The organism is Nitrospira sp. BLG_1 (genome assembly GCF_047338595.1).
Classification (GTDB): domain Bacteria; phylum Nitrospirota; class Nitrospiria; order Nitrospirales; family Nitrospiraceae; genus Nitrospira_D.
Map to the genome: position 1 here is coordinate 1 of NZ_JBLFBO010000012.1, position 84,861 is coordinate 84,861.

The window sequence follows — 84,861 nt, forward strand, 5'->3', positions numbered from 1 at the left end:
TCACCAGCACCGAGCAGAGCATCGCGGCCACGACCAGCTTTGTCTACGAGCCGGTCTTCAATCAGGTGACGCGCATCACCGACCCGAAGGGCAACCAGACGAACATCGCCTACGATGCCAATGGCAATCCGCTCACGATCACCGATGCGGACAACAAGATCACGCGCTTCTTCTACAATGCGCAGGGGCTGTTGACCGAAACCAGGGATGCCTTGTATCCGGCGAATCCGGCCACCACCTTTACCTATGACGCGCTGGGTCGCCTGCTTACCACAACCGATCCGTTGAGTCGCACCACGACGTTGACGTATGACAACGCGGGCAACGTGGCGACGAGCAAAGATCATCTCAATCGGATCACCGCGTTTGAGTATGATGCGAAGAATCGGCTCAAGAAGGTGATCGATCCACTGCTCGGGGAGACCGTCTACACCTACGACGGCAATGGCAATCTGCTCACCGTCAAGGATGCGAAGAACCAGGTGACGACCTTTGCCTACGACAGCCGGAATCGGCTGCTCAGCACGACTGATCCGCTGGGAAAGGTGGAGACATACGAGTATGATGGCAACGACAATCTGACCAAACGCCATACGCCCAAGGGCGACGACATCCTGTTCGCCTACAACGCCGTGAATGAACTGTTGAGCAAGACGCTGCCGGGGAATCTTGTGACCAGTTATACGTACAGTGCGGTGGGGAACCTCCTGACGGTGACCGATCCGGACAGTGCGTTGACCATGACGTATGACCAGGCCAATCGCCTGCTCACGACCAGCACGGCGGGATCAAGCCATCAGCCCAGCGTCACGCTCACGTATACGTATGACAAGAACGGCAATCGCCTGACACTCGCCGATGGAACCGCGACGAACACCCACACCTTTGACGTCCTCAATCGTCTCGAGACTCTCGCCAGTCCCGCCGGCACCACCACCTTTGCCTACGACGCCCTCTCGCGGCGGACGGCAATGACGCTCCCCAACGGTACGCAGACGACCTACAGCTATGATCCGGCTAGTCAGGTCACCCAGATTTTGCACCAACTCACGGCGACGAGCGCACAGATCAACCAGGCCGCCTATGTCTACAATCCCGTGGGGAATCGGACGAGTCTGACGGACAGACGCGGGCCGCAAGCCTTCGGCTACGATAATTTAGACAGACTGACCAGCGCCAGCCATCCGCTCCTCGGCACGCCGCAGAGCTTCGCCTATGACGCGGTGGGCAACCGGACGACAGGCGGCTCGGTCGTGAACGCCGGGAATCAACTCACGGCGGATGCCACGCACGCCTATCAATACGACGACAACGGGAATCTGACCAGGAAAACGCTGCTCGCCACCGGCAACTACACGCAGTACACCTACGATGCGGAGAATCGGCTGACCAAGGTGGAAGACTTCGTGGCCGGGAATCCCACGGCGGCGTTCACGAGCACCTATCGGTACGATGGGTTGGGCCGACGGATTGAGAAAGTGGCCAATGGGCAAAGCAAGCGCTACATCTACGATGGCGAAGATATTCTCCTCGAATACGACGGCAGCAACGTCCTCCAGGCCCGCTACACGCATGGCCCTGGCATCGACGAACCCATCGCGGTGACGAAGGGTGCCAGCACCTACTTCTATCATCAGGATGGCCTTGGTAGCGTGACGGACCTGACCGATTCATCCGGTGCCACGGCCAAGAGCTATGCCTACGATGCGTACGGCAATATTCTCGAATCGCCGGGCACCGTCGAGCAGCCGTACACGTACACGGGGAGAGAGCTTGATACTGAGAGCGGGCTGTACTATTACAGAGCAAGAACCTACGACCCAGCCATAGGCAGATTCATTGAAAGGGATGGTCTAAGAAGCGAGGTTAGGACGGGTAAGAATCTATATGTGTACGTGAACAACAACCCGGTGAGGCAAATAGACCCATTTGGATTGGCGGCGGATTATTGCCCAGAATGTAAACAAAGATGCCAAGGGGACTATGACGCTTGCATAACTTCTGTGGCGCTCAGCGCAGGCAGCTGTGTCCAAGGCTGCATTCTGGATTTTGGAAAGAGACGAGTTTGGCAATTCGCGCTCATCTGTTTATCAACCTGCGGAGGGAAGGCTGCATTTGATTATGCGCTTTGTGTCTCGGACCGAGACAATTGCCTGCGAGGTTGCCGCTAATGCCGAAGAGAGCGTTGCTTGCGTTCTCTATATATTTCCTTCTGTTGTTGGTAGTAGGTGGAATTGTCTTTTTTTCCGCAGCATCGAAGGAACTTATTCACTGGGATGAATTTGGGAAAGCGGCCGCCTTTGGAGGCTTGATAGGCGCAGGGCTAAGCTTGTGGTATGTCGGCCTGTTGACGAAACGAATAACTGACAACAAAATTACTAAGTTTGCAAACGATTGGTTGACAGGTGTCTTGATAGTTGGGGCAATCGTTTTCTATCCAGAGCTATCAGGTTTTGTGTGCAAGCTCATTGAAGAGTCCACTGAGAAATGTCTCAGCATGAAATATGGATTCTATGAGGGGGCCCTATTTGCAGCGGCACTTACGGATGTCATATGGGCATTTCTTTGGGAGAAGGCTCACCGGCAGCCGTTGTACTTTGAGTAAAAGAGCGACAAGGTAAATGGGGTCAGGTCTTGCAATCACGCATTCTGATCAAACAGGCACGATCTTCAGGACGGCTTGTTACATTTCTTGCCTACCCATACAGATTCTCGACCTGGTGGACTGATTGATTCCCTCGGCGAAACCTGTAGAATCCGCCATCAAGCGGGTCGGTCGTCTCTTCTGAACGGGGAGATGTGAGATTGCAAGACTTGACCCCATTGTAGTGCCGACAACAGGGAATATCACGAACGCGGGCAATCAGCTCACCGCCGATGCGACGCACAGCTACCAATACGACGACAATGGCAACCTCACCAGGAAGACGCTCCTCGCAACAGGGAATTACAGCCTGTACACGTATGACGCGGAGAACCGGTTGGTGAAGGTCGAAGACTTCGTCGCCGGAAATCCGACTGCGGCGTTCACGAGCACATACAGATATGACGGCCTCGGTCGTCGCATCGAGAAGGTCGCGAATGGGCAGACGAAGCGCTACATCTACGACGGCGAGGACATTCTCCTCGAATATGACGGCAGCAACGTGCTCCAAGCGCGCTACACGCATGGCCCGGGGATCGATGAACCGATCGCGGTGACCAAGGGCGGGAGCACGTTCTTCTATCATCAAGACGGGTTGGGCAGTGTGACGGATCTCACGGACAGCACGGGAGTGACGGCGAAGAGTTATAGCTACGATGCCTACGGCAATATCTTGGAATCGCCGGGCACGCTCGACCAGCCGTACACCTATACCGGACGAGAATTCGATGCAGAGAGTGGGTTCTACTACTACAGAGCGCGGTACTACGATTCGACGATAGGAAGATTCTTGGGAAAAGACCCACTCATGTTGGGCGGAGGCGATACAAACTTTTATCGCTACGTCCGCAGCAATCCCGTGAATCGAAATGACGCCTTAGGGTTGACCACAATGTCTATGCCACGGCCAATTCCTGGTCTGCCGCCTGTAATCGCGGTGCCGCTAGCACTGCTATTGGCGATCATCAATCAAGACAATGTGAACCCTGGTGAAGATTGTCCTGAGATCTGGTCATGTGAATTGATTGGGAACAGAATTGTGCATCTCGACCCCGTTGGTTTTGGCGCGCTTCTGGAAAAAAGAGAATGCAGTTACGCCTGTAGCAGCAGCAAGGGGCGACTTGAGTTTGTCAGGAGATTGCTTGATCCAAGGGAATCGTGCCCTGATCAACCGTACGATTTCCCATAGCGCAGGTATGAAATGCTCGGTGAACGTGCTTCTTGTGGGCAAGGAGTCTAGTGATGAAAAAAGCTGATCTCAGCTTGATGAATGCTGATTTGAAGCGCGTTGTGCTCCTCGCAGGTGATGAAGCAGCAAGACGGCAACACAGCTCTCTTAACCATGAGCATTTCTTGCTCGCCATATTAATGACCAATGACTCAGAAACCACGGAGTGGCTCTTGCAAGCGCGGATTGATCCTCGCATGCTGGAAAGTGCACTCCGGAAGGAGCTTAGCGCATGGCATGACAAGAAACGAGCCCTCGGAACTACCGATGAACACAACGACTTCAATCTCCCTTTCTCAGAAGAAATGGCAAACATATTTCGTGTTGAACTTTCTGGTGTTCATGATCGACTCACCAGCCCTCTAGATATTATGATAAGAATCATCCAAGCTCCTACTAAATCTGTTGAGAAAATCCTGGCAGAATCAAGAAAAGACGCTAAAGGTTGACTTTGGCGGGGACCCTGTCTGACTTGCGAAAACCGATAGGGTCATTGCTTGACCTGACATCTCACGCGACGCGGCGCTTGCCGTTCGCGTGCTGGGCGACGAGGGCGCTGACCACGTCGAGAATCTTCTCCTGCTGCTGCGAACGGCGGACCAACGCTCGTCTCTTCTTCAATCCGCTTGTCGCTTGTGAATGCTGTTCGAGCTGCTAGAATTCTATCTCATGCCTCCTGTCCACTCTGCCAGTTCGCGACAAACCGCTCCTCTGGGACCGCCCTTAATCTACGACGAACTCGCAGAGGGCTTACCCTATGATCCGGCGTCGCAGGTCACCGCGATTAGCCATCAGCTGACAGCTCTCAGCCAACAGATTAATAAAGCGGAGTACCTCTACAACGGCGTCGGGAATCGGACGAGTCTGACGGACCGACGTGGGAGTCAGACCTTCGGCTACGATAATCTGGATCGGTTGACGAGTGCCTCACATCCACTCTTGGGGACTGCCCAATCATTCACGTACGATCCGGTCGGCAACCGCACGACGGCCGGAAATGTGACGAATGCCGGCAATCAATTGACCGCTGATTCAACTCATTCATATCAATATGACGATAACGGAAACTTGACGCGCAAGACGCTGCTGGCCACGGGCAACTACACCCAGTACACGTATGATGCCGAAAATCGGCTGACGAAGGTGGACGACTTCGTGGCGGGGAATCCCACCGCCGCGTTCACTTCCACATACCGCTACGACGGGCTTGGGCGGCGGATTGAGAAAGTCGCGAATGGCCAGACGAAGCGGTACGTCTATGATGGGGAAGATATCCTGCTCGAATATGATGGATCGAATGTGCTGCAAGCGCGGTACACGCATGGGCCTGGCATCGATGAGCCGATCGCGGTGACCAAAGGCAGCTCCACGTTCTTCTATCATCAGGACGGGTTGGGAACGGTAACCGAGCTGACAGATTCAACGGGCACAACGGTGAAAGCCTATGCGTACGATGCCTATGGGAACGTCGTTGACCAGACAGGAACGGTTGAAACCCCTTATGCCTTCACCGGGCGGGAATTAGACTCGGAAACCGGTTTGTACTACTACCGGGCAAGATACTACGATCCAGCCGCAGGGAGATTTTTGCAGAAGGATCCGATCGGGTTTAAGGGCGGCCAAATTAATCTCTATGGATACGTCGATAACAATCCCCCAAACTTCAGGGATCCGGGGGGGCTTGCATTCATAGATGTACCTCTGGATTTTCCGGTAATCCCTGAACTCAAAGGGGTATCAAGGATGCTTGGAGGGCTAGGACTGATTCTTAATATTCTGACAATTAGCGGCGATACCCCGTGTCCAAAACCATGTCCACCGTGCACTCCATACCCCGCAGGTACCATTGGATATTTCGGCCCTCACAATGATCATGACCACTATCCTGTGGGAAGACCTCACTTGAATTTGCGTGTAGTCAACCAGAGGCCTAGTGATTGCAAGTGCTTCTGGAACGACAACAAACCCGATGTTGCGTCCCCTCCTCCAGCGCCTGGATGGGTAAACTTGAACGGTGGAGAACCCCCGTTGTCGCCGTGAGCCTTGATCGAGGTATAGAACAATGAAGATTTGTGCCCTCGGATTTCAATTGCGGGTCGCGCCTGATGGCACCAGGCCGTGGGGCGCCAGACGAAAAGCAACTTATCTTCTTCGAGAAGATGTGGTTGCTCCGTTATCAGCTGATGTATCAGTCTGGCCCGAATCGCAAAACGAAAAACTTCATTTTGAACTGTTTTCTAACTATTCCGCCGCTGACTTCAGTGCCCCCAACGGCCTGAATTTATTCAATTTGCGCTCAGCTTCGCTAGCCTCTCACCGCTCCTTATTTGACGACTCTGTTTTGATGGCGATCAGCGTCTCTAGTGATGTAGGGGCGCAGCTAAAGATCATGCACTTCATCGAAGATCTAATTGTTGATATCTGTGAACTGGAGAAAAAGGGGTGGACTTGCTTAGGCTTCGATGTGACGGATTACCGGCTCAAAAGTGGCTTGATGAATTGCGGTTATACTGGCGATGAGAAAAAGCAACTATCAGAACAATACAAGAGGGACTTGAACAGATTTGGATTGTTTATGACAAATGAAGTAGCAGCCGATTTTTCTAGCCGTTGTGACTCACGAGTTTCTACTCATTCGCCCTTTATAGTGTGTGGGATATGGGTGAATGGAGAGCTAGAGAGAGCCTCTGCTGAGTGACCGTAACCTACGACGACCTTGCACAGGGCTTCTCCTATGATCCGGCGTCGCAGGTCACCGCGATTAGCCATCAGCTGACAGCTCTCAGCCAACAGATTAATAAAGCGGAGTACCTCTACAACGGCGTCGGGAATCGGACGAGTCTCACGGACAGACGAGGAACGCAGACGTTTGGCTATGACACGCTCGATCAGCTGTCCTCCGCGAGTCATCCGCTCCTCGGCACGCCACAGGAGTTGTCCCGTCCAGCTGTCCGGCGGACATCTTCGAGAGATTCATGAACGGTTTGTCGTCCGAATCCCGCCTCACTACCGCATCGTGAACTGATTTCTCAGCCTCGTTACGCGAATTTCTGCTGTCGGCTCTCCCTTTTTCCCCTCTGTCCGCCGCATTCGAATGGACTTGTCCGCTATCCTCACGGACAATGTCTGTAGAGCTCCTCTGACCGCTCGCCACTGCCTCTGGCCACTAGCCCGGCTGCGCCCTGAAGACATCGATTCCCGCCCAGACTTCCGCCGGTGTCCGCCCCTGCAAGTGATCGTGCGGCCGATCATGGTTGTACCAGCATCGAATGTCGTGCAGAGCTGTCATGAATTCCACGTGGTCCGCGATCGGTTCTGTCGCCAACGCTCGCTTCACCGTCCCAATAAACCGCTCGACTCGCCCATTTTGCCAGGGGCATCCCGGCTCACTGCGTTGGTGGCGGATCCCCAACAGCCACAGGCCACATCGAAACCAGCGGGAGACGAACACGGGTTCATTGTCCGTCCGGAGATACTGAGGGCGTCCATATTGTCTGACCGCTTCACCCAGCTCATGCAACAGTATGAGCGACGACTTGTCCGCAAGCGCCTGCAATCGTACAGCCGCCCGGCTCCCATGATCGACGATGGCCAAGGCGAGGTGTGGTGTTCCGTGCTGATCCGTCTTCGTCAACAGATCGCAGCCCCAGATCCGATTGCGTGGGACCGGTCGTGGTACGCGATGTTTCATCTTCCGTCGGGCTTCGTAGATCAGATACTGGTGCCGGCGACAGGTATCCGCCACATAGGTCTTACTCACGGTCATCTGCCGTCGTGCTGCCCAGTTCCGATTAAAATGATGCGCAATTGTCCGACAGCCCGCCTCCGGCATCAGCGCCTTGAGCCGAACAATTTCGTCTCGGACCCATGTCGGTTTTGGCTGGGCGAAGATGCGGCGCGGTGCCGGACGATGGTGGCCTCTTCGTCGGTGTCGGACTCGAATGACAAGCTTCTGTTGCACCCACCGGAGGAGCCGTACCCATCGAACCAGCAGCCCTATCAGCCACGCTGTCATCGAACAGACCTCCTTAACCCGCATCATTCATGACGACTTCTACTGCAACCGTCGATACCCCGCTACGACAAGTCTGGCCTCGTTTTGTTGCGGCCAGGCGGGTAGGCTCGCTCCTCGTGACCTCGACATACTGTTTCAAGTATGCCTTGGTCCCTCGTTGCTCCGCGTGCCCGTCTCACATGGCGTTTCACCGGTTTCGTGACGAACTGTCGTGAATGATGCGGGTTGAATCCGGCATCAGGTTTTTCGCGACCTTGCCGATACAGTATCCATACTGCTTCGTGCGCCAACTCGATGGCATCCATGACGAACTGGTCTGGCACGCAGCAGCACCTGTGCGCCATGTGTGAAGGGGACCGGTCAGTGGTGTATGTCCTGACACCATCCAACCGCATCGTGACACACACTATGCAGCACGCAACAATAGTGGGTCTTGGGACGATCGTCCTGTGTGTGCTTGCCGGCTGTGTGTCGCCTGAACTCAAACAGGCCAATCGGCTTGCCGAGCACGGCCAGTGGGATCAGGCGGTGGCCGCCTATCAGGAGGCCCAGAAGCTGGCCCCATTCGACGAAAAGATTCGCCGGCAACTCGACCAGGCCAAGGGTGCTGCCGCTGCGGGGCACTATGCCCTGGGCAAACAGGCCTATGAGGACCACCGCCTCGCCGACGCGTTGCATGAGTTTAAACAGGCCTTGGGGCTGGACCCCTCGAAGGCTGAGTACCAGGCCATGATCGCCGACGCGCTGCGGATCAAGCAGAGCCAAGAGCAACTTCAGGCCGGAACCAAACTTCAGAATTTGGGCCGAGTGGAAGAAGCGCTGACCGCCTATGAGCGGGCGGTCGAACTCGATCCGAGCCAAACCAGTGCGCTCACGCGGATTACGGAACTCACGAAAGAGCAACGGGCGACGAAGCGGATCGGCGGGTCAGACGAGCCGCTGACGCTCCGCTTTCAGAATGCCAAGCTGAAAGAGGTGTTTGAAATTCTCGCCCGGACCGCCGGGGTGAATGTGCTCTTCGATAAAGAGGTCCGGGACGAGCCGATCACGATCTTCATTAAAGACCTGCCGTTCGATGAGGCGATGCATCTGATCCTGAATACCAACGGCTTGCTGGCCCAGCAGGTGGCGCCGGATACGATCCTCGTCATGCCCAACAACAAGCAGAAGCAGGCGCAGTACCAAGATTTGCTCATGCGGACGTTCTATCTCACGAACGCCAAGGCGAAGGATGCCGTCAATCTCATCCGGACGATGCTGGACAGCAAGAAGGTCTACGTCGATGAGAAGGTCAATGCCATCGTGGTGCGCGAGGAACCGGCGAAGCTGCAACTGACGGAGAAGCTTCTCTTTGCCATCGACCGGCGGGAGCCGGAAGTCGAGCTGGATGTGGAGGTGTTGGAGGTCAATCGCACCAAGAGCATGAAATACGGGATCAACTTCGCCAAACAACTGGGTTTTGGTATCCGGCCCAATGGGAGCACGGGCGGCATTTCCACGGCCCCGACGCTCTTTACGCTGCAACAGCTGACGGCGCTGACCCCGCAGAGCTATCTCTTCACGTTGCCGGCGAGCATGCTTACGGATTTCTTCAAGCAACAGTCCGACGCGAAGACCTTGGCTTCGCCAAAACTCCGTGTCCTCAATAATAAAGCCGCTGCGATCAACGTGGGCGACAAGCAGCCGATTCTCCTCTCCACGACCAACGTGCTGCCGGGACAGGCGGCGACGGGCGCGATCCCGACGACTTCCACGGTCACCTCGATCGAATTCAAGGATGTCGGGGTGAAGCTCACGGTGGAGCCGTCGATCAACGCGCTGGATGAAATCGCGATGAAGCTGAAGATTGAAGTGACGCGGCTGGGGGACCAGGTCATTCTACAGGCCAGCCCGGAGATCAAACAGTTCAAGTTCGGCACACGGTCGGCGGAGACATTTTTGATGATGCGGGACGATGAGACGGTGGTGCTGGGCGGCTTGATTCAGGGGGAGGATCGCAAGAACCGGTCGACGGTACCCCTGCTGGGCGATATCCCGTATCTCGGCGAATTGTTTTCAGCGACGACGGTGGATCGCGTCGAGACGGAAGTGGTGCTCACGATTACGCCTCGCATCGTACGCAGCCTGACCACCCCGCCGATCGCCGATCAAGCCTTTTGGTCCGGGACGGATCAGAATTATGCGACGACCCAACTCTTTCCCCCACAAGCCCGAACCGTCTCACAGAATAACCGTAGCAACGGTGCGAGTGTTACTCCCAACGGAGCCTCAACAGATTCACGCGTAGCGGGTGAGGGAGGCACCGCCGTTCTCTCACCTGTCATGAAACCGACTTCGCCGAATGGGACAGCCATTCCATCTACTGGCCTGACGAGTGCCCCTCGCGATGCGGGCAACGCCTCGTCATCTGATCTCGTAGCACGTGGCCCAGCCCTTGTGAGCTTCACCCCATCGGAGGTCTCGGCCACCGTTGGGCAGGAGGTGCGAGTGGACCTGTCGACGGCCGCCATCGAATCGCTGACAGAGGCGATGCTGACGGTGGTCTACGATCCGAAGCAGATCGAGTTTCGGCGCGTGGGACCAGGAGCTGCGGCGATCTCGGCCCATGCGCTTGATGGACAAGTGATGCTGACGGTGCGGCGACAGGGCAGCGGAACGGGGGAGACCGTGCTGGCCACGCTGTTCTTTCAGGCCAAGGCGAAGGGTGATGCTACGGTGACGATGGAGGCGGCTTCGAGCGATGGGGGGCCACCACCTCGTGCCGAACGGGTGGTGATCCATGTGCAGTAAGGTCGGACGGGCGGGGTTCGGGCATACCCCGCATCGGTCCTTCTGCACGAGCTCGGCGGGATTCACGTTAGTCGAACTCATGACTGTCGTCACGATCATCGGTATTCTGGCAACCTTGGCGGTGCCGAACTATCAACAGAGTGCCGTCAAGGCACGGGAGACGGCGCTCAAACACACCCTGTTTGTCCTGCGTGATGTGATCGACAAATACCGCGCCGATAAGGGTACCTATCCATCAGCGCTGACCGATCTCGTGACCGCTGGCTATCTCCGGTCCGTGCCGACTGATCCGCTTACGGGATCGACGACCACCTGGCAGGAAATCCAGGATTCTGTCGAGAGCGGGATCTTCGACGTGCACAGTGGGAGTCCGTTCGTGTCGATCATCGACGGCAAGCCCTATAACGAATGGTAGGCCATGCAGTCCGACCGCAGCCAGAGGGGAGTGGTCCTCGTAGTCGTCTCGCTGACCGTTGCCATGAGCGGGTGCGCCACCGCTCCCGAGCTGCCGATGGGTCGTGGAATAGACGAGGCGGGACGGGCGCTGCAGCTGATGCAGGAGCGCGAGAAGGAACTGGCCGCGCTTCGAGCTGAGCTGGCCACGACTCGTATCGCGGCGGCGAAACAGGACGCCGAGCTGCACGACCTGCGCACGACCGTGGTCCAGTTGCGACAGGAGAACGGGGAGTCGCATCAGGCTCTCTTGGAAGCGAAGCGAACCCTTGATGCCCGTGACCGTGAACTGACGGCCATGAGGATGGAACGTGAGCCACCGGCTCAGGCCTTCGCGCCATCGGGCGAAACGGCACAGCGTCTGGCGGAGTTGCACCAGACGGTGGCGTCATTGAGTCAGGAACTGGCGACCGTCAAGTCGGCAATGGCGCAGAGTATTCGCACACCACCAGCTGCGGCGGAGCGACCAGACGAGCTGAGGGCCACAACCCAGTCGGGCCAGCCGTCACGCCACCCGCGTCGCATCGCTGCGGCATCGGACGGTGAGATCACGCAGGGCATGATCCCGGCGGTGCACGTTCCTCGGGAGGGCGGCGAGTCGTTGCGACCCTCGTGGATCACGGTGCAACCGGGGGACAGTTGGTGGACGTTGGCTCGGAAGCACAAGACGACCATCACGGTGTTGCGTGCGGTCAATGGTCGAGTGGGCGATGCTCTCATGGTCGGTGAAGCACTCCGGCTTCCGTAAGCGCGCCGGTTGATGACGGACAACAGCGCGTCTCTCACGATCTATGACTACCTTGACGACCATACTACGACGTCGCGATCTGCTCACGGCACAGCAGCTCGACGAACTGTCCATGCGAGCGCAGGGTTCACCGCGCAAGTTGGCCCGTTTGATCGCTGAGGAGAAACTGCTGTCAGAGGCTAGCCTGGCGGAAGTGTTGGCCGAACAGACTGGGGCGCCGTACCGCTCGCTGGAGGACTATCGCGTCAATTTCGATGCCTTTCCCACCATCCCTGTGGACTGGATGCGGCAACATGCGTTTGTCCCGTTGGACGACCGCGATGGCGTGCTCACGATTGCGGTCTCGGACCCGACCGACCTCACCACGTTGGACTTGCTCGATCGCTTGTTGGAACGAGACCTCTTGGTCTGTGTCGCGCCGCCGGGTGCCATCGCCGAGGCGCTCCAGGAAAGTGAACGGAATAGTCAGGTCGTCGCCCGTATCACGGAGGAATTCCGTCCTGCCCTCATCCATGAAAACGAGAAGGGCGAAGAGGTGCTCTCCCGCGAAAAGATCAGCCAGGATGAGAGCCCGATTGTTCGGTTGGTGGACACGATCGTGATGAATGCCTTGCAGAAACGGGCGAGCGACATTCACATCGAGCCGGCCGATGGAGTCACCGAAGTCAAGAACCGTATCGACGGGGTCCTCTATCTGGCCATGGAGCCGCTCGACCTTCGGTTTCATAACCCACTCGTGTCTCGGATCAAAGTCATGTCGGAACTCGACATCGCTGAGCGTCGGGTGCCGCAGGACGGCCGCTTCAAGCTACGGATTGAGCAACGCACGATCGACTTTCGCGTTTCTATCATTCCCAGTGTCTATGGCGAATCGGTCGTTATTCGTATCTTGGCGAAGGAAGAATTTACGGCAGCCAACAAAGGACTGCACCTGGACTCGCTGGGGTTGAAGCCGGAGGATTTGGCGCGATTTCGCCGGGCGATCACGGCCTCCTACGGGATGGTGTTGGTGACCGGTCCGACGGGGAGCGGCAAGACGACTACCCTCTATGCGGCCCTCAATGAAGTGAACACCAAAGAAGACAAGGTGCTCACGATCGAAGATCCCGTGGAGTATCAGTTGAAGGGCGTGGTGCAGATTCCAGTGAACGAGAAAAAGGGCCTGACCTTTGCCAAGGGGCTCCGGTCAATCTTGCGACACGATCCCGATAAGATCATGGTGGGCGAAATTCGCGATGCTGAAACGGCACAGATTGCCATCCAGTCGGCTCTGACCGGCCACCTCGTCTTTACCACGGTTCATGCGAACAATGCGTTCGATGTGATTGGGCGCTTCGTGAACATGGGGATTGAACCCTATAACTTCGTGGCGTCCTTGAACTGCATCATGGCGCAACGCCTTGTCCGGAAACTCTGTGCGTCCTGTAAGGTGCCGATTTCAGTCAGCCCAGAGCACTGTGCGCAGCTCGGATTTGACCCAACCCTCTTCGTGGGCACCGTCCTCTATGGGGATAAGGGTTGCGTGGACTGTCACGGGTTGGGGTTTCGAGGGCGCCATGCGATTACGGAATTTCTCCCGGTCACGGACCGGATCAAAGATCTCATCCTGGAGAAGAAGCCCCCATCTGAGATTCGTCAGGCCGCCCTCGATGCCGGAATGACGAGTCTGCGCGACGCCGGCATTGCCAAGATTCTGGCAGGGGAGACCACGATGAAAGAAGTCAACCGCATGACGTTTTTGGGGTGAGTCATGATTCGCTCTCTCTTTCCCATTCATCGCCCCCGGCTCGGCCTCAGCTTCCGGGCTCACGGGCTTGATCTCGTCGAAGTCCGTCGTCGGTGGAGACAGCCTCCGATCGTGGTGCGCGTCGCGAGTCGAGCCATACCCGCTGGTGTGCTGACTCCCTCGGCGACGACTCCGAACATGCCTGATCCCGCTGCTGTCGCTCAGGAAGTCGAGGCGCTGCTTGAGGGGGTACGCGATCGAACCGTGGCGGTCGATCTTCCGATGGCCTGCGGGACGCCGGTGCTCCTACACTTTGAGACCTTTCCCACGTCGCAGACGGAACAAGAGGCGCTGCTGCGCTGGCGACTTCGTCAAGAGGAACACCTCACGGCACCGGATCTGACCCTGCACTGGCATGCTGTGTCTGAGGGGAAGTCATCCTCGACCGCACGGTCGGTTCTCCTGGTCGCCATTCGGCAGAGTATTCTCGACCAATACCATCGAGTCTGTGAGGAGGCCGATCTTGTCCCGGTCTCGATCGGGTGGTCTACGATTCATCTCTTGAGTCTGGCCCGGTCTGCCTTCTCTCGCATGCAGGAGGAGATAGTTGTGGCCCATCGAAGCGCCGAGGCCTTGATCGTGCTGGCTCTTCGGCAGGGACGGCCGGTGGGCCTCCGGGTCAAACCGGTGCGGCGAGCCTGCATGGATCTGAAGACCGAGCTGATTCAGACGGTGCAGTATTTGGTAATGGAAGAGGCGCCAACCCAGCAGGCGCTTGCTCGCACGACGCCCGTATACCTCGTGGAGGAAGGGGATTCCGCGTCAGCGTCATCGGGACCACATGACCAGACGGAGATCTGGACCCTGTCCCACGACCCGCCTTGGACTGTTCCGGTGCATCGAGCGAGGTGGGCGACCGCACCGATCGTGAGCACCGTGGCCGCTCCTGTTCATCCACCTTTCGCCGCGCTGGCGGGCATCCTAGCCGCATGAGGACAGCATGATACTCCCCGCAGTGGGTCCTCGGGCCTCCGCTCCAGTCGAGATGTCACCTGTTCGGCTCTCGGTTGTGCCGCGCATGGTGCGTGTCGCCCGTGGAATTCAATGGGGATTGTTGAGCCTCACGATCGGGGGCGGCCTCTTCACCGGCTGGATGTGGTGGGATCGTCATGCGCTGAACGAGGAGGCGGACCGGTATACAGCTGCCGCGGAGCGCACCGACTCCATCAATCGCCAATTCACGGCGCAGCTCGAGCAGGAACGGCTCACGTTGTCGGCTCAGCAGATGGCGGACATCCGGGAAGAGGTCGTGTCCATCAACCAGCTCGCTGAGAAGCGAGGGTTTTCCTGGACCCAGCTGCTGCATGATCTAGAAGAGGCGCTCCCGGCGGGCACCTCAATCGGTAAGATTCAGCGGGATGTGAAACAGGCCACCATCAGGATCGATGGCCGTGCCACGGGCATGACGGCCCTGAATACGCTGATGTCCACCTTGCAATCGCATTCGGCCTTCCGCCAGCCCGTCCTCCATCACCACAAGTTTGCCGACTCGCATCGGGCCGATGGAGGAGAGGAGCCTGAACGCGGTGGCATCGAATTTTCGTTGACCGTGCAGTATGGAGGGCTTTCAGACAAGTCACAGGCCGATGACGCTTCCTAAGCTCAGCACAATCCAGCTGCCGAAAGTCATGATGCGGCGACTCGTGCCGCTGGCCGCGCTGACCCTCCTGTCTGTGGTTGGCGCCCTGCTGACGTATGTGTATGCGCTACGTCCGGCTGAGGAGCGGGTACGTCTGGCTGAACAAGCCTATCAACAGGCCAAACAGGTTCAGGCAGATCTCCAGCGAGCGAAGGCGCAGCAAGTGAAGGCTCATGCCGCGCAGCGGCAGCTGGAGGTGGAGCGGAAAGCCCTGCCCACGCAGGAGGAGTTTACTCCGCTCGCCCTCGCGCTCTCTGAGCTGGCCAAGCGAGAACGGGTTCGGATTCCTGGGATGGGCTATGACATCAAGAAGCCGGAGGGGTCCAGACCGGTAAAAGCCACCATCACCTTTCGGGCGAGCGGGGATTATGCCGCCATCTATCGGTTTCTCAATCGTCTGGAAACGGCCGAGTCGTATCTCGTGATCGAACGGTTGGATGTTGCGAGTGAACAGAAAGCACACACTTCGGCGACACGCGTCGTCGTGAATATTGCCGTAGCGACATATCTGCGGCAAACCGCACGACCGGGAAGTATCTGATGACGCCACGGATCAAATGGCCTGCACTGGGCGCACTCGTCATGCTTTGGATGGGCCTGGTCTATATCTACGTGATCGACGTGCCTCCTCCGGTGGAAATCCCCTTGAAGTACCAATCGGGGCAGACCGCCGCGAAATCTACACAGACCAGTACAACGGACACCTGGGAGGTCAAGTCGCTGAAGGCTCAGGCACGGGAACTGCCGGTCACACCGTCGCGAAATATCTTCACCGCTGCGAGCCTTGCCGGTGTGTCGGATCCCCACGGCACTCGAATCGCCCGGCAGAAGAAGCCATCGAATTCCAGCAACGCCGTTCCGTCCACGCCGACCGCTCCGCCACCCACCCCGGAAGAACTTGCGCGACAACAAGAAGCGCTCGCGGCCCAAGCGGCTCAGGAACAAGAGCGACTCCGTCGTCAGCAACTCCAGGAACAACTGGGACAGTATCGCTACCTCGGGTACGTCAATCAGAACGGGGTGCAGAAGGCCTTTCTGGGCAAGGGGCGCGAGCTCTATATCCTCCAGCAGGGAGACACCCTGGAAGGCAAGTTCCAGGTCACGCTCATCGAAGCGACGACTGTGAAGCTGCTTGAGGCCGATTCAAACCTGGAAATGGTTTTGAAGCTCAAAAAGGAGGAGTCGTCTGTGGCGGGGACATAAGGCGGTTGCAACTCAAGTTGAGTTTTCCATACAAGCGAAACTATATGGCGAATCCGACAGGATGGGCCCCTGCCCGAAGATGGGGTTTATGCAGAACGACGTTCTCGGGACAACCGCTTGGACTTGGGATGCTCTAATTCGACGCGGACCGGACGCCCAAGCGCTGCGGCCATGTTCACCAGTGCATCCAATGAAAAGCGAGAGATCCGTCCACGAAGAAGATCATTGATCCGCGGTTGCGTGACTCCACATTTGGTGCCCGCGTCTATTTGAGTCCACCCGTTCGCTTTAATGACATCAGTGATCTGCCGCATAAGACCAGCGCGCGCACGCAAATTCGCCGCCTGTTCGGGTGTATCGGCCAAGGCATCCCACACACTCTTGAAACTGTGAGTCGTCTTAGTCATATTTCACTCTCCTGAGTTCAGCATACCGCATTCTTGCCAACTCGATGTCGCGCTCGCTCGTGGCTCGTGTTCTCTTCTGAAACGCATGCAGCACGTAGACGGCTTCAGCGAATCGGGCTATGTAGAGCACGCGATAGGTACCAGCGTCACCCCACAACCGTAGTTCTTCGACACCCTTCCCAACCGACGGCATCGATTTGAAATTGGTCGGTTGCTTGCCGTGCTGCACTCGCTCCAGTTGGTACCCTGCATCATGCCGAGCGTCCTCCGGAAACTGTCGGAGGCACTCCAACGAGTTTCCGAGGAAGCGCAGCGGGTTCACGGCTCAATTATACCAATCTGGATATACGACGACAAGCCTAGGAGGATGTGGTCACGGGGGCTCAAGGGCATCGAGTTAGGTATCATGCGGCAAGCACTGTCCCCTGGATTGTAAAGGTGAGAGAGGGGCCAATAGAGGCTATCAACGATGGGTTGAGCGCCTCGCCTCCACCAAACAGAGCTCGCTCGGCCCGGAGCCCTTACGATGGTTCCGGGCGACGGGATGAAACACCTCAAGTGGTTTCTCTGATCCAACTTCGTGCGTACCGCGCGCTCTTCATCCCTTTATCCTAATGGACGCGGGCAGATAAACACCTCCAGTAGTTTCACTTCTTTTTCAAACCTCGCTTGCGCGTACCGGTGCCTCTCTTATCTATAGCTTTATGGTGATCAACGGCGCCGGATAAACCCCTGCAGTGATTCCCTACTACTTTCTAGACCAAGCTCCCTCGACCCGGATCCATTCGATGGCTCTGGGCGACAGGGAAAAACGCCTCCAGTGATTCCGTCCTAGCCGCGCACCTCCTTATTCTATTGCAGTACGCTCTGGAGATATGAGGTTCAGAAGTCAGGGGCTTTGATGGCAGGGCTGCCTCGGCGGCAGCCCTGCTGATGCACGGACTGCGCACATCGCCTACGGAACGGTCGAGTCGTAGAGCTGGCCGTCGTCGATCGCGGTCGGTGCGCACCGAGGCGGCACGGGCCTGAATCACCGCATCAGGGCTCGTGTGGCCGTCGCCCGTGCTCGTGACCGGTTCGTCCTGAGTCACGCCGGTCACGGTGATCGTCACCGAATCTCCCTCCGGATCGGTCACCCCCATGATGGCGATGATGGTGATCGGAACCAACGATCGTTGAGTCGTAGAGTTGGCCGTCGTCGATCGCGGTCGTCCCCTTGTGCAGGCTATGGGGCACGCCGACCGTGACGGCGCCACTACAGGAACTGCCCTGGCCGTCATCGGCGGTAAACGCAATGTGATAGACGCGGCCGTTGCCGTGTCCAGCTCGTTCGGCGCGCACCGAGGCGGCCCCAGTTTGAATCACCGCATCAGGGCTGGTGTGGCCGTCGCCCGTGCCGTTGACCGGCTCGTCCTGAGTCACGCCGGTCACGGTGATCGTCACCGACTTCCCATCCGGATCGGTCACGCCGATGATCGCGATCGGGACCAACTGATGGTTGGGCGCCCAGAGCACGGCGGGATTGGCTTGGGCCGCGCCACAGACGGGAGGCTGGTTGGTCCCCGAGGCACTGAGTTTGGTCACGAACGCATCCCCGTCCCCCCCCCGGGAGCGGGCTGACTCGCCTGGAGGGTGGGAAAGTCTCCGGAGAAAGTCGTGCCGGTCACATAGGCCTGGCCGCTCCCATCCACCGCGATACCAAACCCCCGATCTTCATGACTGCCGCCCAGGTAAGTGGAGGAGGCCAGGGCGCCCAAAGCCGTGAATTTGGTCATGAACGCATTCTTGAAGCCTCTGAGCGCGGGCTGGCTCGCCTGGAGGGTGGGAAAGTCAAAAGAGGTAGTAATGCCGGTCACATAGGCCTGGCCGCTTCCGTCCACCGCGATCCCATACCCTTCGTCGCCACCACTGCCGCCCAGGTAGGTGGAGTAGGCCAGGGCGCCCAGGGCCGTGAATTTGGTTACGAAGGCATCGCCGATTTCGAAGTGGCCTACTCCTCCGAAAGCGGGCTGGAACGCCTGGAGCGTGGGAAAGTCCAGGGAGAGAGTGATGCCGGTCACATAGGCCTGGCCGCTCCCGTCCACCGCGATCCCACCCCCCCATCGACATTACTGCCGCCCAGGTAGGTGGAGTAGGCTAGAGCGCCCGCGGCCGTGAATTTGGTCACGAACGCATCGCCGTTCCCCCCCCCGGGATCGGGCTGACTCGCCTGGAGGGTGGGAAAGTCCCCGGAGTCAGTGATGCCGGTCACATAGGCCTGGCCGCTCCCGTCCACCGCGATCCCAACTGTGAAAACAAACGCTTCCTCGTTGGCACTGCCGCCCAGGTAGGTGGAGTAGGCCAGGGCGCCCGCGGCCGTGAATTTGGTCACGAACATATCCCCGCGGCCTCCTCCAAAATCGGGCTGGCTCGCCTGGAGGGTGGGAAAGTCAAAAGAGGTAGTAATGCCGGTCACATAGGCCTGGCCGCTTCCGTCCACCGCGATCCCATACCCTTCGTCGCCATCACTGCCGCCCAGGTAGGTGGAGTAGGCCAGGGCGCCCGTGGCCGTGAATTTGGTCACGAATGCATCGGGGGCCTCTGCCCCTCCAAGAGCGGGCTGACTCGCCTGGAGGGTGGGAAAGTCCCTGGATTGAGTGACACCGGTCACATAGGCCTGGCCGCTCCCATCCACCGCGATACCAAACCCCCGATCTTCATGACTGCCGCCCAGGTAGGTGGAGTAGAGCAGGACGCCCGTGGCCGTGAATTTGGTCACGAATGCATCGGGGGCCTCTGCCCCTCCAAGAGCGGGCTGACTCGCCTGGAGGGTGGGAAAGTCCCTGGATTGAGTGACACCGGTCACATAGGCCTGGCCGCTCCCGTCCACTGCGATCCCAGCCCCCCCATCGTTATCACTGCCGCCCAGGTAGGTGGAGTAGAGCACGACCGGATCGATGACGAGGGGTTTGGTGCGATCATAGGCCGCGAGCTGGATGCCGATGTGGGGAAGGGCCGAGTAACGAGTGCTGAGGACTGAGGGGTTGGACGAGGACCGCAAGTGGGCGGCCTTCTGCTCGACGAGGTAGTGCCCGGCGACGAGCGTCTTGTGCCCATCCGGATCGAGTTGATAGACGAGCGGCTTCTGGACCCGCACCTCGCCCACTGCGGTCGCGAGGAGGAGATCCCCGCTGTCCGCCACCTGGATGTCGGAGGCCCCTTCGAAGGCCAGTTTGATCTGATCCGGATCGGCCCCCGGCGCCACGATGAAGTCGTACTCCACGGTGCCCTGGTTCCCGTAATAGGCGAGATCGATGCCGGGATAGACCTCCTGGTACTGGACCTTCGCATAGGTGGGAATGTTGGTCCGCCACTTGGCCGGGTCATTGCCGATGAAGTAGTTGACGATCCCCGGCAGGGGTTCCGTGCCGTCCAGGGCCGGCGTGGGATTCGCGCCGTCCAATGTCATCCGCACAACCGCCTGCCTGCTCGTCGGCGGCTCCGGCCTGGCGGTGGGCTTCCCGCGCTTCCGCTGAGCCGGTCCCCTGGTCGGTTCCCGCTGTTGCAGCACCAGGACCGATTCGGATGGGGTGAGAAAGAGGCGGTAGCCGGGGCCTCGCGCCAGGAACCGGACCTGTTCCTCCCACTGGCCCTGATTGGCTTCGAATTGAAGCGGCAGCTTTCCATAGCCCGCCTGCACAGTGGCGATGGATGGTGGGGAAGTGGCCGTCCCTTCCATCGTGTCAGCCCACAGCGGGGCGACTGGGATGACGTTCACGACAATGGTGAACATGCAGCGGCTCACCCATGGCATCACGAGTTTCATCGTCTTCATGGCCTGCGTTCTCCTTGATGGACCAACACCATAATTTCTTCTCCCAACCTCGGGTCTATCGCGATTGTCCCCTCATGCTGACGAGGGGACAATTGCAATGGAGAGGCCAGCACTTCCACGCCACCGATCGCTGATAAGATGGCCTACTGGAAGAGGTTCAGGGTTGGAGTGGCCGCGCTGGTGTAGCCCTCTGCAACAACATCGAGGGACCGGGTGTTGCGCTTTTCCCCTCCACATCTGAACGTCTCCGCTATAGTCCCGTAGATACCTATGCCAGCGAGCGCGAGTCCTCGGATGGTCGTGCCCTACGGCATGCCGACAGAATCCGAGAGAGGTTAGGCTGAGAGCTTGGTATCGCGAGTGGCAGAGGCATGAAACCGAAGGGCATGCATTGGCGCACAATGCTGGCCGCGGTTCAGCATACACATCGAAGCGTCGGCCTGTCCGATTGATGTAGATGGAGCACTTCAAGACGGAAGCCGAGGCGGTCAAGCGAGAGCGTCAGTTGAAACGATGGAATGCAGCGAAAAAGCGAAGCCTGATTAGTGGTGATATTCAGACGCTCAAGCGCCTGAGTAAACGCTATCGGGCCTGATGAGAGTAGAGAAATTCACCAATGGTTTTGCCCCTACAGCACATCGCTCCAGGGGGGACTGATTGCGAAGGCGGCGTTGATCAGGCCGACGTGGGAGTAGGCTTGGGGGAAGTTCCCGAGCTGGGTTCGGGTCTCCGGCACAAAGTGCTCGGCAACGAGTCCGACGCTGTTGGCCCCGGCGAGGCACTGATTCATGATGTGCTTGGCTTCCGGCAAGCGACCGAGTTTCGCCAAGGCTTGAACGACCCAGAACGAGCAAATCACAAAACTCGCCTGAGGTTTGCCGAAGTCATCTTGCCGCAGGTACCGATAGAAAAACCCGGTCTCTTTTCCTCCCTGCCGAAGGGCGAGGGCCTGCTTGATCTGAGAGACTGTGGTGTCGCAGACCTCTCGATCAGGAAATCCGACAATCGCCAATTGCGCTAAGGAGGCATCGTAACTGTCGTCTTTGGGGCCGTTCCGTAACGCCTTGTCCTTCATCGCTCGAAGCAGGGCGTTGGCTGCTCTGGTCCGTGCCGCGTCGAGATTAATCGTTAACTCGCGGAGAAATCCGGCCTGCTGGATGCGGTAAGCACGATCGAGGCCGGCCCAGCACATGAGGTTCGTGAAGGAATGTTCCTGCCAGCCGTTCCGAATCTCCCAGAGTCCGGCATCCGGTTCGGAGATGCTCCGTTCGCACAGGCGGATCAAGTTCGCGACCAGCGCTTCGTGATCCCTCGTGCGAAGGTCATAAAAGCGGTTGTCGAAAAAGATCGGCGCCAGCGTCAGAAGCATCTCACCGTAGACGTCGTTTTGCACATGCTCGGCCGCCTGATTATGGCTGCGTACCGGTCCGCTTCCCAGAAAGCCCTGCCAGTTGGAATGCTCGGTTTCCGGGAGGGGGAGATCTTGGCTGAGCGTGTAGACCGGTGCGAGCCGATCATGTGATTGTTCACGGGCATAACAGACGTTCAGCAAAAACTTCAGGAACCCTTCCATTTCCTCAAAATGCCCCAAGTTATAGAAGGCCGAGAGTGAAAAATGCGCGTCGCGCAGCCAACAGTACCGATAGTCCCAGTTCCGCGGGCCGCCTGGTTCTTCAGGGAGGCTGGTGGTCAGGGCCGCAAGGATCGCGCCGGTGTCTTCATAGCAGTGGAGTTTGAGCGCGAGGGCCGAGCGGATGACTTCCTCCTGATAGAGGACTGGAATCGAGCAATGTTTGACCCAAATCCGCCAATATTTAATAGTCTGGTCCAGAAATTCGTGGCTGACTTTAACAAGGTCGTCCTCGATTCCGATTCCCCAAGTCAGCGCGAAGTACATTTTTGACGTCAGTGCGACCGGCGTTTCTTGGCAGAGATAGGTGAGCGGCATGTCGGTCAGGAGCCGCAAGTATTCACCGCGTATGTCGTACCGGAAGTGACTATTGCCGCGAACGAATCGCACGGGTGTCTTGTCCCATCCGGAGACCGGCTTGCAACAGACACGAATGGAGGGGGTGCCGCTGAGCGGCTCAACGATTCGGAAGAGGGCGGTCGGCCGATAGACACGGCCGTATTGTAGAAAACGAGGACAAAAGTCGGTGATTTGGTACGCGTCTCCGTTCGGGAGGGAGATGGTCGTGACCAAGATATTGGTGTTCGGGAGATAGTGTTGCTTGGAGGTCGTTTCCGATAGAGGAACAGACGGGTGGATCGAAAAATGGCCCCCTTCTTGGTCCAGGATCTTCCCAAAAACAGGGGGGCTATCGGGCCTCGGTAGGCAGAGCCAGTCGATCGATCCGTGGGTACTGATCAGCGCGGAAATCTGGCAATTACCGATGAGGCCGAACTGGTACACAACATGACCATATTTGATTTCTAGGTGAAAGTAAACTAACTTGTTTCCATGAGGCTCTTCGCGCTTTCACTGAGGTTTGTTCTCCCTTTGGTGATCGTGTTGGCCGTGATCGCCTATGGGGTGGTCCCGGTCGTGGACTCGCTTGAACTCAAATGGTTTATACGCGACCTCGATATGCGGTCCAAGCTGATGGTCAATACCATGGAGGGACCGCTGGCCGATCTGCTGATCTCCAATTCAAAGGGTAAGATCTCCGCTTATTTTACCCGCATCATTCAGGACGAGCGATTATACGCTCTGGGATTTTGTGACCTCGGAGATCGTCTTCTCTATCAGACCCAGGCATTTCCACAGGACGTTACTTGTCAGGAGACGCTGAGTCTTGCAGCAAATTTTTCCCTTGTACGGTCCTTCAGCAGCGGGCCGATGCATATCACATCGGCCTCCATCGAATCGAACGGACGTCGGCTCGGGCGGCTCCTCTTGCTCCACGATATGCGGTTCATCCAACAGCGGAGCAGTGATACGAAACTCTACGTCTTTTATTTATTTGCGGCCCTCACGGCAATCATCTCACTGGTGACATTGCTCGTCGCCCACTTCAGCTGGAAGGAGTGGGTGGCCGGGGTGCGTGCAATGGTCAAGGGGGAGCGGCTCTTGACTCCACTGACGCAGGAGCAACATGCGCCGGAACTTCAGCCGCTGGCGAAAGACTTACGCTCGTTGGTGGAGGCGCTCGAGACCGATCGTCGGATGCGGGATGAGAGCCAGATTTCATGGACGCCGGCCAGCCTCAAGTCGATTCTTCATGAGCAACTTGCCGGCGATCAGGTACTGATTGTCTCTAATCGACAGCCCTACGCTCATTTCTGGCAAGGGCAAAGCATTGCAGTGCAGGTGCCGGCGAGTGGGTTGGTGTCGGCCCTCGAGCCGGTGATGCGTGCCTGCTCCGGTATCTGGGTCGCACATGGGAACGGATCCGCAGACCGGGACGTCGTGGACGAGCGACACCGTGTCAGTGTGCCGCCTTCGAATCCCTCGTATCAGATTCGTCGTGTCTGGCTCACTGCAGAGGAAGAGGCTGGGTACTACTATGGATTTTCCAATGAGGGATTGTGGCCGCTCTGCCACATCGCTCATGTCCGGCCCACTTTCCGGTCGTCAGATTGGAAACATTACGTGGCCGTCAATGAACGGTTTGCCCAGGCCGTGTATGAGGAAGCGACAACCGATAATCCGGTCGTGCTTGTGCAGGACTACCACTTTGCCCTCCTTCCGAAACTCATCCGAGACCGTTTACCGACTGCCACGATCATTATGTTTTGGCACATCCCCTGGCCGAACGCGGAAAGTTTCGGGATTTGTCCCTGGCGCGAAGAAATCCTGGAGGGGCTCCTGGGGAGCAGCATTCTGGGGTTCCATACCAGGGTGCATTGCAATAATTTCATCGATAGTGTCGATCGTATCCTTGAGGCTCGGATCGATCGGAACAGCTCCACGGTGTCGTATGGAGGGAAACTGACCGCGGTCAACCCCTATCCGATCTCCATTGAGTGGCCTTCGCAATGGATTCGTGATCAACGGCCTGTCCAGGAATGCCGGGCCAGGCTGAGAGAGGCGTACGGGATGCCGGAGGATCGCCTCATCGGCCTTGGGGTCGAACGGTTGGATTACACGAAGGGCATCCTCGAGCGGTTCATGGCGGTGGAACGCCTGATGGAACTCCAGCCGGAATGGATCGGGAAGTTTACCTTTGTCCAGATCGCCGCTCCGAGCAGATCCGTCATCGAACAGTACCATCATTTTACCAGCCAAGTCTCTGCGTTGGCCGAGCAGATCAATAAACGCTTTGGTCATAGCGGCTATGAGCCGATCTGCCTCCGCATTCAGCACCATGAACCGGCTCAAGTCTATGAGTGTTACCGTGGAGCAGATCTGTGTGTCGTGAGTAGTCTCCATGATGGGATGAATCTCGTCGCGAAGGAGTTTGTCGGTGCCCGGGACGATGAGCAAGGGGTGCTGATTCTCAGTCAGTTCACTGGGGCCGCTCGGGAGCTGACGGAAGCGCTGGTGATCAATCCCTATGACATCGATCAGTTTGCCGCGGCGCTCCATCTTGGCCTGACGATGCCGAAGGTGGAGCAACGGGCCAGGATGCAGAGCATGCGTGGACTGATCCAAGAGTTCAATGTCTATCGGTGGGCGGGCCGGATGCTCATCGATGCCGCTCGCATGCGGCAAAAAGAACGAGTCATGAAACAGGTCCGACGACCGAGTTTATTGAGCTGATCGAAAGGTATCACCGGTATCATGGATTATCTCTTGACGGAAACAGGCAAGTTGGAGTTGGAGAATCTTGTGAAGGGGAGGTCGCTCTACGCATTTGATTTTGACGGCACCCTGGCGAAGATCGTTCGAGAGCATCATGCGGCCAGGCTGTCACGTCCCATCCGATTCTGGCTTGAAAAGCTTGCCCAGAGAGCCCCTGCTGCAATTATCTCCGGACGGTCCGTCGAAGATCTGCAATCGCGGGTGGGAACGGTCGTGCCTCACTTGATCGGCAACCATGGCTCAGAAGGTCCTCATACGCGGGAAGAGGATCGGCAACAAGTACGCGAGACCTGTCGGGCCTGGTTGCAGTCGGTTACCGACCGGTTTCACGACGAACTGGCGCACTGCGGGGTGTCCATTGAGGATAAGTCCTATTCGCTCTCCTTTCACTATCGAACCGTCGAACATCGAGAGGAGGCGCGGGTGCTGATCACTCGAGTGATTGGAGCGTTGTCTCCATCTCCGCGTATCGTTCTCGGGAAATCCGTCGTCAATGTGATGCCGCCGACGGCTTCACATAAAGGGACGGCATTACTGGAGTACATGCGTCGGCTTGATTGTTCCCTGGCGCTCTATGTGGGGGATGACGAAACCGATGAAGATGTCTTTGCGCTACAAGATTCCCGCATCCTGACGGTGAGGGTCGGCAAGAAGAACGGGTCGTCTGCTCGTTATTTTCTGAAAAGACAGGTAGAAATCACCGCGGTACTTCGCTTCCTGGTCGAGGGCGGTACTCACGGCCTTCATACTTGGAGCGGGTGTCATGACCAGGGAGTTTCCAGGCCTGCACAGCGCCCCAACGAGCCGGTCTAGCGAAACCCATCCTCATTCGACCAATTGCGATCGCTCTCGTCCAAGCAGCAGATCATATGGGGCGAAATCGTCACTTAGTACTACACCCTGAGGCCAGGGATCGGTCCGGCGCGTATTCAAGAGCGCGATTGTTTCCATCGGCAATTGCTGGTTCATGGCCGCCTCGGTAATCTTCGAAAGGGTCTGATCTGCCGAGGCCTGTTCAATGAAACGGCCTCCAAAGAACACCAAGTTCTTCGCGGGAGACATGCCTGTCTTCCACGGTCCTTCCACCGCAAAGCTCTCCAAGGCTGGAAAGGCCTGTTTCATCGTCTGCACGACCGCGGACGCGCGGGCGAGATCCCCTTCTTTTCCGGACGAGGCCAGGTTGACTGCAACAATACCGTCTGGATTCAGGTGTGCCCGTACCAGCGCATAGAACTCCGCTGTGGTCAGATGAAACGGGATCATGTCTCGGGCGAAGGCGTCAATCCACATGAGATCGTACATCTGATCCGTCGCGTTCAGAAAGGCTCGACCGTCTTTCACAACGACATGGTGATTGGCCGGAGGGTGGTACTCAAAATACTGTTCGGCCATGCGGACCACCACCGGATCGAACTCCACGATATCCAGCTCCAATGCGGGCCATCGTTGTGCCAACCACTTCGCTATTGAACCGCCCCCATGACCGATGATCAGGCCGCGTTTTGGTTCGGACACCAATGCCAGCGACGCGACCATCATTTGGCTGTACGGAAGAAAGAGAGAAACCGGTTCGACTTTCCACATGGTGGCGTGAAATGTCCGGTCCAAGACGAGATAGCGGAACAGCGCATCCTCACGAATGCGGACTTGCTGGTACGGACTTTCCTCTTGATGGATGGGGGCTCTGAGTCGTTGAATGGGGTGGAGAGCCAGCATCCCTAGCAGTGCGATGCACCCAACTGCAATCAGCGGGACGAGGGGGCGAGTAGGTGTTCCTCTCATCAGCCAGAGAACCCCAAGTCCGACCTGGATGCCGCCCAACCAGGCAAGGAGCGATTGGCTTCCGAGCCACGACAACAGGAAGAAGGCGGTTCCCCAGGTGCCGGCCAGACTCCCCACGGTCGAGAGGGCGATCATGCGGCCTGTCTGTCGGCCGAGGTGATTCATGTCGGCCACGGCCAATCGTAACATGGCCGGTAAGACACCGCTGAGGCCGAATGCGGGGGGAGCAAGAAGGACGGTCGCGGCGAGACAGGGGCCCCACCGGGGGTCCTGCACCAGCTTTTCGATCTCGAAGAGCATAGGCTGGTTCGTCCATGCGACGAGAAATGTCCATCCTCCGGAAAACAGTAATAAAGCCGCCAGGACCCGTCCGCTGGTATACCGATCGGAGACCCATCCGCCGAACGCATAGCCGCTGCTCATCGCGGCGAGAATCACGCCGATCAACGCGCCCCACACAAACAATGAACTGCCGAACACAGGAGCCAGCAGCCGACTTCCCAAAATTTCCAACGCCATGACGACCGCTCCGGTGATGAGGGCAGTGCCGAGCAAGAACCAGCGTGGAATGTGAGGCGGATGAAGCGTCATCGATTGGACGGGAGTCTGAGAGCCCTTCTCCTGAGTTGAGTTGGAAGCGGCGTCGGATTGTACTCACCGTATTTTGCGAGAGTCAACGAAGGTCGACGGGCATTCAGCCGCGGGCCGATCCTAGAATTCATTGCTCGAAGCGGTTCAGATTGTTATACTTTTGAACAAATTCTTTAGGGCGAAGGAGGACGGGGCATGCACATTAGTGTGATCGGAACCGGCTACGTTGGACTGGTGACGGGGGCTTGTTTTGCTGAGTTTGGGGTGAATGTCACCTGCATGGATAACGACAGCCGAAGGATCGAGAAGCTTAAGAAGGGGGAAATCCCGTTTTTTGAGCCAGGGGTGGCGGAACTTGTTGCGAAGGGGAGTAAGGAAGGCCGGTTGAATTTTACGACGGATATTGCTCAGGCTGTGGACAAGGCGCTGGCGATTTTCATCGCCGTGGGCACTCCACCAAGCTCGGATGGTAGCGCCGACTTGTCGTTCGTCAAAGAAGTGGGGAGAGGCATTGCTCTCCATATGAACAGTTACAAAGTGATTGTCACCAAGTCAACGGTGCCGGTAGGAACCGGCGAAGCGATTCGTGAAGTCGTGAAAAAAAATCAGAAAACGCCGATCCGGTTCGACATGGTCTCGAATCCGGAATTTCTTCGAGAGGGATCGGCCATTGAGGATTTCATGCGACCGAATCGCGTGGTTATCGGCGCAGATAGTGATCAAGCGGTCGCTATTATGAAGGATCTCTATCGGCCGCTCTACCTGATTGAAACACCGATCGTCGTGACTGATGTGCCGACGGCCGAATTGATCAAATATGCCTCCAATGCGTTTCTGGCGACGAAGATTTCGTTCATCAACGAGATCGCCAATCTGTGCGAGCGGGTTGGTGCCAACGTTCAATTGGTGGCGAAGGGTATGGGATTGGATCATCGCATCGGGTCCAAGTTTCTCCATGCAGGTCCCGGCTTTGGAGGGTCGTGCTTCCCGAAAGATTTGGCAGCGCTCATTCAAACCGGCGAACGTAATGGTTATCCCATGCAGATTGCCTCCGCGGCTTCGCATGTCAACGATATCCAACGTGGGCGGATGGTCGAAAAGATTCGGGATGCCGTCGGCGGATTGAAAGGGAAAACATTGGCGTTCCTCGGCCTGTCGTTCAAACCCAACACAAACGATCTCCGGGAAGCCCCGGCGTTGGCGATCGGGCGAGAACTTGTGGGTGAAGGTGCAACCATTCGTGCCTATGATCCAGAAGCGCTCACGGAGGCCTGTCAGATGATGCCGGAACTTAAACCCTGCCAGGATGCTTACCATGCGGCAGAAGGCGCGGATGCGCTGGTGATCATGACCGAGTGGAATGTCTTCAGAAATCTTGATTTCGAAAAGCTGAAGTCCACCATGCGTGTGCCCCTCTTGATCGATCTGAGGAACGTCTATGACCCTGAGCGAGTGACTTCTGCAGGCTTTAGGCATGTGTCGGTGGGACGAGCAGCCTACAGCCCGAAGGGGTAGGGGCTGTAGGGATTGCGTGAGAGCTATTGAGATACAATGCTCGTGGCAGTAAGAAGCAGCCGCAGTATCCTAAGCGGATATCTTGTCGTGGCCTTGCAGGAGGAGGCCTGCATCCGCTGACTAGATCAGCCGTGGCAACTCGGCCTTGGGGGCTGCCTCTTTCGTTTTTGGTTTATAGCCCATCCGATCCAGCACTTTCATAATCCTCGTCTTGAGTCGATCGTCGGCATCGGCTAATGCAGTTGCCAGCGGTTCCACTGCCGGCTTGCCGATCTTTCGTAAGATTTCGGTTGCCGATTGACGAATCTCGTCTTCCTCCGATACCAGGAGAGGAATCAATGAAGGAACCGATGGGCCTCCAAGCTTGATAAGCGAATCATAGGCTCGTTGCCGGACATCACCGACCTCGTCGGTTAATGCGGCTACGAGTGGCTCCACGGCGCGAGAATCTTTTAACTCACCCAACACCTCTGCGGCGTATTTCCGGTTCAGCCAGTGCGAATCTTTCAGGTCGAGCAACATGGCATCGGCTCGGGCGGTATTCGGATCTTTCGGACGGATTTTGAAGCTCTTTGCGACCCGCTTGCCGCCTTCTTCCACGACACGGATGGTGGCGCCGTCGCCGGCCTTAATTTTTTTTAGGTCCTCCAGCGCTTCTTCCGCCACATCCAGCAGGACCGTCTTGCCGTCGTAGGCCAGGAGTTCGACCTCCAGCTGTCGGCTTTCCGGGTTGACGGCGACGACTCGCTCGGTCACTAAGTTAAACCCGTCTTTTTTCTCTCCGCCTTTCGGTGCAATCTGAATCAACTTGGGGGCTTCATCTGCCATGAGAATCTATCCTCTATAAGTGGTGTAAAAGAGTTTACGGTTCCGGCTTCCAACCGAGGCTGGACAATACCGCCTCAACGGTTTCTTGGACCATGGTGTTTTCATCTTCACGCAATGGTAGTAAGGGCTGAATGGCTTCTGTTGCGCCGAGCCGAGCAAGCGATTCAGCGGCATTGCGCCGGACGAGCCAATCTTCGTCGCGCAGCGAGTCGATCAAGGGGCCGACGCCGCGGCGATCACCGATCTTGCCCAATGCCTCCGCTGCGTGGCGGCGCACCATCCAATTGGACCCGAGCAGTCCGTCGATCAGGGCTTCGACTGCGCGCACGTCGCCGACCTTCTTCAGGACTCGGGCTGCATCCTCCCGGAGGGTACTGTCCATGAGGGCATCGATCAAGCCGGGGACCGCCTGTGAATCGCCGATCCGCTCGAGCGCCCACACTGCTGCTGTTCGCACTGCCCCGTCACGGTCCTTGATCGCCTTGACCAGCGGTTCAACCGCGCGCCGGTCCCGTAATTTTCCGAGTGCTGATGCGGCCTGTTCCCGGATTGCCCAGGAGTCATCTTGGAGGGCTTCAATCATCGGTTCCACAACAGGCGGGCCCATGCGTACGACGGCGCTGGTCGCCGCTTCTCGAATGACCACGTCCTCATCGGCCATCAACTCAATCAGCCGGGGCAACGCGTCCTGGCCGGTTTGTCCGAGACTCGCGATCGCGTGATCACGTAAGGCTTCGTTCTCGTCGTAGAGCGCATGAATCAGTTGATCGATGCGATCGGATGGAGGTTGTTCAGTCATGCTCACTGTCCTCTTCTTGCGTCTGATTTTCCATGGCCATGATGGCCTCAAGCTTATCGGCGATCAGGCCGGCATTGTAGGCCACCAGGCCGTCGCGATCCGTCCGGAGTTGGTCAAAGATGTCTTTGTACGGTCTCAAGACTCCCACGTCCTTGATTTTGGCCAAGGCTTCCATCGCATAGACGCGGAGCGGGCGGATGGGAATGGCATCGAGATAGAGCTGGGTTGGACGGGAATCCCCGATCAACCCCAACGCTTTGATCGCCAACTCCTTCACACCGGTATCCTTGTCCCGTTCGAGTCGTTTCATTAGTGGGATGACGGCCCGGACATCTCCGATTTTCCCCAGGAGGTCTGCGGCCGCTTCGCGCACGAGCCAATCATCGTCTTCGAGATATTCGATCAGGATTTCCACGCTGGGCCGTCCGATCCCCAGAAGATCGATGACGGTTGCCATCCGTGCTTCTTCTCGCTCACTGGCCCCTTCGATGTCGCGCAGCACATTGAATGTTGCATCGATACGTTCTCGGATGGCACTCAGCTTCTTCAACGTGCCGACAGCGATTTCTCGAACAGCCGGTTGTCCCATCGCATCGATAAAAGCATCGATAGAACGGGGATCGAGCAATTGATCGAGCATCAGTGCCGCTGCAATTTGCGCTTCAACATTGGGGTGTTTGAGCAGGTCGCACAAGGGCAGCACGGCAGTCGGAATCGCGCCGATCAGGTGTGTTAGGACCTGCCTTGTCGGGCCTTCCGGTGTATGTGGTAACAAGGCAACCAACGCCCGTGCGGTATCCACATCAAGCACGCCCGCCATCTGTTCAAGGGCCGCCGCTGCAGCGTTGCGGACGGCGTCCTCGTCGAGTTCGAGCAGTTCGACCAGGGCGACTCCGGCTCGTGGATCCTTGATGCGAGCCAACATCGCTGCCGCCTCCTTCTTCAGCTCGGTAGGACCGGTTCGCAGTGCGTCCATGAGCGCCTGGACCGATCGTGGTCCTCCCGCTACACAGGCTGCCGTGGCCCGCATGCGGCGCCAGTCCTCTTCGTGGACGAGTTCGGAGACTAGTGTTTCGATGGTTTCTTTTGACATTGTGTTCAGAGCCGGCTGATGGAGATCTGACGCGGTCTCCATCCCACGAGCGTCAAGGTCTCACGAACGTGGAACCGGAGGTTTTCGTCCGTTGAATCATTCAATAGTGAAATGAGAACCGGAACGACCTTCGATCCGAATTTGGCCAATGAGGCGGCCGCCTCTGCACGGGTATGGGTGGGACTCAGGGCCGCGACGAGTGAAGGAATAGCCCTATCATCCCCGATCAATCCCAAGGCCCGCACGGCGGCCCCTTGTGTGATCAGCTCCTCATTCCAGTGATCCCCACAGCCGACTGCTGTCCTGGTGGATTCCGGAGGTTTGGCGCCTGTGACGACATCGATCAAAACGGGCACGGCGCAGGGATTGCCGATACGTCCGAGCGCCTCGACCGCCACGGTCCGTAACCCTGGTTCACGCATGGCCACGCATACATGATCCACAGCTTGGGCATCACCGATTTCGCCTAACGCCCGCACGGCATCCTCGCGAACAGCTGAATCACGATCGTTGAACAGGACCGAGAGCAGCGGTTCAACCGCACGAGGGGATCGAGCCTTGCCGAGAGATTCCACTGCATGCAATCGAACGAGCCAGTCGTCGTGTTTCAACGCCTGCACTAAGCATGGAATCGCTGCGTCACCGATGGCCGCCAGGGCTGTCGCTGATTCCTCACGAACCGCCTTGACTCTATCTTGGAGGAGCGGGATTAGGGCCTCGACGGTATCTGCGCTCTTTACGCGGCCCAAGGCCTGAGCCGCGTGCATCCGAACGATCCAATCGTTGCTTCTCAGTGCCGATAAGAGGGGAGTGATTACTCGCTCATCCGCAACGGTCGCCAGGATGGCCGAGGCGGCTTCTTGAACGGCTAAATCGTTCTCGGTCAGACAGGCGCCGAGTGCTTCCACTGCCGGAACTCCGATCGCGCGGAGTGCTTCCATTGCTGCCTCTCGCACGGAACGATCTTGGTCTCGAAGGAGGGACACGAGAGGAGTGACCGCACGCGGATCTTTGAGCTGGCCAAGCAAACGTGCTGCTTCTTCACGGATCGCCCAATCCTCGTCCCGGAGCGCGGCCATCTGTTCTGCAACCTCGTCGACCATGTTGCATTCTCTCAGGATATGGGGAAAAACCGCCCGTGTTGTTCTCGCGTCGCGATCATGTGCGTGCAGCCTATCTTGAGAAACGTCCTTCGCGTACGAGATGCGAGATGCGAACACCGAGATACGAGAGTGCGGCCTTGCACGAAGGAGTATGGTATTCGTCGGACTGCATCAGACGGTGTCACCGGATGGTCCAAACCGTCCGGTCTGTCCCAATGGCCGATCGATGCGCAGGTTGTCGGCTTGGCTGGAACTGATTTCTACTTCCTCATCGGATGGAGTCCATCCAAGCGTTTCCAAGGTTTCGAGCACAATCTGCTTGAGGGCATCTTTGGCCGTCAGGCGAACTGAGGCGTACGACAGGACGCGTTCCTTCTCCGCCTCAACCTCAGAAGCCTTGGGGTCATAGAGAAAGGCGATGAGCGGTTCGATCGCGGCATCTCCGATGACGGTCAGCGCAGCGGCGGCCTTTTCACGCAAGACTCCGTCTTTCAGCAACATGATCAGATCTGGAATCACGCGTGGGTCACGAAACTGCCCCAGCGCAGTCGCCGCCGCTTCTTTGATGAACGCATCCTCACTGACGATGCATCCGGGTGTCGGTGAGCCTTCCTGCTTGATCCCTTTGCCTTTTAAAGCATTCAGTACGGCCGGGAGCGCTCGTGGATCGCCGATCATCCCGAGTGATGCGATGGCATGGCGTTTCACGGCCCCGTCTTTCATCGCATCGATCAGCGCATCGATTGCCCGTGGATCGCCGATCATGCCGAGCGCGATCGTGGCATCTTCACGAACGGCTCGATCCGGGTCTTTCAATGCTGTGATGAGGGCCTCAACTACTTTGGCGTCACGGACCCAGGTTCGGCCGATTTGATAGTCCGTCGTCATCCCACCCAATGCCCGGGCTGCGTGACAGCGGACCACGAAATCCTTGTCGTTGAGGCTATCAATCAGCGGATCAACCGATGGTTGTCCAATGTACACCAGCGCGGTTCCGGCGGTTTCTCTGACGATTTTTGATGAGTCTCTGAACAGTTTGATCAATGCTGGAACGGCCTTCGGGTCTGCGATTCGACCAAGGGCCTCGGCCACAGCACTCTTGACGGCTCCATCGCGGTCGCGACAAGAGACAATCAGTGCATCAACGGCTCGAGGATCCTTCATTTTGCCGGCGGCTTTGGCGGCATGTTCTCGAACTCGCCAGCGTTCGTCCTTCAATGCCGTCACCACACGATCAATGGCAGGCGAGCCTATCTTGGCCATGGCCTCAACCGTCTGGTCTCGCACTTCCATGATCGGGTCATTGAACAGGTTGATCAGGGCTTCAATCGCTTTGGGACCACCAATTTTTGAGATGCCACAAGCGGCATGCGCACGAACAGACCAGTAGTCATCGCTGCAGGCGACGAGTAGAGCCTCTAAGGTTGAGGGATCACCCAGGTCGGCAAGGGTCTTCGCCGCCTCTTCACGAGTGGCGTCGTCCACGTCCTCAAGTGCGTCCAATAGGGTATCGAGTACGTTAGCCATTGTTTGGTTTCTGGTCGTAATAGGGGTCAGGTTGCCCGCCGTGGGGGTAGGTGCGTTTGCACAACACGATCAAAGTTTGGGTCCCACGACCTTGCACACACTGGTCCAAGACGGGTGAGTAATCGATGGTACCGTTCATGCCGACGGTAAAGGAAAAATCGAAGGTGAAACTGATGAATTTGTATTTGCCGGGCCTGAGTGACAGGTCACGACGCTCAGATGTCTTCGGGGCGTCGAGTGACTCCGGGTCGGAATTCCAGATTGAGGGCGTAACGCCGGGTATTTGCCACCATGACATGGGGACTAACTTGGTCGCATCAATGGTGATCTGGTGTTCATGGAGATGGGAGGCCGGGCGATCTCCGGCGAAGCTTCCCTCAGCGAACACCATCGTCAGCAGGCCTATGACGGTGATGCGAAGCGACAAGGACCGGTGTTTCATCGCAATATCGAAATTCATACAGAGTCAGCGCTTCTTGGCACGGGGTACAGGATGGCCGGCTGTGTCGGTATGGAAAATCTCCTCGATCACCTTGCTGTCCCATTCGGTGTGGGTCTCAAGCTGGAGCATTCGCATGACTGTCGCCCCGGTATCGATGATGGACACTGGCTGACGGATGACTTGGCCACGCGCGATCCCTGCTCCGGAAACGATCCAAGGAACGGCCGGTGTCTCGGCCTGTGTCACTTCCCCGCCGGCGTCGTTCCCCTTTGAACTCAAGGCTGTCACGAGGACGGTCGTGCGGTCCAAGAGATTATAGTGCTTGAAGAGGTCCAGGACGGACTTCATCGCAGCATCGACCGTCTTGAGGGCCTGTTGGTATTCCTTCGAATTCCAACCCTGGCTGACACCCGCTCGCCCTGCCTCCGGAAGATGTACCACCAACAAGTGCGGGAGGGCATGGACGGCATGGCCGTACCCGTGACCGCTTGCGGCCTTCTGGAAGTACTGTTGGATGTAGGCGACGAGCTTTTGCGCGCCGCACTCGGGGCGCAATGCACCGCAGAGTTGGTAGTCGGTGTAGGGAGCCGGTTTCGCGAGTTGATAGAGGGATTCGTCCATGAAAAAGACGGCGCTGTCTCGTCCCCCGCCGACATCCAAGTAATCAAAGAGGCTCGGGGCGCGTGGATAGCCTCGGCTGAATTCAAACGAATTCCAGGTGATCCCATGTTTCTCAACAGGCAGGCCGGTGACAAGTGATGCCATCATGGGAAGCCGTAACGCCGGCCGAACTGCGTTGGCCGACCAGGTCACAGACCCTTCCTTGACGAGCTTGCTGAGGACCGGCATGGCGCCGCTCTTGAGCGAGTCCTGGCTAAACCCTTCGAGGACGAACAGGATGACATGTTCTGTTATGGGATCGAGTGGAGCGGCTGCTTCCAAGGGAGGAGTCGCATAAGCGGGAGTATACCCTCCGAAGGCGAGACAGCAGGCTAGAAGGCCCCCCAGGAATGGGCGTTTTCGGGAAGTACGATGCATCATAACGTGACAATGATCCGGTTGTTTCATAGAGGAAAGAAGTACCCTAACATGCAAATTTTCCGGAAGGCAAGGTGGGAGACGGCACCCGCCGAATGCTGGCAGAACCATCGTTCCGGTGTTAAGCTGAATCCGTAAGGCTGATCATCTGCCGCTTACAGGCGAGAAGGGTCTGCGATGTCCGGTCGATTCGAGCCACCGTCGTTGTCCCTCCATATGGCTTTTTTCAGGGTTTGCCTTCTGGTTTTATGCCTTCTCATCACCGTTGCCGATTTCGCCGTCACACCTCCTGCCTGTGCAGAGCCTCGAGTCGTTAATGCCCAAGGCGAACATCGCATGGGCGACCGCGATACCCGAGAAGATGCGATCCGTCTCGCGACGGAGGCGGCCAAGCGGAACGCACTCGAACAGGTTGCCACGTATCTGGAGAGCGTGACGATTGTCGATGGCATGGACGTGACCAAAGACGAGATCCGCACGTATACGGCCGGCTTGGTGCTGGTGCTCAATCAACAGATCTCCACGAGTCTTGACGGCGATGTGGTAGTCATCAAGGCAGATCTTCTGGCGCAGATGGATACGGAGGAGGTCGCCCGCGCGATTACGGCGCTCCGGGAAAACGAAGATGCTCGTGTACAGTTGGCCGAGCTCAAGCAAGAAAATGAACAGCTTCAAGAAGAGCTCAAGTCGGTGAACCAGGTGCTGGGTAGCTCCGCCACACCGGAGCAAGTGCAGCAAGCCGCGCTTAAGCGGAAAGAAATTCTGGACCGTGTGCAGTCGAATGCGATGGTCTCGCAGGCCTGGACCAATTGGGTGCTCATCTCGCCGGTGGGAATTCCGCAAGGTCTTTTGAACAGCGCGACTGGTCTCTTCCCGGCCAATCCCCATATCGCTATCGCCCAACAGACTATCGCCTATCGGCAACCCCATACACCACCCGCTCCCCCGCGACCGGGAAGTTACCCCGGTCGGATGCCGAGCCATGAGTTGGTCCCGCCTCCTGGCGGATCCGCAGGGTCTCGTCCGTTCAATGAGACCATTTATCGGGCACCTTCAGGACAGCCTCAGGGTGATCGTCGACCGATGGGCCAACCAGGCCAATGGAGTGGTGGCGCAAAGCGATCGCCTCAAGCTCCACTATCAGCGGGTCCCCCTGCAGTGCAGCAGCCTGGCCCGCATTATCGGGGAACTCCGTCCTTTGGGGCGCCGGGGGGAAATCGCTAAGGTGGCACTGTTGAAGCAGAATAGAGGACTTGTTGTTATTGGTGTAGGTCTCTGGTTTGGGTGGGGACTTGTGGTTACCACGACTCCATCAGCCGAGGTTGGCTATTCCTCAGATCAATATTGGATTGGTAAGGGCCAAGGCGACCTCACCAAAGGAAGAGCGATCTGTCAGCGCGTGTCGGAGCTGTCGGCCCGGACTGATCTGGCCAAGCAGATCCGTGTGCTGGTTAAGGAACATATGATTGATCGAGTCCGTGAACGGTCGGGGCGTGAGACCGAGCAGGATATTGAACTGACGCGCGAGGAAATCGTGCAAGAATATTTACAAGATGTAAAGATCGTCGATCGCCGAATTGATGAAGAGAATAAAATTTGTACCGCCATCGCCGTGATGCCGAAACGTCAAGTACTGCCGAAGCTTCCCGATCACACTCCAAGCCCCTCTGATACCCATCAGTAACAGAGCTCGATCCGTACAGATCCGGTTGCAGTCCAGATTCGAGATCAGCTATGTAATCCCTTATGCCCCTCGAAAATAATTTTCAACACGATGAGTTGTCGCGCAAGAATCCGGGGGCGCGATTGAGCGTCGCTGATCTGACGGACATTGTCCCTCCAGATTCCCCAAAATGGGGCGAGGCGATGGCCCACTATGGCACGAGGCTGTCTCAAGCCGGTGTCACAAGCGTCGTCTTTCTCCATGGCTCGCTCCACGGGACCGATCTGTTTGGGATGCAGCGGTTGGATGACGCCGGTGGCCTGAAGCGGGGCTATTCACGCGGTGTGTCGGGAGTCGATGCCTTGCTCTCGGCTATGCGTGAGGAAAGCAACGGGATTCCGTTGCTGCCGGGCGGGCTGAAGCCGCCGCTTTCGAGCGATCCCGCCACGAAGCATCTCCTGGATGAACAGATCGGAGAGGCGGGCAATTTTACCGAGTCCTATGTCGAGTCGTTCCGAAAAACCCTGAACCAGAATCTCGCTCGTCCCATCTCCTGTCACAGGCTGCTCTGGGCATCCGAACACCACCATCTGGGGCGGGCACTTGCCGCCGTGTGGTTGTTGGATGAACTCCATAAGCGCTGCACAGAGCAAAATCCCGGAACCGGTCACCGAATTCTTGTCCAGGCGCATGGACAAGCGGGACTGGTTCTGGCGCTTGCGTCGAATCTTCTTTGCCCAAGCCCGATCACGGGACGACCCAAACTTCTCAGTGTGCTGAACAGCTATGCGCAACAGGCGAACCAGCCGGGGCTTGTCGAGACGATGAAACGCATCGAATCTTTGGTGGCAACGGCTACACTGCTGAACGGTGTTGCGCTCGACATCATCACCTTTGGCACACCGGTCCGTTACGGATGGGATATTTCTGGGATTGGGAAGCTCCTGCACATCGTTAATCACCGGAATTTGCGGACGGATGGGAAGAGTTGGTTGGCCAAGATGGAACTGCCTCAAATCACCATGGAGATGCCGATTGCCTGGGGTGGAGACTACGTGCAGGAACTGGCCGTAGCGGGCAGTGATGCCGTCCCTGCGACGGAAACAGCCAGGGTTGTGAACAAGATGGTTTGGGAGCTGGTCGAGCCCTATGATGGGTTTGAACGGTGGCTGGAATGTGCGAGGCGGGCGGTGCGGTTCCCTAGCGAAGGGCGGTGCATACTCGTTGATTATAAGGACAGCACCGGATCAACGAATCCGCGTGACCACTACTTCGGTCACGCGGTCTATACGCGCCGTCATGCGATGTTGTTCAACCTGACGCAGATCGTTCGTGCGTTCTACACACCTTAACAATTCTCCGTGGTGCTGGTAGTTCCTACAGGTTCGTTGCCGGTAGGGGCATCGTGAGAATCGGGATTGAACGCTGCCGGTAGGACCTCTTCAATCCGTTCGACAAGGATGAACGTCAGCTCATCGCGCACTTCCTGCGGAACATCCTTGAGGTCCTTCTCGTTCGCCTTCGGCAAGACGATCCGGTTGATTCCGGCGCGATGGGCTGCCAGCACTTTTTCCTTGATGCCGCCCACGGGTAAGACGAGTCCACTCAGACTAATTTCTCCCGTCATCGCCGTGTCGCTTCGCACGGCTCTGTTCTCGTACGCGGAAGCCAACGCGGTGGCCATGGTGATGCCGGCTGATGGACCATCTTTGGGAATGGCTCCAGATGGCACGTGGATGTGGACTCCGTTCCGCTTAAAGCGCGAGATGTCCAATCCCATGCTCTCGGCATGTGACCAGAGATAACTCCTGGCCGCACGCGCCGATTCCTGCATCACGTCGCCGAGTTGTCCCGTCAGGGTCAACTCGTGCCCCCCAGGGAGCAAGGTGGTTTCAATATAGAGCACATCGCCGCCGGTCGGCGTCCATGCGAGGCCTGTTGCGACGCCGGGAGGCAAATGTTTCCTCGCCTCTTCAGGCATAAACCGTTCGGAGCCCAACCACTCGCCAAGCATGTCGGTCCGTATAGCGACGGGCTGGCGCTCTTGACCGTCCGGGAGATCGGCGAATGTTAAGGCGACTTTTCTGGTCAACCGTCCCAGCATCTGCTCGAGCTGTCGCACCCCAGCTTCCCGTGTGTAGCGCGAGATCACAAGATTCAGCACTTCGTCCGTGAGCACCGCCTGGCTCTCTTGAATACCGGCTTCCTTCAACCGCCTGGGCCAAAGGTAACGGCGAGCGATTTCGGCTTTCTCGCGTTCGCTATACCCTTGAAGGCGAATCACTTCCATCCGATCCAACAGGGGTTGGCTGATGGTATCGAGCGTGTTCGCCGTGGTGATGAAAAACACCTTCGACAGATCGAAGGGAAGATCCAAGTAATGATCACGGAATGTGTGATTCTGGGCCGGGTCCAGAACTTCAAGCAGCGCCGACGCCGGGTCGCCTCGGAAATCGCGACCCATCTTGTCGACCTCATCGAGCATCAAGACCGGGTTGTTGACCCCTGCTCGACGGATCGCCTGGATAATACGGCCAGGGAGCGAGCCGACATAGGTGCGGCGGTGGCCTCGTAGTTCAGCTTCGTCATGGACGCCGCCCAGACTGAATCGCTCGAAGGTTCGGCTCATGGCTCGTGCAATCGATTGGCCTAGGCTGGTCTTGCCGACTCCAGGTGGTCCGACGAGACAGAGAATCGGGGCCTTGGCCTTTGGGTTGAGTTTCAAGACCGCCAAATGTTCGACGATCCGTTCTTTGACTTCCTTGATGCCATAGTGATCTTCCTCCAGCACCTTACGGACGGTGGAGAGATCAAGATGTTCCTCGGAGGATTTTCTCCAGGGAAGTTCAAGGACCAGTTCGAGGTAGGTTCGAAGGACCTGATGATCCGGTGAGGTGGGCGGGACTTTGCCTAATCGGGTGACTTCTCGCTCGACTTCTTTGCGGATATGATCGGGCAGGTCCGCCTCGGCGATTTGTCGCTTGAGGCGAGCCACTTCGTTCTCATCATTCTCGCCTTCGCCTAGTTCCTCCTGGATGGTCTTCAATTGTTCGCGCAAGACGTACTCACGCTGGGTTTTCCCGATTTTTGTCTGGGCATCTCGGGTGATCTTTTCACGAAGTTGCAAGATTTGTATTTCTTTCGACAGGGCGGCGTAGAGGCTGCGCAGGAGGTCGAGGGTCGACGCACACTCGAGCAGACGTTGCTCCTCCACCACATTGAGATTCACCAGAGAGGCGATACGATAGGCCAGCGCGACAGAGTCATCTTCATTACTCAATACGGCACCGATTTCTTGAATGGCAGGCGCTTGGATCAGTCTGGGCAACTCGGACACAAGTTCTTGAATGGCTCGGTGAAGTGCTTGCACCTCCGTTCCCTCGTCCGAAGGACGAGCGAGAGTCCGAACGCGCACGGTGGTGTAAGGAGCCGACTGTTCCTCCTTTAAAAGGACGACGCGATCCAGGCCTTGAACGAGGGCGTGGATGGTTCCCTCGGAGGCTTGGCCGATTTGCTTGATGGTGGCTTTTGTCCCGATGGAGTACAGATCAGCCAGCCCAGGTTCCTCGGTCTGGGGATCTCGTTGAGCCACGACGACGATCGTTTTTTCCTCCGTCTTCATCGTGGCATTGACAGCGGCGACAGATCGCTCACGCCCAATCGTCAGCGGCATCATGATTCCCGGAAACAGAACCGTGCGCTTGACGGGGAGTATCGGCAGTATCGATAAGACATTCTCTTCCATGGGCAACCATCCTTGCTGAACGTTCAGGGCATTATATCAACCCAATAGGTTGCGCTGCATAGAAGTCAAGAGGATGGAAGTGCCGGTCGCCGATAACGTATTGATAAATAATGTCTTGGAAGTATTAATTGGGGGGGGGGAAAGGATCATGAATGGCAACGGTCCAGACATCTGTCGGACTGGGTATTAGACTTTTGACGCAATGAGCAGTCGTCGCTGTGGGACCGACGTGCAAAGCCTGGGCGATTGTGTTATCCATGCCTACCAGTGCCGGCGATTTGTCCTTGGTAGTTAGAGAGTGGGAACCTATCGGCTATGAACTACTGCAGTCACTGTGGCGCGACCGTGACACACAAAGTTCCCGTGGGTGACAATCTTCCGAGGCATGTGTGTGACCAGTGCGAGCGCATTCATTATCATAACCCCAAGATTGTTGCGGGCTGTATTCCGGAATGGGAAGGCCAAGTCCTTCTCTGCCGTCGTGCGATCGAGCCACGGCTTGGACTCTGGACGTTCCCGGCCGGCTTTATGGAGTTGGGCGAAAGTACTGAGCAGGCGGCTGTGCGTGAGACGATGGAGGAGGCGCAGGCTGATGTCAAGATTGCCGGACTCTATGCCGTGCTCAGCCTACCTCATATCGGACAGGTCTACCTCGTGTTTCGGGGACGAATGACGGCGCCGACTTTCATGGCTGGACCTGAAAGTTTGGACGTCCGGCTCTTTTCACTCTCCGCCATCCCTTGGGAGACGATGGCCTTTCCAGTGGTCAGCGAAGCGCTGAGGCGCTACGTTGCCGATGCGAAGAACGGGGAGTTTCCAGTCCACCTTGGCAGCCTACCGGATCAGCCTCTGTTCGAGTAGGTACAGACAACATCTTGGATTCTCTGTCATCTTGATATAACAGCACCACTGTTGCACTACTGAAATGCGGGGCAGGGTGTGAGGCGGGAGGTTCGGTGAGTCTGGATAACTATGGACTTCTCGCCCGATAAGTGAGGCCCAGACTGGTACCCGCTGTAGCTTGGACTATGAGGTAGACACAGCTGTAATTACCAGGGCCGTGCGGGAGGTGCTCTATACGCTTACGCCATCGATCGATTTCATTGACGAGATCAAAACAGCGAATGCACGACAGAGAGATGCCCCCAAAGGCTATTGGTTGTGAGTGAACCCGGAGTCGTCCATCTTACCGTCAAAGTCCTAGGCGCTGCGCACCAACACATTTCGTAAGATATCAATTTATATATAGAAGTGTTCATATTTCTTATCCCTATTCTTTTTACCGCTGTTTAACCTCTCTTAATCTTGTTTCGGAAACCCACTTACGCTCCGTGCGCAAGCGCACTTCGTCCCGCGCAGACACGGCCTGAAAAATGGGACAATTGATCCATCAGAGAAAACCCCTCGTAGTAGAGGAGGCAGAAAGGTAGAAAGCGCAAGGCGCCGACCAGACAGGGAAGGGCTCGCCTGTCGCCCCAATTTGCCCGCTGGGAGGGGGTTGCCTTCGAGAGGGGGGAGGAGAGCCCAAAAGATCGTAGACGGCTCTCCAAGCGTTTAAATCGAAAACCCCGCCGACATTCTGGAAAACCGTTCTTTGGTACCGGTATGATAGAGGCTGACCACGGCGGCGCTTCGCGCCGAAAGATAGAGGCTGGGCGCGGCCCTACCGGGCCACCACACGACCTGTGATAAACCCCTCTTGATATGGGATGACGTGATGGATGAAGCTACGCCAGGCAGTCCCACGATCACCTCGTCGTCCACGTCGGTCTCGTACAGCCAGACCATCATTTCTTATCCGGCTTCAGCCACTCAACCGGGCCGGACGATTACGCTGACAAGTATCATAGAAACAAGCGTTCGATTCGATCTGGCGCTCAATCAACACGTGACCACCATCACCGGCGGCCTGTATCGTACGAACGAGGTGGGGCGGGACCCGCACGGGCCCCCGTCTGCTGACCCGTCTTCCTCCTCTGCCTGATACCGACTTCTCCCCTGTGTGGTATTGTGTCCGTTGCCAGTGGGGTGCGTCCGCCGCACCGGCTTTCCGCCTCCGGGCTTTCCCTGCTAGGCCCTGTTTCTGCGGAGGAGATCAAGTCGGAGGAAAAGGTTTCGGTTCCTATGGTGGATGCCAGAGCTAGCGATGTTCGTGCAGTGCACTTTGTCGCTATGGCTCAATCTAGTGACAGCATAATGGAGGTGCAGCTGAGAGGGAGAAAGGGAACCCTTATTCCAGCAGATACTCCAACCATTCGGGTTCTTTTTTTCGATCGGCTCGTAACTCCACTCCAAACCATCGCCCGTTCACCCAAGAGACGGTGGCTTGGGGAATGCAGAGCGGACTGTCCCGATCCGGCAGTTCGAGGAATAGACCGAGCTCCATGCCGACCTGTACATGTTGATTTCCTTGGATGCGGAATCCATATCGGCTCAGGTCGGTGATGGTGCCGTGTCCGATGATGATGTCGTTTCCTTCTGAACCGGAGTATCGTACTTTAAAGGTTCCTCCTATGCGAGGCTCTCGTCGGCGGTCAGAGTCGAGATGGACTGCCTCCTGTTTGGCTTTTGCTGTCGATTTCCACCACTTCACAGGTCTCTCCCTGCCTGGGTTACAAAGATGAATCGGCAATCCGCTGGTACAACTTGAGGGACATGAGGATGGCTTGCTTCATACTTCTTCGTCGGGAATGGGATCTGCCGCCAGGGGGCACACTCCGCCATGTTGAAGACGAAATGCACCTCCTTAACCAGTAGGTCTTCGTCGATAAGAATCTCGGGGGAACCCCAGTGCGGAGGCGGTGTCCGCATGGAGTGTGCCTGAGAGAGGCGGTCACTTCTTTGGCAGCTCACCTTTCGGCACGATCAGGGCCTGTCCTGCCGTGATGGTGAGCTGTTCCACCATTTGCTTGAGGCGTTCTTGGTCAGGGGCTTCAATTGTCAGAAATTCAACTCCAATACCTTGAGCTCCGGACCATCGAACCGTTCCCTTGCTGACATGGATTGGGGTGGTGTCCGCTTCAACTTGGAGAAACAGTTCGACCTGCATGCCGGTGAATGGGCGGAGGGTACTTTCCAACCGGCATCCTTTCAGTGAAAGGTCCTTTACCAGTGCGTTGTATCGCAATTTATCGCGTTGGACCAGCGTGCTGGGAGCTGAGACCGGGAATCGCGGAAATTTCCGAACAACCATCTCGTATACCTTTGACAGGTCCCGCTGCTGTCAATGCACGGGCCCTAGGCTTGTGAGGGTTCTACTACTGTGAAGCAATGAACCGGGTTCGATCACTCTACAGAGCAGGCTATGTGGTGAAGGCGCTCTTGTCAATGAAAAGCCCGATCTAAACAGCCGTAAAACAGGCGGGACTTGTGGACTGTTCTCCAGTGTGGTCGTCTTCTGGCATCACCAGCGGTAGCCCCAATAGCCGAAATGCCGGTACCCCCAATATGGGCGGTCGTACGGCGAGGCGTAGAACGCAGCGCTTCCAAAATGGAGACCTAAACCGAGTCCAAGTCCAAGGGCCGGTGACAAGGCGTAGCCATAGGGATAACCGTAGGAGAAGGGTACGACGCTGGTCATGGGGCGCTCCGCCAGCTGTCGTTGCAAATTGGTCGTCGCGGCAGATTGCCGGTCGAGTTGATCCTTGAGTTGACCGACGGTACTTTGCTGCGCCTGGAGTTTTCCTTCCAGCTCAGCGATTTTCTTTTGTTGCGCTTCCATGAAGGCATTCACGCAACGGGTTTGTGCGTCTGCTGTATAGGTCGAACATTCCCAAGGCACTTGGAGTGTTTCGGCTTCGGATGAAAATGGGGTGAGGATACTAACTAAAATTCCGGCGAAGACCGAGGCTCGCAACCATTGATCCCGGAAGGTTTCCCATTTCATAGCCTTCCTCCTGTGCAGCTGGTTAGAGGTTACCATGCGGATTTTACTTTGAACAGACGGCGTTCATTCTTCGGAGGGGGTGATCTGATGGGCGTGATCGAACGGCCTGTTTGATTTTTGGAGAACGAGACTTCTACAATGCGACCGGTCATGCGAGTGTGAGTATAGGTTCGGCACATGCCTGGGCGACGCATTTCCAAGAAGAAAAAATCACAAAAGGTAGCCCTCCCGGATCTTTCCGCCAAGCGTCGGTTTCAGCAGCGACTCTTGAAGTGGTATGGGGAGTATGGTCGAGATTTGCCTTGGCGAAAAACATCGGATCCCTATCACATCCTCGTATCCGAGGTAATGTTGCAACAGACGCAGGTTGATCGAGTCATTCCCAAGTACAGGGAGTTTCTCGAACGATATCCGAGCTTTGAGGATTTGGCCGAGGCACCGGTGGCTGATGTGAAGAAGACGTGGTACCCGCTGGGATACAACGTTCGTCCGGAACGATTGCACGGGATTGCCTGTGAAACAGTGGAACGGTATGGGGGAAAGCTTCCCAGCGATGCGGAGGAGTTGCTTTCGTTCAAAGGAATTGGGCGGTATACCGCGGGGGCGATTCGCTCCTTTGCATTCAATGAAGATGCCCCTATCCTCGACACAAACGTGATACGGGTTCTGCACAGAGTGTTTGTTGCCGAAGGGGATCCGAAAGCGCAGAAGCCGATGCTCTGGGAATTGTCGGAAGCTCTCATTCCTCCGAAGAAGGGATACGACTTCAATCAGGCGATCATGGACTTTGGGGCGATGGTCTGTACGGCGCGCGATCCTTATTGTCTGCTCTGTCCGATGAAGTCGTTCTGCAAGACCTATCCATTCAGTCCGATGGAACGGAGACCGTAGCAGGGTGCCTATGCAGGTCATAGAGGTGGCAGCTGGCCTGATCAAACGGAATAATCGCTATTTGATCGCTCGTCGGAAGGCCGGTGTTCATCTTGCCGGGTTCTGGGAGTTCCCCGGGGGTAAGCGGGAAGCCGGTGAATCCCTTGCGGACTGTTTGCGGAGAGAGCTATGGGAGGAACTCAGCATTCAGATCGATTCTCCCATCCGCTATCAAGTCATTCGGCATGAGTATTCCGACAAGGTTGTTGAGCTTCATTTCTTTCACTGCGCGATCGAACAGGGAGAGCCGGTACCTCTGGGATGTGAGGAAATTCGATGGGTCCTTCCGGAGGAACTGACGCAGTTTACATTCCCTCCGGCCGATTACGCCGTGATTCAGTCTCTGCAGCGTGAAGCCTTGGGAGTGTCGCGATGAAGGTTGTGCTCGATATCGAAACGGTCCAAGCGCCTCGTGAGGAGTGGGCTCGTCTTGTAGGGAAGCCTGCTGAATGTCAGGGCCTTGTTCCTGGGGAACCAGGCTACGACCTCTTTACGGCGGGTGCGGTGGAGGAAGCGCGTCGTGCGGACGATGAAGCGTACACGAAATCAGCGTTTGATGGGACGTTCAGCCGCATCGTCTGCATCGGCCTGCTGGAATTTTCCGATCAGATGGAGGCGCGCAGCGCCATTGCCTGGTACGGGGCGAATGAGCGCGAGTTGCTTCGACAATTTTGGGCCAGGTTGGCTCAGGACCGGCCGACTTTATACATCACGCATAACGGGCTGGGTTTTGATCTTCCTTTTATCAAGAAACGATCGATCATCAATCAGGTAAAACCCAGTGTTGAAATCAATCTTGCAAAATTTCGGACCGAGCCGGTGTATGACACGATGGCCATTTGGAGCAATTGGGATACGAGAGGCTGGGTCAAGCTCGATGTATTGGCCCGAGCACTACAGGTCGACACGAAGTCAGGTAGCGGGGAACAGGTCGCCGAAATGTGGGAGAAGCGGCAAGGACGCGAACTGGCGCAGTATTGCTTACAGGATACCTACGTGACCTATGCCTGTTACAGCCGCATGAATTTCCGCCAGCCGCTTTCCAGAGAAGTCATTCTGCTGCAACCGGAATTGTGCGACATCGGCTGAATCGATTGATGCTCAACGCGTCCGGTGCGCTTCCGCCGTTTTCTTCTTCGGTGCCGACGGAGCTGAGGCTTTGCTGGCCTTCAAGGCTTTGATTTCGTCCGTCCGCTGCCGGAGTTCCTTCTTGACCAACGTGGCTTCTTTCTTCAGCGTCGCAATCTCGGAATCTTTCAGTTTGTTGGCCTCCCGCGCTGCTCGGAGCTCGTCCAGTTTTCTGTTGAGCAATTCATCGGTGCTCAACTGGAGTGCGTCTGCTTCGGTCCTCGGGTGGGCTGAGGTTTCTGAAGGATCAAGAGAGGCCTCGTCGTCCCGCGACGGAAGGGTTTCTGCGACCCGAGTACTCGCTACAGATGAGGCAGAGTCTTTTGGAACGTCGGTTGCGACAACCGATCCAGGTGCCGAAGCCTTAGCAATCGCCTGGTAGTCGATTACCAGGGTCATGGCTCCCTTTCCCATCGCCACAAAGGAAGGGGCCTTTTCGATACGAGCGGCAGCTGGAAGAGAGAATCTCTGCCTCTTGTTCGCTTGTGCGGAAGCGATCGTCAGATAGAGGGACCCCTTGTGCACATAGAGGGTGCCCGCTGTGGGTTCAGCGCCTGACCCTGCCGATGAAAACACCTTGAAACCGACAATCTGCTCCGGTTTCGCTTCTGATAGACCTTGGGCTAGCAGGGGAGCAAGAAACTCGGCGTCTTCATCGCTGAATACTCTCATCGGCTTGCTGCCACTGGCGGGCATGTTGGATAACGGTTTGGTGGCGTCCTCGATTGCCACTCCTTTGACGACCGTGCGGATGGTCATCTGGTCGATCGTCGCCGGATGGCTCGCCTCAAACGACCAATCGGCGATGTCTTTGAGATAGACGGATCCCTTCGTGGTTTTCGCAACTTTTGATTCTCCTGAGAGCGTGGAACATCCGGTCACGATCAGGTTGATGGCTAGAAAGGCCCCGGCATACTGAGCACCGCGGAGGCTCAACCGTGCGTACATAGGAAGTCTCCTTCTGCTTGTACTATTCTCAAGAAGTATCATGACTCTGCGATGAGGCCCATGAGTTTTCGTATTTCTGAATACTGTGCTACCAAATGCCGAGGCCCATGAGTACCATGCCTATGGCCAACCAACCGACGACCCCGACAGAAATGATTGTTTCGAGCGTGATGCCAGAATCGGGCTGGTTGGGACCGGGCTTTGAATCAGAGTCTTGGGGTTTCATGACCGCTGCTCACCCACTTCGGTGCACAAGAAGTCGGACGTCGAGAGTACAGCAAGGTCCATGCCTTCTTGGTGTTTGATGGAGACGGTGGGGAGCGGTTGGTGGTCAGTTGCAATCTGTCTCTTATGGAGAGGTGCAGTCGAACAGAGAGCTTAAAGAAGCTTCCTGAAGGATTGCCATGAATCCACACGGAAAGTCATGGAGTTAGAACGGGATCACTCGTTCAGTAGGAAGGAGAGGGAGGGAAAGCATTGAGTGAGGAAACGATTCTAAGGATGGCGAATGCGAGAGGGACCGGAGAAGCGGGGGGGGAAACTTGTCAGAAAACCATCGGGAGATGTTGTCAGAAAATGTTCACTATGATGGGTGGCTGTACATAATCGAACGTGTGGATGAGTCGTCCCGTTGGTCGCCGCTAGACGTTATGCGCCATACAACGTTGCAGCAGAGGCGTCAACGATGTGTTTCGTCAGAAATGTGCCCGGCTCAGCGTGGCCGGTGTGTTTGTCCCAAACGACCGTGATGTTTCCGTCGGTTTTTCCCATACCCTGCGTTGAGGATCTGGTTGCATCGCCTTCGACCAAGACTTCTATGGTCTTTCCGATGTAGCGCCGGTTGCGCTCCGCCGTAATGGCACGTTGAATCTCGACCAACCTGGTTACCCGCTGGCCCTTCAGCTGATCCGGCACATCGTCGGCATACTTTCGTGCGGCAATCGTGTTTTTCCGTTCCGAGTATTTGAAAATATAGGCTGAGTCGAGCTGGGCCTGTTCCAGCAGGCGAACGGTAGCCTGGAAGTCTTCATCAGATTCGGAACAGAACCCACAGATGATGTCCGTGGTCAGGACAATACAAGGGATCGTCATCCGAATGCGCTCAACCAATGCCAGATATTCGGCTCCCGTGTAGGTTCGCCCCATCAGCTCAAGAATCCGATCGCTTCCCGCCTGAAGCGGCAGATGAATGTGCTTGCAGATCCTTGGATGTGTGGCGATGGCCTCGATCAGTGCCGGAGGAAAGTCTTTAGGGTGTGGAGAAGTAAACCGGACTCGTTCAATACCGGGCTGGTCTGCGACGGCGCTGATGAGCCTGGCAAAGTCCCATTCTTCATGACGGTAGGAATTCACATTCTGGCCAAGCAACGTGATCTGCTTGAACCCGCGGCTTGCAGCATCACGAGCTTCGAGCAGGATAGATTCAGGGTCGCGGGACCGTTCACGTCCCCTGGTATAGGGGACGACACAGAAGGAGCAAAAATTGTCGCAGCCTCGCATGACGGTGATCCAAGCATTGACCCCGTCATTGCGGTCCGGGAGGATCCCTTCATACGTCTCATACTCCGAAAGATCGAGCGCAAACCTCTTCCGCGCGAGTCCTTGTTCTTGGGCGTCCAGTGCCGTCGTCAACAACGAGGGAAGTTGTCGGTACGAATCCGGTCCAGCCAAGACATCGATGAGAGGCTCCTTGTCAGCCAGCTCGCTTTTGAGATTCTGAGCCATGCAACCAAGCACACCGACCACCAGCGGGCGTTGCTTTTTTACTGCCTTGAGCTCGGAAAGATGGAGATAGATCTTTTTGTGAGCATTCTCCCTGATTGCGCAGGTGTTGACTAAGACCACATCGGCCCGTTCACGGTCCTCAGTGAAGACAAACCCCTCCTGTTTCAGCATCGCACGAACGAGTTCGCTGTCGGATTCGTTCATTTGACATCCGAACGTTTCGATATGGACAAGAGGAAGGGTTTTTACACTCATAGCAGTGCCGGGGTCGAGTTCATTGTTTGGGCCGAGGCGATATGGCCGAATCCGTAGCGGTCTGTCGCAGCGGTAATCGTCACAGGCATGATCTGATTCTGAAGATCGGCAGAGTCTGTCACCGCCACTCTCGTAAAGTTAGGAGTGGTGCCGAATCGATAGGCGCTGCGGGTTCCGGCTTCGAACAGGACCGCCACTGTCTTTCCAATTTGCTTATTGTGAAAAGCCAGCCGCTTGGCACGATCCAGTTCCAGCAACAGATCGGTACGTTTCTTTATCGATGGCGACGAGACCTGCGGTTTGAGACGGGCGGCTGCCGTGCCAGGCCTGATGGAGTAGGGAAAGGCATGGATATACGAAAACGGAAGGTCCATCGCGACCGCGAGGGTGTTTTGAAACGCCTTATCCGTCTCTCCCGGGAATCCTACCATCAGATCTGTTCCAAGGCCGAGGTCGGGAATCTTGGCGAATGCTCTGTCAATTAATGCACTATACTCCTTGATCGTATGGCGGCGGTTCATGGCCTGTAAGATCTGGTCATCCCCGCTTTGCAGAGGAATGTGCAGATAGGGACAGAACTTTTTGGATGAGGCTAGGAGGTCGAGCAATTCGTCGGTGACGGTCGTGGGTTCGATCGACGAAATGCGAATGCGTTCAAGATCCGAGATATCATCGAGGCGGCGAAGCATCGTGAAGAAGTCAACGCCCTGCTGCCTGTATTGGCCGATGTTCACTCCGGTCAGCACAATCTCCTTATAGCCTCCGTCCGTCAGACTCCGGACCTCGCCGAGAATATCGTCAAGCTTCCGGCTACGCTCATGTCCCCGTGCGAACGGAATGATGCAGAAGCTGCACATGGCGCTGCAGCCGTCCTGTATCTTGAGTAAGGCCCGAGTTGAGTCGGGCTCGGCGAAGTAGGGCAGATCAAAGTCTTCTCGCGAGATCGTCTTAGTGTGGTGAACCTCCGCAGTCGGCCGTTTTTGCAATTCATGAGGGGGAGGAAGGTATGCCGGCAGGTCCAGTTTGAACTGCTGACCGACAATGAGATCGATCCCGGTTTGGTGGGTGAGGGTTTCCATCCCTGTTTGCGCGTAACAGCCGGTTACGGCAATGAAGGCATGGGGAGAGTGTTTCAGTGTTTTACGGATCAGGTAGCGCGAAGTGCGTTCAGCGTCCTCCGTCACGGAACAGGTATTGAGGATCAGCACATCGGTGGGTTGGCCGAACTCGACGAGCTCAAACCCCTTTCGCCTGAGTCCCTCTCCAAGGATCGAGGTTTCGGCTTGATTCAGCCGGCAGCCGAGCGTATGTAGAGAGGCACGGGTTGTTCCCATAGTGGTGGCATTATAGGGGGGGCGTGCGTCATCCAGCAAGGTTGCTTCGCCATCGACACCGCTCATTCCATCGCCATCTGGTGGCTGCATGGAGGGAACAACGTCGTCGAGTCTTGGTGTGACGGATGATGCAGGTGCTTGCCATTCTATCGGTTTCTCTGTGGCTTCTAGCTGGTTTCCCCTCCGTAGGGTGGGGGAAAGATACCCTTCCGGTTGAGCCTGATCTCAACTCTCGTGTTGATGAGCTCTACGACCATGAAGCCCGTCTGTTCATTCTCCTCTATTCCCTGAAAGGCAATGGGGAGATTGATTATGTGACTGGCCGACTGGTTCAGGAGTATTCGCGCAGCAGCTACGGCAATCCCGTGTATCAGACGGAAGTCCAGCCCTTGTTCTATTGGTGGAACCACACGATGTGGAGTGATCCTGAGGAGGACGGAGTCAACGGCAATGAACGGGTCTATCAAGAAAACACTGAATTCGATCTGTCTCGATACAAACCCTGCTTGTTTAATGGACAACCCTGTTAGCAGGATGCTGAAACGCCTTTCAGCCTCGTTCTCGCCTCGCTTTCAAGCGTGTGAAGCGTATCTCGTGAAGCGTCGTTCGCTAGGGAGATACGAAATACGAACAACGAGGTGCCGTCGTTCCTACGCTGGCCGATGAAGCCAGCCCAGCTTGTTTTGTGATTCTGCTGAGCTGCATCGGGAGGCGATGATATCCTGCGTTCCACTGAGGCCTATTTGCTGCTCATAGACCCGTCTAATTCTATCTGCTCTTATATGGGTGCGTTTCTGTGACCCACCACTCGTCCAGTTTTGCCGCATTACTGAATAAGCGCCTCATCGTGATGCTGCCCTTGGGGTTTCTATCCGGTCTTCCGCTCGCGCTCACATCGGGGACTCTCCAAGCCTGGTTGACGGTCGAGGGCGTTGATCTCAAGACCATCGGGATTTTCACCTTGGTCGGACTTCCCTATACGCTCAAGTTTCTCTGGGCACCGGTGATGGATCGTGTGGTACCACCCTGGTTGGGGCGGCGTCGCGGCTGGATGGTTCTGACGCAGCTCTGTGTGGCCGTGGCGCTTGGGCTTATGGCCCTGACCAATCCCAAGCTTCACCCAGGATGGCTGGCGGCCTATGCCGTGCTTGTCGCATTCCTTGCGGCCTCGTTGGACATTGTTTTCGACGCCTATCGAACGGACACGCTCCAGCCTCACGAGCGTGGGTTGGGTGCAGCCGTCTGGGTGAATGGCTATCGAGTCGCCCTCTTGGCCTCCGGAGCCGGGGCACTGGCGCTTGCCGATTATGTCGGGTGGCAGATGACGTACCTGGTGATGGCCGCCATCATGGTCGTTGGGGTGGGTGTTGTTTTACTCAGTCCTGATCCGACGTTGGTGGCCGCTGCTCCTAAGAGTCTGAAGGAGGCCGTCGGTGCTCCGTTGGCGGAGTTCTTTTCAAGGCCTACGGCACTGGGGTTCTTGGCTGTGATCGTCCTCTACAAACTTGGGGATGCCTTTGCCTCTGCACTGCAGACGGCCTTTCTGATTGGAGGGTTGGGATTTTCTGCGACCGAGGTCGGCGCTGCTAAGGGGCTTGGGATCTTTGCCACATTGATAGGAGCCTTTATCGGCGGACTCTTGATGACAAGGTCGGGACTTGTCCGGTCGTTGCTCATCTTCGGCGTTTTGCAGGCTGTATCGAACCTGGGCTTTGTCGTGTTGGCCTTGATGGGGAAACATGCCGGTGCGCTGACGGCTGCGATCGTGATCGAGAATGTGACAGGGGGCATGGGCACGGCTGCATTTGTAGCCTTAGTCATGTCGCTCTGCGATGCCCGCTACACAGCAACACAATTTGCGCTCCTGTCCTCACTTGAAGCGTTGGGCCGTGTGTTTGTCGGTCGTCCTTCAGCAGATCTCGTTGAAGTTGTAGGATGGACGCAATTTTATGCTTTAACAGCGGTGGCGGCGTTACCAGGCCTCTGGGCTGTGTGGCGAATCCGTCGTTCCATCGAGCCGGAGCAGAAAACGGCGTCACAGACTGCTGTGATGGAACCAGCTACTTTGCCTGTTTCCAAGTAAACAGAGGGACGAGTGTTAGTGGACTGCATCAGCTCGGCTCAGTTTAGTCGGTACGTATTCCGTAACCTACTGCTTTGATATCGCCCGTTGGAACACTGTCTGCGGCCAATGCTTTCGCATCAAGCAGAGCTAGGATTGCTTGAGCAGATGAGTAAAGGGTTCTGAGAATGACTCCAGTTCGTGCTGAAAAATCGTCTCCCAAAGTGAGTCTAAATGTAAATCGAGAAGGTTTTTCGATTCTTCAAAAAGGTGAGCCAGCGATCCGTGTTCTTTGGAGTGAAATAAATCAAATTCTGGCCTATAAGCGTGATCTTGTCACGGAAGATCTGGTTTGCTGGGACATTACCGTTACCAAAAATGAGCGCAGTCAAACCTATTCTTTACATGAAGAATTAGATGGGTTTGGATTATTAGTCGATTGCATCAGTCATGAGCTCACATCGTTTGATAAGACTTGGAGACAGAAAATCATTACACCACCGTTTGCCGAAAATTTAACCATTCTCTACCAGAAGAAAGAAAAGTAGAGCCAGGCTAAATTGCCAAGGAACGCTGCATTGCTACGATAGTCGTCGCTGTAGAAAGAGCACGAAGATTAGGAGCGTGGGCAGTGGAGCCAGGATGAAGGGCACGAGCCAGAGCCAGACGTTCTTGCCGCGGACGCGCCCTTGGTCGATCATCCAGACGAAGAGCCAGACCAGCAGGCAGGCATAGTTCAAGATGATCCATTGAGTCGTATGAGTCTTGAGGGCGCTGGTGGTCTCAGACACACCTTGGAAGAGGAAAATCCCTAATAACAGTACGAAGATGCCTAACAGGACTCCAACGAGTTTCTTGCTCCAGACAAACATCGTTCCCTCCAGACTCAATAAGACCCTGTGCACTCAATTTGGGCTAAGCTAATTGGCCCGACAATTGTTTGTCAAACTGTAGAGCATCATGAGTCTCCTTCGCTTGAGCGTGATCGTCCTTGCGCTGATCTTCTTGGTCGGTTTGGCTTGGTCAAACCCGACGATGGATGACTATTTGCACTTCGTTGAACTGGAATTGGGGAAAGCGATAGACCGAATGGACCAGGGTACATCGTCTCGGGAGCAACAGTTTATTCGGCAGGTGTTTCGAACGCAGAGTAAGAAGCTGCTGGAGTCGGTGGTTCGTCCGAATACGGCGCGACAGAATTGGGGAATGATGAGTCTGTATGAGGCACGGGTGGCAGGGACGAACGTCGTGGTGCTGGGGATCGGCGGCCGATTCATCCCTCTTCAAGGTGTCGAGGAAGCCACTCTGAAGATCGGCCGAATGGCCTTCTAAAAGAAAAAATGGCTGGGGTCATCTGCGGAGGTCTCATTTGGATGAGATTTTCTGTGGATAACCTCGCTACTATGTCACTGAAATAAGCACTGCCGTTCACGTCTCGACTATTCACAGCCTGTCCCCTCATTTCCCAAACATCCACAATACTTGGTGTTGACAAAAAAACATGCTAGCTATATGTAGGTGTCGCGTGCGATGAGTGAGTACCCCATACCGGTTATGAAGGCTTCGAACCAACCCATGGACCCTAATCCTTTTCCCCCTGGAGGACTACTGTGAGAATTGATCGCAAATTTACCCGCCGCGGCGTGAGTCCATATGAGGGATTGGCGTTCGTCAAACGGTCGTCCGAGATTCGAAACCCCGACGGCTCAACTGTCTTCAAGCTTGAGCATATCGATATCCCTGAGCCCTGGTCTCAGCTAGCCATCGACATTTTGGCGCAAAAGTACTTCCGGAAAGCCGGCGTTCCGCAGTGCGATCAGAGTGGCCAGCCGCTGGCTGATGCCGACGGCCAGCCGGTGTTGGGCGGCGAGCGGGATGCTAGGCAGGTCTTTGAGCGCATGGCCGGGTGCTGGACCCATTGGGGCAGGGCCTATGGATATTTCAAGACACCGGAAGACGCAGAGTCCTTTCATGATGAGATGTGCTACATGCTGGCGCACCAAATGGCTGCACCGAACTCCCCCCAGTGGTTCAATACCGGCCTGCACTATGCCTACGGATTATCGGGACCGGCTCAGGGGCACTATTACGTCGATCCGAAGACGCAGGAGGTGGTGAAGGCGACGAATGCGTTCGAACATCCGCAGCCGCATGCCTGTTTCATTCAATCGATCGAGGATGATCTGGTGAATGAAAACGGCATCATGGATCTGTGGGTTCGAGAGGCGCGATTGTTCAAGTATGGTTCCGGAACCGGGACGAACTTCTCGAGACTGCGCGGTGATGGCGAAGGTCTGTCCGGCGGAGGGCGATCTTCCGGGCTTATGTCTTTCCTGAAAATCGGTGATCGAGCGGCAGGAGCCATCAAATCCGGTGGGACGACGCGTCGAGCGGCCAAAATGGTCTGTTTGGATTTAGACCATCCTGACATCGAAGAATTCATCGATTGGAAAGTCATCGAGGAACAAAAAGTGGCGGCGATGGTGACGGGGTCGAAGATCTGCGCGCAGCGCCTCAATGCCGTCTTGAAGGCCTGTCATACCGTCGACGGGAATGGTGCGCTCCGGCTGGACCTCGATCGGAAGACGAATTCCGCTTTGCGCGAGGCGTTGGCGTCAGCCCGCCGAGAGATGGTGCCGGAGGCCTATATCCAACGGATGTTCTCCTATGCGCAGCAGGGGTTCACGCATTTTGTCTTTCACGAATACGATACCAATTGGGACGGGAAGGCCTATCAAACAGTCTCCGGCCAGAATTCGAACAACAGCGTCAGGATTCCCAACGAGTTTTTTGCCGCGCTCGAAGCCGATGCGGACTGGGAACTGAAACGGCGCACCAACGGCAAAGTCTGCAAGACCATCAAGGCCAGAGAGTTGTGGGATCGAATTGCGTGGGCGGCCTGGACCTGTGCTGATCCGGGGACGCAGTACGATACCACTATCAATGAATGGCACACCTGTCCTGAGGATGGCCGAATCAACGCCTCCAATCCCTGTTCCGAATACATGTTCTTGGATGACACGGCCTGTAACCTCGCGTCGCTCAATCTGACGAAGTTCTACGGCGCCGATGGGCAGTTCGAACTCGAAGAGTTCCGGCATGCCGTTCGGCTGTGGACGATCGCGCTGGAGATCAGCGTCTTGATGGCGTCTTTCCCGAGCCAGTCGATCGCCGAGAAAAGCTATCAGTTCCGGACGCTGGGGTTGGGGTATGCGAATCTGGGGACGGTGCTCATGCGCCAAGGTATCCCCTACGACTCGCCCAAGGCGTTAGCCATCTGCGGTGCCATCACGTCAATCATGACGGGGGAAGCGTACAGTGCATCGGCGGAAATGGCGGCGGAACTGTCGCCTTTCCCCGGCTACGCAAAAAATCGGGAACACATGTTGCGCGTCATTCGTAACCATCGACGGGCGGCCTATCAGGCGTCTCCCGAGGAATATGAACGGTTGACCATTGCTCCCGCAGGAGTCCGTCCTGAACATTGCCCCCCAGAATTGCTCCTGGCTGCCCGGAGGGCTTGGGACCATGCGCTTGAACTCGGGACTGCGTATGGGTATCGCAATGCTCAGGTGACGGTGATCGCTCCGACCGGGACGATCGGGTTGGTCATGGATTGTGATACCACCGGGATTGAACCGGATTTTGCATTGGTGAAATTCAAAAAGTTAGCCGGTGGCGGGTACTTCAAGATCATCAACCAAAGTATTCCACTCGCCTTGGCCAATCTCGGGTATACGGATCAACAGGTACGGGACATCGTCCATTATTGTGTTGGGGCCCAGACCCTCAAAGGCGCCCCCTTCATCAACCACGACACGCTTCGGCTGAAAGGTTTCGACGACACGGCGCTCGATCGTCTGGAGCGCAGCTTGTCGCAAGCGTTCGAGATTCAATTCGCGTTCAATAAATATACGTTTGGGGAGGCCTTCTGCATCGAGCAACTTGGTCTGACCGAGGTGCAGCTGAACGAGAAGAACTTCAATATGTTGAAGGCTCTCGGTTTTACGCAGGAAGAAGTCGCTGCCGCGAACGATTTCTGTTGCGGGACGATGACGGTCGAAGGCGCACCGCACGTGAAGGCCGAGCATCTGGCGGTCTTCGACTGCGCGAATCGATGTGGTCGTATAGGGCAACGTTCCATCGCCGTTGACGCCCACATTCGCATGATGGCCGCGGCACAGCCCTTCATCAGCGGTGCGATCAGCAAGACCATCAATATGCCGTCCGAGGCCACGGTCGAAGACGTCAAGGCATCGTATTTCCTTGCCTGGAAGAGCATGGTGAAGGCGGTAGCGCTTTATCGCGACGGGTCCAAGCTCAGTCAGCCATTGAGCGCGTCGTCTGATAGCGGGAAGGCGTTGGAGGCTGTGCCTGGTGTCTTGGAAATGGCTGAAAAAGTGACTGAGCGCGTGCTCGTCCGATATCTGGCCAAGCGGCGTCCACTCCCGAGTCGGCGGAATGGGTACACGCAAAAAGCCATTGTCGGGGGGCACAAACTTTATCTCCGAACCGGCGAATACGAGGATGGGACGGTCGGGGAAATATTTTTGGACATGCATAAGGAGGGAGCGGCGTTTAGGAGTCTGATGAACTGCTTCGCCATTGCCATTTCCCTTGGGCTTCAGCATGGTGTGCCGCTCGAAGAGTTCGTGGAGGCTTTCGTTTTCACCAGGTTTGAACCCAACGGGCCGGTGAAACTGAACGATCGGATCAAGATGTCGACGTCGATTATCGATTACATCTTCCGTGAATTGGCCGTCACGTATCTTGATCGATATGACCTTGCCCAGGTCAAAGAAGACGATCTGCGCATGGATTCAATGAAGAAAGACGACATGGATCCTGAATGCTTCGACGAGGAAGCCGATCTGAATGCATTGGCCAAGTCTTCCGTTGTCACAGAGCATCTTCCGATCCGTCGGAACGGCGGAAAGGGGAATGGCCATAGCCACGGAAACGGACACAGCGTTGCCCGGCAAGTGGAAATCATGCGGGAAACGCTGACGTTGACGGAAGTTCAAAACGCCAAGGATGCCAAGGTGAAAGGATATGAAGGGGATCCTTGTCCTGAATGCAAACAGTTCACGATGGTTCGGAACGGCACGTGTCTCAAATGTGTGAGTTGCGGTTCGACGAGCGGATGTTCGTAAGGGGTGTGCCACGATGCAAAGTAAGCGGCCTTCATCCTGTGTCGGGCATCGAAAACGACGTGTTCTACGGACTCGTGTTGGAAGCAAAAGACGCGTGATCAGGCTAACCAGGGTTGGAAAGTCCTGTCACACCCTGTCGCCGTGGCGAACTCAGGTGAATCATCACGGGGCCTGGACTCCATTACAGGCGACTCGTTCAACAAGACGAAGAAGGCTGTGATAGCAGCTAGTTACGGGGAGTACCGATATGCCGACTACAACGCAGCTCGTCATCAGCGGACAGAGTAAACCTGGCACACTTGCCGGAGTGACGGCAGTGCTTGGTGCAGCGGGAGTGAATATCAAGGCATTTTCTGCTCCGGAGGTCATGGGCACAGGCAAGTTGCGGTTGCTCGTGGCTGACCTCGATGGGGCACGTGCTGCCTTACGGGCGGCAAAGATCAAATTCCGCGAGGAAACGGCTTTGGTCTTGAGCCTTGAGAACAAGCCTGGAGCCTTGAGAAAGGTGGCGGACACGCTTACGAGGAGCCGGATCAATATTAAGTGCGGCTACTGTACGCCCTCAAGGGAGGGGAAGCGGGCCATCGTGGTCCTGACCGTTTCCAAAACTGAAAAAGCCCTCACGATTCTCCGCAACCAATCGCTCGACGAGTTTTAGCCCATGCGGCTAAGGCCGCTCACGGACCCTGCGTCGTTCCTAATCATTGCCTTTGGGCTCGGTGCGGTCCTGTCTCAAGGTTGTGCGGCACCCCTTCGTCATGTCGATCGCTTGCCCAATTATCCGGTTGGGTTTGTCGAGCGAGGGATGGCCTCGTGGTATGGCCCAGGTTTTCACGGGAAGAAGACCGCCAATGGGGAGCGGTACGACATGTATGGGTTGACGGCTGCTCATCGGACGTTGCCCTTGGGATCTGTCGCAGTGGTTCATTCATTACCTTCGGGGCGGCATGTCACGGTCAGAATCAATGATCGAGGACCCTTTGCCAAGGGGAGAATCTTGGACCTTTCGTTGGCCGGTGCTCAAGCTCTTGGGATGACCGGCAACGGAACCGATCAGGTTGAGCTTCGAGTCGTGCGCTATGATCCTCGGCCAGAAGGTATGGGAGTCCTCAGGGTTCAAGCCGGCTCCTTTGCAGATCTCCACAATGCACAGGCTCTATTTACACGGATCCAGCGCGACTTTACCGATGGGCGGATTGTCCGCACAGAGCTTCCTGAGGGGCGTCGGTACCGAGTCCAGATCGGCCGGTTCTTGGTCGAGTCCGAAGCTCACAAGGCCTCAACGAGTCTTGATCGAATGTTTCATCTCCAATCCTTCGTGATACGAGATGATGGGTAGATGTTGAACGACAACAGTGGAAGATGGCGAGATCAGGCCGTCGTTAACCGATGGTCTGTTTAGAACTAATTGATTTTTCAGTATGAATTCCTGAATTGCTTGCCTGCTTGTGATCCCTGTGATAGATGTATCGGCTGTGAACCCTATTCTAACTGGTCCCATTATCCTAATCGCACGATCTTCTGATGGGTGGACTAAGAGGTATCCTCTTGGAGACACTCGGCTTCTCATCAGGCCAGCCGCACTGGTCCAACGTCCCTAAATAGATGATTACATGGACATCCTCATCCTTCTAGGGTTGATTGGGTTATCCGCTATTATTTCCACTGCCGAGATCGGCTTCTTTTCGGTCAACGAGACCAAGCTGAGAGCGTTGGCTCAGACTGGCAGCAAACGAGCGGAGAAAGCTCTTCAGCTCCGAAGTGACCCTCAGAGACTCTTTTCGGCCATTCTTGTGGGAGATCGTTTGGTAAGCACGGCGATTCCGATGTTTGCCACGTTTATCACGCTGAATGCGTATGGTGAGAAGACCATTTTGGAGGAAGCCATCGCCGTCATGGTCGGGATCCTGACCTTCGTTCTGTTGGTCTGCGTGGATGTGGTTCCGAAGACGTTGGCCGCGAAGTTTTCTGTGCCTGTGACCCTGAATCTGGCCTACCCGATCTATGGGGTTCAGGTGATGCTGCGGCCGCTCCTGTTCTTGATGGTACCGCTGATCTACAGTTTGACAGGCGGAAAAGGACTCACCCATCCCCTGGTGACGGAGGAAGAACTCAAGATCATGCTCGACCAGGGTGGGAAAGCGGGCGAGATCGAATCTGAAGAAGTCAAGATGATCAAGAACGTGTTCCAGCTGAAGGATATTACAGCCGAAGACGCGATGACCCCGCGCATCTATGTGTTTGCTTTGGACGGAAATCTTTGTCTCAAGGAGGCACAGGAGCAGCTCTACAACTCGAAATACTCCCGTATTCCTCTCTATGACGATACGCTCGATAACATCACGGGTATCCTCTATAAGACCAAGGCGCTGACGGAACTGGCCAAAGGGCGAACGGATTTACGGTTGCGGGATATTGCGCATCCCCCACTGTTTGTTCCAGCCGGGAAGACAGCGGACGATTTGATGAAACAGTTTCAGCAAGAAAAACGACATATGGGTGTTGTCGTAAACGAGTTCGGCGGTGTCATGGGGCTTGTGACCCTCGAGGATCTCCTTGAGGAGGTAGTCGGCGAGATCGTCGACGAAACGGACATCACGGAAGAACTCATTAAGCGTATCGGAAAGAGCCAGATCTTAGTTCATGGGCGGACTGAAGTGCGAAAAGTGAATGACTTTCTCAAGGTCGAGCTGGGTGGGGATGAGGCCCTGACGATCGGAGGATTGATCCAAGAAAATCTCGGTCGAATCCCCAAGGCGGGCGAAGAACTCCGCATCGAGAACTGCCGGTTGGTCGTCCACGAAGCCGATCCTCGTTCGATACGGAGCGTCACTATTTTCAAGGATGAGAAGGTGGCGGTGCCGGTCGAAGCTTCTGTGTAATCCTACAGCGTTTCGGACGAATTGATTAAATTCTTGAATCCCTCTTCGTCCAGGATCTGGACGGCCAATTTGCGGGCCTGTTCAAGTTTGGAGCCCGCGTCGGAGCCAGCCACAACATAGGTTGTTTTCTTGCTGACGCTGGATGAGACCAGTGCACCCAGTCGTTCAACCAACGCCCTGGCCTCATCTCTTGAGAAACTCGACAGCCCTCCCGTGAAGACGAAGCTTTTCCCTGAAAAGGGGAGCGGGGTGTGGCTCTGCGGAAGACGTGGTTCTATGATAGAGACGCCCAATTCCTGCAGTTGAGCGATGACCCGACGGTTGGACTGTTCCTGAAAGTAGGATACCAGGCTTTCTGAAATTTCAGGCCCGACCTCTCGGATGGTCTGAAACCGATTCCGGTCCGCTGCCATGACAGCCTCAAGCGAACCGAACTCACGGGCGAGCACCTTGGCGATATGCTGACCGATCTGGCGGATTCCCAACCCCAGCAAGAAGCGCTCAAGCGGCACAGTCTTACTATTGGCAATGGATTCAAGGAGAAGCGTCGACGATCGTTCGGCGAAGCCTTCAAGCGTCAGGAGTTGCTGCTGATTGAGCCGGTAGAGATCAGACAGGTCCTTCACGAGTCCGTGATCGACGAGTTGCGCGATGGTCTTCTTGCCGAGGCCATCGATGTTAAGGGCTGTTTTTGATGCGAAATGTTCAATGGCACCTTTGAGCTGTGCGGGGCAGGCGGCTTGCCCCGTGCAGTAGTAATATGCCCCTTCTCTCGCCACAGCTGAACCGCATATCGGGCAGTGTTGCGGCATCAGAAAGGGTTCTGGTCTGACTTGACCGGAGATAGGGATTCGTTCGGCGATTGCTGGGATGACGTCTCCAGCACGCTCAACCCGCACCGTATCACCGACCCGGATATCTTTTCGGGCCACCTCATCGGCGTTGTGCAGAGTTGCGCGACTGATGGTCACCCCCCCTACCTCCACGGGTATCAAGAGGGCGAGAGGGGTCAATGTTCCAGTGCGTCCGACGGAGATGGCGATATCCTGGATCTCCGTGATTTCTTTTCGCGGAGGAAACTTGAACGCAACGGCCCATCGAGGGCTTCTGGATTTCATGCCCAGCCGGTTCTGCCAGTCCACACGGTTGACCTTCACCACGACCCCATCGATCTCGTAGGGGAGATGGTCGCGTTGCTCCTGAGTTTCCCGGTGAAAGGCCAAGACCTGGTCGATTGTTTCGCACCGTCGGCGTAGAGAGGGGACGGGGAGTCCCCACTCGGCTAACCGTTCCAGTTCGTCCCAATGTGTTGGAGGATGAGCGCCGGTCATTGCCATCACCTCATAACAGGTCACAACCAAGGGCCGAGAGGCCGTCATGTGCGAATCGAGCTGGCGGAGGGAACCGGCCGCGGCGTTCCGTGGGTTGGCAAAGGCGTCGTCTCCCTGTTCCGTCATGCGGCGGTTGAGCGCGTGGAAGTCGGAGAGGCGCATGTACACTTCGCCTCGCATGACGAGATGATCCGGGTAGCTGTCGGTCTGCAGCTGTAGCGGCAGGGCCCGAATTGTGCGGAGGTTAATCGTGACATCCTCGCCAGTCGTACCGTCACCACGAGTCGCCCCACGAACAAAGATGCCGTGGTCATAGACGAGTTCGACTGAGAGTCCGTCGAATTTCGGCTCGACGGTGTATTCGATCTGCTCGGTTTCAAGCTCTCGTTTCATCCGCTGGTCGAAGGACAAGACCTCCGCAGAATCCATCAAGGAGTCGAGACTCAACATGGGCCGTTCATGTGGGACCTTCCCAAGTTCATCCAAGGGAGCGGCCCCAACACGCTGGGTTGGAGAATCGGGAGTGATCAGGTCCGGATATTTCAGCTCGAGATCGAGCAGTTCGCGAAACAGGCGATCATATTCCCCATCGGAAATCTCGGGGCAGTCTTTCACATAGTACAGATAGTCGTGATGTCGGATTTGGTTCTTGAGTGCGGCCAGCCGATCTACATCAGCCTGACGATTCGGAGAACAGGGAGGTATGTCGTGAAAGAGAGAATCCTGTTGCATCATTGTGCTCAGCGCTCCGAGGCCGTTGGGATCGAGGTGAGGATGTTCTGCTGGTCGTAACGCAACATGAGGACGGCCTATGCGGAAAGCCGGACCTGACCGTAGCACAGGCCAGCGAAACGGTCAAAGTGGACTGGATTGCTCTCTTTGACTTTCGCACCAGTGCCCACTATTCTAAGCGTCTCTTCGTCCTCGGGGATCGGTGACGGCCGGGTAAAAGGAGGGTGTATGCGGAGGGATGAGCAGCCAATTTGTGCACAAATGGGGAAGACCGCTCTTTTCGGAATCCTATTATTCGGGGGGACGGTGATGAATGGGTGTGTAGTATTGGAAGAAAAGTTCAATGCTGAAAAGGCGAGGAGCCTTAACTTTCAGCGACTCCTGGCCCAGGAGGAAAAGCGTACGGCTGAATTGGACAGTGAAGTCAAACGGACAAAGGTGGAGCTGGCCGAGTTTGAGTCGAGAAACCGGGAATTGTCGACGCAGGTACAGATGGCGCGTGAACAGATGGCCCGTCTCCAGGAGGAGACTGAGGCGATCAGGGAAGCGACGGTGCTCGAACGAAAAGCGATCGAAGATATGCAGCGGAAAAGCCCTTCCGCTGCGGGAAAGCCGAAAAAAATTGAACCGTTCAAGGAACCGGCAAAAGTCGTCGCGACAGAATCAGCTGGAGGCGACGCCAAAAACTCTCTGTCTCAAGGTGCAACAAATGCCATGCCGAAGCTCGGCCAAGCCGTCCATGTCGTCAAACCTGGGGAGACGCTCTTCGGTATTAGCCGGCGGTATGGTCTCGATATGGAGAAGATAAAGAAGATGAACAAGTTGCCTGATGATATTATCGAAGTCGGGCAAAAACTCATGGTGGGAAGCGAGTAGGGAGACGAGGTGCGATCGGTGACCTATTCGCTCAGCCTGGATGAGTTTCGTTCCTACGCGAAGCAGGGCAATCTCATTCCCCTCTTTCGCGAAATCCTGGCTGACCAGGATACTCCCGTATCGGCTTTTGCCAAGATCGACCATGGCCCCTCGGCCTATTTGTTGGAAAGCATTCAGGGAGGGGAGAAATGGGCGCGCTACTCGTTTCTCGGCAGCGGATCCCCGCTTGTCATCTACGAAGACCGGGGCGACTTATGTGTCAAGAAGGGCGGTCGTGTTCGTCGCATTCCCAGCCGAGGTGCTCCCTTAGACCGTCTGCGGGAAATTCTTGAGGTCTATCGCCCCGTGACGGTGCCGGAGTTGCCTCGCTTCGTCGGTGGCGCCGTGGGGTATCTCGGCTATGATATCGTCAAGACGTTTGAGGACCTTCCTTCTCGACGAAAAGACGATCTCCATCTTCCGCAGTTCGCTTTTCTTCTGACCGAGACGTTGCTGATCTTCGATAACGTGTCGCAGAAAATCAAAGTCGTGGCCAACGCGCAGGTTAAGTCCGAATCGGACCGAGACATTCGTGCAGCCTATCGAGATGCGACAACCCGCATTGAAAAGATGATCGCGAGAATTCGTCGCCCGCTTCGCCGAGTCCAACCTAAGCACCGGCGGTCTCCGCTCCGCTTTACCTCCAATATGAACAAAGCGGATTTTGAGAAAATGGTCGCGCGCGCGCAGGAATACATTAAGGCGGGCGACATCTTTCAGTGTGTGCTCTCACAGCGATGGGAAACGAATTTGCAGGCGCCGCCGTTTCAGCTTTATCGCGCGCTTCGCGTGGTGAATCCGTCCCCGTACATGTACTACCTGCGTATCGCGGGAGTGGAACTGGTCGGATCGTCCCCGGAAATTCTCGTGCGGTGTGAAGACGGCCTCGCATCCGTGCGTCCGATTGCGGGGACCAGGCGACGTGGAGTGACGCCGGAAGAAGATGCGGAACTCGAGCGGCGGCTGTTGGCGGACGCGAAGGAGCGGGCCGAACACATCATGCTGGTGGACTTGGGGCGGAACGATATCGGCCGTGTCGCTGAACGGGGATCGGTCAGAGTCGAATCGTTGATGAATGTCGAGCGGTACTCCCATGTCATGCACATCGTGTCGAATGTCACGGGAAAATTGAGCAAGGACAAGACCGTCTACGATGTGCTCAAGGCCTGCTTCCCTGCCGGCACGGTGTCCGGAGCACCGAAGATTCGGGCGATGGAAATCATCGAGGAACTTGAACCGACCAAACGTGGTCCCTATGCCGGAGCGGTCGGCTACATCAGTTTTTCTGGAAACATGGACATGTGCATCAATATTCGCACCGTCGTGGTCTCACGTCATAGGGCATTCATTCAAGCCGGTGCCGGTATCGTGGCTGATTCCAATCCGGTCTATGAGTATGAAGAAACCTGTAACAAGGCCCGTGCCATGATGAAAGCCATCGAATTGGCAGAGCAGGGGCTGGAATAGGGAATGGTTCATGTCTCATGGTTAATGTGGTGAAGAGGCACTAGAAGGTACTCGTTTCCGTCATGAACCATTTACCATCATCCATTTTTTGTTATGTTACTTGTCATCGATAACTACGACTCCTTCACCTACAACCTTGTCCAGTATCTCGGAGAATTGGGCGAGGACGTCCACGTGTACCGAAACGACAAGATTACCGTGGATCAGATCGAAGAGTTACACCCGGACCGTCTGGTGATTTCTCCCGGACCCTGCACGCCTAAGGAAGCGGGGATTTCTGTCGAGGCGATCCGGCAATTCGGGGGGAAGGTTCCCATTCTTGGTGTCTGTTTGGGGCATCAGTCGATGGCGGTCGCCTATGGGGGGGAAGTGATCCGTGCGTCGCGGCTGATGCACGGGAAGACGTCACCGGTTCAGCATGACGGCAAGACCATCTTTCGTTCGTTGCCCAACCCGTTTGAAGCCACGCGGTACCATTCGCTGATCGTCAATCGGACGAATTTGCCGGACTGTTGTGAGATCTCAGCCGAAACTGCCGAGGGTGAAATCATGGGACTTCGGCATAAGACGCTGGGCGTCGAAGGCGTGCAGTTCCATCCGGAATCGATCCTGACCAGAGTCGGGAAAGATCTGCTCAATAACTTCCTGAAACTCTAGCCGCTTCTTCTGCTGTGTGACCAATGATCAAAGACGCACTCGCCAAGTTGGCCGACCGAATCGATCTTTCCGCACAGGAAGCTGAAACGGTTCTGTGCGAGGTCATGGATGGGTCGGCCACTTCGGCGCAGATTGCCGCCTACTTGATGGGGCTCAGGCAGAAAGGTGAAACGGTCGATGAGATCGTCGGCTCGGCCAGAGCGATGCGATCACGGGCCGTTCGCATCAGTGTCGGAGCGTCCATCGTCGTAGATACCTGTGGGACCGGTGGAGATGGAGCGAATACATTCAATATCTCGACGACTGCCGCATTCGTCGTGGCGGGGGCCGGCATTACTGTTGCCAAGCACGGCAATCGTTCCGTATCTTCCAGAAGCGGAAGCGCCGATGTGTTGAGCGCCCTCGGCGTAAAGATCGAGTTGGAGCGGGAGCGGGTCGCCGACTGTATCGATGAAGTCGGCATCGGGTTTTTATTTGCTCCGCACTACCACAGTGCGATGAAACATTGTGCCGGGCCAAGGCAGGAGATGGGTATCCGAACGATCTTGAATGTGCTCGGGCCGCTCACGAATCCGGCCGGAGCCACGCATCAAGTGCTTGGGGTGTATGAGGCACAGAAGACGGAAATCCTCGGACGGGTCTTGCTCGAGCTGGGATCGCAACATTGCTTTGTGATTCATGGGATGGATGGACTGGACGAAATCACGTTGTCTGATCGGACGAAAGTCTCCGAGGGCAAGAGCGGAGTCGTCTCGAGCTACTTTATCTCGCCGGAAGAATTCGAGTTGCCTCGTGTTCCCAGAAAAGAGGTTGCAGGGGGTTCGCCGGAGGACAATGCGCGAATCGTAAAAGAAATTTTGCAGGGTCGGAAAAGTTCCAAACGGGACATCGTTTGTTTGAACGCCGCGCCTGCCATGGTTGCTGGCCAGAAAGCGAAAACACTGAAGGAAGGCTTCCGTATGGCTCAACAAACGATCGACTCAGGGGCTGCAGCGGAAAAGCTGGATCGACTGATTGCTTACACGACGAGGGCATGAGTACGCGATGATTCTCGATCGCATTCTGGAACACAAAAAAGCGGAATTGCGGCATAAGCAAAGCCGGGCCTATCTGGCTGATCTGAAAGCAGCGATCCGTGATGCACCTCCCACGCTTGGCTTTGCGGTCACACTCGATGCGACGAAACCTCCGGCCAGTCCTTCGCTCATCGCCGAGGTCAAGAAGGCCTCTCCGAGTCTCGGCCTCTTGCGAGAAGAGTTCGCGGAGAAGTTTGATTATCTGGGACTGGCACGCATCTATAAAGAACAAGGCGCATCGGCCGTTTCGGTCCTGACCGACAAGGATTTTTTCCAGGGCGACCTCCGGTATCTGAAAGAAATCAAACAAACATTCCCGATTCCAGCCCTCAATAAAGAATTCATGGTTGGCGATATCCAATTTTATGAGGCGCGGGCCCATGGTGCTGATGCGATTTTGCTGATCGTGGCGGCATTGGAGAAGCGACAGTTGATCGACTTTCACGCCTTGGCGACAGAACTGGGGATGGATAGTTTGTTCGAGACGCACCATGAGCGAGAGTTGGATACGGTCTTGGAATGGATTCCTAATGCGCGAATGATCGGAATCAACAATCGGGATCTCAGAACCTTCACGACAGACCTCAATATCACGTTTCGTCTGGCAAAGCGGATTCCGTCTGACAAATTGATCATCAGTGAAAGCGGGATTCATAAGCGGGATGACGTGGTGAAATTGAACGAGGCCGGTATTCACGCCATGTTGATCGGCGAGTCCCTCATCCGAGCCGAGAACACAGCGGACAAGGTTCGTGAATTACTTGGAACCACGGCAAGTAGTGGCCATTCAGGATAGGTGATGCGGTTGATGGTGAAGATTAAGATCTGCGGCATCACCAATGAGGACGACGCAAAGGTGGCGGTGGCAGCCGGTACGGATGCCTTGGGTTTTATCATGTACCGGAAGAGTCCTCGTTTCGTCGAGGCGGCGGTCGTGAAAAGTATTGTGGCCGGGCTTCCCCCGTTTGTGTTGCCTGTTGGTGTCTTTGTGAATGAAGAGCCAGATCGGGTACGGACATTGATGGATGAGTGTGGCCTGGCCTTGGCCCAGCTGCATGGAGATGAAACCGCACTGTATTGTCAGGACCTTGGACGTCCTGTGATGAAAGCCCTTCGCCTCCAAGACCGGGGGACCTTTCTGGCTCTGGCAGAATTTCAAGGCCGGGCCAACGTACGAGGGTTTCTGATCGATGCCTTTTCCGATCAAGCCTATGGCGGAACCGGCCAAACCGTGGATTGGACCTTGGCACGGGAAGTCGCTCAGTCGATGCCGGTCGTTCTAGCAGGGGGGCTCACTCCAGTGAATGTAGCAGAGGCCATCACCCGTGTGCGTCCCTATGGGGTCGATGTCAGTAGCGGGGTGGAGTTGAGCCCTGGGAAAAAGGACCACGAGAAGGTCAAAGCGTTTATTAACGCCGCTAGACTTGTGCCAGCCTGATCTCCGCCACTATACTTCACCGTCCGAAACGTTATTCAGCCAGGAGGATGTAATTACATGCCGACCCTTCCCGATAATCGTGGCCGCTTTGGACCCTATGGCGGACGGTATGTGCCTGAAACCCTCATGCCGGCTCTGCTGGAGCTCGAAGAGGAGTATGCGAAGGTCAAGAAAGACCGTCGCTTCCAGGCAGACCTGGCCTATTACCTCAAGCAATATGTCGGGCGTCCCACCAGCCTCTATCGTGCCGATCGGCTGACCAAGAAATTGGGCGGCGCCAAGATTTATCTCAAGCGGGAAGACCTGTGCCATACGGGCGCCCATAAGATCAATAATGCGATCGGACAAGCCTTGCTGGCCGTTCGCATGAAGAAGCCTCGCGTGATTGCTGAGACCGGGGCGGGGCAACATGGTGTGGCCACGGCGACGGCTGCGGCCATGTTCGGACTCGAGTGCGAAATCTACATGGGCACGGAAGATATGGAACGGCAGGCCTTGAACGTCTTCCGCATGCGGCTGTTGGGGGCCAAGGTGACCGGTGTGGATGCCGGAAGCCGCACGTTGAAAGATGCCATCAGCGAAGCGATGCGCGATTGGACGACGAATGTGCGCACCACCCATTACATCCTCGGCTCGGTGCTGGGGGCCCATCCCTATCCCATGATGATCAGAGATTTTCAGGCGATTATCGGACGGGAAGCGCGGAAGCAGATTCTGGCGGCGGAGGGTAAGTTGCCGAACTATCTCGTGGCCTGTGTCGGAGGCGGCAGCAATTCGATCGGGCTGTTCCATGCCTTTCTAAAGGACCCCAAGGTCAAGATGGTTGGGGTCGAGGCCGGGGGAACTGGAATCACCAGTGGAAAACATGCGGCGCGATTCTCTGGCGGAAAGCCGGGCGTCTTACAGGGCACGATGACCTATCTGCTTCAAGATGACAATGGACAGATCAATTTAACCCATTCCGTTTCGGCGGGCCTGGACTATGCCGCAGTCGGACCAGAGCATAGCCTCTATCATGATCTGGGTCGTATCGAGTACACCTACGCCACGGATAGTGAGGCCATGGCGGCGTTTGATCTGCTGGCCCGTGAAGAAGGGATTGTTCCTGCGTTGGAGAGCGCCCATGCGATCGCTCATGTGGTCAAGCTGGCGCCGACGCTGAAAAAGTCACAGCTCATTATTGCGAATCTATCGGGCCGTGGGGACAAAGACGTCCAACAAGTGGCCAGAATGCGAGGGGTCACGCTATGAGTGGACGGTTGGACAGCACGTTTGCACGCCTTCGTCAGAACAAGGAGAAGGCCCTCATTGCCTATCTCATGGCCGGGGACCCCGGACTGGCTGAGACCGAGCAACTCGTCGTCGCCCTTGAGCAGGCCGGCGCCGATATCATCGAACTGGGTGTACCGTTTTCAGATCCCATTGCCGATGGGCCAGTCATTCAGCAGGCTGCTGAACGGGCCTTGAAGAACGGCACATCGCTTCGGCAGATCCTCGCATCGGTCACCTCCCTTCGGCAGCGCACGCAAATCCCGATCATCCTCATGCTGTACTACAACTCCATCCATGCCATGGGCTGTGAAGGGTTTTGCAAGGCGGCGAAGGCAGCTGGGGTGGATGGATTGATCGTGCCCGATATGCCACCAGACGAAGCCGGGCCGCTCAAGGCTCCGGCCGATGCGGCAGGGCTCTCGTTGATCTTCTTGCTCGCGCCGACCAGCACGACCGATCGGCGGAAACTGGTGGCGAAAGAGTCGCACGGCTTTGTTTACTATGTCTCGCTGACCGGTATTACCGGAGCCAAACTCAGTAATGCGACAGACATCCAACAGAATATCGATAAACTCAGGAAGGTGTCTGCGTCTCCAGTCGCAGTGGGGTTTGGCGTCGCAACGCCGGAAGACGCCGCGCGCGTATCCAAGATGGCGGATGGGGTGATTGTCGGCAGCGCCATCGTGAAACAAATTGCGGCGCATCAACAAGACCCCGGCATGGTCGGACATGTCGCCGATTTTGTGCGATCGTTGAAAGCTGCAATGGTGCCAGCCTAATAACCTACCTGGTGATGCTCTCAGACCTAAGCTGATACTTCGTCACACAGAGCAAGATCTCACTTCACGTCTTGCCTCCACATTGTGTGCCAGGTGTTTATGGCAGATGAAATTTGGCCAAGGGGCACCATGTGAGGAGGTTCGCGATCAGGTGTTACGCAGAAGTGAGCGGTTTGTTGAACACCAGCACTAGGCTCAGGACTCATTAAGTTTAGGGTTCCCTCCGCCAATCAGCTGTGCTTCACTCAGGTCGGAGGTGGCCATGAGTGACGTGTTTCTGTTAACCACGCAGCAGTTGAACCGGATCAAGCCCTATCTCCCTGTCCCGCACGGTATCCCGCGCGTGGATGATCGGCGGGTGATCAGCGGGATCATCTCTGTGATCCGGTACGGTCTTCAATGGAAGGATGCTCCAAAGGCGTATGGGCCGTACAAGACGCTCTACAACCGGTTTGTGCGCTGGAGCCGGGCCGGGATCTTCAACAAGATCTTTCGCGAGTTGGCGCGGCAGCCCGGGCCCAGAGACGGCTTGATGATCGATGCGACTCATCTGAAGGCCCATCGCACGGCGGCCAGCCTGCTCAAAAAGGGGCAGGCTCTCGCTGTATTGGCCGCACGAAAGGGGGCCTGAATTCGAAGCTCCATGCGGTGTGCGACGATGTGGGCAAGCCGGTGCACCTGTTGCTGACCGCAGGGCACACCAGTGATGACACCGGCGCGAGATGCCTGCTGCCCAGTCTTTCCAATGCCACATACCTGATCGCCGACCGCGGTTATGATGCCGATTGGTTCATCGCCGCCCTCCGGAAGCAGGGCGTCACACCCTGCATTCCGCCACGGAACAACCGAACGACACGGCGTCGCTACAACAAAACCCTCTACAAACAACGCCACAACATCGAGATCATGTTCGGGCGGATCAAGGATTGGCGTCGGATTGCCATGCGGTATGATCGCTGTGCCCACACCTTTTTCTCAGCCATCTGTCTCGCAGCCACCGTCATCTTCTATCTGAAAGAATGAGTCCTGAGCCTAGGGCTGCGAGACAAGCGTCTCTTAAAAGAGATTCCCAGGCGGCAGTGCTTTGCTGCCCAGCTGACGCTGAGCCAAATTTTTTGGGCCAAGACTCGGACCTGCCGGGTGAGACGAAATAATGCCATTCATTCAGCCCGTCGTGACTACGGTTATAGTGTGTCAGAGTTTGGCGATGCTGTGAGTTTGCACGATGGATGCGACAATCAGTCGCGTCACGAATCCCCAGAACGCTGATTGACGTACAAAGCCGGCCCTACGTTTTCAGGAGCGTGAAGTGTCGTTCGTCTGCAAGATACGTGATGTAAGTCGCGAGGTGTGAGAGTCCCGCACTCCTTAAAAGCCAGTCCATTTGCTTTGGCGATCTGGAATAGCTGCGATTTCAGCATCGCGACAGTGTTCGTCACCACACCGCCGGTGCTGAGTTTTTGCGCAAAGCTGTTGTGATCGAGATTTTATGAATCAGGTTGCCGACGAAGGGGAGTCTTACATTTTGGTTTGCGGAGGCATGTATTTGATCATTTCTCCGGCGAGCTCTTTTGCGATGTCTTTGAGGCTTGGCTTGATGAACATGTAACTGTCTGACCGTTCATGGCGTGCTTTCCAGACCGTCGTGCCGGTAGCGGCATCGATCAGTCGAAGGCTGAGCCCCACTCGACCGACGTTATCACCTTCCTTGCGGACGTATTCCCAGGAATTGACGCGAACCACAAGGAATGCATCGACGTTCAGGGCTTTCCCGAGCTTGACGGCCGAATCTTTATCGGATTGTCCGGTCATCTCTAGACGAGAAAAGTAGAACACCAGTGAATCAAAGGCCTCCTTTGAGGCTTGAAAGATATCCGTGACATTTTCAGGCGAGACGACCCGCTCTATGTTGCCTTGCCGATTCAGTGCTCCTACCAGCACGTCCTGAATGTCTTCCCGGGCGCTGTCGTACTGGCTGGCCATCGGTGGCAGCACGGCGATAGTCTGAGGTCGAAATACCCTGGCGCCAGGGCCTTCCCACACCTCCTGCAACCCTCCGCAACCGCTGAGTAGCGCGACAAGCAAGACGAGAGATGGGATGCGCACAGATACTCGAGCCAACATGAGTTTAGTATACCATTAGAACGTCAAGGAAATAGAAGCAGACACGAGTGCACCCTTTTCACGAAAGTCATACCCCCCACCGGCATCGGCCCGGAAATTAAACCATCGCATCCCCAGGCCTGCCGTCGGAACGAATGGGGTGGACGCATCCTGCATATTTTTGAATGTTCCGATCCGAAACGAAAGAAATTCCGACAAAATTGTCTGTTCGAGTCCCAAGCTCAAAAGTTGGCTCTTCACACCTGGGATAAAGGTCTTGTTTGACGTTGCATCCACATCGGCGGTCAAGGTCAGGGTCGAATAGGGGTTAATCGCAACTCCAGCTCGGACCTGTGGTTCCAGCTTCAGCTCGCCTCCGCCGGCGGCGTCGAAAGTTGGCTTATTGATATCCTTTGCAACGACCCCAAACCTCACCCAGGAGGATGGACGATAGATTGCCCCGATGTCAATTCCGTAGGTTGTAGAGATATTCGGTTTACCGAAGTGATCGGTTGTGCTGACCCCACTTCCCCCTTGGAGAGCGGTGGAGCCATTGTACGCAGCACCTTGAATGACCTTTGCCGTAATTCCGATAGAAAACGTCTTGTCAGCGAAGGCATAGGCATAGGAAAAGGCGAGTTGCCTGGCTTCCAGGCCGCGCAGCGCCATTTGACCAGTCACCGTGACCGGCGATCCTGGCCCAACGGGTGGGGTCACCGTCACGGGTGTTGAGACGAATCCACCGCCTGTGGCGACATCCGAGACATTGAATCCGAAGGCATGTTCACCAAGATGTCCTTTGAAATAGAGGCCGGCCGATCCGTTGACTGAAACCGTGGCACCGGGCCGGTTGATGCGATCGGCAATCAACTGGGCTTTCACCAGATTTGCTGGAGAGGTATCAGTACGATCGAAGTTCTCCAGGTCATGCAGGGCATCTCCGATGCCGAGACGGTCTGTCGCTTGCCCACCGCCTTGAAGGCGAATGTCGACGGTTTGAGTCATGGCCAGGCCGGCAGGATTCCAATAGGTGGCGAGCGCATTGGTTGTCACGGCCACACCGGCTCCACCCATACCCATGGCACGAGGGCCTGAGATGACGAATTCCGCCGCGGATACGAGTGACGGCCATGCTGACAGAACCAGCAACAGGCCTATGCGGAGGGGATGTGAAGGGTGCATGTCGAGCTCTACGGTCAATGAGAACCTAGGCGAGTCTAGAGAAGGATCAAAAGTTCGTCAAGGAATCGCGGGTTGCTCACCGGTCGGTGTGAAGGGCATGAGGGGTCTGCCCACCACATGTCTCCAGACGGACAGAAGGAATGCGAACGAGGGAAGACTCTCGCCGGGTGGTGAGTCGTCTTCAGACGATTTGTCCGTCCTGCATGTGGATAATGCGATCGGACTGAGCCGAGAGCTTGTCGTTATGCGTGACGATCACGAACGTCGTACCGCGCGTCTGGCTCAACGTGCGCATCAATCCAAACAACCCGTCTCCGCTGTGGGTGTCCAGGTTGCCGGTCGGTTCATCTGCCAAGACAACATCCGGCTTCTGCATGAGTGCGCGGGCCATGGCGACTCGCTGCTGCTCTCCTCCTGACAGCTCTCCGGGCTTGTGATGCAACCGATGTCCCAATCCGACTTCCGTGAGGAGGGTAGTGGCTTCTGTGCTGACAATGGCGGGGTCGCGACGTTGCACGAGCGCCGGCATGCAGGCATTTTCCAACGCCGTGAATTCGGCGAGCAAGTGATGGAATTGGAAGACGAACCCGATTCGTCTATTACGGAACTCCGCTTGCTGCGCCTCGGTCATGCGAAAGAGGTCCTGCCCATCGAACGTGACGGTTCCGCTACTCGGTTTATCTAGGGTGCCGATAATGTGGAGCAAGGTGCTCTTACCGGCCCCGGAGGCTCCGACAATGGCCACCAACTCTCCGCGCTGAATCTCAAGATTGATTCCCTTGAGCACGGGCACTTCGTAGGATCCCATTGAGAAGGATTTATGGAGATTGGTGACGTTAATCATGTTCAGTGGTGAGTTGTGAGGACTGAGGACTGAGGGCTGAGGCTCGGAGTATTGGGATAGAAATTACGACTCAGTCCTCGGCCATCAATTCTCAGTCCTGTGAGTTTATTCATAACGCAACGCCGCCACCGGTTCCAACTTTGCGGCCTGATTGGCTGGGTGGACCGTTGCGACAAAACTAATCAAGATGGCCGACCCCGCCACGAGCAATACATCCTCGGCCAATACGTGCACCGGAATAGTCGAGATGTAATACACGCTCGGGTCGAAGGTCCAAAATGTTTGAATGAGCCAGAGAAACGCATAGCCTAACGGGATCCCGATGCCGGTTCCGGTGAATCCAATGATCAATCCGTTGAGCATGAAAATGCGGCGGATGCTCTGCTTGGTCGCGCCCATGGCCTTGAGGATCGCAATTTCTTTCTGCTTCTCCGTCACGATCATGGTCAATGTGCTGACGATGTTGAATGAGGCCACAATCGTGATCAGGACCAGCAGGAGAAACATCATCGTCTTCTCCAGTTTGAGCGCCGAAAATAGGTTACGATTCATCTGCATCCAATCTCTGGCCCCATGGCTGAATCCTAACTCCTGTTCAATGTTTCGAGCGATATCTGCGGCACGGAACACATCGGTGACTTTGACCTCCACGCCGGACACGCTGGCAGCCATGTTGAAAAACTTTTGGGCTTCGCCGAGCTCGATGTAGGCCAGAGACGAATCGTATTCGTACATGCCGGAATGGAAGAGGGCAACGACGGCAAAGGTTCGAATCTTGGGGACCATCCCCATTGCGCTGATCGGTCCAACGGGAGAGACCACATTGACAGTGTCGCCTACAAACACCCCCAACCTAAGAGCCAGCTCTTTGCCGAGGATAATGCCTGGCTTTTCAACGAGACGTGGTGCTGCTTGGGGATCGTCGGCAGGAGTCTGCATCACCTTGATGGGTGTGAGGAGATCAACGAGCTGTCCTGCCGTAATGTTTTTACCGAGCTCCGTCACATTCGCTTCTCGCTTTGGGTCGATTCCGCGAAGGACGATCCCTTGCACCCCAGATTGCGTTGTCAGGAGCACCTGTCGGAGGACAAACGGGGTAGCCGCCACCACGTCGGGGACCGTCTGAACCTTGTCGGTGAGACGGTCATAGTCGGTCATATTCTCTTTCATGCGTTCTTGGACGATGATATGGGCGGTGGTGCCGAGGATCTTGCTTTGAATGTCTTCTCGGAATCCGGTCATGATGCCGACAGTGCCGATCAATGCCGCCACGCCCAATGTAATACCCGCGATCGACACAAAGGTATTCAGTGAGATGGTCCGGTTCCGACGCTTGGCGCGGAGGTAGCGGAGTCCGACGAAGATTTCAAAGGGAAGGGTCACGCTTAAGATTTCTCCGGTCGGAGCTGAGGAAAGAGGACAACATCCCGAATGGATGCTTGGTCGGTCAACAGCATGATCAGACGGTCGATCCCGATCCCTTCTCCTGCGGTCGGGGGCATGCCGAATTCGAGTGCGCGCAAGAAATCTTCATCGACGACATGGGCTTCCTCATCGCCTGCCTCACGCTGCGCGGCTTGACCTTCAAACCGCTCACGTTGGTCCAACGGATCGTTCAGCTCGGAAAAGGCGTTCGCAATTTCTCTCCCGGCGATGTACAGCTCGAATCGATCGGTCAAGGTCGGATCTGCATCCTTCCGCCTCGCGAGTGGAGAGATTTCAATCGGGTAGTCGGTGATAAAGGTCGGCTGTTGAAGATTCGGCTCAACGGTTTCCTCAAAGATTTCGTTGAGGATCGCGAATAAGGTGGATGTGGGGTCCACGTGGACATTCAGCTGTTTGGCTGCTGCCAGGGCCTTGTCACGATCATGGAGGACCGACGAGTCGAGACGATTCACTTCCAGAATGGCCTGATGGTAGGACCATCGCCGCCAGGGGGGTGTGAGGATGATCTCCTTGCCCTGGTATTGAATCACCGTCTTACCCATGAGCTGTTGAGCCAAGCTGGAGATGAGTTCTTCGGTGAGAGCGATCAGATCCTGATAGTCCGCGTAGGACATGTAGAATTCCAGCATCGTAAATTCAGGATTGTGAATCGTCGAGATGCCTTCATTCCTAAAGTTGCGGTTGATCTCGAAGACCCGCGGAAATCCTCCGACGATCAGGCGCTTCAGATAGAGTTCCGGTGCGATACGCAGATAAAGATCCACGCCGAGCGCATTATGATGCGTGACGAACGGCTTTGCCGCTGCGCCTCCGGGAATGGGATGCATCATCGGGGTCTCCACCTCCAGGAACCCTCGTTCGATCAGGAAGGATCGGATTCCGGCGATGATCCGGCTTCGAGTAGCGAAGATGTGGTGGACTTGAGGATTGGCGATCAGATCAACGTAGCGCTGCCGATACCTGGTCTCGACATCGGTCAGCCCATGCCATTTTTCGGGCAGCGGGCGAAGGGCCTTACTGAGAAAGGTCAGGTGATGAACCTCGACCGTGAATTCGTCCGTCTTGGTACGAAACAACGTTCCGGTGACGCCGATCCAGTCGCCGAGATCCAGCTGTTCGACAACGGTATAGGCCTGGTCTGACAGGAAATCTTTCTTCAGATAGACCTGGAGGCGGTCGGCTCCGTCCTGTAAGACGGCGAATCCCGCCTTGCCGAAACGCCGCAGGGCAACTACACGCCCAGCAAGGGTGCACGAGATCTTTTCTTGTTCGAGCACCTGTTTGGTTTTCTCACCGTGTAGCTTGATGAGCTGTCCGGCTCGGTCGTTTACCTCGAAACGGGTCCCGTAGGGTGCGACGCCGACCTCTCGAAGGACGTCAAGTTTCTTGATTCGTTGCTGCCGCTGTTCGTTCAGTTCATCCATGGGGTTGCTCTAAAGTCTTCAGCATTCAGCCCTCAGCTCCTAGATGTCGTCATCTTGATCGCTGATGGCTGGCGCCTGACTGCTCCCTTTTGTGATCTTTTTGGTGAGATAGGCTTCAATGAAGCCATCGAGATCCCCGTCCATGACGGAAGCCACCACACCGGTTTGATGGCCGGTTCGGTGATCCTTCACCATTTGGTAGGGCTGGAACACGTACGACCGAATTTGGCTGCCCCACGCGATATCTTTCTTTTCACCGACGATGGCGTTGAACTCAGCTTCCTTCTTCTGCTGCTCCAGTTCAAAGAGGCGTGCTTTTAAGATCTTCATCGCCCCGTTTCGATTCTGAAGTTGAGACCGTTCGTTCTGGCACTGCACGACGATCCCACTCGGGAGATGGGTGATGCGGATGGCAGTCTCTACCTTGTTGACGTTCTGGCCTCCGGCACCTCCTGCGCGGAACGTGTCGATCCGCAGATCCTTGTCTTCGACCACGACATCGATATCCTCGCTCAGCTCCGGATACACGAAGACGGACGCAAACGACGTGTGCCGCCGCTTGTTGGAGTCGAAGGGTGAAATACGTACCAAGCGATGAACGCCGGCTTCCGCTTTGAGGTACCCATAGGCATAGGGTCCGGTGATTGAAACGGTGACGCTTTTGATGCCTGCTTCATCGCCGGGCAGCAGGTCCAACGTGTCTACCTTGAATTTCTTCTGCTCCGCCCACCGCACATACATACGAAGAAGCATTTGCGCCCAATCCTGCGACTCGGTGCCACCGGCACCTGGGTGAATCGCCAGAATGGCGTTATTGGAGTCCAGTTCGCCGGACAAGAGCAGTTCGACCCGTAGAGTGGCCAAGCGCGGCTCCAGCCGGCTCAACTCTGTCGTGAGCTCCATCTCCAGGCCGGCGTCACCACTCTCACGTGCAAGTTCCAGCAGCGCGCCGATATCGCCCATTTTTGTTTCAAGTTCCTGCCACTGCCGCAGCTCTCGCTCGATCGTCGTTTTTTTTCGGCTTACGGCAGCCGCAGCGCGGGCATCGTTCCAGAAGTGCGGCTGACCCATCTGCGCTTCAAGTTCTTGCAACTGAGACGTCATATGAGCGAAGTCAAAGATGCCCCCGTAATTCCGAGACTTGATCTGCCAGGGCGTGCACGCGACCTTCGACTTCCTCTAACATGCCACGATCCTCCTTGCTTCGGTCAGGCCGGTGTGATGGCCGTCATGACTGGTTCTTTGCTGCGGAAATACCCAAACAGGCACAAAAGCGCGCAGAGTATAACACAGGCGTAGGCAAACACATCGCCGTAATAACTGTAGAAGGTCGGGATTTGTCTGGTCGGGATCACGGCGTGGGAGGCCTGCTCCGTGAACAGGGGCGTCTCGTGGATAATCTGTCCGAAGGGGTCGATGAACCCGGAGATGCCTGTGTTGGCGGCGCGCGCGAAGGCGACGTGATTCTCCACGGAGCGAAAGACGACCATGGCAAAGTGCTGGGCAGGGGCTGAGGACGGCCCGAACCATCCATCATTTGTGATCGTCACCAAAAACTCCGCTCCGTTTGCGGCGAACTGACGGACTAAATCCGGGAAAATGACTTCATAACAGATTGCCACACCGAACTTGATGGGTCGTGAACCAGGGGAACCTTCTGTTCCCCATGACTTTGGTGTGAAGGAGAGCGTGGTTGGCCCCGGGCCTGCCTCGAAATCACCGATTCCCTCTACCAACTTATCGAGGAAGAATAACAACGAGGATTTGAGAGGGATGTATTCCCCAAAAGGGACGAGATGGTGTTTATCGTATCGGCCGATGAGCGTACCGTCTCTCCCCAGCAGGTAGGCGCTGTTCAAAAGATAGGGACGGCGATCCGGATAAAACCGCAAGGCCGGACTCCCGAGAAGAATCGGCGCCTGGGCCCGTTCCGCCCATGCGATCAGTTGCACCTGATACTCCTTTTCACGCTCCAAGATGAACGGTGTCGCGGCTTCCGGCCACACGACCAAGTCAGTAGCGGTTCCCAGTTCGGCAGTCAGTCGATCGAAGCGCTGCATTGTTTCATCGCGGAAGGCCCTATCCCACTTCACGGCTTGATCGATGTTCGGCTGGACGACTCCAACAGTAATGGAAGTGTTCGGATCTCTTGTGTTGCGATCGCTCAAGATCGCCGAGCTGTAGATCCACGAGAGTACCATGCAGGCGGCTGCAGTCGTGAGGAGCTCCCAGGGAAGCTTGACCGGGTGAAACCCACGGAAAAATGGCATGATCCACAAGATCAGTTCTGCCAGCGCAAGATTCACCAGGACAATGAGGAACGAAATGCCGTACACGCCTGTATGGTCTGCGATCTGAATCAATTCCAATTCGCGGTATTGAGAATACCCCAGAAGGCACCAGGGAAGGCCTGAGAGGAGGTAGGTGCGGAACAACTCAAGGGCGACCCAGAAGCATGGGGCAAAGAAAATTCCGTAGCGTGGGATGAGGTCACGGAGCCAGACGACAGCAAGACTGTAGAGGCCCGTGTACAGTCCTAGGTATGCGGTCAGCAAGAGGAGGATGGCGTAACTCACCGGTTCTGGAACCTTGCCGTACGTGGTCATGGCGGTGACAACCCAGGCCATGATGCCGGTGAACCCGATCAATCCACTCAGCCAGCCGATCCAAAACGCCCGCAGCTTGGAACATTGATCGAGCGCGAGGTGAAGAGGAATGAGGACAATCCAGGCTAGCAAACCCAGGTCGAACTTGGGGAAGCAGAGGGGTAGGAATAACCCACTCGCGCAGGCAAAGATAAGTTGGCGCGAACGAGCCCTCTCCATCGTGCTGTACCTTAACGAAAAGCTTCGATGAGTTGCAAGGGAATGCCCGAACAATCAGCGACTTGAGAGGATGTCGGATGCTTTTCTCGGTCTGGATGGGGTATGCTCATTTACATGGAGCGTCGTCAGCATCGTCGGGTTCCCGCCCATGTGAAAAGCCTGGTTCGGGTGAACTCGCACGAAGTGGAAGGTGAGACACGCGATGTATCACTGAGCGGCGCCCAGATAGAGAGTTCCCTCGTGGTCCAACCAGGAAGGCAGATCGCCGTCAAATTGATTGTCCCAGGAGACGATACCCCGATCCTAATTGAACAAGCCCGGGTGCAATGGAATGTCGATCGAACGTTCGGGGTGCGATTTGTCGATCTCCGACCCCGGGAGTTGGATGAATTGGAACAGCTCATCGACGACTATATCGCGTTGGATGAAGAAAGGCAGTCATGAAGTCTTTGAACCATCTGAATGAAACACAGCATGACGATCCTCGCAGCTGGATCGGTGGGGAGGCGACGGTCGGTTCCCAAGCCGGTCGCTATATCCGTCGTCAGGCAGGTCCATCTACGTCATTGCTCGGTGTGATCCTTGGCCTGACTTTCTTCAGTGGCTTAGCTCTGGGGAGCTCGCTGGGCTTGCTCTGTAGAACCAAGAAGTAAAAAGCCTTCCAGGCGACACTCCTTCCGTTGACGTTCTCCGCCTCCATTGCTAGGATCCTCATCCTTCCATAAAGTGTTTACCTAAGGGGGATCAGATGCGCGTGGCCACTCATTCTTCAATCCGACCGTTTCTACTTTCGGGTGTTGCAGTGATGATCGTCAGTATTGGGATTGCCCAAGCTACCACCCCTGAGGATGGGCATCTCACACGTCATGGAGGTCCAACTGAATCTCAGCCGCAAGGCCAGCCCGATCCAGATCTTCTTCCGCTTTGGGCTGCCTTGGCCAGCAAGGCGTCTGGTCCTGTATCAGTCACCTGGAGTCATCTCTGGGGCACTCCGAAAGCCGTATACGGGACCTTATCAAAGACGACCGGAGATTCCGAAGCCGCGGCTCGCGAGTTTCTTTCGACGCATGCGGCTCTCTTCAAGCTTGATGCAGCACTCACCGGTTTTTCTCTTACAAGCAGCCGAGAGACGCCGATGGGCCGCGTGTATGTGTTCAGCCAGAGGGCCGATGGTGTACCGGTGTATGGTGGAGAATTGAAGATTCATTTTGACCGTGACGGCTCCGTCGTTGGTCTCACGAACACTACAGTGCCGACGGCGAAATTGCCCACGGTGATTCCTTCGCTGAAGCCAGAGCAGGCCATACAGGCAGCTCATGGACAAATCTCCGCTGGCTCGAGTGATCAGGAGGAGCCAGTCGAGGGCCCCAGAGCTTCGGCCAAGCTTGTTATCTATGGCAGCACAGGGACGCCCGCGCTCGCATGGGAAGTCGTTATCCATACCTCTGGGCCGGCTTGGCAGGTTTTTATGCATGCCCAGACAGGGAAAGCGCTAGCGCCTCCACACGATTTGAATCGCTATGCTACTGGAACGGGGCAAGTGTTTTTGGTGAATGCGGTCGTGGCCACACGTGACAATACCTTGAGCGATCAGGCGGATGCGGCTTCGGCCGTCCCTCAGTCAGCCTACCGTTCCGTGACGCTGACGGGATTAGATGGCAGCGGCTTCCTTGACGGTACCTATGCCTCCAGCAGCGCTTCAAAGAGGCGAGTATCTTCGGCGAGCCAGACGTTTGTGTTCGATCGCAGCTCCGATGGGTTCAGCGAAGCCATGGGCTATTACTACTTGGATTATGCCCAGCGATATATCCAATCCCTGGGATTTTCCAATGTGAACAATCGGCAACAGGTGTTCAGCGTCGATCGCTATAAAAAAGATAATTCTTTCTATCAATCGTCCACGAAGCGCATTACTTACGGGACTGGTGGCGTCGACGACGCGGAAGATGCCGATGTCGTGTGGCATGAGTATGGCCATTCAATCCTCGACAACCAGATTCCGGGCTATGGAACGACGTTGGAAGCGGATTCGATTGGAGAGGGTTTCGGAGACTATTGGGCCGGCACTCTAGGCGCTCAGCTCAGCGGCGGGTTTCAAGATGCTTGTCTTGCCGAGTGGGATGCGACTTCTTACTCATCGACAAGCCCTCCCTGTCTTCGCCGGTTAGACGGGACCAAGCATTACCCAGAGTCAGTCGTAGGCGAGGTCCACGACGATGGAGAAATATGGTCCGCCGCCCTGTGGCAAATTCGGAGTGTGCTTGGTGGGACCAAGGCTGATATCGTCATTCTGCAGCATCATTTTTTGTTGACCGCCGATACCTCGTTCAATCAGGCAGCTAATGCGCTGGTTGCCGCAGCAATCGGGCTGGGCTATCCCCCTTCACAGGTGAACACCATTCGGACCATTTTCCGGAGTCGCGGGTTTACGGTGACGCTATGAGCGAAGGATCACATTCAGGCAGGGGCCATATCTGTAAGCATGGCCCAGCTATCGATCACATGCGAGGGCCTTGGGTGAACGGTGGTACAGAGGCGCGGTTACATCTGCATCATGAGCGGTGGACCAACATTCAGTCATCGAATCCAGCAGGGAGTTCCGCATGGGAGTTCCTCATTTGTGAAGACATGGGAAAATATACGAAGTCTTTTCTCCCCTGTTAGGAATGGATCCAAGGACGCACTGACTGAGTTTATTCTTTCTGAAGAGTCAGCCGCTCTACTTTTTGATGTACCCACCTGGCTGGCGTGGCGGCGGTTGAGACAAAGGCTTGGCCAAAGCCGAGTACAAAGTGGGCGTCATCGAGTCGTAGTTCCCACAGGGCAAAATCACCAAATCCAAACATCATCTCAGCTTGAGGGAAGCGTTCCAGGTATCGTTCCTTGATTGCACGATAGGATGGTGCATCAGGCGACAATACTACTGCCTCGCCCTGGAGATTTATCCGGCGTAATGCCAGTGGGTTTTTCTCAAGTCCGTCCGGTTCGGCGATGAACAGCGACAGTCGTGGATCAGCCAGTAGATGTTGTGTGTGGAGCGCGAGGCGGCTGAGATGGAGGTATGCTCTTGTCCAGTCCGATCCGAACACATATGGCACATGCGACCCGAACGGCCGTTCATTTCGCATCGTGAGCAGCACGGCAGTGCGCACATCTCTCACCAGTGCAGACCATGCCTCGTGAACGTTCTCACTGGTCAACGCGGTTGCCATGGGCCATAGTCCTCTCGGTTCTGAAAAATGTAAGGCCTGTCGTACAACTGAGCGTTCAGCAAGATACCACCGGACAGAAGGAATCACCACAGTGGGCGGGCCGTCCAGGCGAATTCCATCCGCCTCTTGACTCACCCCGGTGTGAGGCCTATGGTACCAGAGTGGGAGGAGTTAACGCCCCGAGGGAATATGGTTCATAAGGAGGTCGAGTGAAAGAGGATGGTGTGCAAGCCCAGCTTTGACTGGGAAGCCTAAAGT

Annotated in this window: 80 protein-coding genes; 47 read left to right on the plus strand and 33 right to left on the minus strand. The window is 56.2% G+C overall.

The window, feature by feature from the left end; all coding sequences use genetic code 11:
• The 7 genes from ACMTNU_RS11545 to ACMTNU_RS11575 all read left to right on the plus strand — a co-directional run.
• The coding region (locus ACMTNU_RS11545) for an RHS repeat-associated core domain-containing protein (RefSeq protein WP_413935406.1) at positions 1–2,171 on the plus strand (2,171 nt) is incomplete at its 5' end.
• A complete protein-coding gene (locus ACMTNU_RS11550) occupies positions 2,171–2,605 on the plus strand; it encodes a hypothetical protein (protein ID WP_413935408.1) in 435 nt (144 codons plus the stop codon). The genes ACMTNU_RS11545 and ACMTNU_RS11550, both read left to right, overlap by 1 nt.
• 223 nt (positions 2,606–2,828) lie before the next feature.
• Positions 2,829–3,833, plus strand: a complete 1,005-nt coding sequence (locus ACMTNU_RS11555) for an RHS repeat domain-containing protein (RefSeq protein WP_413935409.1) — start codon at positions 2,829–2,831, stop codon at positions 3,831–3,833.
• 53 nt (positions 3,834–3,886) lie between these two features.
• Positions 3,887–4,321 (plus strand): Clp protease N-terminal domain-containing protein, encoded by a 435-nt coding sequence (locus ACMTNU_RS11560; protein ID WP_413935410.1) that lies wholly within the window; start codon positions 3,887–3,889, stop codon positions 4,319–4,321.
• 220 nt (positions 4,322–4,541) lie between these two features.
• The gene (locus tag ACMTNU_RS11565; RefSeq protein WP_413935411.1) at positions 4,542–5,912 is read left to right on the plus strand and encodes an RHS repeat-associated core domain-containing protein; all 1,371 of its coding nucleotides are present in this window, start codon (positions 4,542–4,544) and stop codon (positions 5,910–5,912) included.
• Between the two features lie 22 nt (positions 5,913–5,934).
• Positions 5,935–6,570 carry a hypothetical protein gene (locus ACMTNU_RS11570; protein WP_413935412.1) on the plus strand — a complete coding sequence of 212 codons (636 nt, stop codon included), beginning with the start codon at positions 5,935–5,937 and terminating at the stop codon, positions 6,568–6,570.
• A complete protein-coding gene (locus ACMTNU_RS11575; protein WP_413935413.1) occupies positions 6,567–6,851 on the plus strand; it encodes a hypothetical protein in 285 nt (94 codons plus the stop codon). Before ACMTNU_RS11570 ends, ACMTNU_RS11575 begins: the two co-directional genes overlap by 4 nt.
• A 187-nt stretch (positions 6,852–7,038) precedes the next feature.
• On the opposite strand, the gene ACMTNU_RS11580 is transcribed toward ACMTNU_RS11575, so the two are convergent.
• Positions 7,039–7,887 carry an integrase core domain-containing protein gene (locus ACMTNU_RS11580; protein WP_413935414.1) on the minus strand — a complete coding sequence of 283 codons (849 nt, stop codon included), beginning with the start codon at positions 7,885–7,887 and terminating at the stop codon, positions 7,039–7,041.
• 303 nt (positions 7,888–8,190) lie between these two features.
• Between ACMTNU_RS11580 and ACMTNU_RS11585 the strand changes: the two genes are divergently transcribed.
• The 8 genes from ACMTNU_RS11585 to ACMTNU_RS11620 are packed head-to-tail and all read left to right on the plus strand — an operon-like array spanning position 8,191 to position 16,506.
• A complete protein-coding gene (locus ACMTNU_RS11585) occupies positions 8,191–10,677 on the plus strand; it encodes a secretin N-terminal domain-containing protein (protein ID WP_413935415.1) in 2,487 nt (828 codons plus the stop codon).
• Positions 10,667–11,092, plus strand: coding sequence for a type IV pilin protein (locus ACMTNU_RS11590; protein ID WP_413935416.1), 426 nt, complete (start codon positions 10,667–10,669; stop codon positions 11,090–11,092). The genes ACMTNU_RS11585 and ACMTNU_RS11590 overlap by 11 nt, the downstream gene beginning before the upstream one ends.
• Before the next feature lie 3 nt (positions 11,093–11,095).
• Positions 11,096–11,878, plus strand: coding sequence for a LysM peptidoglycan-binding domain-containing protein (locus tag ACMTNU_RS11595; RefSeq protein ID WP_413935417.1), 783 nt, complete (start codon positions 11,096–11,098; stop codon positions 11,876–11,878).
• A 43-nt stretch (positions 11,879–11,921) separates the two neighbouring features.
• Positions 11,922–13,625 carry a GspE/PulE family protein gene (locus tag ACMTNU_RS11600; protein WP_413935418.1) on the plus strand — a complete coding sequence of 568 codons (1,704 nt, stop codon included), beginning with the start codon at positions 11,922–11,924 and terminating at the stop codon, positions 13,623–13,625.
• Between the two features lie 3 nt (positions 13,626–13,628).
• Positions 13,629–14,597 carry a hypothetical protein gene (locus ACMTNU_RS11605; protein ID WP_413935419.1) on the plus strand — a complete coding sequence of 323 codons (969 nt, stop codon included), beginning with the start codon at positions 13,629–13,631 and terminating at the stop codon, positions 14,595–14,597.
• A gap of 7 nt (positions 14,598–14,604) precedes the next feature.
• Complete coding sequence (locus ACMTNU_RS11610; RefSeq protein ID WP_413935420.1) at positions 14,605–15,264, plus strand: PilN domain-containing protein; 660 nt, start codon at positions 14,605–14,607, stop codon at positions 15,262–15,264.
• Positions 15,251–15,844, plus strand: coding sequence for a type 4a pilus biogenesis protein PilO (gene pilO, locus ACMTNU_RS11615; protein WP_413935421.1), 594 nt, complete (start codon positions 15,251–15,253; stop codon positions 15,842–15,844). Before ACMTNU_RS11610 ends, pilO begins: the two co-directional genes overlap by 14 nt.
• Complete coding sequence (locus ACMTNU_RS11620; protein ID WP_413935422.1) at positions 15,844–16,506, plus strand: hypothetical protein; 663 nt, start codon at positions 15,844–15,846, stop codon at positions 16,504–16,506. Before pilO ends, ACMTNU_RS11620 begins: the two co-directional genes overlap by 1 nt.
• 86 nt (positions 16,507–16,592) lie before the next feature.
• Here ACMTNU_RS11620 and ACMTNU_RS11625 read toward each other — a convergent pair whose 3' ends face one another.
• The 5 genes from ACMTNU_RS11625 to ACMTNU_RS11645 all read right to left on the minus strand — a co-directional run bounded on the left by ACMTNU_RS11625 (position 16,593) and on the right by ACMTNU_RS11645 (position 20,727).
• Positions 16,593–16,913: a helix-turn-helix domain-containing protein gene (locus ACMTNU_RS11625; protein ID WP_413935423.1), complete on the minus strand. Its 321-nt coding sequence runs from the start codon at positions 16,911–16,913 to the stop codon at positions 16,593–16,595.
• Positions 16,906–17,235 carry a type II toxin-antitoxin system RelE/ParE family toxin gene (locus ACMTNU_RS11630; RefSeq protein WP_413935424.1) on the minus strand — a complete coding sequence of 110 codons (330 nt, stop codon included), beginning with the start codon at positions 17,233–17,235 and terminating at the stop codon, positions 16,906–16,908. The genes ACMTNU_RS11625 and ACMTNU_RS11630 overlap by 8 nt, the downstream gene beginning before the upstream one ends.
• A gap of 716 nt (positions 17,236–17,951) precedes the next feature.
• Complete coding sequence (locus ACMTNU_RS11635) at positions 17,952–18,497, minus strand: hypothetical protein (protein ID WP_413935425.1); 546 nt, start codon at positions 18,495–18,497, stop codon at positions 17,952–17,954.
• Positions 18,494–18,997 (minus strand): SBBP repeat-containing protein, encoded by a 504-nt coding sequence (locus tag ACMTNU_RS11640; RefSeq protein WP_413935426.1) that lies wholly within the window; start codon positions 18,995–18,997, stop codon positions 18,494–18,496. Before ACMTNU_RS11640 ends, ACMTNU_RS11635 begins: the two co-directional genes overlap by 4 nt.
• Positions 18,970–20,727, minus strand: a complete 1,758-nt coding sequence (locus ACMTNU_RS11645) for an SBBP repeat-containing protein (RefSeq protein WP_413935427.1) — start codon at positions 20,725–20,727, stop codon at positions 18,970–18,972. The genes ACMTNU_RS11640 and ACMTNU_RS11645 overlap by 28 nt, the downstream gene beginning before the upstream one ends.
• 457 nt (positions 20,728–21,184) lie before the next feature.
• Here ACMTNU_RS11645 and ACMTNU_RS11650 point away from each other — a divergent pair, with 457 nt between their 5' ends.
• A complete protein-coding gene (locus ACMTNU_RS11650) occupies positions 21,185–21,322 on the plus strand; it encodes a hypothetical protein (protein WP_413935428.1) in 138 nt (45 codons plus the stop codon).
• A 33-nt stretch (positions 21,323–21,355) separates the two neighbouring features.
• Here the strand turns inward: ACMTNU_RS11650 and ACMTNU_RS11655 are convergent, their stop codons facing one another.
• Positions 21,356–23,140, minus strand: a complete 1,785-nt coding sequence (locus ACMTNU_RS11655) for a glycoside hydrolase family 15 protein (protein WP_413935429.1) — start codon at positions 23,138–23,140, stop codon at positions 21,356–21,358.
• Positions 23,141–23,188: 48 nt separating this feature from the next.
• Here ACMTNU_RS11655 and ACMTNU_RS11660 point away from each other — a divergent pair, with 48 nt between their 5' ends.
• Together ACMTNU_RS11660 and otsB are read left to right on the plus strand one after the other, a co-directional pair.
• On the plus strand, positions 23,189–25,429 hold the full coding sequence (locus ACMTNU_RS11660) for an alpha,alpha-trehalose-phosphate synthase (UDP-forming) (RefSeq protein WP_413935430.1): 2,241 nt from the start codon (positions 23,189–23,191) through the stop codon (positions 25,427–25,429).
• A 21-nt stretch (positions 25,430–25,450) separates the two neighbouring features.
• Complete coding sequence (gene otsB / locus ACMTNU_RS11665; RefSeq protein ID WP_413935431.1) at positions 25,451–26,284, plus strand: trehalose-phosphatase; 834 nt, start codon at positions 25,451–25,453, stop codon at positions 26,282–26,284.
• A 12-nt stretch (positions 26,285–26,296) separates the two neighbouring features.
• Here otsB and ACMTNU_RS11670 read toward each other — a convergent pair whose 3' ends face one another.
• Positions 26,297–27,844 (minus strand): spermidine synthase, encoded by a 1,548-nt coding sequence (locus tag ACMTNU_RS11670; RefSeq protein ID WP_413935432.1) that lies wholly within the window; start codon positions 27,842–27,844, stop codon positions 26,297–26,299.
• Between the two features lie 195 nt (positions 27,845–28,039).
• Between ACMTNU_RS11670 and ACMTNU_RS11675 the strand changes: the two genes are divergently transcribed.
• Positions 28,040–29,359 (plus strand): UDP-glucose dehydrogenase family protein, encoded by a 1,320-nt coding sequence (locus tag ACMTNU_RS11675; protein WP_413935433.1) that lies wholly within the window; start codon positions 28,040–28,042, stop codon positions 29,357–29,359.
• 120 nt (positions 29,360–29,479) lie between these two features.
• Here ACMTNU_RS11675 and ACMTNU_RS11680 read toward each other — a convergent pair whose 3' ends face one another.
• The 7 genes from ACMTNU_RS11680 to ACMTNU_RS11710 form a co-directional block, all read right to left on the minus strand.
• Entirely contained in the window at positions 29,480–30,187 is a 708-nt protein-coding gene (locus ACMTNU_RS11680) for a HEAT repeat domain-containing protein (RefSeq protein WP_413935434.1), read from the minus strand.
• 34 nt (positions 30,188–30,221) lie between these two features.
• The gene (locus ACMTNU_RS11685) at positions 30,222–30,986 is read right to left on the minus strand and encodes a HEAT repeat domain-containing protein (RefSeq protein ID WP_413935435.1); all 765 of its coding nucleotides are present in this window, start codon (positions 30,984–30,986) and stop codon (positions 30,222–30,224) included.
• The gene (locus ACMTNU_RS11690; RefSeq protein ID WP_413935436.1) at positions 30,979–32,016 is read right to left on the minus strand and encodes a HEAT repeat domain-containing protein; all 1,038 of its coding nucleotides are present in this window, start codon (positions 32,014–32,016) and stop codon (positions 30,979–30,981) included. The genes ACMTNU_RS11685 and ACMTNU_RS11690 overlap by 8 nt, the downstream gene beginning before the upstream one ends.
• Before the next feature lie 68 nt (positions 32,017–32,084).
• Complete coding sequence (locus tag ACMTNU_RS11695) at positions 32,085–33,182, minus strand: HEAT repeat domain-containing protein (protein WP_413935437.1); 1,098 nt, start codon at positions 33,180–33,182, stop codon at positions 32,085–32,087.
• Between the two features lie 171 nt (positions 33,183–33,353).
• On the minus strand, positions 33,354–34,709 hold the full coding sequence (locus ACMTNU_RS11700) for a HEAT repeat domain-containing protein (RefSeq protein WP_413935438.1): 1,356 nt from the start codon (positions 34,707–34,709) through the stop codon (positions 33,354–33,356).
• Positions 34,702–35,169, minus strand: a complete 468-nt coding sequence (locus ACMTNU_RS11705; protein ID WP_413935439.1) for a hypothetical protein — start codon at positions 35,167–35,169, stop codon at positions 34,702–34,704. The genes ACMTNU_RS11700 and ACMTNU_RS11705 overlap by 8 nt, the downstream gene beginning before the upstream one ends.
• 6 nt (positions 35,170–35,175) lie before the next feature.
• Positions 35,176–36,192, minus strand: coding sequence for an alkaline phosphatase family protein (locus tag ACMTNU_RS11710; RefSeq protein WP_413935440.1), 1,017 nt, complete (start codon positions 36,190–36,192; stop codon positions 35,176–35,178).
• Between the two features lie 333 nt (positions 36,193–36,525).
• Here ACMTNU_RS11710 and ACMTNU_RS11715 point away from each other — a divergent pair, with 333 nt between their 5' ends.
• The 3 genes from ACMTNU_RS11715 to ACMTNU_RS11725 all read left to right on the plus strand — a co-directional run bounded on the left by ACMTNU_RS11715 (position 36,526) and on the right by ACMTNU_RS11725 (position 39,204).
• Positions 36,526–37,413 carry a hypothetical protein gene (locus ACMTNU_RS11715; RefSeq protein WP_413935441.1) on the plus strand — a complete coding sequence of 296 codons (888 nt, stop codon included), beginning with the start codon at positions 36,526–36,528 and terminating at the stop codon, positions 37,411–37,413.
• 10 nt (positions 37,414–37,423) lie between these two features.
• Entirely contained in the window at positions 37,424–37,873 is a 450-nt protein-coding gene (locus ACMTNU_RS11720; protein ID WP_413935442.1) for a hypothetical protein, read from the plus strand.
• Between the two features lie 62 nt (positions 37,874–37,935).
• Entirely contained in the window at positions 37,936–39,204 is a 1,269-nt protein-coding gene (locus tag ACMTNU_RS11725) for a hypothetical protein (RefSeq protein WP_413935443.1), read from the plus strand.
• Here the strand turns inward: ACMTNU_RS11725 and lon are convergent.
• Positions 39,201–41,597: an endopeptidase La gene (lon, locus tag ACMTNU_RS11730; RefSeq protein WP_413935444.1), complete on the minus strand. Its 2,397-nt coding sequence runs from the start codon at positions 41,595–41,597 to the stop codon at positions 39,201–39,203. The two genes, ACMTNU_RS11725 and lon, sit on opposite strands and share 4 nt — an antisense overlap.
• 315 nt (positions 41,598–41,912) lie before the next feature.
• On the opposite strand from lon, the gene ACMTNU_RS11735 reads away from it, so the two are divergent.
• Both ACMTNU_RS11735 and ACMTNU_RS11740 read left to right on the plus strand, forming a co-directional pair.
• The gene (locus ACMTNU_RS11735) at positions 41,913–42,458 is read left to right on the plus strand and encodes an NUDIX hydrolase (RefSeq protein ID WP_413935445.1); all 546 of its coding nucleotides are present in this window, start codon (positions 41,913–41,915) and stop codon (positions 42,456–42,458) included.
• 856 nt (positions 42,459–43,314) lie between these two features.
• Entirely contained in the window at positions 43,315–43,581 is a 267-nt protein-coding gene (locus tag ACMTNU_RS11740; RefSeq protein WP_413935447.1) for a hypothetical protein, read from the plus strand.
• 246 nt (positions 43,582–43,827) lie between these two features.
• Here ACMTNU_RS11740 and ACMTNU_RS11745 read toward each other — a convergent pair whose 3' ends face one another.
• The 3 genes from ACMTNU_RS11745 to ACMTNU_RS11755 all read right to left on the minus strand — a co-directional run bounded on the left by ACMTNU_RS11745 (position 43,828) and on the right by ACMTNU_RS11755 (position 45,483).
• Positions 43,828–44,190 carry a PilZ domain-containing protein gene (locus ACMTNU_RS11745; RefSeq protein ID WP_413935448.1) on the minus strand — a complete coding sequence of 121 codons (363 nt, stop codon included), beginning with the start codon at positions 44,188–44,190 and terminating at the stop codon, positions 43,828–43,830.
• Between the two features lie 240 nt (positions 44,191–44,430).
• A complete protein-coding gene (locus ACMTNU_RS11750) occupies positions 44,431–44,790 on the minus strand; it encodes a PilZ domain-containing protein (RefSeq protein WP_413935450.1) in 360 nt (119 codons plus the stop codon).
• A gap of 210 nt (positions 44,791–45,000) precedes the next feature.
• On the minus strand, positions 45,001–45,483 hold the full coding sequence (locus ACMTNU_RS11755) for a hypothetical protein (protein WP_413935451.1): 483 nt from the start codon (positions 45,481–45,483) through the stop codon (positions 45,001–45,003).
• 177 nt (positions 45,484–45,660) lie between these two features.
• Here ACMTNU_RS11755 and ACMTNU_RS11760 point away from each other — a divergent pair, with 177 nt between their 5' ends.
• The 3 genes from ACMTNU_RS11760 to ACMTNU_RS11770 are packed head-to-tail and all read left to right on the plus strand — an operon-like array spanning position 45,661 to position 47,502.
• Positions 45,661–46,374, plus strand: a complete 714-nt coding sequence (locus tag ACMTNU_RS11760) for an A/G-specific adenine glycosylase (protein ID WP_413935452.1) — start codon at positions 45,661–45,663, stop codon at positions 46,372–46,374.
• A gap of 10 nt (positions 46,375–46,384) precedes the next feature.
• Positions 46,385–46,789, plus strand: coding sequence for an 8-oxo-dGTP diphosphatase MutT (gene mutT / locus ACMTNU_RS11765; RefSeq protein WP_413935453.1), 405 nt, complete (start codon positions 46,385–46,387; stop codon positions 46,787–46,789).
• A complete protein-coding gene (locus ACMTNU_RS11770; protein ID WP_413935454.1) occupies positions 46,786–47,502 on the plus strand; it encodes a 3'-5' exonuclease in 717 nt (238 codons plus the stop codon). The genes mutT and ACMTNU_RS11770 overlap by 4 nt, the downstream gene beginning before the upstream one ends.
• 12 nt (positions 47,503–47,514) lie before the next feature.
• On the opposite strand, the gene ACMTNU_RS11775 is transcribed toward ACMTNU_RS11770, so the two are convergent.
• From ACMTNU_RS11775 to mtaB, 4 genes are all read right to left on the minus strand, one after another.
• Positions 47,515–48,489 (minus strand): hypothetical protein, encoded by a 975-nt coding sequence (locus ACMTNU_RS11775; protein ID WP_413935455.1) that lies wholly within the window; start codon positions 48,487–48,489, stop codon positions 47,515–47,517.
• 88 nt (positions 48,490–48,577) lie between these two features.
• Complete coding sequence (locus tag ACMTNU_RS11780) at positions 48,578–48,715, minus strand: hypothetical protein (protein WP_413935456.1); 138 nt, start codon at positions 48,713–48,715, stop codon at positions 48,578–48,580.
• Positions 48,716–49,137: 422 nt separating this feature from the next.
• Entirely contained in the window at positions 49,138–50,469 is a 1,332-nt protein-coding gene (gene miaB / locus ACMTNU_RS11785) for a tRNA (N6-isopentenyl adenosine(37)-C2)-methylthiotransferase MiaB (protein WP_413935457.1), read from the minus strand.
• Positions 50,466–51,893 (minus strand): tRNA (N(6)-L-threonylcarbamoyladenosine(37)-C(2))-methylthiotransferase MtaB, encoded by a 1,428-nt coding sequence (gene mtaB, locus ACMTNU_RS11790; RefSeq protein ID WP_413935458.1) that lies wholly within the window; start codon positions 51,891–51,893, stop codon positions 50,466–50,468. The genes miaB and mtaB overlap by 4 nt, the downstream gene beginning before the upstream one ends.
• Positions 51,894–51,928: 35 nt before the next feature.
• Between mtaB and ACMTNU_RS11795 the strand changes: the two genes are divergently transcribed.
• The 3 genes from ACMTNU_RS11795 to ACMTNU_RS11805 all read left to right on the plus strand — a co-directional run bounded on the left by ACMTNU_RS11795 (position 51,929) and on the right by ACMTNU_RS11805 (position 54,413).
• Entirely contained in the window at positions 51,929–52,333 is a 405-nt protein-coding gene (locus ACMTNU_RS11795; protein ID WP_413935459.1) for a hypothetical protein, read from the plus strand.
• Between the two features lie 266 nt (positions 52,334–52,599).
• Positions 52,600–53,886, plus strand: a complete 1,287-nt coding sequence (locus ACMTNU_RS11800; RefSeq protein ID WP_413935460.1) for an AmpG family muropeptide MFS transporter — start codon at positions 52,600–52,602, stop codon at positions 53,884–53,886.
• Positions 53,887–54,053: 167 nt separating this feature from the next.
• Positions 54,054–54,413 (plus strand): hypothetical protein, encoded by a 360-nt coding sequence (locus ACMTNU_RS11805; RefSeq protein WP_413935461.1) that lies wholly within the window; start codon positions 54,054–54,056, stop codon positions 54,411–54,413.
• Positions 54,414–54,446: 33 nt separating this feature from the next.
• Here the strand turns inward: ACMTNU_RS11805 and ACMTNU_RS11810 are convergent, their stop codons facing one another.
• Entirely contained in the window at positions 54,447–54,737 is a 291-nt protein-coding gene (locus tag ACMTNU_RS11810; RefSeq protein ID WP_413935462.1) for a hypothetical protein, read from the minus strand.
• A gap of 88 nt (positions 54,738–54,825) precedes the next feature.
• Here ACMTNU_RS11810 and ACMTNU_RS11815 point away from each other — a divergent pair, with 88 nt between their 5' ends.
• From ACMTNU_RS11815 to ACMTNU_RS11835, 5 genes are all read left to right on the plus strand, one after another.
• Positions 54,826–55,197 carry a DUF4359 domain-containing protein gene (locus ACMTNU_RS11815; protein WP_413935463.1) on the plus strand — a complete coding sequence of 124 codons (372 nt, stop codon included), beginning with the start codon at positions 54,826–54,828 and terminating at the stop codon, positions 55,195–55,197.
• Between the two features lie 278 nt (positions 55,198–55,475).
• On the plus strand, positions 55,476–59,018 hold the full coding sequence (locus tag ACMTNU_RS11820) for a vitamin B12-dependent ribonucleotide reductase (protein ID WP_413935464.1): 3,543 nt from the start codon (positions 55,476–55,478) through the stop codon (positions 59,016–59,018).
• 247 nt (positions 59,019–59,265) lie between these two features.
• Positions 59,266–59,676, plus strand: coding sequence for a hypothetical protein (locus tag ACMTNU_RS11825; RefSeq protein WP_413935465.1), 411 nt, complete (start codon positions 59,266–59,268; stop codon positions 59,674–59,676).
• Between the two features lie 3 nt (positions 59,677–59,679).
• On the plus strand, positions 59,680–60,357 hold the full coding sequence (locus ACMTNU_RS11830; protein WP_413935466.1) for a septal ring lytic transglycosylase RlpA family protein: 678 nt from the start codon (positions 59,680–59,682) through the stop codon (positions 60,355–60,357).
• 274 nt (positions 60,358–60,631) lie between these two features.
• Positions 60,632–61,900, plus strand: coding sequence for a hemolysin family protein (locus ACMTNU_RS11835; protein WP_413935467.1), 1,269 nt, complete (start codon positions 60,632–60,634; stop codon positions 61,898–61,900).
• A 2-nt stretch (positions 61,901–61,902) separates the two neighbouring features.
• On the opposite strand, the gene ligA is transcribed toward ACMTNU_RS11835, so the two are convergent.
• Positions 61,903–63,963 (minus strand): NAD-dependent DNA ligase LigA, encoded by a 2,061-nt coding sequence (gene ligA / locus ACMTNU_RS11840; protein WP_413935487.1) that lies wholly within the window; start codon positions 63,961–63,963, stop codon positions 61,903–61,905.
• Between the two features lie 228 nt (positions 63,964–64,191).
• Between ligA and ACMTNU_RS11845 the strand changes: the two genes are divergently transcribed.
• The 9 genes from ACMTNU_RS11845 (at position 64,192) to ACMTNU_RS11885 (ending at position 72,590) form a co-directional block, all read left to right on the plus strand.
• Positions 64,192–64,839: a LysM peptidoglycan-binding domain-containing protein gene (locus tag ACMTNU_RS11845; protein ID WP_413935468.1), complete on the plus strand. Its 648-nt coding sequence runs from the start codon at positions 64,192–64,194 to the stop codon at positions 64,837–64,839.
• Positions 64,840–64,848: 9 nt separating this feature from the next.
• The gene (gene trpE, locus ACMTNU_RS11850; protein ID WP_413935469.1) at positions 64,849–66,345 is read left to right on the plus strand and encodes an anthranilate synthase component I; all 1,497 of its coding nucleotides are present in this window, start codon (positions 64,849–64,851) and stop codon (positions 66,343–66,345) included.
• A 93-nt stretch (positions 66,346–66,438) separates the two neighbouring features.
• A complete protein-coding gene (gene pabA, locus ACMTNU_RS11855) occupies positions 66,439–67,002 on the plus strand; it encodes an aminodeoxychorismate/anthranilate synthase component II (protein WP_413935470.1) in 564 nt (187 codons plus the stop codon).
• Positions 67,003–67,025: 23 nt separating this feature from the next.
• Positions 67,026–68,039, plus strand: a complete 1,014-nt coding sequence (gene trpD / locus ACMTNU_RS11860) for an anthranilate phosphoribosyltransferase (RefSeq protein WP_413935471.1) — start codon at positions 67,026–67,028, stop codon at positions 68,037–68,039.
• 7 nt (positions 68,040–68,046) lie between these two features.
• Entirely contained in the window at positions 68,047–68,874 is an 828-nt protein-coding gene (trpC, locus tag ACMTNU_RS11865) for an indole-3-glycerol phosphate synthase TrpC (protein WP_413935472.1), read from the plus strand.
• Between the two features lie 12 nt (positions 68,875–68,886).
• The gene (locus ACMTNU_RS11870; RefSeq protein WP_413935473.1) at positions 68,887–69,516 is read left to right on the plus strand and encodes a phosphoribosylanthranilate isomerase; all 630 of its coding nucleotides are present in this window, start codon (positions 68,887–68,889) and stop codon (positions 69,514–69,516) included.
• 57 nt (positions 69,517–69,573) lie between these two features.
• A complete protein-coding gene (gene trpB / locus ACMTNU_RS11875) occupies positions 69,574–70,767 on the plus strand; it encodes a tryptophan synthase subunit beta (RefSeq protein WP_413935474.1) in 1,194 nt (397 codons plus the stop codon).
• Positions 70,764–71,567, plus strand: a complete 804-nt coding sequence (trpA, locus tag ACMTNU_RS11880) for a tryptophan synthase subunit alpha (protein WP_413935475.1) — start codon at positions 70,764–70,766, stop codon at positions 71,565–71,567. Before trpB ends, trpA begins: the two co-directional genes overlap by 4 nt.
• Before the next feature lie 262 nt (positions 71,568–71,829).
• Positions 71,830–72,590 (plus strand): IS5 family transposase gene (locus tag ACMTNU_RS11885; protein WP_413933253.1). Its coding sequence is split into 2 segments (ribosomal slippage): positions 71,830–72,160 and positions 72,160–72,590, totalling 762 coding nucleotides; the frame shifts between segments, so codons are not numbered across the junction.
• A gap of 495 nt (positions 72,591–73,085) precedes the next feature.
• On the opposite strand, the gene ACMTNU_RS11890 is transcribed toward ACMTNU_RS11885, so the two are convergent.
• The 7 genes from ACMTNU_RS11890 to lnt form a co-directional block, all read right to left on the minus strand.
• Positions 73,086–73,673, minus strand: a complete 588-nt coding sequence (locus ACMTNU_RS11890; RefSeq protein WP_413935476.1) for a hypothetical protein — start codon at positions 73,671–73,673, stop codon at positions 73,086–73,088.
• A 33-nt stretch (positions 73,674–73,706) separates the two neighbouring features.
• Positions 73,707–74,852, minus strand: a complete 1,146-nt coding sequence (gene traF, locus ACMTNU_RS11895; RefSeq protein ID WP_413935477.1) for a conjugal transfer protein TraF — start codon at positions 74,850–74,852, stop codon at positions 73,707–73,709.
• Between the two features lie 181 nt (positions 74,853–75,033).
• Positions 75,034–75,696, minus strand: coding sequence for an ABC transporter ATP-binding protein (locus ACMTNU_RS11900; protein ID WP_413935478.1), 663 nt, complete (start codon positions 75,694–75,696; stop codon positions 75,034–75,036).
• 105 nt (positions 75,697–75,801) lie between these two features.
• Positions 75,802–77,079 (minus strand): lipoprotein-releasing ABC transporter permease subunit, encoded by a 1,278-nt coding sequence (locus ACMTNU_RS11905; protein ID WP_413935479.1) that lies wholly within the window; start codon positions 77,077–77,079, stop codon positions 75,802–75,804.
• 2 nt (positions 77,080–77,081) lie between these two features.
• Complete coding sequence (gene lysS, locus ACMTNU_RS11910) at positions 77,082–78,566, minus strand: lysine--tRNA ligase (protein ID WP_413935480.1); 1,485 nt, start codon at positions 78,564–78,566, stop codon at positions 77,082–77,084.
• 39 nt (positions 78,567–78,605) lie between these two features.
• A protein-coding gene (gene prfB / locus ACMTNU_RS11915) for a peptide chain release factor 2 (RefSeq protein ID WP_413935481.1) occupies positions 78,606–79,752 on the minus strand; the annotation gives its coding sequence in 2 pieces (ribosomal slippage) (positions 78,606–79,682 and positions 79,684–79,752; 1,146 coding nt in all).
• Positions 79,753–79,774: 22 nt separating this feature from the next.
• On the minus strand, positions 79,775–81,391 hold the full coding sequence (gene lnt / locus ACMTNU_RS11920) for an apolipoprotein N-acyltransferase (RefSeq protein ID WP_413935482.1): 1,617 nt from the start codon (positions 81,389–81,391) through the stop codon (positions 79,775–79,777).
• A 102-nt stretch (positions 81,392–81,493) separates the two neighbouring features.
• Here lnt and ACMTNU_RS11925 point away from each other — a divergent pair, with 102 nt between their 5' ends.
• From ACMTNU_RS11925 to ACMTNU_RS11935, 3 genes are all read left to right on the plus strand, one after another.
• Positions 81,494–81,835, plus strand: a complete 342-nt coding sequence (locus ACMTNU_RS11925; RefSeq protein WP_413935483.1) for a PilZ domain-containing protein — start codon at positions 81,494–81,496, stop codon at positions 81,833–81,835.
• Positions 81,832–82,044, plus strand: a complete 213-nt coding sequence (locus ACMTNU_RS11930) for a hypothetical protein (protein WP_413935484.1) — start codon at positions 81,832–81,834, stop codon at positions 82,042–82,044. Before ACMTNU_RS11925 ends, ACMTNU_RS11930 begins: the two co-directional genes overlap by 4 nt.
• A gap of 152 nt (positions 82,045–82,196) precedes the next feature.
• Positions 82,197–83,834, plus strand: coding sequence for a M36 family metallopeptidase (locus ACMTNU_RS11935; RefSeq protein ID WP_413935485.1), 1,638 nt, complete (start codon positions 82,197–82,199; stop codon positions 83,832–83,834).
• A 250-nt stretch (positions 83,835–84,084) separates the two neighbouring features.
• Here the strand turns inward: ACMTNU_RS11935 and ACMTNU_RS11940 are convergent, their stop codons facing one another.
• The gene (locus tag ACMTNU_RS11940; protein WP_413935486.1) at positions 84,085–84,603 is read right to left on the minus strand and encodes a HugZ family protein; all 519 of its coding nucleotides are present in this window, start codon (positions 84,601–84,603) and stop codon (positions 84,085–84,087) included.
• Between the last annotated feature and the right edge of the window lie 258 nt (positions 84,604–84,861).

Excerpts from the sequence above, each read along its gene's own strand:
- ACMTNU_RS11660 (WP_413935430.1), top strand. The coding sequence starts at position 23,189 with ATGAGGCTCTTCGCGCTTTCACTGAGGTTTGTTCTCCCTTTGGTGATC.
- ACMTNU_RS11795 (WP_413935459.1), top strand. The coding sequence starts at position 51,929 with ATGATGCAGGTGCTTGCCATTCTATCGGTTTCTCTGTGGCTTCTAGCT.
- ACMTNU_RS11830 (WP_413935466.1), top strand. The coding sequence starts at position 59,680 with ATGCGGCTAAGGCCGCTCACGGACCCTGCGTCGTTCCTAATCATTGCC.
- ACMTNU_RS11620 (WP_413935422.1), top strand. The coding sequence starts at position 15,844 with ATGACGCCACGGATCAAATGGCCTGCACTGGGCGCACTCGTCATGCTT.
- ACMTNU_RS11705 (WP_413935439.1), bottom strand. The coding sequence starts at position 35,169 with ATGAATTTCGATATTGCGATGAAACACCGGTCCTTGTCGCTTCGCATC.
- ACMTNU_RS11710 (WP_413935440.1), bottom strand. The coding sequence starts at position 36,192 with ATGATGCATCGTACTTCCCGAAAACGCCCATTCCTGGGGGGCCTTCTA.
- ACMTNU_RS11835 (WP_413935467.1), top strand. The coding sequence starts at position 60,632 with ATGGACATCCTCATCCTTCTAGGGTTGATTGGGTTATCCGCTATTATT.
- ACMTNU_RS11625 (WP_413935423.1), bottom strand. The coding sequence starts at position 16,913 with ATGACTAAGACGACTCACAGTTTCAAGAGTGTGTGGGATGCCTTGGCC.
- lysS (WP_413935480.1), bottom strand. The coding sequence starts at position 78,566 with ATGGATGAACTGAACGAACAGCGGCAGCAACGAATCAAGAAACTTGAC.
- ACMTNU_RS11600 (WP_413935418.1), top strand. The coding sequence starts at position 11,922 with ATGACTACCTTGACGACCATACTACGACGTCGCGATCTGCTCACGGCA.
- ACMTNU_RS11810 (WP_413935462.1), bottom strand. The coding sequence starts at position 54,737 with ATGTTTGTCTGGAGCAAGAAACTCGTTGGAGTCCTGTTAGGCATCTTC.
- miaB (WP_413935457.1), bottom strand. The coding sequence starts at position 50,469 with ATGAGTGTAAAAACCCTTCCTCTTGTCCATATCGAAACGTTCGGATGT.
- trpD (WP_413935471.1), top strand. The coding sequence starts at position 67,026 with ATGATCAAAGACGCACTCGCCAAGTTGGCCGACCGAATCGATCTTTCC.
- ACMTNU_RS11755 (WP_413935451.1), bottom strand. The coding sequence starts at position 45,483 with ATGAAATGGGAAACCTTCCGGGATCAATGGTTGCGAGCCTCGGTCTTC.
- ACMTNU_RS11680 (WP_413935434.1), bottom strand. The coding sequence starts at position 30,187 with ATGGCAGATGAAGCCCCCAAGTTGATTCAGATTGCACCGAAAGGCGGA.
- ACMTNU_RS11715 (WP_413935441.1), top strand. The coding sequence starts at position 36,526 with ATGGGCGACCGCGATACCCGAGAAGATGCGATCCGTCTCGCGACGGAG.
- ACMTNU_RS11780 (WP_413935456.1), bottom strand. The coding sequence starts at position 48,715 with ATGAAACCCCAAGACTCTGATTCAAAGCCCGGTCCCAACCAGCCCGAT.
- mutT (WP_413935453.1), top strand. The coding sequence starts at position 46,385 with ATGCAGGTCATAGAGGTGGCAGCTGGCCTGATCAAACGGAATAATCGC.
- ACMTNU_RS11700 (WP_413935438.1), bottom strand. The coding sequence starts at position 34,709 with ATGGCTAACGTACTCGATACCCTATTGGACGCACTTGAGGACGTGGAC.
- ACMTNU_RS11815 (WP_413935463.1), top strand. The coding sequence starts at position 54,826 with ATGAGTCTCCTTCGCTTGAGCGTGATCGTCCTTGCGCTGATCTTCTTG.
- ACMTNU_RS11935 (WP_413935485.1), top strand. The coding sequence starts at position 82,197 with ATGATCGTCAGTATTGGGATTGCCCAAGCTACCACCCCTGAGGATGGG.
- lnt (WP_413935482.1), bottom strand. The coding sequence starts at position 81,391 with ATGGAGAGGGCTCGTTCGCGCCAACTTATCTTTGCCTGCGCGAGTGGG.
- ACMTNU_RS11650 (WP_413935428.1), top strand. The coding sequence starts at position 21,185 with ATGGAGCACTTCAAGACGGAAGCCGAGGCGGTCAAGCGAGAGCGTCAG.
- ACMTNU_RS11775 (WP_413935455.1), bottom strand. The coding sequence starts at position 48,489 with ATGTACGCACGGTTGAGCCTCCGCGGTGCTCAGTATGCCGGGGCCTTT.
- ACMTNU_RS11645 (WP_413935427.1), bottom strand. The coding sequence starts at position 20,727 with ATGAAGACGATGAAACTCGTGATGCCATGGGTGAGCCGCTGCATGTTC.
- ACMTNU_RS11610 (WP_413935420.1), top strand. The coding sequence starts at position 14,605 with ATGATACTCCCCGCAGTGGGTCCTCGGGCCTCCGCTCCAGTCGAGATG.
- ACMTNU_RS11695 (WP_413935437.1), bottom strand. The coding sequence starts at position 33,182 with ATGGTCGACGAGGTTGCAGAACAGATGGCCGCGCTCCGGGACGAGGAT.
- ACMTNU_RS11740 (WP_413935447.1), top strand. The coding sequence starts at position 43,315 with ATGGATGAAGCTACGCCAGGCAGTCCCACGATCACCTCGTCGTCCACG.
- ACMTNU_RS11670 (WP_413935432.1), bottom strand. The coding sequence starts at position 27,844 with ATGACGCTTCATCCGCCTCACATTCCACGCTGGTTCTTGCTCGGCACT.
- ACMTNU_RS11595 (WP_413935417.1), top strand. The coding sequence starts at position 11,096 with ATGCAGTCCGACCGCAGCCAGAGGGGAGTGGTCCTCGTAGTCGTCTCG.
- trpA (WP_413935475.1), top strand. The coding sequence starts at position 70,764 with ATGAGTGGACGGTTGGACAGCACGTTTGCACGCCTTCGTCAGAACAAG.
- ACMTNU_RS11590 (WP_413935416.1), top strand. The coding sequence starts at position 10,667 with ATGTGCAGTAAGGTCGGACGGGCGGGGTTCGGGCATACCCCGCATCGG.
- ligA (WP_413935487.1), bottom strand. The coding sequence starts at position 63,963 with ATGCAACAGGATTCTCTCTTTCACGACATACCTCCCTGTTCTCCGAAT.
- ACMTNU_RS11870 (WP_413935473.1), top strand. The coding sequence starts at position 68,887 with ATGGTGAAGATTAAGATCTGCGGCATCACCAATGAGGACGACGCAAAG.
- ACMTNU_RS11940 (WP_413935486.1), bottom strand. The coding sequence starts at position 84,603 with ATGGCAACCGCGTTGACCAGTGAGAACGTTCACGAGGCATGGTCTGCA.
- ACMTNU_RS11805 (WP_413935461.1), top strand. The coding sequence starts at position 54,054 with ATGACTCCAGTTCGTGCTGAAAAATCGTCTCCCAAAGTGAGTCTAAAT.
- ACMTNU_RS11550 (WP_413935408.1), top strand. The coding sequence starts at position 2,171 with ATGCCGAAGAGAGCGTTGCTTGCGTTCTCTATATATTTCCTTCTGTTG.
- ACMTNU_RS11570 (WP_413935412.1), top strand. The coding sequence starts at position 5,935 with ATGAAGATTTGTGCCCTCGGATTTCAATTGCGGGTCGCGCCTGATGGC.
- ACMTNU_RS11735 (WP_413935445.1), top strand. The coding sequence starts at position 41,913 with ATGAACTACTGCAGTCACTGTGGCGCGACCGTGACACACAAAGTTCCC.
- ACMTNU_RS11585 (WP_413935415.1), top strand. The coding sequence starts at position 8,191 with ATGACGAACTGGTCTGGCACGCAGCAGCACCTGTGCGCCATGTGTGAA.
- ACMTNU_RS11770 (WP_413935454.1), top strand. The coding sequence starts at position 46,786 with ATGAAGGTTGTGCTCGATATCGAAACGGTCCAAGCGCCTCGTGAGGAG.
- trpB (WP_413935474.1), top strand. The coding sequence starts at position 69,574 with ATGCCGACCCTTCCCGATAATCGTGGCCGCTTTGGACCCTATGGCGGA.
- ACMTNU_RS11845 (WP_413935468.1), top strand. The coding sequence starts at position 64,192 with ATGCGGAGGGATGAGCAGCCAATTTGTGCACAAATGGGGAAGACCGCT.
- ACMTNU_RS11580 (WP_413935414.1), bottom strand. The coding sequence starts at position 7,887 with ATGACAGCGTGGCTGATAGGGCTGCTGGTTCGATGGGTACGGCTCCTC.
- ACMTNU_RS11825 (WP_413935465.1), top strand. The coding sequence starts at position 59,266 with ATGCCGACTACAACGCAGCTCGTCATCAGCGGACAGAGTAAACCTGGC.
- ACMTNU_RS11725 (WP_413935443.1), top strand. The coding sequence starts at position 37,936 with ATGCCCCTCGAAAATAATTTTCAACACGATGAGTTGTCGCGCAAGAAT.
- trpC (WP_413935472.1), top strand. The coding sequence starts at position 68,047 with ATGATTCTCGATCGCATTCTGGAACACAAAAAAGCGGAATTGCGGCAT.
- ACMTNU_RS11690 (WP_413935436.1), bottom strand. The coding sequence starts at position 32,016 with ATGCGGGCCACGGCAGCCTGTGTAGCGGGAGGACCACGATCGGTCCAG.
- pilO (WP_413935421.1), top strand. The coding sequence starts at position 15,251 with ATGACGCTTCCTAAGCTCAGCACAATCCAGCTGCCGAAAGTCATGATG.
- ACMTNU_RS11925 (WP_413935483.1), top strand. The coding sequence starts at position 81,494 with ATGCTCATTTACATGGAGCGTCGTCAGCATCGTCGGGTTCCCGCCCAT.
- ACMTNU_RS11930 (WP_413935484.1), top strand. The coding sequence starts at position 81,832 with ATGAAGTCTTTGAACCATCTGAATGAAACACAGCATGACGATCCTCGC.
- pabA (WP_413935470.1), top strand. The coding sequence starts at position 66,439 with ATGTTACTTGTCATCGATAACTACGACTCCTTCACCTACAACCTTGTC.
- traF (WP_413935477.1), bottom strand. The coding sequence starts at position 74,852 with ATGCACCCTTCACATCCCCTCCGCATAGGCCTGTTGCTGGTTCTGTCA.
- ACMTNU_RS11685 (WP_413935435.1), bottom strand. The coding sequence starts at position 30,986 with ATGACTGAACAACCTCCATCCGATCGCATCGATCAACTGATTCATGCG.
- ACMTNU_RS11900 (WP_413935478.1), bottom strand. The coding sequence starts at position 75,696 with ATGATTAACGTCACCAATCTCCATAAATCCTTCTCAATGGGATCCTAC.
- ACMTNU_RS11605 (WP_413935419.1), top strand. The coding sequence starts at position 13,629 with ATGATTCGCTCTCTCTTTCCCATTCATCGCCCCCGGCTCGGCCTCAGC.
- ACMTNU_RS11675 (WP_413935433.1), top strand. The coding sequence starts at position 28,040 with ATGCACATTAGTGTGATCGGAACCGGCTACGTTGGACTGGTGACGGGG.
- otsB (WP_413935431.1), top strand. The coding sequence starts at position 25,451 with ATGGATTATCTCTTGACGGAAACAGGCAAGTTGGAGTTGGAGAATCTT.
- ACMTNU_RS11760 (WP_413935452.1), top strand. The coding sequence starts at position 45,661 with ATGCCTGGGCGACGCATTTCCAAGAAGAAAAAATCACAAAAGGTAGCC.
- ACMTNU_RS11750 (WP_413935450.1), bottom strand. The coding sequence starts at position 44,790 with ATGGTTGTTCGGAAATTTCCGCGATTCCCGGTCTCAGCTCCCAGCACG.
- lon (WP_413935444.1), bottom strand. The coding sequence starts at position 41,597 with ATGGAAGAGAATGTCTTATCGATACTGCCGATACTCCCCGTCAAGCGC.
- mtaB (WP_413935458.1), bottom strand. The coding sequence starts at position 51,893 with ATGCAGCCACCAGATGGCGATGGAATGAGCGGTGTCGATGGCGAAGCA.
- ACMTNU_RS11560 (WP_413935410.1), top strand. The coding sequence starts at position 3,887 with ATGAAAAAAGCTGATCTCAGCTTGATGAATGCTGATTTGAAGCGCGTT.
- ACMTNU_RS11565 (WP_413935411.1), top strand. The coding sequence starts at position 4,542 with ATGCCTCCTGTCCACTCTGCCAGTTCGCGACAAACCGCTCCTCTGGGA.